Source organism: Paenarthrobacter sp. NyZ202 (genome assembly GCF_049860755.1).
Taxonomy (GTDB): domain Bacteria; phylum Actinomycetota; class Actinomycetes; order Actinomycetales; family Micrococcaceae; genus Arthrobacter.
This window is the reverse complement of the sequence record NZ_CP187556.1, coordinates 1,249,951-1,363,914: the sequence shown is the minus strand read 5'-3', so window position 1 is coordinate 1,363,914 and position 113,964 is coordinate 1,249,951. Positions and strand designations below refer to the sequence as shown.

The window sequence follows — 113,964 nt, the reverse complement described above, 5'->3', positions numbered from 1 at the left end:
GGACTGTGCCTCGTCCACGATCACGAAGGCGTCGTGGAGCGAGCGCCCGCGGATATGGGTGAGCGGCAGGACTTCCAGCATGCCGCGGTCCATGACTTCCTCAACAACCTCCTGGCTGACCAATGCACCCAGGGTGTCGAAGACCGCCTGGGCCCAGGGGTTCATCTTTTCGGCTTCGGATCCCGGCAGGTAGCCGAGTTCCTGGCCACCCACGGCGTAGAGGGGCCGGAAGACCACTACCTTGCGGTGTTCGCGGCGTTCCAGGACGGCCTCGAGGCCGGCGCAGAGCGCGAGCGCCGACTTGCCCGTTCCCGCGCGGCCGCCGATCGAGACGATACCTACGGAAGGGTCCATGAGGAGGTCAATGGCCAGGCGCTGTTCGGCTGAGCGACCGTGGAGACCGAAGACATCCCGGTCGCCTTTGACGAGCCGCACCTGCTTGTCGGAGCCAACCCGGCCAAGGGCCGATCCGCGGTTGGAGAGCAGCACGAGCCCTGTATTGACGGGCAGTTCTGCTGCAGCGGGGATGAAGACGGGTTCGTGGCCGTAGAGGGTGGTGATCTCGCCTTCTGTGGCCTCCACTTCGGCCATGCCGGTCCAGCCGGAGTCTTTGACGAGTTCGTTGCGGTATTCATCGGCATGCAGGCCCATGGCTGAGGCTTTGACGCGCATGGGAAGGTCTTTGGAAACAACAGTGACGTTGTGGCCTTCATTGGCCAGGTTCTTCGCGACGGCCAGGATACGGCTGTCGTTGTCACCGCCACGGAACCCTGCCGGCAGGACGTCCGGCGAGATATGGTTCAACTCCACCCTGAGCAGACCACCCTCGGTTCCTATGGGTATGGCGTGGTTCAGACCGCCGTGTTCCGTGCGGAGGTCGTCCAGGAGTCGCAGGGCCTTCCGGGCAAAGTAGCCAAGTTCGGGGTCGTGCCGTTTGCCTTCCAGCTCGCTGATGACCACGATCGGCACGATCACCTCGTGTTCGGCGAAACGCAGCAAGGCGTTTGGATCCGAGAGGAGGACGGACGTGTCGATCACGTAACTGCGGCCAGCAGCGGACGCGCCGGTCCGCTTCGCTTGTGTGGCCCGCTTGCGAGAGGTAGCTGCACTTTCCCCGTCGGAAACCATTGCGGGCAGTTGCTCAGAAATAGCCACATCGACTCCAGCCCCGGGCGGTTGCCCGGCTTTATGGTGAAGCGGCTCGGCCGGAAGGCCGGGCGTGGCCTCCCCTGTAACTGGTGCGATGATCCGCTCCATCTACTGGCCTCCCCGATCAGCGGGCGGTTTTGCCTGCTGATGGGATTAACGTAATCCTGACCACATGCATTTCCACAATCATCGGGCGGCAAGTCGCGTGACGGGTGTGTGAATTCCACGTAAACCACGCCGCCGGTGGGCGGTGGTTCAGGATCCGAAGCGCCGTTGCCGGCCCGCGTAGTCCCGCAAGGCGCGGAGGAAGTCCACCTTGCGGAATGCCGGCCACAGGGCTTCGCAGAAGTAGAACTCGCTGTACGCGCTTTGCCACATGAGGAAGCCGGAAAGCCGTTGCTCGCCCGATGTGCGGATCACGAGGTCGGGATCGGGCTGGCCGCGGGTGTAGAGGAAGCGGGAGATGTCGTCCACCGAGAGCTCGTCGGCGACCTCGGTGATGCTTCTGCCCTTTGCTGCCGCATCGTGGAGCAGCTCGCGCACGGCATCAACGATTTCACGACGGCCACCATAACCGACGGCCACGTTGACGTGGATTTTCTCGTGGACCGGAGTGCGCGCAGTGAGTTTGTTGAGCCGCTCGGCGAGGTAGTCGGGCAGGAGTTCGGGGACGCCCATGGCGTGGACGGAAATGTCTTCGTTCTCGTCCAGGCGGTCCATGGTGTTGGCGATGATCCCCATCAGCAGGTCCAGTTCTTCGCCGGACCTGTTCATGTTGTCGGTAGACAGCATGTAGAGGGTGACCACTTTGACGCCCAGTTCCTGGCACCAGCCAAGGAATTCGTGGATCTTGTCCGCCCCCGCCTGGTGGCCCTGGCTGGTGGGAGCGTTGAACTGGCGGGCCCAGCGGCGGTTGCCATCCACCATGACGCCTATGTGCCGGGGGATTCTGTCCTGCTTGAGGGACTGCAGGAGCTGGCGTTCGTAGAAGCCATAGAGGAAACCGGGCAGTTCCACCGGACTCTCACCTGACTTCCTTCTGTGTACGACGACGGCGCACATCCAAGGCTACCTTCCCCAACCGTCCGGCTGCTGCAGCCGAACCCTGATGAGCAGGGAAATTTGAGCTACCAGTCAGTAACTTACCGAACCGTAGGTTACTCTTTAACAATGGCCGAACTGCTCGTCACCAAGCCCCTTTGGCGTGGATGGATCCATGCCGTGGCCACACCCTTCGCGTTGGCTGCAGGCATTGTCCTGGTTGCCCTCGCCCCTACGGCGGACCGGAAAATCACCTCCGCCGTCTATGCCCTGACGGGGATCCTCCTCTTCGGCGTCAGCGCGGTCTACCACCGCGGCAACTGGAGCCCCAAGGTCCGTATGGTGCTCAAGAGGCTGGACCACACCAACATCATGCTGGTCATCGCAGGAAGCTACACTCCCCTGGCGTGGTCGCTCCTGGAACGCTCCCAGGCTGTGACGCTGCTGTGGCTCATCTGGTCCGGGGCGATCGTCGGCGTCCTCTTCCGCATCATCTGGACCCACGCGCCCCGGTGGTTGTACGTGCCTGTCTACGTTGCCCTTGGCTGCGGCGCCCTGTTTTACCTTCCGCAGTTTTTCGCCGCCAACGCTCCCGCAGCGGTCCTCATCTGCGTGGGCGGTGCCCTCTACATCGCCGGTGCGGTGTTCTATGGCATCAAGCGGCCGAACTTCAGCATGAAACACTTCGGCTTCCACGAACTCTTCCACGCCTTCACGGTGCTGGCCTTCACGGCACACTTCATAGCGATCATGATGGCCGTACTCAGTCCAGGCCCGATTTAGGACTCCAACGCCGGCATCCGCGCAAGCCCGGCCTCAAGCTCCGCAACGGTAGCGGGCTCGCTCCAGCCGGCCACCCGCCGTCGTTATCAGCCTGGACGGCAACCACTGGGCCGGCCCAGGACGTTTTCAGCCCCGGGCCAGCGGTTTCCGTTCCCCTCAGCGGGTCCCGGTTCCGGCATCGCCGTTCTCATCCGCAGCGCCCCCGGCATCAGCCTGGGCGGCAAGGCGGGCCTCTTCCACTTGGGCGCGGTACCGCACCCGGCGGATACGGCGCACCATGTCCACGATCAGGAACGTCGTGAGGATCACGATGAAGGCCGTCAGCACGAAGCCCCAGGTACCGGGCGTCACCTGGTCCTCGGACAGGCCGGGCCGCAGCGAAGGTGTCGGCGCTGGCGACGGGCTGACAGACAGGGCGAGGAGCAAGTGGTGCACGTTGAAACCTTCTATGGGAGCTGATGCAAGCCGGCTGGCCTCATCCGGAGCCCGCAGCAGCAGCCGGCAGGCAACTTCTACGAACGATAGAAACTAGCTGGTACCTATCTTATCCCCGCAAAGAGATCCTTTTCAGGCAACTCCGACTCCACTGTGGACTTGACCAGTGTGTAGTCCTCCCACGGCCATGCCGTTCGCTGCAGGTCCGGAGAAACAGCAAAGAAGAAACCGACAGGATCGATCTGGGTCCGGTGGGCGCGCAGGGCGTCGTCGCGCACTTCGAAGAAATCGCCGCAGTCCACCTGCGTGGTGGTCCGGTGTCCGGGGGGCGGCGCTGTGTGGCCTTCGGCATCGGCCTCGAGCCAGGCGGCCAGGCGCTCCGCGTAGGGCGACTGCAGGCCTGCTTCCTCCAAGGCGAAGTGGAGTGCACGGAACCGTTCCGGACTGAAGGCACGGTCGTAGTAGAGCTTGCTGGGCGCCCAGGGCTCTCCTGTACCGGGATACCGGTCCCGGTCACCAGCGGATTCGAAGGCCTCGACGGCTACTTTATGGGCCATGATGTGATCCGGGTGCGGATACCCGCCGTTTTCGTCGTAGCTGATGATCACGTGCGGTTTGAAGTCACGAACCAGGCGGACCAAGGGTGCCGCGGCGCGTTCCAACGGCTGCAGCGCGAAGCAGCCGGCAGGCAGCGGCGGAAGCGGATCGCCCTCCGGCAGCCCCGAATCCACAAAACCGAGCCAGCGCTGGCGGATACCCAGTACCGCGGCCGCATTGGCCATCTCCAGGCGGCGGGCGCCGGCCATGTCCCGTTTGGGATGCGGGGCATCCTCCATGGCAGGGTTCTGGATGTCACCGCGGGAGCCGTCCGTGCACGTTGCCACCATGACGTCCACACCGTTGGCGGCGTACATCGCCATGGTGGCTGCACCCTTGCTGGACTCGTCGTCCGGATGGGCGTGGACGGCGAGCAGGCGCAACTGCTGATCGGAACTGCTGGACGCTGTCACGTGACGGCTCCTCTTTCATGAACGGTGCTGAAAAGGCTGTGCGGGAGATACCGGGATCCGCACTAAACTGGATGGGTGACTTCAGAGGACCTATCGGCCACCGAACTTCCGGCAAGCAACAGCCTAGCCAATCGCTACGGCGGCCAAAAGCGCGGCATGGCACGGAAGACCCAGCGGAACATCGTCATTGCCGCCTTGGTCTTGGGCATCGGCTTCGCAGCCTATGTGGCCACGGGTTCGGCGCAGGCTCCGGTCACGTTCAAGGACATCGGCTACAGCACCATCGACGGCACCCAGGCCGAGGTGGACTACCAGGTCACCAAGTACCCGGGCGCCACTGCCAAGTGCGCCGTGAAAGCCATGGATTCCAAGTTCGCCGTGGTGGGATGGAAGGTCGTGGAGGTCGGCCCGAACCAGCCGGAGGAAAACGCCGACGGCGGCCGGACCACCGCCCAGCGCACGGTCCTGAGGACCGAATCACCTGCTGTTTCCGGTGTGGTGGACAGCTGCTGGATCGTGGACAGCGGCAAATAGCGCCCCATGTGATGTGCAACTCAACCGGTTTGGGTTCATCCAAAGGATTTACTACAATGGATGAAACCTTCACCCCGTTAAGTTGGTTACTGAGTTTCAGAGTGGCCACCTCGGCGGGGTCTTTTGCTTGTCAGATCAAGAGGAGAAATCCGTGTCTACCACCAACGGCGCCACTGCAGCTTGGCTTACCCAGGAAGCTTTCGACCGCTTGAAGGCTGAGCTGGACCACCTTTCCGGCGCTGGCCGGGCGGAAATTGTCCAGAAGATCGATGCCGCACGCCAGGAAGGCGACCTCAAGGAAAACGGCGGCTACCACGCAGCCAAGGAAGAGCAGGGCAAGATCGAAGCCCGCATCCGCCAGCTCACCGTGCTGCTCCGCGATGCCCAGGTGGGAGAATCCCCCGCAGACGACGGAATCGTTGAGCCCGGCATGCTGGTGGTTGCCCGCATCGCTGGAGACGAAGAGAAGTTCCTTCTGGGTTCCCGCGAAATTGCCGGCGATTCAGACATCGACGTCTTCAGCGAGAAGTCGCCGCTGGGCGCTGCCATCATGGGCCACAAGGAGGGCGACAAGCTGAGCTACACCGCCCCCAACGGCAAGGAAATCCCGGTGGAGATCGTCTCCGCCAAGCCGTACGTCGGCTAAGACGCCCCACAAAAACGCCGGCCATCCGTTCACGGATGGCCGGCGTTTTGCGTACCCGGCTCCCCCAACTGGGTCGCATTTGTGCGCGTTTTGGGCCCTCAAAACGCGCACAAATGCGACCTAGTTGGGTGAGCGTGGGATGGAGGAGTTGTTCGTTCGGTTCTTCGGGCGCAGGAGTATCGCTGCCACGATGCCGCCGATCGCCCCACCCAGATGGGCCTGCCAGGACACGAATCCCATGACGGTGGGAAGCACCCCGAAAAGGATGCTGCCGTAGGCCATGAAGAGCACCACGGAGAGCAGGATCTGCCACCAGTTGCGGTTGAAGAAGCCGCGGACCAGCAGGAAGGCGAACAGTCCGAACACCAGCCCGGACGCTCCCACGGTGACTCCTCCCCCGCCGATCAGCCAGACGGTCAGTCCGGAGCCAAGCCAGCTGAAGGCCAGCGCCGTCAGGAACACCCGCGCGCCTGCGAGGAATACCAGGAATCCGAAGATGATGAGCGGGAGCGTGTTGGAGAGCAGGTGGTTAAGGTTGGCATGCAGGAGGGGGAACGTCAGGATGTCCAGCACACCGTCCACGTTGCGCGGCCTCAAACCGAAGGTGCGGTTGAGGCCGTGCATCATGAGGGTGTTCAGGAACTCGATGACGTACAGGAGGATGACAAATCCACCCATGAACAGCAGCCCGCCCTTGGCCCGCGCAGCGAGCGTCTCCTTGGACGCGGCTTTCGAGCCGTCAGGTGTTTCGAGGACCATGCCTTCCCCCTTGCATCAGTGGCATCAACGGACCGGATGTTCTCGTGGCTTTCAGTGAACAACGATTGGCTGGAAGCCTTCTGCACGCAGGGCGCCGAGAACCTGCTCACCGTGTTCATGGCCCTTGGTTTCCAGGTTGATGGTGATCGAGACATCGCCCATGCTGATCGACCCGCCCAGGCGGGTGTGGTCCAACCCGGTGACGTTCGCGTCGTTTTCAGCGATGATGCGGGCGATCGTTGCCAGCGAGCCGGGGCGGTCGTCCAGCATCATGCGCACGGTCATGAACCGGCCTGCGGCCGACAGACCGCGCTGGATGACTTTCAGCATGAGCATGGGATCGATGTTGCCGCCGGAGAGCACGACGGCGGTGTTCCCCGGGTTTTCGATCTTGCCGTCCATGAGTGCGGCTACTCCAACGGCACCAGCGGGCTCGACCACCATCTTGGCGCGCTCGAGCAGGAAGATCAGCGCCCGCGCCAGTGAATCTTCGCTCACGGTCACGACATCGTCCACTAGTTCACGGATGATGCTGAACGGGAGCTGTCCCGGACGGCCGACCGCGATGCCGTCGGCCATGGTCGAGACTTTCTTCAGCGGCACCAAGGCGTCGGCGGCCAGCGACGGCGGGTACGCGGCAGCGTTCTCTGCCTGCACGCCGATCACCCGGATATCGCGGCCCAACTCCTTGGCCTTCTCTTTGATGGCCACCGCAACACCGGCCAGCAGCCCACCGCCGCCCACGCCCATCAGGATCGTGTCCACGTTGGGAACCTGCTCCAGGATTTCCAGGCCGATGGTGCCCTGCCCTGCCACGACGTCCACGTTGTCGAAGGGATGGACAAACACAGCACCGGTTTCATCCGCATACCGCTGGGCCTCGGCCAGGGCTTCGTCCACGTTGTGGCCGTGGAGGACAACCTCGGCGCCGTGGCTGCGGGTTGCTGCCAGCTTGGGGAGGGCAACACCAAGCGGCATGTAGATGCGTGCGTTGATGCCCAGGCTCTTGGCCGCCACCGCGACGCCCTGGGCGTGGTTGCCGGCGGAGGCGGCAACCACTCCACGCTTCTTTTCTGCGTCAGACAAGCGGGCCATCCGCACATAGGCGCCGCGGACCTTGAAGGAACCGGCCCGCTGCAGGTTCTCGCACTTGAAAAAGACATTGCCGCCCACGAGGCTGCCCAAGGCTCGGGACGACTCCACCGGAGTCTTGGTAATAATGCCCTCGAGCAGCTCCTGCGCCTTGAGGACATCGTCCAGCGTGACGGGCAGGGTTTCGAGGGTATTCACGGACTATTCTCCTTTGTTGGTGTCGGCCGCCGGCTGCCCCGTGGTGGAGCTGCCGGATGCCTTGGTGTTACGGGCGGCGCTCTTGGCGCCGGCGGATTCGGCCCCGGGGAGCCTGGCTTCCTTGAAGTTGGAATCTCCGTCGGGTCCGGGCGAACCGGCGGCAGTTGGGGATTCCGCCGCGCCCAATCCTTCATCATGTTCCCACGTCCGGCCCGCAATGTACCGAACGGCCGTGTTTGCTACGGCGAGCAGCGGCACCGCAAAGAGGGCGCCGGGGATCCCCGCGAGGTAGGATCCGGCCGCCACCGTCAGGATGACCGCCACGGGGTGCAGCGCCACAGCCTTGCCCATGACCAGGGGTTGGAGGATGTGGCTTTCGAGCTGCTGGACCAGCAGGACGATGGCGAGCATGATCAGCGCGTTGATGGGTCCGTTGGCCACGAGTGCGAGCAGAACGGCGATGGCTCCGGTGACCAGCGCACCCACCACCGGGATGAAGGAGCCGATGAAAACGAGCACTGCAAGGGGCAGCGCCAGGGGCACCTGGATGATGGCTGCTCCCACGCCGATGCCAACTGCGTCCACGAAAGCCACGAACATCTGGATGCGGACGTAATTGACCATGGACGTCCAGCCGCGCCGGCCTGCTCCGTCTGCCGCCCGGCGTGCTGCCTTGGGCAGAAGCCGCACAATGAACGCCCAGATGCGGCTGCCTTCGAGCAGGAAGAAGATCAGGATGAACAGCGCCAGGACCAGGCCGGCGGCGAAGTGGCCGGCAGTGCTCCCAAAGGACAACGCGCCGCTGAGGATGCTGCTGCTGTTGTCCTGGAGGGCTGCCGCGGCATCGGAGATGTATTGGTCGATCTGGTCCGCGGTCAGGTGCAGGGGGCCGTCCGCGAGCCAGGCCTGGATCTGTTGGATTCCGGCAAGGGCCTCATGCCACAGCTCTCCGAAGCCCGAGATCAGCTGCCTGCCCACCAGGGCCAGGGCACCGGAGATGACGCCGATGAAGGCCAACACCGTTATGGCCACAGCCAGTCCATTCGGGACCCCGCGGTTCCGCAGCCAGGCCACCACCGGATACAGGAGGCCGGCCAGCAGTGCGGCGACCATGACGGGGATGATGAGGAAGCTGACCTTGCCGAGGAGCCACACCAGGGCCCCGATCATGAGCAGGATCAGGCCTGCGCGCCAGGACCACGCCGCCGCGATCCGGACCCCGTAAGGGATGTCCTCTGCTATTTGGCGGTCAGAGCGCGGTTTGGCGTCAGGCATTGGCGTCATAAACCCATAATTCCGCAGGGCGCGCTGTATGGGAAACCGGAGCGCGCGCTACGGCCTCCGGGACCTAGACCGACGCCGTGATGCCCCACGCCATGGTGAAGGATTCTCCCGCCCCAAGCCACCGCAGCCCGTCCCCGCTGTTGAAGGCGTTGGCCGGTCCGGTCATGGGCTCGATGGCAACGGCCCGGGAGCGTCCAGGGAAGATATGGGAGACATACACGTGCACATAAGCGCAGTTCACATCCTGCTCCAGGCTGACGCTGCGGCCATCAGGTGCGGCCAGCGTATGGCGGGCGATACCGGCGTCGTACTCCAGGTCCGTCAGGGCGACGTCTACGTCAAGGTCGCCCACGCGGCTTCCCTTGGACAGGTCGAAGACCCCGTCGGCTGGGGCGGTGCTGCGCGGGATGAGGCGGTCGTCTGCCACCAACCGCGTGGCGGCCTTGACCGTCAGGACCAAATCCTCGGGCGGTACGTCGCCCAACCTCAGGTACGGGTGGGCGCCGAGGACGAAGGGAGCTTTGTCCTGGGAGTCGTTGATCAGGGTCTGCCGCACCCGCAGGTCCAGGTTGGCGTCCACTTCGTAGCGAACCCGGTGTCGCACCAGGAACGGATAACCGTGCTGCGGGAACACGGTTGCCTCGAGGGTGACCGAGTGCTCTGATTCGTCCACCAGCGTGTAGCCGGTATTCCGCAGGAGGCCGTGGCTGGCATTGTTGTACTTGACCTCGGTGATATCGAGTTGCTGCTTCTTGCCCTCCAGCAACCAGGCGCCGTCCTCCACCCGGTTGGCCCAAGGAGCCAGCGTGATGCCGGTGGCGCCGGGTGGAATGTCGGCGTCGCCGTAGCTCTCGGTCAGTTGGACGCCATTGCGGGAATACAGGCGGAGGCCCGCAGCGAGCTCCGTCACGACGGCGAGCGCGTCGCCGCGGCGGAGTTCGAACTGGCGTCCGGTGGCGAAGCGCCGTGGCTCTGCGTGGTGGCCGGTTTCAGCGGAAGGTGAGGAAGCAGGCATGGGAACCACCGTACTGCATCTGTTGGCTTCCCTCCCCGGATTCAATGTTAAGTTTTGTGAGAATCTATGCGCTTTTGGGTGATTGTGGAATAATGGTCTGCATGACCCGCATTACCAGTACCCGCCTTGCGGACAGCCGCGAGCTGATCTACTTCGATGATCCAGGAACTCCGGAGCGCATGCCCGCCTCCTTGGCGGACCACCGCGACCTTCCGGTCCGCGGTGAGCCCGGCGAAGTCCGGTTCGATGCCTTGTCGGGTGAATGGGTGGCCATCGCCGCACATCGGCAGACCCGGACACACCTGCCGCCGGCCCATCAGTGCCCCATCTGCCCCACCACTGAGGAGAATCCGTCGGAGATCCCCGCCGCGGACTATGACGTGGTGGTTTTCGAGAACCGCTTCCCGTCACTGGGTCCGGCGGTTGGTGACATCCCGGTACCACCTCCCGCGGGAGGGTCCGGCCACGGGATCAAGGGTCCGGCCTTTGGCCGGTGCGAGGTCGTGGCTTTCACTCCCCGGCACACCGGTTCGTTCGCCGAGCTGGGGGAAACCCGCGCGCGGACAGTCATCGAAGCCTGGGCCCACCGCACGGAAGCACTGAGCGCCTTGCCGGGCATCCGCCAGGTTTTCCCGTTCGAAAACCGCGGCGCCGATATCGGCGTGACGCTCCACCATCCGCACGGCCAAATCTACGCCTACCCGTACGTGACACCGCGCGCTGCCACCTTGGGTGCTGTGGCCCGGAAGTACTACGACGACTCCGGCGCCAAAGAGACCCTGGGGGCCTCCCTCTTGAAGGCTGAGCGCGAAGACGGCAGCCGGATGGTCCTGGAAGCAACCCACTTCAGCGCGTACGTGCCGTTCGCTGCCCGGTGGCCCCTTGAAGTGCACCTGGTTCCACACCGCAGCGTCCCGGACCTTGCAGCCCTGACGGGCGAAGAACGGGACGAACTCGCCCACGTCTACCTGGACCTGCTGAAGCGGCTGGACGCCCTTTACCCTACGCCGATGCCGTATATCTCCGCTTGGCACCAGGCGCCCTTGGACCCGGCCCTCCGCCCTGCAGGCCAACTCCACCTTCAACTCACGTCCCCCCGCCGCGCAGCCGATAAACTCAAGTACCTCGCAGGGTCCGAGGCCGCCATGGGGGCGTTCATCAATGACACCACCCCGGAGGCCGTCGCGGACCGCCTGCGAAGCGTCGCGGCTAAAGCCCCTGTTTCCCAGACCCTGGAAGGCAGCCCAGCATGAGCACCACCACGGACACCAGCGCCCTCACCGCCCGTTTCCGGGAAACCTTTGGGTCGGCTCCCGACGGCGTGTGGCAGGCGCCGGGGCGCGTCAACCTGATAGGTGAACACACCGACTACAACGAGGGCTTCGTCCTGCCGTTCGCCATCGACAAGACGGCCAAGGTGGCCCTTCGGGTCAGAGATGATTCCAACGTCCGGTTGCTGTCCACATTCGGCGGGCACGGTGTGGTCGAGGCCGACCTCGCGGGGCTGGAACCGGGATCCGGCGAAGGCTGGGCCCGGTACCCCTTGGGGGTCGCATGGGCGTTGCAGGAGCAAGGCATCGACATCCCCGGATTCGACCTCCTGCTGGATTCCGACGTGCCGTTGGGTGCCGGGCTGTCCTCTTCACACGCCATTGAATGCGCCGTCATCACCGCGCTGAACGAGATCACCGGAGCCGGTCTGGGTGCCGAGCAGCTGGTCATCGCCACCCAGCGGGCCGAGAACGTGTTCGTAGGAGCTCCCACCGGCATCATGGACCAATCGGCCTCACTGCGCGGAGCCAAAGGGCATGCGGTGTTCCTGGACTGCCAGGACCAGCATGTGGAACTGGTGCCGTTCGACGCCGAGGCGTCCGGTTTGGTCCTGCTGGTGATCGACACGAAAGTCTCGCACTCCCACGCTGACGGCGGTTACGCTTCCCGCCGCGCGTCCTGTGAGCTGGGGGCAGAGGTACTGGGCGTCAGGGCACTGCGCGACGTCGGACTGGAGGCTTTGGAAGATGCAGCAGGCCTGCTGGATGAGATCACGCTGAAGCGCGTCCGCCACGTTGTCACCGAGAACGATCGTGTCCTCCAAACCGTGGAAGCCCTGGCCGCCACCGGGCCGGCAAGCATCGGCGCGTTGCTGGATGCCAGCCATGTTTCCATGCGGGACGATTTCGAGATTTCCTGCCCTGAACTGGACATCGCCGTGGATACGGCCCGGGCCAATGGGGCCATCGGCGCACGGATGACTGGCGGCGGGTTCGGCGGCTCAGCCATCGCCCTGACCCCGGTGGGCAAGGAGCAACAGGTGCGTGACGCCGTCGTCGTGGCCTTCAGCGAGGCGGGGTTCATGGCACCGGACATCTTCACCGTGACTCCTGCGGCCGGCGCATTGCGTCTTGCCTGAACGCCGCCGAGGCGTGCGTTCGGCATCCGCCCGGCGTCCAGCCATGTGCCGGGCGTAAGCTGGGCCCATGACTGAGGCTGTGATCGTTTCCACTGCCAGAAGCCCGATCGGCAGGGCCTTCAAGGGCTCCCTCAAGGACGAACGCCCCGACGACCTCGCCACGGCCATGGTGCAGGCTGCCCTGGCCAAGCTCCCGGGGTTCGAGCCGGCCAGCGGCCCCGGGACCGGGCTGGACGACATCCTGCTCGGCTGTGCGGAGCCCAGCGGCGAGGCCGGTTCCAACATGGCGCGGGTTGCTGCCGTGCTCGCAGGCCTTGACCGCGTTCCCGCTGCGACCGTCAACCGGTTCTGCGCGTCGAGCCTGCAAACATTGCGCATGGCCTTCCACGCGATCAAAGCAGGCGAAGCCCACGCCGTGGTGTCCGCAGGGGTGGAAAGCGTCTCCCGTTATAAAGACTGGGCCGGTGCCGGGGAAACCGACGCGGCCAACCATAACCCATTGTTCGGCGCGGCAGCACAGCGGACGGCGGCGCGGGCAGCGTCCAATATCCCTTGGACCGACCCCCGGCTTGGCGGGCGGTTGCCGGATATCTATATCTCCATGGGCCAGACCGCCGAGAACGTGGCCACGACGTATGGCATTTCCCGGCGGGAGCAGGACGAATGGGGTGTCACCAGCCAGAACCGGGCCGAGGCTGCTATCGCGTCCGGCTTCTACGCGCGGGACATCACCCCGTACACGCGCAGGGATGGCACTGTGGTGGATCGGGACGACTCCCCCAGGCCGGGCGTTACGTTGGAGGCGGTCTCGGCATTGCAGCCGGTGTTCCGTGCGGAAGGTACCGTCACCGCCGGGAATGCCTGCCCGTTGAACGATGGCGCCGCGGCTGTGGTGGTCATGAATGAATCAAGGGCACGGGAACTGGAGCTCCAGCCCTTGGCGCGGATTGTGTCCACAGGCGTCAGTGCGCTCTCACCGGAGATCATGGGCCTGGGGCCGGTGGAGTCCACCCGCCGGGCCCTCGCCCTTGCCGGGCTGACCATGGAGGACATTGACCTGGTGGAACTCAACGAGGCTTTCGCCGTCCAGGTCATAGCGAGCGCACGCGAGCTGCAGATCGACCCGGAGAAGCTGAACGTCCACGGTGGTGCGATCGCTTTGGGGCATCCGTTCGGGATGACCGGTGCGCGAATGGCCACCACGCTGCTCAATGGTCTCCAGGACCGCGACCAGACCCTGGGGCTGGCCACCCTGTGCGTTGGCGGTGGCCAGGGAATGGCGGTCGTGTTCGAGCGCTTGAGCTGAAGGGTCTCTTAACGGGACGTGCCCCGAAGGTTTCCCTTCGGGGCACGTCCAGAGGAACGGATGCCGTTAGTCGTCGCCGCGCAGGATCGCCAGCAGGCGGATGATTTCGACGTAGAGCCACACGAGGGTGACAGTCAGGCCGAAGGCAGCGGTCCAGGAGTAGCGCTCGGGAGCACCGGCGCGAACGCCTTCCTCAATGCTGGTGAAGTCCATGATCAGCGAGAACGCCGCCAGGCCGATGGCCAGGATGCCGATGAAGACACCCAGCGGGATGCCGGCGATCTCGAAACTCGTGCGGAGGCCGAAAGGCTCCTGCACAGCACCGGTCCACATCATCACGAGGTTGATCAGCGCGAAGACTGCGTACCCGATGGTGGCGATCATGAAGAAGCGGATCATCTTGGGGGTGGCACGGACCTTGCCGCTCTTGAACAGCAGCAGCGTGACGCCAAAGACAGCCAAGGTGCCGATGACTGCCTGAAGGCCGACGCCCGGGAACATGCCGTCGAGAACGCGGGTGAGGCCACCCAGGAAGAGACCCTCAAGGCCTGCGTAAGCAAGGATCAGGGCCGGCGACGGCTGCTTCTTGAACGTGTTGACCAGCGCCAGGACGAAACCGCCCAGCGCGCCGACGATCATGAGCATGGTAGCCAGGGCAGGAGCCACGAACAGGGTGACCGCGGCGCCGATGACCAGCACCACCAGGCACATGACGGTCTTCATGATGACGTCGTCGTAGGTCATGCGTCCGGTGTCCGCAGGACCTGCAGCCGGCTGGTTGTACATCTGCTGCAGCTGTTCGTGCGTCAGGTTCTGCTGCTGCGCCGCCCAGGCGGACTGGGCGTCCATGACCTGGCCGGGTGCCCGGCCAGGGACCTGGTTAAACTGCTGGCCGTACGGGTTCTGCGGAACAGGCGGCGCCTGTGTGGCTCCACGGAAATTCTTTCCGTTGAAGATCGGGTTTCCGCCAAGTGCCATTGCGGGTGTCCTCCTGAAAAAGGGCTAAGTGATAATTCACGGTACCAATTACCACGCGTTCAGGGCAGGGAAAGTTCCCCTGTTCACCCAGACGACACTGAACCGTGACACGACAGGCCCCTGCCGCCGTCGTAAGTCGCCCGCCTTCCCCCCTCCGAAGGTTGCCTGTGACGCCACAGTTGTTATCTGATCGCTACCTTAGCGCCCCTGAAGTGGGGATTTTTTGTCCCCCCCGAGCGGTAACATAGGCCACACATGGGTGACCTAGGTCACAATCGCGGCATTTAGGCAAGAATTGTCCACGAAGCCCATGACCGTTCGCACCGGCTGCAATGGCGCTGCCGGGACCACCCCCACTGTGGAGGTTTCCATTTTGAGAAGCACACTGCGCGACCCGTCCATGAGACGGTCCAAGGGACTGCAGAGAGCTGTGGGCGCATTCTTCGCCGCCCTCATCGCCACTCTGCTGATCGCCGCACCGGCGGCGGAGGCAACCACCCCCTCGCCTTCGCCATCACCAACAACATTCCAGAACAACATCAGCGGGTTCCTCCGCGACGACGCCCGGGCACCGATCTCCGGCGTCAAGATCAAGGCCTCCGGAAACGGGTTCGAGGGTGAGGCAACCTCGGGCTCAAACGGCGCCTGGAACATCGGAGTACCGGTGCAGGGCACCTACACGATCGAGCTTGACACCTCTACCTTGCCGGAGGGAATCACGCTCGCCGAGGGCCAGGAGAACCCCCGGGACGTCACGTTCAGCCAGACATCCAACCTGTCCGTGATCTTCGCCTTCGGCAAAGGCATCGTGATCCAGCAACAGGACTTCGGACAAAACCTCCTCAACCGTCTGGTGGCCGGCCTCAGTTTCGGCTTGCTGCTGGCGCTGGCCTCAGTAGGCCTCTCCCTGATCTTTGGAACCACCGGCCTGACCAACTTCGCGCACGGTGAGATGGTCACGCTCGGCGCGGTGCTCGTGTTCCTGTTCAACGGCTTTGGCTTCCCCTTCTGGCTGGCCATCCTGTTGGCCCTGGTGGGCGGCGGGCTCTTCGGCTACGTCCAGGACGCCGGTCTCTGGCGCCCCCTGCGGCGCCGCGGTTCCGGCCTTGTCCCCATGATGATCGTCAGCATCGGCCTCGCACTGGCCATCCGCTACGTCATCCAGTTCTTCTTCGGTGGTGCCACCCAGCAACTGCCGGGCGCACAGAGCGCCGAGATCCAGATCGGACCGGTCTCCATCTCGCCCAACAACCTGTGGTCGCTCATCATCAGCGCCGTGGTCATTGGCCTGATCGGCTTCGTCCTCCTGAAGACCCGCCTGGGCAAGGCAACCCGCGCCGTCGCCGACAACCCGGCCCTGGCGGCAGCGTCCGGCATCGACGTTGACTCGGTGATCCGGATTGTATGGATCGTCGGCGGCGTCCTGGCTTCCCTCGGCGGCATCCTCTGGGCGTACTACCGGCCCGGCGTTACCTTCGACATGGGCTCCCAGATCCTGTTGCTCATCTTCGCGGGCGTCACCTTGGGCGGCCTCGGCACCGTGTTCGGTGCACTGATCGGTTCGATCGTCGTGGGCATCTTCGTGGAGTTGACCACCGTGTTCGGGCTGCCCGCCGACCTTAAATACGTTGGCGCCCTCTTCATCATGATCGTTGTCCTTCTGTTCCGGCCCCAGGGTATCCTCGGCCGGCGTGAGCGTGTGGGTTAGGAGCGGGCCATGGACTTCGGTTTTATTCTTTCCAGCGCCCTGGGCGAACTTTTCAGTCCAACGACGGCGGCCTACGCACTCGCCGCTTTGGGCCTCGCCGTCCACTTCGGCTACTCGGGCCTGCTGAACTTCGGCCAGGCAGGCTTCATGGCCGTGGGTGCCTACGGTTTCGCTATCTCGACATTGTCCTTCGAGGTGCCGTTCTTCATCGGCCTGCTCATCGCGGTGCTGTGTTCGGTGATTTTCGCCTTCATCCTCGGTATCCCCACTCTGCGGCTGCGGGCGGATTACCTGGCAATCGTCACCATCGCCGCCGCCGAAATCGTCCGGTACGTGGTCACCACCAACCAGCTGACCAGTGTTACGGGCTCGGCCAATGGACTGGCGGCCTTCGAGGGCGGCTTCTACTCCATGAACCCGTTCCCTGAAGGCTCCTACATGGGCATGAACAACAGGGACTTCTTCATCCGTGTTGTCGGGTGGGGCTTGGTCATCATCTGCTGTGTCCTGGTGTGGCTCCTGATGCGCAGCCCGTGGGGCCGTGTCCTGAAGGGCATCCGCGAAGACGAGAACGCCGTTCGGTCGCTCGGCAAGAACGTGTACTCCTACAAGATGCAGGCCCTGGTGATCGGCGGCGTACTCGGCGCCCTGGCAGGCATGATCTTCACGCTCCCCCGCGGCGCGGTTCAGCCATCCAACTACGGCACGGAACTCACCTTCTTCCTCTGGACATGCCTCCTGCTGGGCGGCATGGCCACGGTCCTGGGTCCGGTGATCGGCGCCATGATCTTCTGGGTTGTTCTTTCCCTGACGCAGAGCGTGCTCTATGGACTCATTGAATCCGGAGCCATCACCTGGCTGACCACGGTACAGGCAGGCCAGTTGCGCTACATTCTGGTGGGTGTGGCCCTGATGCTCCTAATGATCTTCCGGCCGCAAGGCGTCTTCGGCAACAAGAAGGAGCTTGCTTTCACATGAGCGAGACCAACAGCGGGACCAACGGTCAAAACGCTGACACCATCGATTACATGACGGATAACCGTCCCATCGCCGTCGGGGACAACACCCCCGGCTGCAAGAAGCGCGACCCGATCGTCGTCGCGGAGAACGTCACCCGGTCCTTCGGCGGCATCAATGCCGTGGACGTGGAATACCTGGAGATTCCCCGCCACAAGATCACCGCCCTGATCGGCCCCAACGGCGCGGGCAAAACCACGTTGTTCAACCTGTTGACGGGCTTTGACACCCCCAACTCCGGCAAGTGGGAGTTCGAGGGCAACAGCCTGGCCGGTGTCTCCTCCTACAAGGTGGCCCGCATGGGCATGGTCCGGACGTTCCAGCTGACTAAGGTCATGGGCAAGCTGACCGTGATGGAGAACATGCGGCTCGGCGCAGCCAACCAGCCCGGCGAGCGCCTCTCCAAGGCATTGTTCAAAGGGATCTGGGGAGGACGCGAAAAGGAGATCACCGCCCAGGCGGACCTCCTGCTGGAGAAGTTCAAGCTGGATGCCAAGAAGGATGACTACGCTGCCTCCCTCTCGGGCGGGCAGCGCAAGCTCCTCGAAATGGCCCGCTCCCTCATGGTCCGCCCCAAGCTGGTCATGCTGGATGAGCCCATGGCAGGCGTGAACCCGGCACTGACCCAGTCGCTCCTGGACCACATCAAGAACCTCAAGGCCGAGGGCATGACCGTGCTGTTCGTCGAGCACGACATGAACATGGTCCGCCACATCGCCGACTGGGTGGTGGTCATGGCCGAGGGCAAGGTGGTGGCCGAAGGCCCGCCCGGTGAGGTCATGAAGAACCCCGCCGTCATCGATGCCTATCTCGGCGCCCACCATGACGTGGACCTCGGCGACGCTGAGGGCATCAAGGAACTCGAAGCCGAACTCGAGGCGGACGATGAGTCCGTGGTGGGCACCGAAGACGCCGGGATCCTGTCTACCGACATCACCGAGACCAAGCACGAGAGGGAAAAATGAGTGGAGCAAGCCCCATGGCTGCTGCCCCTTCAGCGGCTCCCGTTGGCGACGCCGTCGTCAAGGTCACCAACCTGGTGGCCGGGTACCTGCCGGGCGTGAACATCCTTAATGGCTGCAGCATCGAAGCCCGGAAGGGCGAACTGATCGGCATCATCGGCCCCAACGGCGCGGGTAAGTCCACGCTGCTGAAGGCCATGTTCGGTTTGGTGAAGATCCACTCCGGCACCGTGGTTGTCCGGGGCCAGGACCTGACCGGGCTGAAGGCCAACAAGCTGGTCACACAAGGCGTCGGCTTTGTTCCCCAGACGAACAACGTTTTCGCCACCCTGACCATCGAGGAAAACCTTCAGATGGGCATGTTCCAGCGGCCCAAAGCCTTCACGGAGCGCTTTGACTTTGTTGCCAGCCTCTTCCCCGAACTCGCCAAGCGCCGCGCACAACGGGCTGGGTCGCTGTCCGGTGGCGAGCGGCAGATGGTGGCCATGGGCCGGGCACTCATGATGGACCCTGCGGTCCTGTTGCTGGACGAACCGTCCGCAGGCCTCTCCCCCGTCAAGCAGGACGAGACTTTCCTGCGTGTCCACGAGATCAACCGGGCCGGAGTCTCCGTGATCATGGTGGAGCAGAACGCCCGCCGCTGCCTGCAGATCTGCGACCGCGGCTACGTCCTGGACCAAGGGAAGGATGCTTACACCGGCACCGGGCGTGAACTCATGAAGGACCCCAAGGTGATCCAGCTGTATCTGGGTACCCTCGCGGACGAAGTCTGACAAGTACGGCACAGCACTCGTTGGCCCCGGTTCAGCTTGCTGAGCCGGGGCCAACGTTTTGCTTGGCCCTCCCGCCCCCGTGCCGCCACCACCCACTTCGAGCCCACACAGCCCCTCAAAGCCCCGAAAACCCGGCGTGTCCACCCTAACCAGCCCCAAAGCAGGTGGCAGCCGCACACCCACCTCCCACAAGCGCAAACCCACGACGACGGCACTCACCCACGCGCCGCCGTCGAACCTCCCGCTCCGGATGACAGACGCAAACCCAGACCCCCGTACCGCCGCCACCCACTTCGAGCCCACACAGCCCCTCAAAGCCCCGAAAACCCGGCGTGTCCACCCTAACCAGCCCCAAAGCAGGTGGCAGCCGCACACCCACCCGCCCGTCGTGCCCCGCCCACAGCACACAAAGCAGGCTGGCAACGCGGATCGCCCCGCAGGCATGGCATTCTGGGTTGGTGATTGAGTCGATCAGCGAGAGGCAACACAGCCTGCTCGTCGCGTGGTTGGGCAGCTTTACCGTGGTGGGCGATTACTCGTGGCCACTGCAAGACACCACGGTGCTGCACGTGGAAAGCATGGATGGGCGCAAGTTCATCGTCAAGGCAAGCCGAACCAGCCACCATATCCGCCGTGAGATCGCCGCCTATGCCAGGGGCATGGACGGGCTGGAGGGGAAAGTTCCCACACTTCTGTTCTCTGCGCCGGAAGAGGGCTTGCTCGTTACCCAATACCTTGAGGGAACGCTGGTTGCCGGCAGTCCTGCTGAAAGCTCCCCGGACGTATATCGCCAAGCCGGGGCAGTTCTGGCACGGCTTCATCGTCCGGCTGGTATGTCGCGGAGTTACATGCGGTCATTAAGCGCCCGGACCAATGCCCTGATCGATAAGGCGAGGGATGTGCTGCCGCAGTCCATGGTGAGCCACCTGATCAAGGAGGTCTCCGCCGTCGAGCTTTACCCGGTTGCGCTGGTGACGTCCCATGGTGACTACCAGCCAAGGAACTGGCTTTGCGACGCCGGCGAGGTGAAAGTCATCGATTTCGGCCGCGCAGACCTGCGCCCTTGGGTGCATGATCTGGTCCGGCTGAGTCACCAGCAGTTCCTTACGGCCCCTGACCTCGCGGACGCGTTCCACGAAGGCTTCGGACAGACCATGTCCAGCCCGGAGGAGCATGCCATGTGGCGGCTCGAAAACCTGGACCAAGCGGTGGGTACGGTGGTGTGGGCACATGGAATTGGAGACCACGGCTTCGCACAACAGGGTGTGGAAATGGTTGAGAGAGTGCTCGCAGAGTCCTAAAGAAACAGACCCCCTTCCACCGGAGTGGAAGGGGGCCTGTTGGTCAGCGGGCGGAGGGAGTTGCGGCTTAGAGCTTGCCGAACTCTTCCCGGACCGGCTTGTAGGTGTTGTCATCCTGGTACTCGTAGATACCGATGTACGCCTCGGTCGGGTCACCGGCGTCGGAGAACGTCACCGGGCCGGACTGGCCGTCGTAGTCGATGTCCTTGCCCTCGCGGAGCAGCTTGACGCAGGAGCCGAAGTCGGAGCACTTCTCGCCGCCCTCGGAGACTTCCTTGAGCTTGGCCGCAATGTCCGGACCCTTGGTGCTCTTGGCGGCCTCGGACGCCAGGGCAATGAGGTTCACGGCGTCATACGACTCGCCTGCGTAGGAGTAGTCCTTCAGGGCGGGATCGATGGCGAGCAGCTTCTGTTTGAAGGCATCCTTGGCGAAGGTGCCGGGGATGGTTCCCTGTGCGCCCTTCAAGGTGCCGGCCTGGAAGTCCTTGCTGTAGTCGGAGGTGTTGCCGTCAACCAGGAACAGCTGCGTGGGCTTGATGCCCTTGCCGGTGATCAGCGGAACAATGCTCTTGGCCTGGTCGAAGGTGATCAGGGCGATGGCATCCGGCTTGGCCGCGAGGACCTTGTCCACCTGGCTGCTGAACTGCGAGTCGCCTTCGTTGAAGAGTTCTTCTGCAACGACCTTGCCACCGGCTGCCTCGAAGGCTTCCTTGACGTTCTTCTGCAGGCCGGTGCCGTAAGCGTCGTTGAGGACGATCATGCCAACGGTCTGGGCGCCACAGGTGGCCATGTAGTTGCCGAGCACCTTGCCCTGGAGGACGTCGGAGGGAGCCGTACGCCAGTACAGGCCCTTGTCATCCCAGGTGGTGAAGTCGGGCGAGGTGTTCGCAGGCGAGAACTGGATGACGCCGGCACCGGTGATCTGGTTGATGACCGTCTTGGAGACACCCGAAGATGCTGCGCCGATCACAGCGCTCACGCCCTGGCCAAGGAGGGCCGTGGTGGACTGTGTGGCGATGTCCGTCTTGGTGTCACCGGAGTCGCGGTGGACTACCGAGACCGGAGCGCCCAGGACACCACCGGCGTCGTTGACTTCCTTGATGCCCAGGTTCACACCGGCAATTTCAGGTGGCCCGAGGAACGCCAGCGACCCCGTTGTCGGCAGGAGCGAACCAATCTTGAGCGGCGTGTCAGTGGTGGTAGTCGAGGGAGGCACAGGTCCCGTGTTGGAGGCAGCCTGGCTGTTGCCGGCTCCCGCCCCGCCGCTCGGTGCCGGGCAGGAGATCCCTGCCGCCGCGGCGGATGAAGACCCAGTCGTGGTCGGCGTCGAAGACCCACCACAAGCTGTGGCCAGAAGAGCGACCCCAATGCCAAGCGCGGTTAGCTTGGCGGCTCGGGGCGCCGCTGGGGAAAGATCAAACATTCGTTGTCTCCTCGATCGAAAGGTGCGAACTGCCTTTGATGCGATTTACTCAGGTGTTCCTGATTAAGACTCAAACTAATGCAATTGACTGGCGAACATAAGTGATTCAGGTCACATCCCTATAACACTCGTTGCCTGTGGGGAATCTACATGAAAGCTGGGAGTCTGCCCACAGTGCAAAAACGCAGAAGGAGGGAAAGTTCAGGACTTTCCCTCCCGGCAGTGCCCCAGGTGGGACTCGAACCCACAACACGCGGATTTTAAGTCCGCTGCCTCTGCCAATTGGGCTACTGGGGCGCCCGGACCATGGTATCCCAGCTAGAGGCGTTCAAACGGCGGCGCGTAGCGGAAGGTGCCCAGGACGCCGTCGGGCCATCCCGGCAGCGTTAGCAGTTGGAAGTGGTCGCCCCACACCTCCTCGGGAGGCGCTACCCCCGCACTGGTCGCCGGGATGTAGCCGAATTTCGGGTAATAGGCGGTACTGCCAAGAAGGGCTATGCCCGGTTCCCCGGCGGTGACGGCCCGCGCGTGCGTTTCGCGCATCAACGCCGAGCCGATCCCGCGGCGCTGCAACGTCGGCTCCACGCCGATAGGGCCCAGGGCCAAGAGTTCAAGGCCGTCCACCCACCCGCGCGTGCTGATCACGTGGCCCACAATGTCGCCGCCCATCTCGGCCACGATGCTGAACCCGGGCAAGTACTCCGCACAGTCGAACAGTTCCTGCAGCAGCCCCACTTCGACGGGTGTGCCGTCCACCGGGGCGCCGGTCACCGGGGATATCGAGAATGCCCGGGAGGTCAAGGCGAGGATCGCCGGCCGGTCCTCGGGCCGCTCGTTGCGCAGGACGATGCCACGCGAGAGCAGCCGCAGCACTTCAAGGGCCCGGTCCGCGTCAGCCGACGGCACCAGCAAGTGGTCGTGGTGGAAGCCGGCCAGGACGTTGCAGCTGATCCCGGCGTGCGTCAGCGCTGCGCTGACGGCCGCAGTGAGGCCCACGGCTTCCAAAGCCGAATGGATCTGCAGCGTGATCCAGGAAGCAACAAAGTCGTAGGCCAGGCCCAGCCGGTCCGCCTCCCAGCGATGCAGGACCACGGTCAGCCCTTCCGCCTCGCGGACAGCGGCTTCGATCTCCCCCTCCAAGGGCTTGCCGTGCGGCCACAACGCGTACACATAATCTCCTTCCCGGAGGGAAGGATGCATGGACTGGAGCAGCGTGGTGAGGTCGGTTTCGCCGGGCATGGGAACAGTCTAGGGGCCGTCCGGGCGGCCGGTCTGTGGTTAAACGTCGACGGCGGCCACCCACCTGAAGTGGGCGGCCGCCGTCGGGCGTTTGCTACTTGGCGTCAGCCGTCACCGGGGTCTTCTCCTCGGCGGGCTTCTCCGGAGCCGGGGCCGGCGCGGGAGCGGCGGCCGGCTTGGGGGCCGGGGTGGCTGCGGCAACGAATGCACCGCGCGGGTTGTCCAGGTCCATCAGCTGCGTGGTGTCGCGGCCTGCGAAGAAGGACAGGATCCAGCCGAAGATCACGCGGAACTTGCGCTCAACGGTAGGCATGGCCATGCCGTGGTAACCACGGTGTGCCAGCCATGCGAGGCCGCCCTTGAGGCCGATGCGGCCCAGGAGGTTGATGTTGGCAACGCCCTTCCACTCGCCGAAGCCGGCCACAGCGCCAAGGTTCTTGTGCTTGTAGTCGTGCAGCGGCTTGTCCCAGCGGGAAGCCCAAAGGTTCTTGGCGAGCTTCTTGGCCTGGCGCAGCGCGTGCTGTGCGTTGGGAACGCAGGTGCCGTCGGGCAGGCCCTTGCCCGTGAGGTCCGGGACGGCGGCGATGTCGCCGGCGGCCCAGGCGTTCTCGATGATGCCCTCGTCACCGGCGATGCGGAGGTCCGGCAGGACGCGGACGCGGCCACGGGGCTCCAACGGGAAGTCCGTGGAACGGATCATCGGGTTGGCCTGAACGCCTGCAGCCCACACGAGGGTGTCGGCTTCGACCTCGCCTGCGGAAGTCTTGTCCGGCAGGTTGATGAGCTTGAGCGTGCCATCGGCGCTGTCCAGCGAGGTGTTGAGCAGAACCTCGATACCGCGGCTGCGGAGGTGCTCGACGACCCATTCAGCCTGCGGTGCCGTGACCTCGGGCATGATGCGGCCCATGGCTTCGACCAGGACGAAGCGGACTTCTTCCTGGCGGATGCGCGGGTTGTTGCGCACTGCCGCGCGGGCGAGGTCTTCCATTTCGGTGAGGCACTCGATGCCGGCAAAACCGCCACCGACCACCACGAAGGTGAGGGCCTTGGCGCGTTCGGCGGGATCGGTCATGGTGGAAGCGGCTTCAATGCGCTCCAGGAGCTTGTTGCGCAATGCAACAGCTTCCTCAATGGTCTTCAGGCCAATGCCCTTGTCCGCCAGGCCCTTGATGGGGAACGTGCGGGTGATGGCACCTGCGGCAATAACGACGTCGAAGTACGGAACCTCGAACGGGGCGCCGCCATCGGAGGGGGCAACCACTGCCGTGCGGTTGGCGTGGTCGATGCTGGTGACGCGGCCCTGGATGAGCTCAGTCTGCTTGAGGTGCTTGCGGTGGGACACGACGGCGTGGCGTGCCTCGATGTTGCCACCGGCCACCTCGGGGAGGAACGGCTGGTAGGTCATGTAGGGCAGCGGATCGACGACGGTGACGATGCCACCTGCGTTCGCGATCTTCTTCTGCAGTTTGAGGGCTACGTACAGGCCGACGTAGCCGCCGCCTACGACGAGAACCCGCGGACGGTCAATGAGCTCTGGGGTGGTTGCCATGACACCAGAGTACAGTACTTTGTGAAAATCTTCACTAACTACGGTTTGGCGGGCGGATCCACTGCCTCCATCACGCCGGTGTCGGCCTCCTCGGCCTGCGCCGGGGCACTGCGGGCTACGCGCCGCAGCTGGATGGCGGCACCTGCGATGATCAGGACAAACAACGCCCCAAAGCCCAGCACCACCGCGGCAGGCAAGGCATCATCCACCTGCGCCGGTGTCTTGGCGACCGGCACCGTGGGATCGGCCAACGTGGGTGCTGCGCTGGTGGGGCTGGCAACGGGAGCCTGCGACGGAGTGCTGAAGTCGCCGCGGCGGTGCACTCGGATCCAGTCCGCAATGGACCCCAAGGGGTTGGCGGCAGCAGCCGGCACATCATCCTTCAGCGCGGCCTCGGCATTGAGGATCCCGTAGCCATAAATCGGATCCTTCCCCGGGGCCCCGGCATCCTTGGCCGTGCTGACGATCCTGTTGATGACCTGCCTGGCACTCATCTCCGGCCACTTGGACCGGATCAGGGCAGCTACGCCGGAAACGATCGGAGCAGCTCCCGAGGTGCCGGCCCATTCGGCGTAGCCGCCGCCGGGCATGCCGCCCACGAGATTCTCAGCAGGTGCAGCCACGCCGATGCTGATGCCCTGGGACGAGGAATCGATGCTGGCCTTGCCCTCGCCGTCCAGCCCTGCCACCGTCAGGACGCCGGGAATCGTGGCAGGAGCACCCACCTGGACGTTGCCTCCCACGCGGTTTCCGGCCGCCGCCACTATGACCACGTCCTTCTGTTCGGCGTAGAGGAACGCGGCGTCCCAGCTCTGCGGCCAGTCCGGGGAAGTGCTGCCCAGTGAGATGTTGATGACCTTGGCACCGTTGTCCACGGCCCAGCGGACAGCGTCCGGAATCTGCTCCTGGTCCGTCTTGCCGCCGGGATTGGGCGAGCCAAGCCACGTGGAGACCGCGAGGATCTGGGCCTCAGGGGCAACCCCCACCATGCCGTCCGGCCCGCCGGCAGGTGCCGGGGCAGGAGGAACAGCAGAGGGCGAGGCTGACGGTGAGGCGGTGGGCGTGGCATGACCCCTGCCCGCCAGCATGGTGGCCACCAGGGTGCCGTGCTCCGGTTTGGCGCCGATGCTCTTCTGGCCGTTGGAAGCTCCCGCGCCGGAGGCATCCGCTCCCCCGGTGACAACTCCGCGCAGGTCAGGGTGGTTGCCGTCCACGCCGCTGTCGATGACAGCCACTTTCACGCCCGCTCCCTTGGAGACTTCCCAGGCTGCGGTGATACCGGACTCCTTCAGCCAGTACTCTTTGTCCCGCCAGGCATCCGCGGCGGCAGGTGGCGCCGCATAGAGGGACCCTGCCAGTGCGCCACCGGCCAGCAGGACCGACATGGCAGCGGAAAAGGAGCGTCGACGCGTCAACGTCATGCAGAATCCCGGATGCTCAAGGCTATGCCGTCAAGGATGTCATGCTCACTGGAGACGGCTCCGTTGACGGAGCCTTTGCTGACATCCGACAGGCGCTGCAGGATACGGCGCCACACCAGGGCTCCGGCTCCAATGACGTCCACGCGTCCGGGGTGCATGTAGGGCAAAACGGCGCGCTCGGCCCGCGTCATCTCCAGGAGGCTGGTGGCGGCATCGCTGATGGATTCCAGGTCCAGGCGGGCACCGTGGATGCGGTGGGGCTGGTATTCCGTCAGGCCCAGTGCATGGGCCGTAATGGTGGTGACCGAACCCGCCACACCCACCACAACAGAGGCGCGGTCCAGCGGAACGGCAAGGGCCGCCTCGTCAAGGGCGGCATCGACGTCGGCCTCTGCTGCGGCGATCTGCGCAGCAGAGGGGGGATCGTTGCGCAAGTGGCGTTCGGTGAGCCGGACGCAGCCGATGTCCACGGACCGGGCAGCGATCACCCCGTTGGCATCACCCAGGACGAACTCGGTGCTGCCACCGCCAAGGTCAACCACCAGCACGGCGTCCTCACCCTGGACCGGCAGCACGCTGCTGGCGCCTGCGAAGGACAAGGCGGCTTCCTCGTCACCGGAAATGACTTCCGGCTCCACGCCCAGGAGGTCGCCGATACCGTCGACAAATACCTGGCGGTTTCGGGCGTCCCGGGTTGCCGAGGTCGCCACGAACCGGACCTTGCCGGCACCGTGGTGATTGATCAGCGCAGCGTAGTCCTTGGCAGCGGCAAAAGTACGGTCCAAGGCATCGGGAGCAAGCTCGCCGGTGGCGTCCACACCTTGGCCAAGCCGGACCACGCGCATTTCCCGGACCACGTCCGTGAGCGGCGGTGCGCCGGCGTCCCCGGCGACGTCGGCGATCAGCAATCGGATGGAGTTGGTTCCGCAGTCAATCGCTGCAACCCTGCTCATGCATCATCCCCCGGTTCAATGTCCTGAAGCTTGGTTTTCCGGACCGGCGCAGGGCGGCCCACGATGTCCGGCAGGCCCTGCGGACCGTGGCGGCTCAGGTCCCTGGACGGAGCTTCGCCAGCCGTTTCCCAGGCACCATCGCAGTAGCAGCGGTCCTTGGTCCACCACTCCGCGATGGCTTCCAATGCTTCATCGCCGAGCGGGTTGACCCCCGGCCCCGCAGCCAGGGAATGCCCCACCAAGACGTGGAGGCACTTCACGCGCGTGGGCATCCCACCTGCGGAAATACCGTCGATCTCCGGGACGGAACCGGTTCCCGAGCGCCCGGCAATGTCGTTGCGGGCCTGGAGGTAGGCCTCATGAGCCGCACGGTAGGCCCCGGCCAGTTCCGTATCCTCCATGAGCCGTTGGTTCATCTCGTTCATCAGCCCGCCGGCCTCCAGCCGGGACACCGCGGAGGTGATGACGGGGTGGGTCAGGTAGAACGTGGTGGGGAACGGCGTGCCGTTGCTGAGCCTCGGTGCCGTGGCGGCCACCAACGGGTTGCCGCAAACGCAGCGGGCCGGAATTTCGACGACGTCACGCACCGGCCTGCCCAACTGGCGGCTGAGAACGTCGAGGTCATGTGCTGACGGCTGCCGGGATTCCTGCGGCACTGCTGCCGTGTTCTCTTCCACGAGCGCTGCCAACCTTCCTGCCCTTGTTGCCGTGTCCCATGCGGACACGATGGCGGCGGGCACCGCGTCTAGTCTGTCGCCGATCGTCTGATGGACTCCCACAACGCATCAACCCATGGCAGGTTCGCCGGGTTGGCAGATGATCCGGAGCCGGTGCGGCCACCCGGGGTACCGGCGGCTTCTTCCCCGCCAAATACCCAGTAGCCCGTTTCACCCGGCATAACCATGTTAATGCGGTCGCGGGCCTGTTGTTTCACGTAGTTGGGGTCCTGCCACCGCGACAGCTGCTTGTTGAGCTCGGCCTGCTCGGCTTTGCGGCCCGCAATCTCGGCTTCCAGGGCCGAAATTTCTGCCCGTTTTTCCAAGAAGATACGCACCGTTGGCGCCAGCATGATGGTGATCGCAATCATCACCACTGCCAGCGCGAGCATCCTGCCGGAGAAGGCCTTGGCAGGTACGGGATCGTTGTCCTTGATCTCTGACGGTTCGGGTTTCCCGGGCTGTGCGGAGGATTTGGCGGCAGGCTTTGCCGGTTTACCGGACGCAGCTGCGGCCGGGGGTGCCGTGGGACTTCCTGTCCCGGTACGGGCGCCGCCGAACTCGGCCTTGATGACGTCTCCACCGCCGGCATCACTCTTGGCAGGGGTGGCCGCCGTGCCGGACGGCCGGTCCTTTCGGGAGGACCCTCCAAGGGCGTCGGCCCTGGGGACCTTTGGACGACGGGTAGCCATGACACTCCTGTAATGCCCGGTGCTTGCCTGGCGGTTGTGCGCTTGCCCTGCGCCTTGCGTGGACTTTTGGTCCGGCTCAGCCCGCGGTTCTGCAGGCAAGCGTTAAACGGAACCGGTGGCTATGGTCATTTCCACCATAGCCACCGGTCAGCTGTTTTCGCGGAAGGCTAGCCCTTGAAACGCGGGAACGCGCTGCGGCCGGCGTAGCGTGCGGCGTCGTCGAGTTCTTCTTCGATGCGCAGCAGCTGGTTGTACTTGGCAACGCGCTCGGAGCGGGCCGGGGCACCGGTCTTGATCTGGCCGGCGTTGGTGGCAACGGCGATGTCGGCGATCGTGGTGTCCTCGGTTTCGCCGGAGCGGTGCGAGGTGATGGTGGTGTAGCCGGAACGCTGGGCCAGGGAAACGGCGTCGAGCGTCTCGGTCAGGGAACCGATCTGGTTGACCTTGACCAGCAGGGAGTTGGCCGTCGCGGCGTCGATGCCCTGCTGCAGGCGGACCGGGTTGGTGACGAAGAGGTCGTCACCCACCAGCTGGACCTTGTCGCCGATCGTGTCGGTGAGGGTCTTCCAACCTTCCCAGTCGTTCTCGTCCAGCGGGTCCTCGATGGAAACCAGCGGGTAGTCCTCTACGAGTCCGGCGTAGTAGGCGCTCATTTCGGCCGAGTTCAAGGACTTGCCTTCGAACTGGTAGGTGCCGTCCTTGTAGAACTCGGAGGAAGCGACATCCAGGGCCAGGGCAATGTCAGTGCCCGGGGTGTAGCCGGCGTTCTTGATGGCTTCCTGGATCAGGTCCAGGGCAGCGCGGTTGGAGGGCAGGTTCGGCGCGAAGCCGCCTTCGTCGCCCAGGCCGGTGGAGAGGCCCTTTTCCTTCAGGACGGACTTGAGGTTGTGGTAGACCTCAACACCCCAGCGCAGGCCTTCGGAGAAGGTTTCGGCGCCGATGGGGGCGATCATGAATTCCTGGATGTCAACGTCGGAGTCGGCGTGGGAACCACCGTTGAGGATGTTCATCAGCGGGACCGGCAGGACGTGGGCGTTCGGACCGCCCAGGTACTTGTAGAGCGGCAGGTCCGAGGATGCTGCAGCAGCGTTGGCAACGGCCAGGGAGACACCCAGGATGGCGTTCGCGCCCAGCTTGCCCTTGTTCGGGGTGCCGTCGAGGTCGATCATGGCCTGGTCGATGCTGCGCTGGTCCGTGGCGTCGAAGCCGATGAGGGCCGGCGAGATTTCGTCGATGACGGCGTCAACAGCCTTCTGGACACCCTTGCCGAGGTAGCGGCCCTTGTCACCGTCGCGAAGCTCAACAGCCTCGTGCTCACCGGTGGAGGCACCGGAGGGAACTGCTGCGCGGCCGATCTGGCCGTCGGAGAGCAGAACCTCAACTTCTACGGTCGGGTTTCCGCGGGAATCAAGGATCTCGCGGGCGTGGATGGCATCGATAAGCGCCATGGATGTGCTCCTTATGGGCGAATTACAGGAATGTGGAGGGAAATTCTCAACGTCCTCGTCGCTACTAGCGTAGTCGAGAGGGGGCCAGGTTACGGCACGGATTCACAAGACTAACGTCACGAAGCCGGGCCGGGGTGGTCCTGGAAAGCGCGTACGGCCTTGCGGAGGGCCCGTTCGGCATCGAGCCCCCGTTCCCGCGCGCCCGCCACGACAGCCAGCAGCAGCTCCCCCAGCGCCTCTTCCGAGGCCGGGATGAGAGGAACCACGACGTCGGCCGGGCGGCTTTGGGCGGCGACGGACAGGCCCGCGCGGGCAGCCCGGTCCAGTGACTTCTGCGCTGCCGCCAACGCCGGAAGGTGCGGCGGAATGCCCTCGAACGGATCGGCACGTTCCGGTTTCTCCGCGCGTTTGGCGGCGTCCCACTTGAGGATGATTTCCTCTACACTCGCCGGGAAACTCTCCTGCAGGGAACCGTCCGCTTTGAAGACGTGCCGGTTCCGCCGGACCATCTTGGCGTTGATGTCCCGTGCTACGTCCTCGAAGTCAAAGCTGCCCCGCTCCTCGGCGAGCCGGGCGTGAAGCACTACTTGAAGCAGCACATCGCCCAGCTCACCGCGAAGCTCATCATCAACAGCACCAGCCTCGATCGAGTCCACCACCTCGTAGGCTTCCTCGATCAGGTACTCCACCAGGGACTCGTGGGTGAGCGCGCCCATCCACGGGCAGTGCTCCCGCAAGGCACTGATTGTTGTGATGAGCTGATCGATGCCCTCAGCCGAGGTTGGCGTAGGCATCGTTAATGTACTCGACCAGGGCCTCGCGCTGATCCAGCGGCAGGAACGCTGCTTCGGCCGCGTTCAGCGTCAGTTCCAGCAGGTCGTCAAGATCGTAGTCGAAGGTCTCCACCAGGAGTTCGAACTCATCCGTAAGGCTGACGCCGCTCATCAGGCGGTTGTCCGTGTTGATGGTGACCTTGAAACCCAGCTGGAAGAGCATGTCCAGGGGGTGGCTTTCGATGCCCTCGCCGAAAGTGGAGATTGCACCGGTCTGAAGGTTGGAGGACGGGCAGATCTCCAGGGCGATGCCGCGGTCGCGCACCCAGGCGGCCACGCCGCCGAGCGTTACCATGCCGACCGTGCCTTCGCCGTCGTCGGGCGCGTTGTCCTCAAACTCCACCGAGATGTCCTCGGCGATCCGAACCCCGTGGCCCAGGCGCAGGGCACGGCCGTCCACCAGCGCCGACTGGATGCTGTCCAGCCCGGCGGCCTCACCGGCATGGACCGTGGCAGGGAAGTTGTTCTCCGCCAGGTACGTGAACGCATCCTTGAAGCGCGAGGGCAGGAAGCCGTCTTCGGCACCGGCGATGTCGAAGCCCACAGCGCCCTTGGCCCGGTGGCGGACCGCGAGTTCGGCAATTTCCTGGCCGCGATCGGCATGGCGCATGGCGGTGATCAACTGACCCACCTGGATCTGCTGGCCGCGGGCTTCGGCAGCATCGACGCCGGCTTCCAGGCCGTCCTGCACCGCCTCCACGACCTCGTCCAGGGTCAGGCCCTTCTGCAGGTGCTGTTCAGGGGCCCACCGGACTTCGCCGTACACCACACCGTCCTCGGCGAGGTCCTCAACGAACTCCTTGGCAACCCGGAACAGACCTTCCTTGGTCTGCATCACGGCAATGGTGTGGTCGAACGTCTCGAGGTAGCGCACCAGGGAACCGGAGTCGGCGGACTCCCGGAACCATTCGCCCAGTGCCACGGGATCCGTGGAGGGCAGTGTGTGGCCTACAGCCTCGGCCAGCTCGATGATGGTGGCCGGGCGGAGCCCGCCGTCCAGGTGGTCGTGCAGGGAAACCTTGGGCAGGCTCTTCAGGTCGAAGTCGAGGGCAGGGGCAGCGTCAACAATGGGCTCAGTCACGTACCCCACTGTAGGGGGACGGCAGGGAGCTTAGCCAGCAGGATTGGAAACGTCGCCTGCAGCTGCCGGTTGATGCGTCATCTCGGCAGCTGCAACCAGGGGCACCTCCGCGCGGGCAGCCTCGTCACGGGCAATGTCCCGCTTCTCCAGGTACTTGTGCCACCAGCGCAGGGCGTGGTCCACCACGATCCCCAGGAGCACGGCGAACGCCACGGCGATTCCCACGCCAAGCAGCGGGTTGTTGTGCACCCATTGGCCGGCGAGCAATCCAATACCGATCGAGTAACCGACCCAGGTGATGCAGGCGAAGGCGTCCAGCCAGAAAAACGTCCGGTGCCGGAACCCGGTCTGGCCTGCCACGTAGTTCACCGCCACGCGTCCCCACGGAATGTAACGGGCCGTGAAGATCAGCACCGCGCCCCGCTTGTCCAGCTCGTATTGGGCCCAGGCGAACATTTTCTGCACCTTGGGCCGGCGCATCCACTTCCACCGGGTCAGGCCGATCTTGCGGCCCAGCAGGTACGCCATGTTGTCCCCGGCCATGGCCCCGATCAGGGCCGTGGTACCCAGGATCCAAAGATTGGGTTCCCCGCTGTGAAGGGACAGCGCCGAGAGCCCCACAATGGCTGTTTCACTGGGGAGGATAGTGGCAAAACCGTCGATGAAGAAGAACAGAAGGAGTACCGGATAAATCCACGGCTGCCCGGCTGCATGCTCGAGCATTTGGTTCAAAAACTCCACGCGGCGGTAGCTCCTCGGCGAATATGACTTGACACTGTGACGGAAGTCGCTCTAAGTGTCCCATGGCCGGGACGTCGTTCGCTACGCCCCAGCCTGCGGGATCACAAACTTAACGCTATCCGCGGCGGCCTGGTTCCGCCGTCAACCGCCGGACTGATCTTGGGCACCCCGCGGCGTCAGACCGTGGGTGGAGAAGGCGCCTCGCCCTCCGGGACGTTCCTGGCCGGACCGGTTCCCTTCAGGTCGTCGGCTCCACCTTGCCGTTCTCCAGGGGAGTCGATCCGCGGACCTTGCTGATGATGCGGTCGATGATGATCCCCAGGATCACGGCCACCACGATCGCGATCACTGCGCCCAGCAGATGGTTGTGCTCGAACCAGACCCCGAAAAAGTATCCGAGGACCACCGAGTACGCCGCCCACAGGATGGCTGAAAGGGAGGTCAGCGCCACGAAACGGCGATGGTTGAAATGTGTGGCCCCAGCGGTCAGGTTCACCGCCACGCGTCCGATCGGGATGAACCGCGCCACCATGATCAGCGAGGCCGCCCGCCGTCGTAATTCCTTGCCCGCCCAGCGGAAGGCTCCCTGCATGCGCTGGGTCCGCATCCACCGCCACCGTTGGATACCGATCCGGCGGCCGATGAGATAGGCGATGTTGTCGCCGGAGAAAGCCCCCACGGCTGCCACCACTGCCAGCAACCAGACGTTGGGAGACCCCCCGCTGCCCGACACGGCGCTCAAACCGACCACCACGGACTCGCTCGGAATCGGGGGAAAGAAACCGTCAATCAGACAACACGCCAGCACCAGGACCAGCACCCAGGGCTGCTCTGCCGCGGCGAGAATGAAATCGTTGATGCCCTGCACGGTTTCCTTCGGGTAGCCGGCGCCATGGGCGCCGGAAGGCTGGTGTTCCGGGTGCCCACGGGAGGACAACCCGGAACATTAAGCCTAGGCGATGCGGTCGATGATCAGCTGCCGGGCAGGACGGGATCCTTCTGGAGCAATCACCACGGCGTCCCGCAGCGCTTCCTTGGCACGGTCGAACTTTTCCGGGGTGTCGGTGAGGAGCGTCATGAGCGGCTCCCCCGCCCGCACCAACGCACCGGGCTTGGCGTGCAAGCGTACCCCGGCAGCTGCCTGCACCTGGTCCTCCTTCCGGGCCCGGCCCGCACCCAGGCGCCAGGCAGCGACGCCCACGGAGAGCGCGTCCAGTTCCACCAGCACGCCGTCCGCCGGAGCATAGACAACCTCTGACTCCCTGGCCACCGGCAGCGCAGCCCGCGGATCGCCGCCCTGTGCTTCGATCATGCGGTTCCAGACATCCATGGCGCGCCCGTCCTTCAAGGCCGCGGCAGGATCGGCGTCATGGACGCCGGCACCGGCCAGCATCTCTTCGGCCAGGCGGACGGTCAGTTCGACGACGTCTTCCGGGCCTCCGCCCGCCAGCACCTCTACCGATTCCTCCACCTCGATGGCGTTGCCGGCAGTGAGTCCCAACGGGGTGGACATGTCGGTCATCAGCGCAACCGTGTGCACCCCGGCATCCTTGCCCAACGCCACCATGGTTTCCGCGAGCTCCCGGGCGCGGGCTTCGTCCTTCATGAATGCCCCGGAGCCAACCTTGACGTCCAGCACCAGCGAGCCTGTGCCCTCGGCAATCTTCTTGCTCATGATCGAGGACGCGATCAGCGGAATGGCTTCAACAGTGCCGGTCACGTCCCGCAGGGCGTACAGCTTCTTGTCCGCAGGAGCCAGCCCCGATCCGGCAGCACAGATCACAGCCCCTACGTCCTGAAGCTGGGCCATGATTTCGGCGTTGCTGAGGTTGGCCCGCCATCCGGGGATGGCTTCGAGCTTGTCCAGCGTCCCCCCGGTGTGGCCTAGTCCCCTTCCGGACAACTGCGGCACCGCCACGCCGAACACCGCCACCAGCGGCGCCAGCGGCAGGGTGATCTTGTCACCGACCCCACCGGTGGAGTGCTTGTCGCTGGTAGGTTTCCTGCCGCCGTCGGGCTTTGTCAGCGACGAAAAGTCCATCCGCTCCCCCGAGGCGATCATCGCCGACGTCCAGCGCGAGATCTCGTCTCGGTCCATGCCGTTGAGCAGGATGGCCATGTTCAGCGCAGCCATCTGTTCGTCGGCGATGACGCCACGGGTGTAGGCATCGATCGTCCAGTCGATCTGTTCCGGGGTGAGCGTGCCCTTGTCCCGTTTAATGGTGATGATCTGGACGGCGTCGAACGCTTCGGTGCTTGTCACGTGCTTTCCTCCAGGTGCTCGGGACCAAAGGCGTCAGGCAGCACCTGGTCCATGGTTTTGATTCCCTGCGTGGTCATGAGCTGCATTCCGGGTGCCCGGAATTCGTAGAGCAGCTGGCGGCACCGGCCGCACGGCATGAGGACGTTGCCCTGGCCGTCAACGCAGTAGAACGCAGCCAGCCTGCCTCCCCCGCCCAGGTGCAACTGGCCCACCAGGGCACATTCCGCGCACAGCGTCAGGCCATAGCTGGCGTTCTCCACATTGCAGCCGCTGATGATGCGCCCGTCCTCGGTGAGGGCCGCAGCCCCCACCGGGAACCTGGAGTACGGCGCGTAAGCCTTCTCCATGGCCTGCTTCGCAGCAGCTTCCAGCGCTTGCCAGTCGATGTCAGCCTTGGGCATCGTCAACCTTTCACGTACGGTATGCCGCTGGCGGCCGGTGGCCGCGACTTACCCACCAAACCGGCGACGGCGAAGATGGTCACCAAGTACGGCAGCATGGCCATGAACTGGCTCGGAACGGGAGTACCGATGATGCCCAGGATCGACTGCAGGTTGTAGGCGAAGCCGAACAGCAGCGAAGCCAGGAACGCCCCGATCGGGTTCCAGCGCCCGAAGATCAGCGCCGCCAACGCGATAAAGCCGCGTCCGCCCGAGATGTCCTTGGTGAAGGAGTCGATGGTCACCAGCGTGAACACCGCTCCACCGATACCGGCGATCGCACCGCCCAGCGTGACGTTCCAGAACCGCGTGGCATTGACGTTGATACCCAGGGTGTCAGCGGCCTGCGGGTGCTCGCCCACGGCACGGACCCGCAGGCCCCAGCGGGTCTTGAACAGCCCGAACCACACCACGGCGACCGCGATGTACATCAGGTAACCGGCGATCGACTGTTCGAACAGGATGGGGCCGATGATCGGAATGTCGGACAACAGCGGGATGGGCAGGATGTCCAGGCGGCCAGGGGTGTTGAACTGTTCCTTGTTGGGCACCATTACGGTGCCGAACAGGAAGCCGGTGAGGCCCGATACCAGCACGTTCAGCACCACGCCCACAATGATCTGGTTGACGAGGTACTTGATGCTGAAGACCGCCAGGACCATGGAGACGGCAGCACCTGCAGCCGCTGCCGCGATCAACCCCACGTACGGGCTGCCCGTCACGGTAGCCACCAATGCCGCCGTGAAGGCACCACCGAGCAGCTGGCCCTCGATCGCGATGTTCACCACGCCCACGCGTTCACACAGGACACCGGAGAGGGAGCCGAACACCAACGGCACGGCCAGGGTCACGGAGCCCGCCACGAGGCCGGCCAGGGAAATGGATGGCTGGCGTGCGCCCGCAACAATCCACACCAGCAGGGCAAACACGAACAGCACGGCGAAAGCTATGGGCAACCATTTGGGAGACCGTTCGCCCCGGGTCCACAGGAAGATCGAGTACGCGGCAATGGCCAGCAGGAGGATGCCGAGCACCACCCCGCCTGCTTGGCCCGGAATGAGGAGGGCGGGGACGGCGACGGCGTCACCGGGATCGCTGATCTTCATCTCCGCGGTCTGGTCCGGACCCATCAGGCCGAAAAAGACCAACGCAATCAGGGCCAGGACACCCAGGGAGAGCGGAACCTTCAGGGAAGGCCTGAAGCCGGGCAGGGCGGTTGCTCCGGAACGCGGAGCGGTGGATGTTGCGCTCACTTGGCACCTCCGGTGGCGTTGGCCAGCTCAGCTTTGCCGGTGGCCTTGGGCTTCTTGGTCTTCTTCTTCGGTTCCAGCCGGAACAGCGACCGGATCAGCGGGGGCGCCGCGATGAACAGCACGATCAGGGACTGCACCACCAGCACGATGTCGATGGGGGTTCCCGTTTGGATCTGCATCTGGACGGCACCGGCACGGAAAGCGCCGAACAGGAGCCCGGCGAAGAACGTCCCCCACGGCGTGCTCCGGCCCAGCAGGGCCACGGTGATGGAGTCGAAGCCGATCTGGGCTGCCACGCCGCCTGTGAGGACCTTCTCCGTACCGGCCACTTGGGCAACGCCTCCGAACGCCGCGAGGGCACCGGCGAACGCCATGACCAGGATGGTGGCCCGCGGAACCTTCACGCCGGCGGTGCGGGCGGCCACAGGGTTGGCACCCACGGCCCGGAACTCGAAGCCGATCGTGGAACGGTTCAGCAGCCACCAGACGCCGTAGGTCAGCAGGACTGCCACCAGGAAGCCCAGGTGCAGGCGGGACCCGGGAATCAGGACAGGGTACGTTGCCGTTTCGTCCAGGCGCGGCGAGATGGGACTGTTGTCGCCCGGCCGCCGGAAAGCCGCGGTGTTCAGGAGGAAGTCCAGCAGGAACAGCGCCACGTAATTCAGCATGATGGTCACGATGACTTCGTGGGCACCGGTGCGGGCTTTGAGGATGCCAACGATCGCGCCCCACACCGCACCGCCCAGGACACCCATGATGATGACCACCAGCAGGTGCAGCCCAAACGGCAGGTGCCAGGCGAAGCCCACATACGCGGCCAGCGTGGCACTGATGATGATCTGGCCTTGGGCACCGATGTTGAACAGACCCGCGCGGAAGGCCAAGGCAACGCCGAGGCCCGCACAAATCAGCGGCGTGGCTACGGTCATGGTTTCCAGCAACGGCAGGAAACCTTGCCGCGGGTTGAAGACAGATCCTTGGAACAGGGCCACGTAGCTCTCCGTCATGGCGTTCCACAGGGCGCTGAGGAAATCGGTGGGCCGGGCGAAGAAGTACCCAGCGGTCCGGGCTACCTGGCTGTCCGTGCTGGCGATCAGCAGGCCGCCGAGAATCAATGCCACGATCACGGCCAGGACGGAGACGAACCCGTTGCCCATGACGATCCGGCGCATCGTGCTGCCCTGGCGGTGCCCGGGGTCCCCGCTTTGGGAGGAAACCGGCACGATGGAGGGTTCCATCATGCCGCCGGCAGTATCCAGGGCGACGTCGGCGGCACGGACTTCGGAGGTGTCTTCCGGACGGGTTTCCTTCGGATCCACGTGATCGGGTCCGGGTGCGTTTGCTGGGTCCCTATCCGTCATGGGAGCCTCCTTCCGGGCCGACGCCGGCCATCATCAAGCCGAGGGTGTCCCGCGGTGTCCCCGCCGGCACGATTCCTACGAGCTTGCCTTTGTAGAGCACGGCGATCCGGTCCGCGAGCTCGATCACTTCATCCAGCTCCGTGGACACGATCATGACCGGTGTGCCAACGTCCCGTTCGGCCACGATGCGTTTATGCAGGAATTCGATGGAACCGACGTCCACGCCGCGCGTTGGCTGGCTGGCAATGAACAGCCGCAGGGGGCGGGACAGTTCCCGCGCCATGACCACCTTCTGCTGGTTGCCGCCGGAGAGTGTGCCGGCCGCTGCACCCGCCGAGGGGGTGCGGATGTCGAATTCCTCAATCTTGGCCTTGGCGTTTTCGGCCACCTTGGCGGGCTTCATGCTGACGCCGCTGGCAAAGGGCGCTTGGTCGTAGAGGTCCAGGACAAGGTTCTCGGCAACCGAGAACGGCCCCACCAAACCGTCCACGGTGCGGTCCTCCGGGACAAAGCCGACGCCGGAACGCAGCACGTCCTTGACCGGCAGTCCCAGCAGTTGTTTTCCGTCCAGGGTCACGGAGCCGCTGACGTGCTCCTGCACGCCAAGGATCGCTTCGGTCAGTTCAGTCTGCCCGTTACCCTGCACACCGGCGATCGCCAGGATCTCGCCCTGTGCGATATCGAAGCTGATGCCATCCACTACGTTGGTTCCGTTGGACACACGGACTGTCAGGTTCTCCACCACGAAGGTGGTCTCCTTGGGCTGTGCCTGTGCCTTGTCCAGGCTCAGGCTCACGGGGCGGCCCACCATCATGGAAGCCAGCTCTGTGGCAGAGGCCGAGGGAGGAGCGTCACCCACCACTTGTCCGCGCCTGATGACCGTGATGACGTCCGAGACAGCCTTTACCTCCCGCAACTTGTGGGAGATGAAAACGATCGATGTGCCCGAAGCCTTGAGCTGGCGCATGATGTCAAGGAGTTCGTCCGTTTCCTGCGGCGTGAGGACGGCCGTGGGTTCGTCCAGGATGAGCACTTTGGCGTCGCGTACCAATGCCTTGATGATCTCCACGCGCTGCTGCACGCCAACCGGCAGGTCCTCCACCAGGGCGTCAGGGTCCACATCGAAGCCATACTTGGCGGAAATTTCACGGACCTTCCGGCGGGTTTCCTCAATGCTGAGGACTCCGCCGAAGGACGTAGGTTCGGCACCCAGGGCCACGTTTTCGGCCACCGTGAAAACCGGGACGAGCATGAAGTGCTGGTGCACCATGCCGATCCCCGCTGCCATGGCATCTCCGGGGCCGCGGAAGGTGACGGGCTGGTCATCCACGAGGATTTGTCCGGCTGTTGGCTCATAAAGTCCATACAGCACATTCATGAGGGTCGATTTTCCGGCGCCATTCTCACCCAGGAGGCAATGGATCTGGCCGGATTCAACCACGAGGTCAATGTCTTGATTGGCGTAGAAGGTCCCGAAGGCTTTCGAGATCCCCTTCAGTTCGAGTTTCACAACTCCCACCGTTCTGTGAGTCCGAGGGACGGCTGTACTGCCCACTACCTTTTGGTAGCAGCGTAGTCAGGGCAAAAACGCGCCGCCAGTACCGGGGCCCGGTACTGGCGGCGCGTCGTGGAATTGTTTACTTCTTGGGGCTCGCAGCCGACTCAACGACCAGCTTGCCGGAGGCGATGTCAGCCTTCAGGGCATCCAGTTCAGATTTGGTCTCGGAGGAGACGGCGGAATCGAGGTCGTGGAACGGTGCGATCGCAACGCCATCGTTGGCCAAGGTGCCAACGTAGGCTTCGTTGCTGAACTTGCCGTCCTTGTCGTCCTTCACCACGGACTCCACGGCCTCGCCCATCTGCTTGACCACGGAGGTCAGCATGAGGTCCTTGTACTCGGGAGCGGTGAGGTAGCCGTCCGAGTCGACCCAGATGAGCTTGACGTCCTTGCCGGCGGCCTTGGCTTCCTTCAGGGCAGCACCTGCACCCTTGCCCACAGGACCGGCGACGGGCATCACGATGTCCGCGCCCTGGTCCAGGAGGTTGAGCGTGACCTGCTTGCCGGTATCCTGCTTCTCAAAGTCACCCGTGAAGGAACCGTCCTGCGTGGCCTTGTCCCAGCCGACAACCTGGACAGACTTGCCCTTGGCCTTGTTGTAGGCCTGGACGCCGTCGTAGAAACCGTCCATGAAGATGGTGACCGTGGGGATCTTGATACCGCCGAAGGTACCCACCTTGCCGGTCTTGGACGTGGCGGCCGCTGCGTAACCGGCCAGGTATGCGGCCTGGGCGGTGTCGTAGACGATCGGCTTGACGTTGGCGATCGGCGTCTCGTACGAGTAGTCAACGATCGCGAAGTGCTTGTCCGTGTTCTTTTCCGCAGCGGCCTTGGTGGCATCGCCCAGGAGGAAGCCGACGGTGACGGTCAGGTTGCACCCGGCGGAGATCATGCCGTTGAGGTTGGTCTCGAAGTCGCTGTTGGCCTTGGACTCTGCGGACTTGACGGTTATGCCAAGATCCGTCTCAGCCTTCTTGAGGCCTTCGAACGAGGACTGGTTGAAGGATTGGTCGTCGAATCCGCCGGAGTCGGACACGATGCAGCCGGTGTAGTCACTCTTGGTGGCCGCACCGGAGCCGGCGTCGGGAGCCTGGCCGCAACCGGTCAGCAGGAGCGCTGCTGCGCCAACAGTTGCGACACCAGCCATTGAACCGCGCTTCAGGGCGGCGCGCAGTGGTTTCTTCAATTTTCCTCCAGGAAGAAAGTGGTGTGGGCTACGACGGATGGTCAATGAGTGTCCGTTTCCTATACCTGAGGCAGAAATTCTGTTTTCACTGATGCTTCGCAGCACTGCGCCGAGGCGCACTTGGTGACACCAACACTAGTGGGCTGGACCACACCCGAATAGCACAATCCCGGGCACCGCGGCAGATTGTTGACCTTTTGTTACCAAGCAGTAGCCGGGCTGTTGCGTCACAAGCGGACGAGCATCTTTCCCGTATTGGCCCCGTCCAGCAGATCGATAAACGCCTGCGGGGCGTTCTCCAGACCGTCCACGATTGTCTCGTCGTAGCGGACCGTCCCATCAGCCAGCCACGCAGCCATCCTTTCCCTGAATTCGGCGGCATGGGCGCGTTGGCCACCCACCAGGAAGCCACGCAGCGTCAACTGCTTGCCGATTGCCACAGCGAGGTTCCTGGGCGCAGCCGGGGGCTCGGTGGAGTTGTATTGTGCTATCGCTCCGCACATGGCCACGCGCCCGCCCACGGTCAGTGTGTCCAACGCAGCTTCCAGGTGGTCGCCCCCGACGTTGTCGAAGTACACGTCGATACCGCGGTCCCCCACTGCCTGACGCAACTGCTCCAGCACCGGAGCGTCGTTGTAGTTGAAGGCGGCGTCAAAGCCCAGGTCCAGCAACCTGGCAACCTTGTCCGCCGAGCCCGCACTGCCGATTACTTTCCCGGCGCCCATTGCCTTGGCAATCTGGCCCACCATTGACCCCACGGCCCCGGCTGCACCGGACACAAAGACGACGTCCCCTTCCTTGAATCCGGCCACCTTGAGCAATCCGGCGTAGGCGGTCAGCCCGGTCATGCCCAGCGCCCCAAGGAAGGCCGGCGTCGGAGCCAGCCCCTTAGGCACCACGGTTGCCGCGGTGGCGTCCACCACCGCGTGGTCCCGCCACCCCAGTTGATGCACGACGACGTCACCCACCTTGTGCGCGTCCGAACGGGACGCAATCACCTCACCTGCCGCACCGCCGTCGAGCGCTGCATCAAGGCGGAAGGGAGCCGAATAGGACTTCGTGTCATTCATGCGGCCACGCATGTAAGGATCGACGGACATGTACTGGTTCCGCACCAGGATCTGGCCGCTCTTCAGTTCCTGCACGGGAGCGGTGACGAGCCGGAAGTTGTCCGGGACCGGCCGGCCCGACGGGCGCGAGGCCAGGTGGATTTCGCGGGTAGTGGCGGGCATTGGCGTCTCTGGAATGCTCATGCGGCGAACTCCACCAGTTTCAGGTCGACGGCCATGTTGCCGCGTGTTGCGTTCGAGTAGGGGCAGATCCTGTGCGCTTTGGCCATCAGCTCCTCGGCCTTGCCGCGCTCCAGTGCCGGCAGGGCAATCTCGAGTTCGGCCGCCAGGCCGAACCCCACTCCGTCCGGAAGTGCGCCGATGTGCACCTTGGCTGCGACGGCGGAGTCGGTCAGGTCCACACGTTCCTTGCGGCCCACCAGGCGCAGGGCCGAGTGGAAGCAGGCTGCATATCCTGCCGCGAACAGTTGTTCAGGGTTGGTGCCTTGGCCGTTGCCGCCCAGTTCTACAGGGCTGGCGAGGGCGACATCCAGTTTGCCGTCGTTGGTGCGGGCATTGCCGTCACGGCCTTCGCCGGAAGCCAAGGCCTCTGCGGTGTACAGGGTCTTCACGGGTCTGTTCCCCTTCTCTGTGGTGGATTGTGGTGCAGCGGAAAAGTCAGGGTGCCGCATGGAGGGCGGCGGTGAGCTTCCCGAGCGTGGCGTGCAGCTGGGCCATTTCGTCAGCCGACAGGCCCGCTGCTTCGGCCAGGCGCAGGGGCACGGCCTGCGCTTTGGCGCTCAGGCGGGTTCCGGCGTCGGTGAGGACCACGTCCACACGCCGCTCGTCCTCCGCCGAGCGGTGCCGCTCCACGAGGCCCATGGCCTCAAGACGCTTCAGCAACGGCGACAGCGTGCCGGAGTCCAGGCCCAGCTCGGCGCCAAGCGCGCGGACGCTCCGCGGCTCCTCCTCCCAAAGCACCAGCATCACCAGATACTGCGGGTAGGTCAGGCCGAGGTCGTCGAGCACCGGGCGGTAGACCGCCGTCGCGGCTTTCGACGCCGAGTACAGCGCAAAGCAGACCTGGTGGCGGAGCCGGGGAGCATCACTCATGGGAGAAACGGTAGCTCACAATTACATTGTGCACAACTTAATTCAGCCCACCCGAACCCAACTGGGTCGCATTTGTGCGCGTTTTGAGCCGTCAAAACGCGCACAAATGCGACCCACTTGGGTTATTGGTTGAGGTCGCGGATGGTTCGCAGGGCGGCTGCGGTGAGGACCCGGACGGCGTAGCCAAGGGCGCGCTCGTCGACGATAAAGTCGCCGCGGTGGAGGTCATACTCCTCGCCACCGGGAGTGTGGGTACCCAGGCGCATCATCGCACCGGGAAGGTCCGCGAGGAACCAGGCAAAATCCTCGCCACCCATGGACTGCGGAGTCAAAACCACCGCGTTCTCGCCCAACTCGGCGCGGGCGGCAGCCTCAATCAACGCCGTTTCGTGTTCCGAGTTGACCACGGGCGGGACGCCGCGCGTGTGCTCAAGGTGCACATCGACGCCGTAAGGCGCAGCCACCTGCTTGACGACCTCGTCCAGCAATTCGCCGGCACTGTGCCAGGCATCGCGGTCCAGGCACCGCATGGTGCCCGCCATGTAGCCCGACGCGGGGATGGCATTGGGAGCTGCACCTGCGGAAATCTGCCCCCACACCACAGACACGCCACTGCGCACGTCGACGCGGCGCGACAGGACAGCCGGAACGTTGACGGCAATCTGCGCCAGGGCGAAGACCAGGTCTTCGGTCAAGTGGGGCCGCGACGTGTGCCCGCCCCGGCCCGTCAACTCGATCTTGATGGTGTCCGAGGCCGACGTGATGGCACCGATGCGCGTACCGATCTGCCCGGCGTTGATGCGCGGGTCACAGTGCAGCGCAAGAATGCGGGGAACACCCTCCAGCACACCCTGCTCAATGCAGGACAGCGCGCCACCGGGCATGGTCTCCTCCGCAGGCTGGAAGATGATGCGGACGGTTCCGCCGAGCGGAGTGTTCTTGTGCATCCGCTGCAGCACCAGGGCAATGCCCAGCATGGTGGTGGTGTGGACGTCGTGGCCGCAGGCATGGGTCACGCCATGGTTCTTGGATGCGAACGGCAGGCCCGTCTCTTCGATGATGGGCAGGGCGTCGATGTCACCGCGCAAGGCAGTGGCAATGGGCCCCTCCCCGACATCCACCGTCAGCCCTGTGCCCTCGAGCCGCCGCGGCTTCAAGCCGGCCGCTTCGAGCCTCTCCACGAGTTTGTCCGTGGTGCGGAACTCCTTAAAGGACAGCTCCGGATGCGCATGGAGGTCGCGCCTGAACTCGATGAGCCCGGGAAGCAGTTCATCGACCCAGGGACTGACAACGGGAGGCGGCTCGGTCTCGGTGGTGTAATTGCGCACGTCACAACTCTAGCCAAGCGCGGCGGACGACGAACGAAAGCCACCTCTTGGTTACGCCGCGTTCAGGCGCAGGACAACAAAAGAGGTGGCTTCCGGTGTAGGTTTCCGCTTTACAGGACGTCGGTATCGCCGCTGGCCTTCAACGCGTCAACGGTGCCCTTGACCAGCTGGGCATGTTCCTTGGTGGTGACCAGGAGGGCGTCCGGTGTGTCCACGATGACCACGTCCTTGATGCCGATCAGCGCAATGACCCGCTTGGTATCGGAGACCACCACACCGCTGGCGTTCTCAGCGAAAACGCGGGCTCCCTCACCCAGGACGGTCACTTCGTCGACGTCGCCGGCGCTGTTCAGGCGGCCGATCGCGGCAAAGTCACCAACGTCGTCCCAACGGAAGGAGCCAGGCACGACGGCGACATCGCCGGCTGCCGCTGCGGGCTCGGCCACGGCGTAGTCGATGGCGATCTTAGGCAGGGTTGGCCACACCCGGGCAGTCACTTCGGCACGCCGGGGAGTGTCCCAGGCTTCGGCGATTTCCTGGAGCCCGGCAAACAGCTCAGGCTGGTTCGCCTCAAGGTGCTTGAGCATGAGCGACACGGGCGCGACGAACATCCCGGCGTTCCACACGTAGTCTCCGGCCTCGACGTACTTCCGGGCCACCTCCTGGCTGGGCTTCTCGACGAACTCAGCGACTGTCAGGGCGTTCGGGGCACCGTCCACCTTCAGTGCCTGGCCGGAACGGATGTAACCGAATCCCGTGGAAGGGTGCGTTGGCTTGATGCCGATGGTGACGATCTTCCCCGTAGCGGCAGTAAAGATGGCCTCCCGGACGGTGTCCTGGAACAGGTCGTCGGGACTGATGACCTGGTCCGCGGCGAATGAGCCCATGATCGTTTCCGGGTCGCGGCGGTGCAGGATGGCGGCAGCCAGGCCGATGGCGGCACCTGAGTCCTTGGGTTCGCTTTCAAGAACGAGTTCGTCGTCGCCGACTTCGGGCAACTGCCGGCACACGGCGGCGCGGTGGGCCTCGCCGGTGACCACCAGCACCCGCTCCCCGGCCAGCGGCTCGAGGCGGTCGTAGGTGGACCTCAACAACGTGCTGCCGGAGCCCGTCAGGTCGTGGAGGAACTTGGGCGCAGCGGCACGCGAGAGTGGCCATAGCCGGGTCCCCACACCACCCGCCGGAATAACCGCATGGAAGCGGTTCAACGGCGATTCCGGAATTGTCACGTCTTCTGTACTCACTGCAACACTTTATCGGACGCAGCACCCGGGACCGGCAGTTCGCCACACATGTGGCTTTCGTCTCAAACGGAGGGATAAATCGCCGGAATACGGGCAGGACACATGGAATTTACAAGCAAAGAAGCCCGTCCTAAATTGAATAAGCTGTAAGCGAAGCCTAGATTTAGGCGTGAGCTACGAGTGCTCTCGCAGCAGGCGTTCCCCCCGCGTGGATCCCATGCCAGCGCCGCTGTGTTGCAGGAAGGTTTATTCAGTGCCGACAAAACCAGCTGGCACCTTGTACCGCGGCCGTGAAGGCATGTGGTCCTGGGTTGGACACCGTATCACCGGTGTAGTGATCTTTTTCTTCTTGTTGGTCCATGTGCTGGACACCTCACTGGTGCGCGTGTCCCCTGAGGCCTACACCGCCGTTATCGGCGCCTACAAGAACCCCCTCATGGCCCTGGGCGAAACGGGCCTGGTCGCTGCGATCATCTTCCACGCCTTCAACGGCCTGCGCGTGATCGCCATCGACTTCTGGAAGAAGGGCGCCAAGTACCAGCGCCAGCTGCTCTGGGTGGTGCTTGCGCTGTGGCTGGTCACGTTCGCAGGGTTCGCCATCCGCCACCTTTCCCTCGCGCTGGGAGGCCACTAAGCCATGACCACCATCCAGTCCCCCCGCAGCGGCAAGATCGCCCCGAAGTACAACCGCACCGGCAGCAGCCGCGGCAACTTCGAAATGCTCGCATGGCTGTTCATGCGTCTTTCCGGCGTCGTTCTGGTCATCCTCATTTTCGGCCACCTGTTTGTGAACCTGCTGGTGGGCGAAGGCATCCACGCCATCGACTTCGGCTTTGTTGCCGGCAAATGGGCCGATCCGTTCTGGCAGTTCTGGGACCTGGCCATGCTGTGGCTGGCCATGCTCCACGGCACCAACGGAGTCCGGACCATCATCAACGACTACGCAGAGAAGGACTCCACCCGCTTCTGGCTGAAGACGGTCCTCTACGCCGCAACCGTGGTGATCATCATCCTCGGCACCCTGGTGATCTTCACCTTCGATCCGTGCCCGGTCGTCGACGGCGTCCAGCTTCCCGGCGGTTTCTGCCCGGCGCCTTAGCCGCTTCCACGGCGTGGCCGACCCCGCCCGGGACCGGCCGCGCCTTCCTTTGCGGAGCAGGCTCCGCCGACCATCTGAATTTCTGAAAGAGAGAGCATCCAGTATGCAGGTCCATAAGTACGACGTCGTCATTGTCGGTGCCGGTGGCGCCGGCATGCGCGCCGCGATCGAGTCCGGTCAGCGCGCACGCACCGCGGTACTGACCAAGCTCTACCCCACCCGTTCCCACACCGGTGCAGCCCAGGGCGGCATGTGTGCAGCGCTTGCCAATGTCGAGGAAGACAACTGGGAATGGCACACGTTCGACACCATCAAGGGTGGCGACTACCTGGTTGACCAGGACGCAGCCGAAGTCATGGCCAAGGAAGCCATCGACGCCGTGCTGGACCTGGAAAAGATGGGTTTGCCCTTCAACCGCACGCCCGAAGGCCGCATCGACCAGCGCCGTTTCGGTGGCCACACCCGTGACCACGGCAAGGCTCCGGTTCGCCGTGCCTGCTACGCCGCCGACCGTACCGGCCACATGATCCTGCAGACGCTGTACCAAAACTGCGTCAAGCACAACGTCGAGTTCTACAACGAGTACTACGTCCTTGACCTCCTGCTGGTTGAAGAGGACGCCGTCCGCGAAGACGGAACCACGTACAAGCAGAAGCGTGTTGCCGGCGTGGTCTCCTACGACCTCGCTTCCGGCGAACTCCACGTGTTCCAGGCCAAGTCCGTGGTCTTCGCCTCCGGCGGTGCGGGCAAGGTCTTCAAGACCACCTCCAACGCCCACACCCTTACCGGTGACGGCATGGGCATCGCTTTCCGCCGCGGTATCCCGCTGGAGGACATGGAGTTCTTCCAGTTCCACCCGACCGGCCTGGCCGGCCTGGGCATCCTCCTCACCGAGGGTGCACGCGGTGAAGGCGCCATCCTCCGTAACTCCGACGGCGAACGCTTCATGGAGCGTTACGCCCCCACCATCAAGGACCTCGCACCCCGTGACATCGTGGCCCGCGCCATGGCCAACGAGGTCCGCGAAGGCCGCGGGTGCGGTCCGAACAAGGACTACGTCCTCCTGGACCTCACGCACCTGGAGCCGGAGCACATCGAAGCCAAGCTCCCGGACATCACCGAGTTTGCCCGTACGTACCTCGGCGTAGAGCCCTTCACCGACCCCGTGCCGGTGTTCCCCACGGCCCACTACGCCATGGGCGGCATCCCCACCAACATCGCCACCGAGGTCCTCCAGGACAACGACACCGTTGTCCCCGGCCTCTTCGCTGCCGGCGAGGTTGCCTGTGTTTCCGTGCATGGATCGAACCGACTTGGCACCAACTCGCTGCTGGACATCAACGTGTTCGGCAAGCGCGCAGGCATCGCTGCGGCCGAATACGCCAAGACTGCCGGCTACGTTGAGCTCCCGGAGAACCCTGAGGGCATGACCCGCGGCATCCTGGACAGCCTGCTCAACGGCACGGGCACCGAGCGCGTAGCCCAGATCCGCAAGGAACTGCAGGACACCATGGACGCCAACATGCAGGTGTTCCGTACCAAGGAGTCGCTGCAGCAGGTCCTGAGCGACATCGCTTCCTTCGAAGAGCGCTACAAGAACGTCACCGTCCAGGACAAGGGCAAGCGCTTCAACCTGGACCTCCTGGAAGCCGTGGAACTTGGCTTCCTGCTCGACATGGCAAAGGTCATGACCGTTGGTGCACTCCACCGTGAAGAGTCCCGTGGTGGCCACTACCGCGAAGACTTCCCGGACCGCGACGACGAGAAGTTCATGAAGCACTCCATGGCTTACCTGGACAACACCGTCACCGCCGACTCGTCTGCCGAGTCCGTTGCGGGCATCCGTCTCGAGACGAAGCCCGTTGTCTTCACCCGTTACGAGCCGATGGAGCGTAAGTACTAATGACCACCGAAATGGCAGAGCCCGCTTCCAAGATCGAGCTGCCCGCCAGCGTTGCCGGCGACGGTGAGATCCCCACGTTCCACATCACGCTGCGTGTCCGCCGGTATGATCCAGAGATCTCCGACGAAGCCCGCTGGGACGACTACAAGCTGACCATGTACGGCACGGACCGCGTGCTGGACGCCTTGCACAAGGTCAAGTGGGAAATCGACGGCACGGTTTCATTCCGCCGCTCCTGCGCCCACGGTGTATGTGGTTCGGATGCCATGCGCATCAACGGCCGCAACCGCCTTGCGTGCAAGACCCTCCTGAAGGACCTCGACACCACCAAGCCCATCACCGTTGAGCCCATCAAGGGCCTTCCGGTGGAGAAGGACTTGATTGTGGACATGGAGCCGTTCTTCCAGTCCTTCCGTGAAGTCATGCCGTTCCTGATCAACAAGGGCCACGAGCCCACCAAGGAACGCCTGCAGTCCGTTGAGGACCGTGAGCGCTTTGACGACACCACCAAGTGCATCCTCTGCGCTGCCTGCACCTCGTCCTGCCCGGTCTTCTGGACCGATGGCCAATACTTCGGCCCGGCAGCCATCGTCAACGCACACCGCTTCATCTTCGACTCCCGTGATGATGCGGGCGACATGCGCCTTGAAATCCTCAACGACAAAGAAGGCGTGTGGCGCTGCCGCACCACCTTCAACTGCTCCGAGGCTTGCCCGCGTGGCATCCAGGTGACCAAGGCCATCGCCGAGGTCAAGCAGGCCATCCTGTCCCGCAAGATCTAGTCGCCGTTCCCTGAGGAACAGCACGACGACGGCGCCGCTCACCACTGCTGGTGACCGGCGCCGTCGTCGTTAATCCACTGCCGCAACCACCGCCATCCCCAAGGAGACCAGCAGCGTGTCACGATCCGAAAAGATTACCTTCACAGGAAGCACGGGCGATGTCCTGGCAGGCATTGTGGATGTGCCCGAAGGAGACATCCGGGGCTGGGGCCTGTACTCCCACGGACTGACGCTGGGCAAGGACAGCCCGGCCGCGTCGCGGATCTGCAAGGGGCTCGCCGACCAGGGCGTGGGCATGCTGCGGTTCGACAACCTGGGCCTGGGCGGCTCGGAGGGCGAGTGGTCGGCAGGTTCCTTCAGCGTGAAGGTAGCCGACACCATCCGGGCGGCGGGCTTCATGCAGGAGCAGGGCCGGGCGGTCTCCCTGATCGTGGGACATTCGTTCGGCGGCGCGGCCGTGCTGGCCGCGGCCCGCGACCTTCCCGAGGTGAAGGCCGTGGTGACAGTGGGCGCGCCCTACGAACCCAAGCATGTGGAGCACATGTTCGACGCCGAGATCGATTCGATCCTGCGTGATGGCAGTGCGGTGGTGGACCTGGGCGGGCGGCCCATGGAGATCCGCCGGCATTTCGTGGAGGACGTGGAACGCGCGGATCTTCGGGACTGCATCCGGACCCTCCACCGCCCCCTGATGGTGATGCACTCCCCTACCGACAACACCGTGGGCATCGACAACGCCAGTGAGATCTTCCGCACCGCCCGGCATCCCCGCAGCTTCATTTCGCTGGAGGGCAGCGAACATCTGCTCACAGGGAAGGGCCAGGCGGCGCGCGTGGCACGCATCATCGGCGCGTGGGCGGATCCGTACTTGGCGACCAGCGACCCCGCCTAACAGGACCGGCCTCACCCAACTGGGTCGCATTTGTGCGCGTTTTGAGGGCTCAAAACGCGCACAAATGCGACCCAGTTGGGTGTGGTGGAGTGGGCTACTTGCCGATGGCGGCCTTGCTTTCGCTGAGCCACTGCTCGGCCGCTTTCTCCGGCGAGAGTCGCTTGAAGAGGACCTCGGTGTTGATGCGCGCCGTGATTTCCGAGACGGCCGTTGAGCCCGTGGGTCCGATGTAGGTCGGCGCGAAGTCCATCTTGCCAATCTGGTCAATGTATTCGGCTTCAACCTTGCCTGTGGGGGTCAGCAGGTCCTGGATGGCCGTCCGCATGCCGGCGTTGCTCGGGACGCCGCGGTCGCTCTGGATGATCTTGGCCGCGGACTCGTTGTTCACCAGGAAATTGACCAGTTTGGCAGCTGCCTCGGTGTGCTTGCTCCGCGCGGAAATCGTGTAGAACTGGGACGACTGCAGCCAGATACCGGGCGTCGGCTTCTCGCCAGGGAGCTTCAGGAGCTTGAGTTCGGCGCCGGAGGCCTTGCTGAGGGCGGAGAGGGAATTGCTCCAGGTGAGCATCATGCCCGCCTGGCCCATACCCATGAGTGTCTGCTCGGTGCTGACGTTGAGCTTCTCCACTGTCTCCGAGGCACTGGGGGCTGCGCCTGATTCACTCAGCTTGACGGAGAAGTCGAAGTACTCCTTGACCGTGTCCTTTCCCAGTCCCAGTTCACCGTCCTGGGTGTACAGCGACTCCCCCCGCTGGCGGGCGAAAGCGTCCAGGGAATCGTGGGTCAGTACAGTAGCCGTTCCATAGGTCCCCTTGGGGCTCTTGGACGTGATGTCGCCGGCAATGCGGGCGAAGTCGTCCCAGGTCCACGTGCTGTCATCCGGAAGCGAGACGCCGGCAGCCTGGAAAACTGCGGGGTTCACGACGATCGCCAGTGCGTTGGCCCCGGTGGAGACGCCGTACTGGGTGCCCTTGACCTGGCCGTTTTCCAACGCACCCTGGTCCAGCTTGGACAGGTCAAGTGCGCTGCCGGCCTTGGACAAGTCCAACAAAGCGCCGCGGTTGGCGTACTCAGCCGGGTAGGCGCCGCCCATGGTGATGACGTCTGGAGCGTCGTTGGCGGCTACCTGGGTGGCCAACTTGTCGAAATAGCCGCTGATGTCGCCGTATTCGGGTTTGACCTTGATGTCAGGGTTGGCTGCCTCGAATTCCTGGATTGCCTTGGTAGTCAGTTCGGCCCGGCCGGCGTTGCCCCACCAGCTGAAGCGGATTTCGACGGGGCCGTCCTGGGACTGGCCTGCGTCGCTGCCGCCACAGGCTGTGGCCATGCCAAGCATCCCTGCAACGGCCACGAGGGCCAGTGATCTGCGGAAGGTACGGAGAGATTTACGCGTCATTGGGTAAGCTTCTTTCAGACTCAGAAAACGGTTCCTGAAACGTATCAAGTGCTGTAGTATCCGTCAATAGTTCTGAATGTGAACTATTACCCGGTGCGGCCCCCAGCGAAGGATGACATGAACCACTCCCGGCTACCGATTGATCGCGAGGCACTGGCCAGGCGACACAACGTACGGCAACACAAGCTGGATCCGCGCAGTCCTGTATCGGTGGGCAACGGCGAATTTGCCTTCACCATGGATCTCACCGGCCTCCAGACGTTCCCCGCTTCCTACCCCGTGGGTGCACGTGATGACCGGGCACCCGGAACGCTCCTTGGCACGCAAGCGCAGTGGGGCTGGCACTCCGTTCCGGCGGGAACCCCCTACGGGCTCGCAGGCTCCACCGTCATGTACGACTCGCCCCGCGGACCCGTACCCTACGTGGACATGGTGGGCGAGATCGTCAACGACCGGGAGACCGACACGTCCGACGCCGAAACCTGGTTACGGGCAAACCCGCACCGCCTGGACCTGGCGCGGATCGGATTTCGTTGGGTGGAGGACGGTCAGGATCATGCCCTCACACCCTCGGAGATCAGCGGGACGGAGCAGATCCTGGACCTCTGGTCCGGCGTGGTGACCAGCAGCTTCGCAGTGGCCGGTCACCCCGTGAAAGTCACGACGGCGTGCCACCCCGACCGCGATGAGCTCGGCCTCCGCGTCGAGTCGCCGGCGCTCGGCAAGGGCCTGGTGATCGGCGTCGACTTCCCGTACGGCTCGGAAGCGTGGCATGACGCCGCCGACTGGACCAAGCCGGAGGCGCACAGCACCCGGCTCAATCTGCCGGCCGACGCCAGACTGCAGGACACCCCGAGCTGGGTTGTGGACCGGGAACTTGATGACTCCCGCTATGCCGTGATCGTCACGGGCCGGGGCCTGGACGTGGAGCAGACAGCCCGGCATTCACTCCGGATCGGACCGGGACAGCCATCCGGCACCCTCGACCTCTCCCTCGCCTTCCTGTCCTCCGGAGACGGTGACTGCATTCCGCGGGGCAACAACAGGCCTGGACGGGCCGCGCCCCTGGTGAGCCTGGGAACGGAACCGGATTCCGGCGTCGTGCCTTCAACGGAACAGGGCGCCGGAAGCAGTGTCGCGGCAGCGTCGGCAGCGTACTGGCCGGGGTTCTGGCGCTCGGGCGGAGCGATCGAGCTTGATGCCACCAATGATCCGCGGGCCAAGGAACTGGAGCGGCGTATTGTCCTGTCGCAGTACCTGACCGCCATCAACTGCTCGGGCTCGTTGCCGCCTCAGGAAACCGGGTTGGTGTGCAACTCCTGGCGCGGCCGGTTCCACCTGGAGATGCACTGGTGGCATGCCGCGCACTTCGCCCAGTGGAACAGGCCGGAGCTTCTGTTGCCCTCGCTCAGGTGGTACTCAACAGTCCTGGAAACGTCCCGCCAAACCGCCAAGGCGCAGGGCTTCGATGGAGTGCGCTGGCCCAAGCAGGTGGGACCCGACGGGAGGGAAAGCCCCAGCACGATCGGGACGTTCCTCATCTGGCAGCAGCCGCACCCGATCTATCTCGCTGAACTGCTGTACCGGGCCAGCCCCGGGCGTGAGGTCCTGGAAGAGTTCGCCGAGATCGTCTTCGAGTCTGCGGCATTCATGGCCGGCTTTGCCCACCGAACGCAGCGCGGTTTTGAGCTCGGCCCCCCGCTGGTTCCGGCGCAGGAGAGCTACGGCTCCATCCGCAGCAGGGTCAGCAACCCGACCTTCGAACTGGCCTACTGGCAGTGGGCCCTGACCATCGCGTCGGAATGGCGGAAGAGGCTGGACCTGGAGCCTGTGGCCGCCTGGCAGGACGTGGCCGCCGGAATGGTGGAACCCCGGGTGATGGACGGAGTCTATGCCGCCATCGACGTCGAGCCCTTCACCATCCGCACCGACCATCCATCCATGCTGTGCGCGCTGGGCCTGCTGCCGCGGACGGACGTGATTGATCCGGACATCATGCGGGCAACACTGTCAGGAGTGCTGGCGGATTGGGACTGGGACAGCACCTGGGGCTGGGACTACCCTGTCATGGCCATGACAGCCGCACGTCTGGAAGATCCCCAGGCCGCAGTCAATGCGCTCCTGCTCGACGCTGGAAAGAACACCGTCCTGCCGAACGGGCACAACCGGCAAACGGATTCGCTGCCCCTGTACCTTCCGGGCAATGGCGGACTGCTGGCCGCCGTAGCCCTCATGGCAGCCGGCTGGGACAACGGACCCTCGCGCCATGCTCCCGGATTTCCTGCGGACTGGACCGTGGCGTGGGAAGGGCTGGTGTCCGCCCCCTGATTCGGCTGCGAGGTCATTCACGCCGGGGTCCAGTTGCCGCGCCCACCAGCGCCCCGAGCCCGAGCCCCACCAGAATCCCCGCGAAGGGTGACTCGAAGATCAGCTGGCCCACGATCAACCCGGCCGCTGCCCCCAGGAGGCAGGCGATCCACAGTTGGTTGTTCATGGCGCCTCCGTGCGAGGGGATCTGTCAGGTTTGGGGCGTGGCACGGCGTGAGCCGAGGAACTTCTTCCGCGGACTCTCCCCGGCCTTCAGGTCAGCTTCCCGGATGGCGGCCCAGGAAGCCGATACCAGGTAGACCTGGCTCACCAGGTTGAACCAGATCAGCAGCCCGATGATGATCGCGAACGATGCCAGGACCGGGTTGTTGCCTGCCCGGGCCAACAATTCCGTGCTGAAGATCTGCAGGACCGTGGTGCCCACGCCGGCAAGCACCACACCCTCCAGGAAGGGTTGTCGCCCCAGCTTAAGGCCACCGGCGATGCGGAACAGGACTGCCGCCGTCGCGCAGTTGAGCAGGAGGGGGACGACGATCTTGACGACGGCCGCCACCGGGGCCGCCACGGCCTCGTCGAGCCGAAGGAAATCAAACAGCACGTCCGCAGCAGTGCCGAACACCAGGGAGGCGCCGGCGCTGACTACGAGGATGACGCCCAGGAGCAACAGCGTTCCGGCATCGACCAGCTTCTGCAGAATGGGGCTGCGCTGCAGGGGGTCGGCGTCCATGACGCCGCGGACCCCCTCGCGCACGCTCGCTATCCACCCCAGGGAGGTGTAGATGGTGACTACCGCTGCGATGACCGCCGTCCAGCCAAGTCCCGACGGGTTCAAAAGCGTCTGCGGATCCACCAGGCCATCCCGGCCATCCACCTGCAGCAGCCCAGGGGCTGCCGAGGCGACGCTCCGGATCACAGCGTCGGTCAGGACCGGATTGCCACCCAACACAATGCCCGCGACCGCAAACCCTGTGGTGAGGAGACCAGTAACGGAGAAAAACATGTTGAAGCCGATACCGGCGCTCAGCAGCGGACCGTGTTGCCTGCTGTAGTGCTGGAAGGAACGCATGGCCCGGTTGGTATTGAGCCTGGCCATGAACAGGGCAAAGAACGCGCCCGCCTTTTGCGGCAAGCCGGCACCGGCTCTTTTGGCCTGGCCCCATTCCTGGCGTTTGTGGAGCAGCTGGAGTTTGAGCTTTGCCAGCTCAATGGGCAGCGGAGGACTGTCCGCTTGAGGACGTTGGTTCCGCCTGCTTCGTTTCGTCAGTGTTCCCGCCAAAGTCGAGCTCTTCCCGTAGCTGCCAAATTCCATTGGTGTCGTGCTCGTAGAGTCCCATGCTAACCACAGGAAAGGTGGCCCGGTAATCTCTTAGGACCGTTTCGGCCTCGTCAAGGTTTTCCTGGGCGACGTCGTGCGCCACGGTCACATGCGGGTGGTACGGGAAAGGAAGTAACCGCTCCAAGGGGCCGGTCTGAAGTTTTTCGTGCAACTGCACGCACTCTTCAAAGCCCTCCTCCACGTTGACGAACACCACTGGTGACACAGGCCGGAAGGACCCGGTGCCGGAGATGGTGATGGTGAAGGGCTTCTGTGCACGGGCGACGGCCCTGACGTGGTCCCGGGTAGCGGCCCAGTCCTTGGTGGGGGTGGTGGTGATCAGGGTGATGTGCGCCGGAATGACCTCGGCCATGGGATCACCAAAGGAAGCGCGCCATTCCTGGAGCTCCTTGGCGATCTCCGGCGGGAAGCCCAGAATCACTCCAACGCACAGGGTGTCACCGGCGCCACAGTCGGTGCCGGTGACAGCAGGCCGGCGCGATTCGTCCGGACCGGAACCTGGCAGGGTTCCGGTCTTGACGTTGATCTGGCCAGCGGCGCACATGGACTTAGCGGACTCCCTGCTCGCTGGGGCTTGCGGTTCCGCGGTACGGCAGGAAACCGACCTTGGAGTACACGTCGGCCAAGGTGGCCGAGGCGATGTCACGGGCTTTGTCCGCCCCGTGGGCCAGGAGCCGGTCGAGCTCTGCCGGATCTGCCAGGAGCTCGTTGGCCCGCTCCCGGATGGGTGCCAGGTGTCCGGATACGAGCTCTGCCAGGTCAACCTTCAGGTGCCCGTACATCTTGCCCTGGTAGTCCGCCACGATCTTCTCCACCGGACTTCCGCTGATGGCCGAGTAGATGGTGAGCAGATTGGAGACGCCGGGCTTGTTCTCGCGGTCGTAGCGGATCTCGGTCTCAGTGTCCGTCACAGCGGACTTGATCCTCTTGGCCACGGTCTTGGGGTCATCGAGCAGGTTGATGAGACCGGCCGGCGACTCGGCGGACTTGGACATCTTGGCCGTGGGGTTCTGGAGATCGTAGATCTTGGCGGATTCCTTCTGGATGAAGGCCTCCGGCACCTGGAACGTCTGGCCGAACCGGCTGTTGAAACGGTTGGCAAGGTCCCTGCTCAGTTCCACATGCTGGCGCTGGTCTTCACCCACCGGGACGCCGTGCGGCTGGTACAGCAGGATATCTGCGGCCTGGAGGATCGGGTACGTGAACAGCCCAACGCTGGCGTGGTCCGAGCCCTGCTTCTGCGCCTTGTCCTTGAACTGGGTCATGCGGCCGGCCTCACCCATGCCCGTAATGCAGTTGAGCACCCAGGCCAGTTGGGCGTGCTCCGGAACCTGCGACTGGACAAACAGCGTGCACTTCTCCACGTCAACGCCACCGGCAATGTACTGGGCAGCGGTGACGCGGGTGCGGCGGGCCAGCTCAGCGGGGTCCTGCGGCACCGTGATGGCGTGCAGGTCCGGGATGAAGAAAACGGCGTCGTACTCGTCCTGCATACGGACCCAGTTGACCAGTGCCCCGAGGTAGTTGCCCAGGTGCAGGGAGTCGGCGGACGGCTGCATGCCGGAGAGCACGCGGTGCTTGGCACCGGCTGCGGGCAAGGTGGAGACGGCGGGCAGTACGGCAGCGTCTGTTTCAGCAGTAGTCATGGAGGTAGGTACTTTCGTCAAGCTTAGAGCCGGTAGTCAACGACCACCGGTGCGTGGTCAGAGAAGCGGGTGTCCCACGAAGGCGCCCGGTCAACCACGGCCGAGAAAGCGGCGGCGGCGAGTGCCGGGGTGGCCAGGTGGTAGTCGATGCGCCAGCCAGTGTCGGTGTCAAAGGCTTTTCCGCGCTGGGACCACCAGGTGTAGGGGCCGGCGACATTACCTGCCAGGCCCCTGTGGACATCCCTCCATCCAATCTCGTCGCCAAAGAAGCGGTCGAAGTACGCACGCTCCTCAGGCAGGAAGCCGGCACGCTTGACGTTGCCCTTCCAGTTCTTGATGTCCAGCTCCGTGTGCCCCACGTTGAGGTCGCCCACCACCAGGGCGTGGTCGCTGTGCTTGGCCAGCTCAGGCAGGCGTGTGGTCATGGCATCCAGGAAACGGTACTTGTCATCCTGCTTGGGCGTGCCTGCTTCACCTGAGTGGACATACGCGCTGACGGCAGTGAGCGTAGTAGCTTCTCCAGCGGAGTTGTGCACCAGGAAATCCGCCTCGACCCAGCGGCCGGACGTATCGAAGTAGGCGTCCCCGTTGCCCACCCGGGTTGCCGTGGGCTCCTGGCGGGATGCGATGGCCACCCCCGCACGGCCCTTGGCCTCCGCCTCGGCGTGGAGGATGTACCAGCCCTCGCCGATCAACGAGTTCACGATTGCGTCAGGAGCACGGACTTCCTGCAGGCAAAGGATGTCGACTTCGCGCGGCTCGAGCCACTCCGCCATGCCCTTTTTGTAGGCAGCCCTCAGGCCGTTGACGTTGACTGATGCGATGCGAAGGAAATCCTTCTTCAATGCCGTACTCACCCGCTCTACTCTAGTCGATGATGGTTCCGGCCACGGGCTCGTCGGAGCCTCCGGAAGACTTGATCATGTCGCGGGCATTGGTGGACGTGATGGCGATGGTTTCCAGCGCCCGGTTGATGGTGTCCTGGTTGGCTGCAGCGCCCTTGGCACGCTCTTCCTCCACCACGCGTACCTGCACCTGGACGATCTTGAAGGAGTGGTCCAGTTTGAGGTCCCGAACCTCGTCGGCCTGGCTGCGCTCGGCAACGACGCGGGTTCCGCCGTGGTCGGCAACGTTCGACGACGGCGCGCGGCCGGCTGCGGAGTTGAAGGCAGCTTGCGCTTCGCTCAGCTTCGCCCCGGCCCGCTGCGCGGCCTTGCGGATGCTCAGCACGACGAACGTGGCCAAGGCAAGCCAGCCGAAGGCCACGACTGCCACGACCCACCCCACGACATCGTTCTGGTTGGCCGCGAAAATAACAGCCACCAGGAAGGCAATGATGACAACGGTCATCCCCAGGCCGCCGATGCGGAAGCCCTTGAACGGACCCTTGGCGGAAGCGGACGTGGACGGGTGCGGGTCACCGAGAGATTGCATGGGTTTATTGTCTCAAACGCCCGGGCCTGCCCCTGACGCTTCCACGGACGGCGAACATCGGGTACCCGGCATCACTTCAGGAAGAGTTGCCGCAGCCTGCCGGTGGTCAGCATGATGCCCAGGGTGATCATCACCAGGTAGTAGCCCACGTGGATGGCCGTGGCCCCGCTGAACGAGCCCACACTGATCTGGCGCAGCAACTCCACCCCATGCCAGAGGGGCAGCGCCTGGATGAACCATTGGATGGGCTGCGGATAGACACTGAGCGGGTAGAACGTGGCGCTGAACAGGAACATGGGAAGCAGGAAGAAGTTGATCCAGTCCATTTGCTGGAACGTCTTCATGAAGCTGGTGATCCCCATGCCGAAACTCGCAAAGCCGAAAGCGATCAGCACCGACGCCGGAATCACGAGGATGGCCCACCATGAGGTCAGCAGTCCCATGACACCCATCACCGCCGTGAAGCCCGTGGCGTACAGGAGCCCGCGGAGCAGGGCCAGGAAAATCTCCCCCATGGCCACATCCAAAGGCCCCAGCGAGGTGTACAGCATGCCCTGGTACAGCTTGGCGAAGTTCATCTTGAAGAACACGTTCCACGTGGAATCGTAGATGGCGCCGTTCATGGCCGAGACAGCCAGCAATGCGGGCGCGATGTACGCGGCATAGCTGATTTCCCCGCCTCCCGGGCCCTGCACGGTTCCGACGATCGACCCCATGCCCACCCCCATGGCCAGCAGGAACAGGACGGGCTCAAAGAACCCGGAGACCATCACCAGCCACGTGCTGGACCTCGCAGCCATAAGCCCCCGGCCCACCACCGCGCGGGCATTGCGCGAGTACAGCGACCCGAACTTCCGCTCCCTTGCCGCATCAGTGGCGCTGTGCCCACCGGTCAGGGTGCTCATGAGCCCATCCTCCTGACGAATTGGCGCCGCACCAGGAGCCAGCCTCCAGCGGCGGTGGCCACGAGATACAGCACATGGACGATGGTCACCAGCGGGTTCTCCTCCATCCCGTACGTGAAGACGCGACCCAGTTCCGTGCCATGCCACACCGGCGACAACCAGCCGATCCATCGGACGGCAAACGGCAGGGTGTCCAGCGGAAAGAACGTCCCCGAGAAGAGGAACAGCGGCATCACGATGAACCGTTGCACCAGGGCGAACTGTCCCTTGTCCTGCGTGATGCTGGCGGCATATGCCATCAGTGGCAGGCCGAAGGACAATGCGGCCACGGTGGCAACAATCGCGGACACCCAGCCCCAGGGGCCGGGAGATGCCCCGAACATCGCCACCACGGCAAAGTACACCACCGATTGCAGAAGGAACCTGAGGGTGCTGGCCATGATGTGGCCGCTCGCGATCTGCTGCGGGACCAGCGGCGATGCATGGGGACCGTAGAACACCCGGCGCCACTTGAAGCCGTCCATGATCGGGTAGGAAAACTCACCCGAGGCCGTCATCACTGCCGCGGACACCAGCAACGCGGGGGCCACGAACTCCAGATAGCTCACTCCGCCAAAGAGGGACTCACTGTTGGCGTCGACCAGGCTGGCCAGCCCCACCCCCATGGCGAAAAGGTAGGCCACCGGCTGCCCCACGCTGTACAGCACCACGGACCAGCCGTAGTTCCGCATCACCCGCAGGACCTGCTCGGCGTAGAAGAAGGAGCCCCACCGCCGCGCCCTGGCTGCCGAGACGGCAGGTGGGTGCGCCCGCAGCGGAGGTCCCGCCGTCGTGGTTTTACTGCCCGGCAGTTGCTCAGTCAACGAGGCTCCTGCCCGTCAGCCGGAGGAACACGTCCTCCAGCGAGGACCGGCGCACCAGCGAGGTCAACGGGCGAAGCCCGCGGGCCGTCACCTGTTCCAGGGCCGACTCGCCGTCCTGCGTGTAGATGAGGACACGGTCCGGCAGCGTCTCCAGCCTCTCGCCGATGCCTTGAAGCTCGACGGCGATGGTCCCGTTCCTGTCCGAGCCGAACCTGAGCTCAAGTACTTCGCGCGACGAGTGCTCGCGGATCAAGCCGGCCGGCGAACCTTCTGCCATGATCCGGCCCTTGTCCACCACGATCAGCCGGTCGCAGAGTTGTTCGGCCTCATCCATGTAGTGGGTGGTGAGGATCAGCGTGACGCCGCTTTCCTTGAGCCGGAACAGCCGGTCCCAGAGGATGTGCCGGGCCTGCGGGTCCAGGCCGGTGGTGGGTTCATCCAGCAGGAGGATCCGGGGTTCGTTGATGAGGGATCGCGCAATGGTCAGGCGACGCTTCATCCCGCCGGACAGTGCGTCCACCTTGGATTTGGCTTTGTCCGTGAGCTGCGCGAATTCCAGGAGTTCGTCCGCTTTCGGGCGCAGGTAGCTCAGGGGAAGACCGAAATAGCGCCCGTAGACGATCAGGTTTTCCCGGACCTTCAGTTCTTCGTCGAGGTTGTCCTGTTGCGGCACCACGCCCAGGTGCGCACGGACTTCGGGGCCATGGGTTTCCGGGTCCAGGCCCATGATGTTCAACGTTCCGGACGTCCTTTGCGAGACGCCGCCGATCATCTTCATGGTGGTGGACTTGCCGGCACCGTTGGGCCCGAGCAACCCGAAGGACTCCCCTGCCGGAACATCGAAGGAGATGCTGTCCACGGCCGTGAGGTCGCCGTAGGCCTTGGTGAGGTTGCGCGCGCTGATGACGGCGGTGGATGGGTTCATGCCGTCGTTGGACTGGGACGTTCCGGAGGGTGTTGGCGACGTTGCCGGGCTGGTTGCTTCACTGTGCACCCTCAGCAGACTAATCGCGCCCACCGATATGTGAAAGGGCTCTTGCAGATAATTGCCCAACTGACCGGCAGCAGTGGTTGTTCTGAGGGCTCAAAACAACCTCTGCTGCCAGTCAGTTGAAACGGCGTTGTGTCTAGGCGATACCGGCCTGGCGCTCGGCGGACTCCACGACGTTGGCCAGCAGCATGGCGCGGGTCATCGGCCCAACGCCGCCCGGGTTCGGGGACAGCCAGGCGGCGACGTCCGCCGCAGCCGGGTCCACGTCTCCGGTGACCACTGCCTTGCCGTTGCCGTCGTCCACACGGCTGACGCCGACGTCGAGCACGATTGCACCCGGCTTGAGGTCTTCAGCCTTGATCATGTGCGGGACGCCTGCAGCAGCAATTACGACGTCGGCCTGCCGGAGTTCGGCGGGAAGATCCACCGTTCCGGTGTGTGCCAGGACCACGGTTGCGTTGACTTCCTTGCGGGTCAGCAGGAGGCCGATGGGCCGTCCGATGGTGACGCCGCGGCCGACCACCAGGACACGCTTGCCCTTGAGCTCGATGCCGTGGCGGCGCATCAACTCCACGCAGCCCTTGGGGGTGCAGGGCAGCGGGGACTTCATCTCACCGTTCACGTTGGCCACCAGGCGGCCAAGGTTCATGGGGTGCAGGCCGTCGGCGTCCTTGTCCGGATCCATGGCCTCCAGGATGGCGTCCTGGTCGATGTGCTTGGGCAGCGGAAGCTGAACGATGTATCCGGTGCACTCCGGGTTCCCGTTGAGCTCCTGGACCACCTTGAGCAGTTCGTCCTGGGTGATGTCCTCGGGAAGGTCGCGCCGGATGGACTGGATGCCCACCTCGGCGCAGTCCTTGTGTTTTCCGCCGACGTACCAGGTGCTTCCGGGATCCGAGCCCACCAGGATGGTGCCCAGGCCAGGAACAATTCCCTTGCCGGCGAGGACGGCAACGCGTTCGGTCAGTTCTGCCTTGATGGCCGCGGCGGTTGCCTTGCCATCAAGGATCTGTGCTGCGTTCACCACTGCTCGTGCTGCGGGTAGAGCGGGAAGTCGGCGGCGAGCTTGTCGACGCGGGCCTGGAGGGCTTCCACATCCGTAGCGGAACCGGACTTCAGTGCGGTGGCGATGATCTCGGCAACCTCGGTGAACTCGGCAGCACCGAATCCACGGGTAGCCAGGGCAGGCGTACCGATGCGGAGGCCCGAGGTGACCATCGGCGGGCGCGGGTCGAACGGAACAGCGTTGCGGTTCACGGTGATGCCCACGGAGTGCAGGAGGTCTTCGGCCTGCTGGCCGTCCAGCTGCGAGTTGCACAGGTCAACGAGGACCAGGTGGACATCCGTGCCGCCGGTGAGGACGGAAACGCCGGCCTCGGCCACGTCCGGCTGGTTGAGGCGGTCGGCGATGATCTTGGCGCCTTCGAGGACGCGCTCCTGGCGCTCCTTGAATTCCTCGCTGCCGGCGATCTTGAAGGCCACGGCCTTCGCTGCGATCACGTGCATGAGCGGACCGCCCTGCTGGCCCGGGAACACGTTGGAGTTGATCTTCTTGCCGTACTGTTCCTTGGCCAGGATCACGCCGGAACGCGGGCCGGCGAGGGTCTTGTGCACGGTGGAGGTCACGACGTCGGAGTGCGGGACCGGGCTCGGGTGCAGGCCGGCTGCGACGAGGCCTGCGAAGTGTGCCATGTCCGTCCAGAGGAGTGCGCCGACCTCGTCAGCGATCGAGCGGAAGGCAGCGAAGTCCAGGTGGCGCGGGTAGGCGGACCAGCCGGCGATGATGACCTGCGGCTTCTCCTTGATGGCCTGCTCGCGGAGCTTGTCCATGTCCACGCGGAAGGTGTCTTCTTCCACCTGGTAGGCAGCGACTTCGTACAACTTGCCGGAGAAGTTGAGCTTCATGCCGTGGGTCAGGTGACCGCCGTGTGCCAGGGAGAGACCGAGGATCTTGTCGCCAGGGGTGATCATGGCAGACAGTGCGGCGGCGTTGGCCTGTGCACCGGAGTGCGGCTGAACGTTGGCGTATTCGGCACCAAACAGGGCCTTGACGCGGTCGATGGCGAGCTGCTCGGCAACATCGACGTATTCGCAACCGCCGTAGTAGCGCTTGCCCGGGTAACCCTCGGCGTACTTGTTGGTCAGGACGGAGCCCTGGGCTTCCATGACAGCGCGGGGTGCGAAGTTCTCGGACGCGATCATTTCCAGGGTGCCGCGCTGGCGGCCAAGCTCCTGGTCGAGGACTGCTGCGATTTCAGGATCGAGCTCAGCGAGCGGCTGGTTGCTGACAGACGCTGAAGTGGTGGTGGTAGACACGGAAATCTCCTGGCTAGGGAATGGGAGGTGCTACAGGTCAGGCTACCGGCAGCAGCATTCCCGCGTCCTCTCGATGACAAGAGGCATCGGTCACTCTGCATGCATTCGGTAAAACATGACCCTCGGCCCAGGCGTACGATCCGTGGTCTTCGTGATTGCCGCTCCCTGGTGGTAGTCCACCCAACGCCAGTTGCGACCCGTTAACAGTACAACAACGCCGCGCGGGTAGGCTTGGGCGTGTGACTGACTCCGCATTTGTTGTGACCCTTTCCTGCCCTGACCGCCCCGGCATCGTGCATGCCGTCGCCGGAGCCCTCCTGGAGGCAGGATGCAACATCGCCGATTCCCAACAGTACGGAAGCCCCACCACAGGTAACTTTTTCATGCGCGTGGAGGCAACGACGTCGGGCCCCCAGCAGGCGCTGGAGGCCGCGCTGCTTCCGGTTGCCGGGTCGTTCGGCATGACGTGGCAGGTCAATCCGGTAGGCCGGAAGGTCCGCACCATCATCATGTGCTCCAAGGACGCACACTGCCTCAACGACCTCCTGTTCGCCCAGCGCGCAGGCACCCTGCCCATCGAGGTCCCCGCGATCGTGTCCAACCACCGCGACCTCGAGGAACTGGCCAGGTTCTACGGCATCCCCTTCCACCACATTCCGGTGACCGCCGACACCAAGCCCCAGGCCGAAGAGGAGCTGCTGAAGCTGATCACCGAACACGATGTGGAACTGACGGTCCTGGCCCGCTACATGCAGGTGCTGTCCAACGATCTTTGCCGGGAATTGAACGGCAAGGCCATCAACATCCACCACTCGTTCCTGCCCTCCTTCAAGGGCGCCAGGCCCTACCACCAGGCCCACGCACGCGGTGTGAAGCTCATCGGCGCCACCGCCCACTACGTCACTGCGGACCTGGATGAGGGGCCGATCATCGAGCAGGAAGTCATCCGCGTGGACCACGCCCGCACGGCCGCCCAGTTCGTCCAGATGGGCCGCGATGTGGAAGGCCGGACGCTGGCCCAGGCGGTCCAGTGGCACGCCGAGCACCGGGTGCTCCTGGATGGCACCCGGACCGTGGTGTTCAACTGACGCCGGTCCTACGCTGGGGGTATGCAGGGTATCCCTGATCCGGAAGCTGACCTGGCTCTCTACTACGACCGCCATGCCGCAGTGCGGAACACCCGGTCCTTGACTCCACACCGGGTGGAGGCCAGGCAGTGGTTCGTGCGGCTGCTGAAGGAGGAGCACCGTCACTCCCTGTTTGAGCTCGGCTGCGGAACCGGTGTTGAAGGCCTGGCCTTTGTCCAGGCGGGGCTGCACTACACCGGAGTGGACCTGTCCGGTGAAAGCGTCCAGGTGGCCCGGGCCCACGGGCTTGAGTGTTCTGTGGCCAGCGGACGGAAGCTGCCTTTTGCCGACGGGGTTTTCGACGCCGTGTGGAGCATGAGCACCCTCCTGCACGTGCCCAACAGCAGGATTCACGACGTCGTCAGCCAACTTGTGCGGGTCGCCGCACCTGGTGCGCCGATCGCCGTCGGGCTGTGGTCCGGCGACGACGACGAAGTCCTGAACCCGGAAGACCTCGACGAGCCCCGCCGGTTCTTCAGCCGCCGGAGCGATGACACCCTGCACCGGATCTTCGGTGCCCATGGTGTGGTGGAGCACTTCCGGACCTGGCCCGAAGGAACGGGGGTGGAGTCCGGGCCCGGAGCAGGCCATTGGACCCAGCACTACCAGTTCCTGGTCCTCCGCACCCCCTCACCCAACTAGGTCGCATTAGTGCGCGTTTTGAGGGCTCATAACGCGCACTAATGCGACCTAGCTGGGTGCACGGGGTGACTTATGCTGGGGCACATGGCTCCCTCATACACTTTTGCCGGGGACACCCCGGACATCCATGGCACCGCCTTCGTGGCACCCACGGCGTCGATCATCGGCAAGGCCACGTTGGCCCAGGACTCCAGCGCGTTCTATGGCGTCTCGGTCCGTGCAGACACGGCGGCGATCACGGTAGGCGCAGGTTCCAACCTCCAGGACAACGTGGTCCTGCACGCGGACCCCGGATTCCCCTGCACCGTCGGCGAGCGCGTCTCAGTCGGTCACAGCGCCGTGGTGCACGGCTGCACCGTGGAGGACGACTGCCTCATTGGCATGAGCGCCACGATCCTCAACGGCGCCGTGATCGGAAGCGGTTCCCTCATCGCGGCGGGCGCCGTGGTCCTTGAGGGCACAGTCATTCCCCCGCGCTCCCTGGTGGCCGGCGTCCCGGCGAAGGTGCGCCGCGAGCTCACCGACGAGGAATTCGACGGCGTGAAGCGCAACGCCGCCCACTACAAGGAACTGGCTGCGGCCCACCGGGAAATGCACGCCTGACGAACGAATGCGGGGCCCGCTCACGCAGAGCGGGCCCCGCTTTCGTTGCATCAGTCCAGGGGGATCGGACCCAACTCGTCCAGCAGCTCACCCGGTCCGGGGTTGCCGGTGGCCGAGGATCCACCCAGGTGGTTCACTACGCCCCACACAGCGTTGAGGCCCGTGGTCACAGCGCCCTCGGCCCAACCGGCGGTAAAGGACACGTCGTCCCCGGCCAGGAAGATGCCACGCTGGTTCTCCGGCAGCTTGTCCTGCTTGAAGTGGGTGAACAACCGCTGCTGGTACCGGTAGTGTCCGGGCAGGTTGGCTTTGAACGCACCCATGAAGTTGGGGTCGGCTTCCCAGGACACCGTGACCGGCTGCCCCACGATGTGGCTGGCAATGTCCACGCCCGGGTAGATCTGCTCCAGCGAGTGCAGCATGAGCTTCACGCGTTCCTCGGCGCTGAGCGCAAGCCACTTCAGGGCATCGTCGTTCCAGGTGTAGGACAGCAGGATGACGGCGGGCTTGTCCGGGCCGTCGTCCAGCAGGTAGGTGGCCCGGTTGAGGCGGTCGGTGAGGGTCATGGAAAGGACCTCGCGGCCGGTTTCCGGGTCGATGTCCTTCCAGAACGGCCGGTCCACCATCACGAAGGTCTTGGACGACTGCATGTAGTGCGAGCGCTCGATCGCGGTCCACATCTCCGCTGGGAACAGTGCTTCTTCGGTGTGGATGCGCGTGGACAGCAACCAAGACTGGCAGGTGGTCACCACCGCAGAATAGGTCGCCTCGCGGCCCCAGCTTTCCCGGACCACCAGGTCGCCGTTGTCTGCGCGGCGGATGTTGTCCACGGCTCCGCGCGGCGAACCTGAGTGCAGCGACGCCAGCGAGGTGCCCTGCGGCCAGTGCGTGATGTCCGACGGCGCGTGGTTCCAGAGTGCCTCGGGCAGCCTTTGCGCTCCTCCCCGGATCAGCCGGTGCTGGTCATCGGCGTCGGTGTAGACGACGCGCAGGATCTCCAGGATGGAGTTGGGGAAGTCCGTGTCCCAGCCACCGGTGCCGAAGCCGACCTGGCCAAAAGCCTCGCGGTGCGCGAAGCCTGCATCCTTGAAGGACTTGCTGGCGGCGATGAATCCATAGAACGTCTGCTCGTCGAGTTCGGGCAGGAGCTCATTCCAGAGTTCCTTGATGCGCTTGGTGTCACGGGCCTTGATGGCTTCCTGCATTTCCGTGAACGCCGCTCCGTCCTTGATCGCGTCTTTCCAAGCGTCGGCTACTTCGCGGAAGAACGGCGGCAGGTCCTCGGGCGTGGCAGCGTAATGCTTCCGGCCCGCCAGTTCGATCACCGTGCTGGAGGTGACAGGCGCCAACGGGTTCGGGAAGTCCTGTGTTTCCAGTCCCAGGAGGTCGATGTAGTGGTACAAGGCCTTGCCGGAGACGGGGAACCGCATGCCACCGAGGTCGGCAACCACGCCGGGGGCCGAGGGGAAGCTGGCTGTCCTGAGCCGGCCGCCGATTTGGTCGGCCTCGTAAATGACGGGCTTGAGGCCGAGCTTCATAAGTTCGTAGGCCGTCACAAGCCCGGACAGCCCTGCGCCGATGATGGCGACTTCGGTCCCGTATCGCCCCGCGGGGACGGACCCCAGCCCGTCCGGGTGGGCCAGGTAGTGGTCGTAGCTGAACGGAAAGTCCGGGTTCAGCATGGTGATGGGAGCCTCCGCCGAGCTGTCGGCTGAGGGGTCAGTGGGGAGTTCGGTGGCGACGGTCATGCGTTGTCTGCTTTCACAGGTTCCGGGCTCGTGGCCCTGGTGGTCATTTCACGGTAGTCCTGCTCGCTCAGTGCGGCTACCTTGGAATTCCGGCGTCCATAGCCGAAGTAGATGGCGGCTCCCACGAGCATCCAGACCCCAAAGGTGATCCAGGTGTCCGCACCGAGATTGACCATCAGGTAGGCGCACATGGCGGCGCCCAGGATAGGGGTGATGGGGTACAGCGGCACCTTGAAGTTCCGTTCCAGGTCCGGACGGCTGCGCCGCAGGTAGATGACGGCCGCGTTGACGAGCGCGAATGCGAACAGCGTGCCAATGCTGGTGGCGTCGGCCAGCGCGCCCAGGGGCACCAGCCCGGCGGCAAGTGCGACGGCGGTTCCCACCAGCAGCGTTCCGGCCACCGGGGTGCCGGTGCGGCGGGAGACGCGGCCAAAGACCTTGGGCACCATGCCATCGCGGGACATGGACAGCAGGATGCGGGTCTGGCCGTAGAGCACGGTGAGCACGATGCTGGCGATGGCAAGTACGGCACCGGCTGAGAAGACCAGGGCAATCCACGGCTGTCCCGTGATCTCATGCAGGATCTGGACGAGGGCGGCTTCGGTGCCGTCGAACCAGCCCCATGGCCGGGCACCGATGGCTGCGACGGCAACCAGCACGTAGATGGTGGTCACGATCAGCATGGAAAGCATGATGGCCCTGGGCAGGTCGCGCTTGGGGTTCCGGGCTTCTTCACCGGCGGTGGATGCTGCGTCGAAGCCGATGTAGGAGAAGAAGACGCTGGACGCTGCTGCGGATACGCCCGCTGCGCCCATGGGCAGGAGCGGCTCGAAGTTGCCTGCGTTGAAGGCGGTGAAGGCTACTGCACAGAAGAACAGCAGGATGCCGACCTTGATGACCACGATTGCCGTGTTGATCCACGCGCTTTCGCGGGCGCCCCGGACCAGCAGGACCATGGCCAGCAGCACGATGACCATGGCCGGAATGTTGACCACTCCCCCGTCGCCCGGCGGCTGGCTCAGGGCATCGGGCAGGACCTGCCCAAAGGCGGCAAGGGTTTCATTGACGTACTGCCCGGCCCCGACGGCTACCGCCGCCACGGACACTGCGTATTCCAGCACGAGGCACCAGCCACAGATCCAGGCCATGCCCTCTCCCATGGTGGCGTAGGAGTAGGAGTAGCTGGATCCGGCCACGGGGACCAGCCCGGCCATCTCCGCGTAGGACACAGCGGAGAGAAGGGCTGCAATGCCGGCCACCACAAACGAGATCCAGATTGCGGGGCCTGCCAGCGGCACGGACTCTCCCAAGATGACCAGGATGCCGGTGCCGAGGGTGGCGCCGACGCTGATCATGGTCAGCTGGAGGACTCCGAAGCTGCGGACCAGCGGCGTGCCGCCTTCGCTGCTACCGGCCTCGCCGACCATTTGGCCGAGGGGTTTGCGGCGCAGGAGCTGGGCGCCCGGGCCCAGTCCCGCGCTTCGGGTGGCGGGTGGTTTTTGGGTGTTGACAGGCACGGTCACCGTTGACGTCCCTTCATGAGTAGTTTCGGTTTCCCCTCCACAAGACTGCCATGTGAGCCAGCTCTCAAGCTGGTGCAAAATGACCTATAGTGTTCAACCATGAGACGTAATGCACCCCATTCATCCCCCGCCCCGGCGGCGGTTTCCGGGCAGGTCAAGGTGGATCTGTCCGCGATTTCAGACAACATCCGCATCCTCAGGAAGCGCACGGAGGCACCTCATTTCATGGCCGTGGTCAAGGGCAACGCCTACGGCCATGGCTTGGTGGAGGTCGCCCGTACGGCCGTCAGCTCCGGGGCCGACTGGTTGGGAACCGCCCAACTCAACGAGGCTGTGGCTCTCCGCAAAGCCGGCATCACACAGCCCATCCTTTCCTGGCTCTATCTGGCATCCCAGACAAGCGCCACCATCATCGAAGCCTTGGAAAACGACATCGACGTGTCCCTCGGAAGCGTCCGCCAACTGGAGGTGCTCGCCGGTGCCGCCGGACGCCTGGGACGTCCCGCCGTCGTGCATCTGGAACTGGACAGCGGCCTGAGCCGTGGCGGGGCGCGCAAGGAGGACTGGCCGGAACTCGTAGCGCAAGCCCGGCAAGCGGAGGTGGACGGCACCGTCCGGGTGCGCGGAATCTGGACGCACCTCGCGTGGGCCGACGTCCCCGCCCACCCCGGCAATGCGGCAGCCGTGGCTGAGTTCGAGGACGCCGTGAGCCAGGCCCGCGCAGCAGGATTGAGCCCGGAACTTCGGCACGTGTCGAGTTCGGCCAATATCCTGGACCGGCCCGAGTTCCACTTCGACATGGTCCGCGCGGGATTGGCCATCTACGGGTTGGCGCCGGCCGACCACCTGGATCCCGCCGACTTCGGCCTGCGGCCCGCACTGAGCGTCACCGCGCCGCTGGTCATGGTCAAGAAGGTCCCGGCCGGTACGGGCGTCAGCTACGAACACCAGGCCATCACTTACGAGCCGCGCTATCTGGGCCTCATTCCCCTGGGCTACGCGGACGGCATCCCCAAGGGAATCAGCGGAAGGTCGGTGGTTCACGTGGGCGGGCGCCAGGTACCCGTGATCGGCAAGGTGTGCATGGACCAGTTCATGGTGGACCTGGGTCCCGATGCCACGGGGATCGACGTCGGTGACACCGCCGTCCTGTTCGGCGACCCCGCGTGCGGCGCTGCGAGTGCCGACGATTGGGGCTCGGCCATCGGCAGCCACGGCGACGAAATCATCAACAGGATTGCCCCGCGCCTGCCGCGCGTCTATGAATCCAGCGCGTACGAATGCCCCGACTACCAGGAGCCGGCCGCCGCCGGGCAGGGCAATGTCGCCTGAGCCCGCCACCGCCCGCATCAGCTCCGTCACCCTCGACCAGTTCCTGGAGCAGCTGCCGCCTGAGTTGACAATGCTTCACGACGGCGGCAGCGGCACCGAACTGCTGCGCTGGGTGGAACCAAGCGAGCTGGAAGACCCAACGCCCTACCTGCCCGAGGGCGAATTCCTGCTCACCGCCGGGCTGCCTTTCCTGGGGAAAGGTGGCTCGGCGGCCAAGGTGGACGCCTACGTCAAGCGGTTGGTGGGTGCCAAGGTTGCCGCACTGGGCTTTGGCATCCAGCCCTATTTCGACGCCGTTCCCGACGTGCTGCTTGAGGCTTGCCGAAGGCACAACCTCACCTTGTTCGAGGTTCCCGAGTCTTTGCCGTTCGCCGCGATCGGCTTGGAGTTCTCCCAGCTCCTGGAGACGGATGCGGCCCGGGTTTTCCGGCAGCTTGCCGACACCAACCGGCAGCTGATGCGGGCGGTCCTCTCCCCCAGGCCGGAACACGAACTCCTGGCTGCGCTGGTCCAGCGCGTACCCGTGTGGGCTTTGCTGGTGGGAGCGGACGGACGGGTGCGGGCCCGCGGGCACAGTGCCGGCGGCAGCACCGCCGTCGAGCAGTCACAGCTGGCACCCATGCTGGACCGGCTCCTGTCCGGCAGCGGGCCCCGCGTGGAGATGGACAGCTTTGAACAGCCCGGCTCGGCGCTGGTGTTCGGGCATCCGCTGCGCAGCACCAAGGACGCCAACCTGGGCGCCCTGGTCCTGGGTGCCGACGCACCGCTGACGCCTGCCCAGAACAGCGTGGTGCAGTCCGCCGTGGGTCTGTTGGAGCTGCTGGTGCGGCAACGGACCAGTGGATCCCTGGCCCCCAGCCAACTTGCAACAGCCGTGCTGCTGCACCCTGACTCGCTGGTGAACGGCGGCACCAGGCATGTCAATGGTCTCCGGGACCTGCTGGCGCAAAGCGTCTCCTCCACCAGGTCCGCTCCGGTCCGCGTGGTGCAGGGCATCAAAGTCGATTCTCCTGAGTGGCCCGCCGGCGACAGCCCCGTTCGTGAGGTGCTCCAATGGCGGCGGCTGTTCGACACCAAGCTCGTGGAGATTACCGAGTACGGATTCGCGGCCATCACGCGGTTGCGCGTTGACGATGCACTGCTGGCCGATGTCGAGAAGCTCGGCTGGCGCCTGGTGATCGGCGAGCCGACGGAACTGGCAGGCCTGACCGAGGCCTACCACCGTGCCAGTTCCCTGCGTGCCCGGGTACAGCTAAGCGGCAAGAGCGCCCGCGCGGACGAGATGACCTGGTCCGTCACCGGCCTCCTGGGCCAGGAAGCGGGAACCATGCTGGCGTCGCGGCTGCTGGCACCGGTCCTGGCACTCGAACCTGAACGCCGTGGTCCCTTGCTGGCTGTCCTGCGTGGCTGGCTCAGCGAAAACGGCAGCTGGGACGCCTCAGCCAAACTGCTCGGGTTGCACCGCAACAGCGTGCGCCGGCAGATCGGGGTCCTGGCTGAGCTGCTGGACATGGACCTCAACCAGGCGCAGGTCCGGGCCGAGCTGTGGATCGCGCTGCAGTATGTGGACGGGTCCGACTAGCGGTCCCACTCCGCATACAGTTCCGGCCTCCGCTCCCGGAGGTACGGGACCTCGTTCCGGGCTGCCTTGACGCTGTCCGTCCCCACCTCGGCGAACAGCAAGGCGGGCCCCTCCCCGGCGGCGGCCAGCAACGACCCGTCCGGGCCGGCCACCACACTGCCGCCCAGGAAGCTGTACACATCCTCATGCCCCGAGTGGTTGGCGTAGGCGACGTTCAGCTGGCTTTCCAGCGCCCTGGCGCGGATCAGGACCTGCGGGACGTTCTCGAATCCGGCCGACAACGCCGTTGGCACGAGCAACAATTCGGCGCCGCGGCTTGCAGCCGCCCGGACGGCCTCGGGGAACTCCACGTCGTAACAGATCAGCATGGACGTACGGATTCCGTTGAAATCCACGACGGCGGGAGGTGCTTGCGCGCCAACGAACGCCTTGTGTTCCTCCGGACCGAACAGGTGAACCTTGTTGTAGGTGAGCAAGCCGGTGCCGCTGGCGTCCAGCAAAGTAGCCGAGATGTGCCAGCGGTCCTCGCCGGAAGACGGCTCCGCTCCGGCGTCGTGCGCGTGGGCGTCGTGCGCGTGGGCGTCGAGCGCTTGGGCGTCGAGCGCTTGGGCGTCGAGAGCTTGGGCGGGGAGGTCCGGCAGGGCCGCCGGCGCCGGGAGGCTGTAGACAAGGCCGATACCGTGCTTCCTGGCAATGCCGGCCAACCGTTGGTGAAGCTCCGGCAGGATGGCTGGGTCCAGTTCTGCGTGAAGCCGCAATGGCGCATAGCCCACAGGGAACAACTCCGGAGTGAGCAGGATGGCGGCGCCGGCTTGGGCGGACCGGTGTGCAGCCTCGTCAATGGTCCGCAGGTTGGCGTCGATGTCCAGCACGGACGCGTTGGCCTGAAGGACGGATAGCAGCATCTTTACCACCTTGGTTAATCGACTTCGGGCCACTGCGGGCCACTTCTCCTTCCAGCGTAGGCCTGCGTGGGGCCCCCGGAGCAGGGCGTTTGGACCCACGTGCCCCTTGGCCGGGACGCATTGCCCGTTGCGCTCGGGGAGGAACCACTTGCGTTGGAGTATGTCTCGAAAGATTGACTCCTTGTGTTCACTTCTTGACTACAAGTCTTCTCTTGGGGCACGCTTCTTGTCATGCCCGCTACACAGCGCTCAACGAAGAGCCACCCACGAAAACCCGGTTCGCAATCAGCGCTCCGGCACCTCAACCAGCAACGGATCATCGAGTGCTTGCTGAGTGGGCCGTCGACGCAGGCCGAGCTGTCCCGGCAAACCGGGCTGTCCACCGCCACCGTGTCCAACATCGTCAAGATCATGCAGGACGCCGGACTGGTATCCACTGAACCGACCACCAGTTCCGGCCGCCGGGCAACCAACGTCAGGTTGAACAGCAACGGAGCCGTCGCCGTCGGAATCGACTTCGGGCGCCGCCACCTGCGGGTGGTCCTTGCCTCGCTGGGCTACCACGTCATCGCCGAGGAATTCATCGAGCTTCCCCTCGGCCACCAGGCCGAGGAAGGCATCGACGCGGCCGTCCGCCTGCTGGACCGGTTGCTGGAAGAAAACGACATCGACCCCACCGCCGTCGTAGGCGCCGGAGCCGGCATTCCGGGGCCGATCGACCGCCGATCGGGTACTGTCGCCCAGGGCGCGATCCTGCCCGAGTGGGTGGGAATCGACATCCTCCACAGGTTGGAGGAAGCGCTCAAAGTTCCCGTGTTCGTTGACAACGATGCCAACCTTGGTGCGCTCTCCGAGGTCACGTGGGGACCGCACAGCGGCGTCTCTAACCTGATGTTCCTCAAGGTGGGGTCGGGCATCGGCGCCGGGCTGATCCTCAACGGGGCGCCCTACTACGGAAACGTGGGCATTACGGGCGAAATCGGCCATGCGACCATCCACGAACACGGACTGGTATGCCGGTGCGGAAACCGCGGATGCCTGGAAACGATCGCATCAACCACCACCATGATCGAGCTGCTGGGGCGCGGCCAGGACACCCTGCTCACCCCGCAGGACATTGTCCGCAACTGCCTTGCCGGCGACTCCGCCACCCAGCGCGTGGTGGACGACGCCGGCCTTGCCGTGGGCCGGGCACTCGGCAACGTCGCCAACCTCATCAACCCGGAAGTGATCGTGGTGGGCGGCCCGCTGGCGGGCCTGGGCAACCTGTTGCTGGACCCGATCCGCCGGGGCCTGGTACGCCACGCAGTACCCGTGGTTGGAGAGACAACACACCTGGCCATGTCCTCCCTTGGAGCCCGGGCAGAGGCCCTGGGAGCGGCAGCTCTGGTCTTCCAACACGCAGGTATTACCGCCAGGTAACGAAATCGTTAGCTAGCTCATGCGTTCAAGTCTTGACGACAAGACGGGTGATCCAGTTTACTTTTTCATCAGACAGCCCCGCCATTGTGGGGCCGACAACGACGTCATGCATTGGAGGCGTAAGGGCTAATGACACCCCTTGACACGCAAGATGAACCGATCCTTCTGGAAATGCGGTCCATCACCAAGGAATTCCCGGGCGTGAAGGCCTTGTCCAACGTGAGCCTGCGCGTGAAAGCCGGAGAGATCCACGCCATCTGCGGCGAGAACGGTGCCGGGAAATCCACGCTGATGAAGGTCCTCTCGGGCGTTTACCCGCACGGCAGCTACACAGGCGACATCGTGTACATGGCCGAAACGCAGCAGTTCAAGGACATCCGCGCCAGCGAGGCCGCAGGCATCGTGATCATCCACCAGGAACTCGCGCTGATTCCGGAACTGTCCATCATGGAGAACATCTTCCTGGGCAACGAGCCCACCAAGTGGGGAGTGATCGACTGGGCAGAGGCCCGCCGCCGGTCGGTTGAGTTGCTGGCCCGCGTTGGCCTGCGCGAGGACCCGGATACCCCCATCAAGGAAATCGGCGTCGGCAAGCAGCAGTTGGTGGAAATCGCCAAGGCCCTGAACAAGTCGGTCCGCCTGCTCATCCTGGACGAGCCCACCGCGGCTCTGAACGAATCCGACTCCCAGCACCTGCTGGACCTGATCCTCGGCCTCAAGGGCAAGGGCATCACCTCGATCATCATTTCCCACAAGCTCAACGAGATCGAACAGATCGCGGACGAGATCACCATCATCCGTGACGGCAAGTCGATCGAAACCCTCAACGTCAAGCGTGACGGCGTGGACGAAGACCGCATCATCAAGGGCATGGTCGGCCGAACCCTGGAATCCCGTTTCCCGGACCACGAGCCGAAGATCGGCGAAGTCTTCTTCGAAGTGAAGGACTGGACCGTGGGCCACCCGCAGATCCAGGACAGGCTGGTCTGCAAGGGATCGAACTTCTTTGTCCGCCGTGGCGAAATCGTCGGCTTCGCAGGACTCATGGGCGCAGGCCGCACGGAACTGGCCCGCTCCATTTTCGGCCACTCCTACGGCCGCTTCATCAAGGGCCAGGTCTACAAGGACGGCAAGCCGGTGCACCTGAAGACCGTCCGCGCAGCAATCGACGCCGGCCTTGGCTATGTCACCGAGGACCGCAAGTCCCTTGGCCTCAACCTGCTCGATGACATCAAGACCACCACTGTCGCGGCAGCCCTGAACAAGATCAGCAACTACTCGGTGGTGGACAGCCGCAAGGAATTCCAGGTGGCCGAGGAGTACCGCAAATCGTTGCGGACCAAGACCCCGTCGGTGGAGGAAGGCGTGGCCAAACTCTCCGGCGGCAACCAGCAGAAAGTGGTGCTGGCCAAATGGATGTTCACCGACCCGGATCTGCTCATTCTGGATGAACCCACCCGCGGCATCGACGTCGGCGCCAAGTACGAGATCTACGGCATCATCCAGCGGCTGGCCAACCAGGGCAAGGGAGTGATCGTCATCTCCTCGGAGCTTCCTGAGCTCCTGGGCCTGTCCGACCGCATCTACACGATTTTCGAAGGCGCCATCACCGGTGTCCTGAACAAAGACGAGGCGAGCCAGGAAAGCCTGATGAAGCTTATGACCTCTTCCCGGAAAGCAGCCTGACCCTTGGCCCAGAACCACCCCTTCCTGACACAAGGACCAAAACAATGAACGCGCTCAAGAAGCTCTTTGGTGGCAATACCCGCCAATTCGGCATGATCTTCGCCCTGGTGGCGCTGATCGTCTTCTTCCAGATCTTCACGCAGGGCCGCACGTTGACCCCCGGCAACGTGATCAACCTGTTCAACGGCAACTCCTACATCCTGATCCTGGCCATCGGCATGGTGCTGGTGATCATTGCCGGCCACATCGACCTCTCCGTAGGCTCCGTGGCGGCCTTTGTGGGTGTCTCCGTGGCCCTCGCCATCCGGGACTGGGGCATCCCCTGGTACATGGGTGTGCTCTTCGGACTGTTCCTGGGCGCGATCATCGGCGCCTGGCAAGGTTTCTGGACAGCGTATGTAGGCATACCAGCCTTCATCGTGACGCTGGCGGGCATGCTCCTGTTCCGTGGTTTCAACCAGTTCGTGGGCAAGTCCAACACCATCCCCGTTCCCAACGACTTCCAGTACCTTGGTTCCGGGTATCTTCCCGAAGTCGGGCCCAACACCGGCTTCAACAACCTGACCCTCCTGATCGGCATCCTGGCCGCAGCGTTCGTGGTGGTCATGTCCCTCCGTGCCCGTGCAGCCAACAAGGCCCTGGGTGCTGACGTTCCCGAACTCTGGGTCGAAGTCACCAAGCTGGTCCTGATTTGCGGTGCCATCCTTTACGCCACCTACCTGTTCGCCACGGGCCGCCCCGGCACGTCCTTCCCGATCCCCGGGCTGATTCTGGCCGTCCTGGTCCTCTTCTACGGCTTCGTGGCTGACAAGACCGTCCTGGGCCGCCACGTCTACGCCGTGGGTGGCAACCGCCACGCAGCCGAGCTGTCCGGTGTCCAGTCCAAGAAGGTCAACTTCATGGTCATGCTCAACATGTCGGTCCTGGCAGGTCTGGCAGGCATGATCTTCGTTGGCCGCTCCACCGCGTCCGGTCCGTTCGACGGCGTCGGCTGGGAGCTGGACGCCATCGCCGCCGTGTTCATCGGTGGCGCCGCAGTGACCGGTGGCGTCGGTACCGTGATCGGCTCAATCGTGGGCGGCCTGGTGATGGCTGTCCTCAACAACGGCCTCCAGCTGCTGGGCGTCGGAGCCGACCTTACCCAGATCATCAAGGGTCTGGTGCTCCTGGCCGCCGTTGCCTTCGATGTCTACAACAAGTCCCAGGGCAAGCGGTCCATCACGGGCCTGCTGATGAAGAACTTCCAGCGCAACAACGAGATCAAACCGGACGAGACAACCTCCACCAAAGAGGTCATCTCCAAGGAAGCCTGAGCGGTTTCCACCAGAACTTCTCCACCAGAAGACTCGCTCCACCCCACCCACAGAGAAAGTGAACCAAGATATGCGAATGTTTGGTAAAGCAGGAAAGGCAGCAGCAGTAGCTGCCATCGCGGCACTGGCGCTGACAGCCTGCGGCCGCTCGGACAGCGGCTCCAGCACCAGCACGGCAGGCGGGGAAGCGTTCCCCAAGGACTCGCTGATCGGCGTCGCACTTCCGCAGAAGACCAGTGAGAACTGGGTCCTGGCGGAGAAGCTGTTCAACGACGGCCTCACCAGCGCCGGCTTCAAGCCGGACGTACAGTTCGCCAACGGCGGCGTCTCGGAGCAGCAGAACCAGATCAGCGCCATGGTCACCAAGGGTGCCAAGGTCATCATCGTGGGAGCCATCGACGGCGCCCAGCTCGGCACCCAGCTCAAGCAGGCCAAGGATGCCGGTGCCACCGTCATCGCCTACGACCGCTTGCTCCTGAACACCGAGAACGTGGACTACTACGTGGCCTACGACAACTTCAAGGTCGGTGAGCTGCAGGGCCAGGCACTGCTGGACGGACTGAAGGCCAAGAAGCCAACCGGTCCGTACAACGTCGAGCTCTTTGCCGGTTCCCCGGATGATGCCAACGCCAAGGTCTTCTTTGACGGCGCCATGAGCGTCCTGAAGCCGAAGATCGACGACGGTACCCTCAAGGTCCTGTCCGGCCAGACCGCTTTCGAGCAGGCTGTGACCCAGGGCTGGAAGGCAGAGAACGCCCAGCGCCGCGCTGACACGCTGCTGACCGGCAGCTACGGCACCGCATCGCTGGACGGCGTCCTCTCGCCGAACGACACGCTGGCCCGTGCAGTGCTGACGTCCGTCAAGGCCGCTGGCAAGCCGCTTCCCGTCGTGACCGGCCAGGACTCCGAGGTTGAGTCCGTCAAGTCGATCATGGCCGGCGAGCAGTACTCCACCATCAACAAGGACACCCGCAAGCTGGTTGAGCACGCCATCACCATGGTGAAGGACCTGCAGGCCGGCAAGGAACTGGAGATCAACGACAAGGACTCCTACAAGAACGGTGTGAAGACCGTTCCGGCGTACCTCCTGCCGCCGCAGATCGTAACGGCAGAGAACGTCAAGACGGCTTACGTTGACGATCCGGTCCTCGGCCCGATCACCAAGTAACACCTCTTTACAGCACCACAGTAAGCCCCGGTCGCCAGCAGGCGGACCGGGGCTTGCAGCTTTAAGGCCTTGCGGCTTCCACGTTTCACAGCCCACGCATAGCTTCGGCTGGCTTCCCGCACAGACCGGCTGGCCAGTGTTGGTCCTGCGGCCCGCGTCCGACGGGCCGCTCACCAGGTCCGAAGGAGAAACGTGAGCGTCCTTGCCCGAAGCGTAGGCAACGCCTTCCGCAACAAAATCAGAACGGCAGCCGTGGTGGCGGTGCTGGCCGTCGCCATCGGTCTGGCCTTGGCCATGCTGGTCGCCAACCAGGCCGTGGGTGCCAAGGTCCAGGAACTCAACGCATCCGTGGGCACCACCCTGACGGTGAATCCGGCCGGCGGACAGGGCTTTGAAGGCGGCGGGGAACCACTCACGACGGCGGAAGCTGAGACCGCTGCGGGCGTCGCCAACGTCACCTCGGTCGTGGGAACCAAAGCGCTCCGTCTCCAGACGGAATCCGCGACGTCGGGCACCACCACGCAGGCCGGCCCGGGCGGCGGCTTCGGGCCTGGCGGCCAACAGGCAGCAACAGTCACCACCAACCTGACAGCCGCCGTCGACGCCGGGACGCTCGGCAACCGGAACGGCTCCACCGGAACAACAACGGACGCCGCTGCCCAGCCGGTCCGCACCCTACCGATCACAGCCACTGGCATCGGCGCCGAAGTGGATACCACCGGCAAGGCCCTGGACATCACCAGCGGCACGGGGTTGGGCGACTACACCCTCGCGGACGGCAAAGCACTCCTGGGAACTACCCTGGCCGAAAAGAACAGCTTAACGGTCGGGTCCACGTTCACGATCGCGGATAAGACCTTTACCGTCGCGGGAATCTTCGACGCCGGAACCACCTTCGGCAACAACGCCGTCTATGTGACGCTTCCCGAGGCCCAAACCCTTGCCGACACCCCTGATGAGCTTTCCACCATGATTGTCACCGTCAACAGCATGGACAACGTGGACAGCACCAAGACTGCCCTGCAAAGCGCACTCGGCACCGACAAGGCGGACGTCACCCAAGGCCAGCGCAACCTCGAAACCGCCGTCAGTTCCCTGGACAGCGTCAAGAACATCTCGTTGGTCGCCTTCATCGCAGCACTCGCCACCGCCGGCCTGATCATCCTGCTCATCATGGTGATGCTGGTCCGCGAGCGTCGCCGCGAAATCGGTGTACTGAAGGCCATCGGCGCCCGCAACCGCACCATCGGCCTGCAGTTTGTACTGGAGTCGCTGGTCCTGGTCGCCTTGGGCAGCGTGGTAGGTGCGGTGATCGCTTCCCTTGCCAGCGGCGGCATCGCCTCTGCGCTCATCAGCTCAAATACAAGCACGACGGCGGCACCCGCCACCCAGCGCGGCGGCGGCCTGGCCGGGGCGATGCCAAACGGCGGTGTTCCCGGCGGTGGAGGGTTCGGTGGGCAAGGCGGTCCGTTGGGTGGGGCCGGCCAGTTGCTGACCTCCGTCACCGCGAGCGCCTCCCCCGGCGTGATCGCCGCGGGCATAGCCGCGGTGTTCGCCGTCGCCGTCATCGGCGCCCTTGTACCTGCCCTGCTGACCGCCCGTATCCGTCCCATCGAAGTACTCCGAGGAGAATAGCCGTGATCGTAGTCAAGGACCTCGTCCGCCAGTTCAAGTCCGGAGACAGGACCATCAAGCCGGTCAACGGCGTCAGCTTCGAGCTGGAGAAGGGGTCGCTGGCGTCCATCGTCGGTAAGAGCGGCAGCGGCAAAAGCGCCCTGTTGTCCCTCCTTGGTGCGCTGGACAAGCCGACCGCGGGAGACGTCGTCGTTGATGGCGTGAGCCTCGCGGGCCTTCCGGACGGCAAGCTGACCGAGTACCGCCGCCGGGACATCGGCTTCGTGTTCCAGCAGTTCAACCTGATTCCCAACCTCAGCGCCGTGGACAACGTGATGCTGCCCATGGAGTTCGCCGGCGTGCGCAAGGCTTCCCGCCTGCAGCGTGCCAGGGAACTTTTGGAGCAGGTCCAGTTGGATCCGGAGAAGCATTCCCGGCGGACCAACCGGCTCTCCGGCGGCGAGCAGCAGCGTGTGGCCATCGCCCGGGCTTTGGCCAATGAGCCCAAGCTGATCCTGGCCGATGAGCCCACCGGAAACCTTGACGAGCAAACCGGCGAGCACATCATCCAGTTGCTGAGTTCCTTGAGTCGTGACCACAACACCACCATTTTGGTGGTGACCCACGACCGCTCGCTGGCACAGAAGACGGACCGGCGCTTCCGGCTTCAGCAGGGACGCTTGAGCGAGGAGGTCAGAACCGGATTGCGTCAATAACCTTCACGCGCACCGCAACGACTGCCGGGATGGCCCCCGCCAGGGCGCCCACAAGGACCGCCGCTCCGAACCCCATGAGCGCGGCCTCGATAGGGAACGCCGGGAACTCGTTGAGCCCCGGCGCGACCTTGGACTCGATCCAAGGGTTTTTCACCACCGCGATCGCCAGCATGACGCCGGCCACGCCGGCGACCGCGGTGGCGACCACGGATTCCATCATGACGCCGAAGAAGATCCGTCCGGAGGTGGCACCAAAGCTCCTCCGGATGCCGATTTCGCGGACCCTGTACCGCACGGTGACCATCGAGATGTTCACCATCCCGACTGCGCCCAGGAGCAGGACCAGAACGGCTATGCCACCCACAATCCATTGGGTCGGCCCCAGCGGATCGCCCCAGGCAGCGTAGTCCACCCGCTGCGCTTGGGCATAGGTCCCCGGGAACTGCGATTGAAGGTCCGCGCTGATCGCAGCGGTCAGGGGTCCTGCCTGTTCTTCCCCCACCCACATCTTGAACTCGGACATCTGCGGCCGCACGCCGATCAGCTGTGCCCCGTCAGTAAGGATGAAAGCAGAGGGCGGGGCCATCTCGTGGACGTTCGGAACCACTCCGATGATCACCGCGGTTGCCGGATGCTCCCCTGGAAGAGTGACGGTGGGCTGGGTTGTGAGGTTGGGCCTTCCGGCCTGGTCATAGAAGGCTTCGGAAACCACGACGGCGGGTGCGAGCCTTTGCCCGTCATCGGCGGCGAACCAGCTTCCCTGCAGAATGGGGACGCGGTGGATAATGCCGTAGCCGATATCCACGATAGTCATTTCCACTCTGGTGACGCCCCGGGGAAACTGGAAGCCCGCCTGCGTCCTGCCCACGTGCGAGGACGTCGTGATCCCGAAACGCTGCTGGATGCCTTCATAGGCTTTGTCGAGCTGCTCGGGGCTTGGTACCGACGGGCCGTTCACGCTCAGGGAGACCGTAGCTACCCTGCCTTGGTCCCGCTCGGACTGGGCTTTGATGCCTTCCCGGGCCAGATTTCCCAGGCCCACCACTGACGTGAGCGCTGATACCGAAAGTGCAACACCCACAAGGGCCAGGAGGATCCGCACTTTATTGATGCGCAGCTCCTGCCACGCTTCCACCAGCGTGGACACAAAGCCGGTCATGCGGGTACTCCTGCCTCTGTGAGTGCCATGGTGCCGAGGACTCCGGAGTCGAGGCGGTAGCAGGCACGGGCCAGCGCGGCCACGTTGACGTCATGGGTGATGGTGACAAGGGCGGCCGCCGATTCCGTGGCTACGGTGTCCAGCAACGCCATGACGGATTGGCCGGTCTCCACGTCCAGGGCACCGGTGGGCTCGTCGGCAAGGATCAGCCGGGGCTTCCGGACCAGTGCCCGGGCGATGGCCACACGCTGCTGTTCACCTCCGGAGAGCATGTTGGGCATGGTGTCGGCCCGGGCCGCGAGGCCAACCCTGTCCAGCATGTCCATGGCGAGTTCCCGTCGACGCCAAAAGTCCTTGCCCTGTGCATAGAGCAGCGGCGTGATCACGTTATCCAGTGCGCTGCGACCGGGCAGGAGGTTGAACTGCTGGAACACGAACCCCACCGTGGAACCACGCAGGCGGGCACGGGCGTTGCTCCCCAAACGGTCCGCCGGTTGGCCCAGGAAGTGCAATTCACCGGAGGTGGGCACGTCGAGGAGACCAAGGAGATTAAGCAGGGTCGATTTGCCGCAACCGGACCTTCCCACGATCGCCGTGTGGTCGCCGCCGCGCACCTCCAGGTCGATACCCCGGAGAATGTGCAATTGCTGCCCGTCAGGCAGCGTGACCGAGCGGGTGACGGAGCGGAGGCTGACGAGGGATTCGCTTGTTGTTTCGTCGTCCACGCTGACCTACCCGCCCTGGACGTAGGTGACCGGCCCGGGACCCATCATCGGGTCAGTGACTGCGGGGGCGCCGGGAACGAATTCAAGAACCTGCTCACCTTCGGCCAGTCCCGACACCACCTCGACGACGGAGCCGTCATTGAGGCCGAGCTGGATTTTCCGTTCCTCCGGCGCTCCGCCGGCTGCACTGGAAACCCAGACGATGCCGTCTTTCACGCTGCCCTTCACGGCGGTCAGCGGAACGGTCAGGACGTCAGCGGCCACACCTGCACTGACGGTCATCGTGGCAGCGAGGCCCGCGAAGACCTGCTGGTCCGCGGGCACGGCACAGCTCAGCGTCCCCGTCGGCGTGCTGCCCTCCTCCTGTTGCCCTCCGCCTGGTCCCGCCAAGGCAGCCCCGACACCCATGCCGGCACCCCCTCCTGAGCCGGCCAACCCGCCCGAGCCGGTGCCGCCGTCGTCGGAAGCGTTGTTCCTGAGTGCAACCTCGGCGCACTGGAACGGCGCCGGACCACCTACCAGGGCGATCTCTGCCGGTCCGGGTTTGCCGAGCAGCCTGTACTGCTGGGCGGCAGTGACGGAGCCTGCCACGGTATAGGTGCCGGGGTCGATCCTGCCGACGCTCTCACCGACGGTGACTTGCTGGTCGATCAGTGTGCTCAGCGACTGCAGTGTTCCCGTGCCCGGGGCAAGGACGTTGAGGTAGTCATAGACCGGCTTTGGAGGTGTTCCGTCCTTGGAAACCTGAGGGTTGGTCACGGCCCGTTCAGCTTTGACCTGGAACAGCGGGTCGCCTTTGGACACGGCGGCCCCGGGCTCAACGAAGATCTTGACCACGCTGCCGGCGGAGGTACTGCGCACAGGTTCGGCCGCGTCGGACTGCACTGTGCCTTTGATCTGTACGGTGTTGGTGACCGTGGCCCGTGTGGCCGGGACCATCGGAATATCCACTTCGGCCAGCGGAGCCGGCTGCGAAGCGGCGGACTTGAGTCCATCAATGAAGGCGATCTTGACCAAGGCCACGGCAATTATTGCGAAGACCAACAACCAGGCAACCGGCAAAATGACGCGCCGAAAAACACCCATCCCTGCTCCATTTCGGTAACTCCCCACAGAACCTCTGCGAGGGATGATTGCTTCAGCCTAGGCGACGTCCCGGGGACTTCGGGTCATTCGCAAGGATGAACAGAATGCTTACCGTGTCGCCGCGCGGCGCCCGTTCCCAGCCGATGTGGCCGCACCCCTTATTCGCGCTGACCGCGCCCGTTCGCGCCGTTCGCACACGGGATTTCCGGTGCGATCGGCGGGAACGGGCGCGACGCTCCGGAGCTCCGCGTTAACGGGCGGGGCGAGTGAGAGGATTGCTGCCATGACACTCCCTATCGCCAAGCCGTGGCTTTTCTCCCAGACCAACCAGGATCCGCGGGCCGCCACGGGCAAACGGCTGAAGTGGGGTGTGGTTTCCACAGGGAACATCGCCAACAGCGTGTCGCAGGATCTGTCCCTGCTGGAGGATGCCGAGCTGTATGCAGTGAGCTCCCGGACACAGGCGGCAGCTGACGCCTTCGCCCACGCGGTTGGATTCGCCAAGGCCTACGGCGACGACGGCGGTGTACCCGGCTACCAGCGTCTGTTCGAGGACCCGGAAGTCGATGTGGTCTACGTCGCTACTCCCCATGCCCAGCATTTCCAGATCGCGTCGGCTGCCTTCCGGGCCGGGAAGCATGTGCTGTGCGAGAAGGCCCTGACCATCAACGCCAGGGAAGCCACGGAGCTGGTGAAGCTGGCGCGGGAGCAGAACGTCTTCTTCATGGAAGCCGTGTGGAGCCGCTTCCTGCCCAGCATGCAACGCGCCTTCTCGATTGCGGCATCCGGGGAAATCGGCCAGGTCCAGTGGGTCACGGCGGATCTGGGTTTCCCGGCGCCATACGATCCCTCGGCCCGGATCTGGGCCCTCAACGACGGCGGCGGAGCACTCCTGGACATCACGGTGTACCCGCTCCTCTGGGCCCTCGGGACCCTCGGCTTTCCGCAGTCAGTCACTGCGATCGGCACCCTGAACGAGGACGGCGTGGACTCGCAGAACGCCCTGACCCTTGGCTATGACACCGGTGCGCAGGCCCAGCTCACGTCATCCTTGATGGCCCATGGTCCACGGACCGCCACGGTGGCCGGCGGGCTCGGCTACGTCCAGACCGTAGGCTCGGTCAACAACCCCCGCGAACTGGTGATCCGCGTCGGCTGGGACGAGCCGCGTCACGAGCGCTTCGACGTCGTGGGTATCGGCTATACGTACGAACTCCGGGAAGTGACCCGCTGCATCCAGCAGGGACTGACCGAAAGCCCGGTCATGCCTCTTGAAGACTCCGTGAACGTGATGCGCTTGTTCGACGGCGTTCGGGCCCAACTGGGAATCCGGTACCCCAATGACGCCCGCTGAGCGGTGACTGAGGCACCCAGGTGCGGACCGCCGTCGTAATTTAACCCGGGCGCGTTAACGCGAGCCGCGGGCCGGCTGGCGCGCCAGCTTCCGATCCACGGACAGTGCGCCCGGTCCCAGGAAGACAAACGCCACCGAGATCGCGAAGTACACAATCAGGAGCTCCGCTGTGACCCCGGCAGCATCGGTCAGCAAGGGCTTGCCCGCTTCCGTGACGAACCAGATGCAGGCGAACATGATGGCTGCCAGGAACCCGGCGACCCTGGTCAGTGCGCCCAGCAGCAACAACGCTCCGAGCCCTACTTCGCCCGCGATGACCAGCCAGGCCACGGTCTCCGGCTTCTGGACAGCCATGGCCGCCACCGAGTTGGCAAACGCGGCGTGACCGGCCATGAGCTTCTGCAGCCCGTGCACCAGGAGCAATGCCCCGAAGACAACGCGCAGGATGGTGACGCCGCGGGCAGAGGACGTGGGAGAGGGGTGAAGGAATTTCACGCGTTCCAATCTTCCATGCCCGCGGCTTGTCGCCAAACACCCCACCCAAGTAGGTCGCATTTAAGCACGTTTTGAGCGCTGAAAACGTGCTTAACTGCGACCTACTTGGGAACGGGGGACAGCAGCGCCGGGATGTCCTTGACGCCGTCCAGGATGTGGTGGTGCGGGTGGGCAGAGAGTTCGGCGCGGCCCAGCTTCCCCGTCAGCACGCCCACGGCCGTGACTCCGGCATTGTTGGCTGCCGCGAGGTCGTTGACGGTGTCGCCGGCTGCGATCACCGCGCGGACGTCCTGGACGCCGGTGAGCTCCATGGCGCGGTGGATCATGTGGGGCGCCGGCCGCCCGGCGGGAACCTCGTCGGAACATACGACGGCGTCCAGCAGGTTTCCGTCCGACACCCGCCAGCCCAGCCGCTCAAGGAGGGGTTCTGCCACGTCCCGCGAGAAACCGGTGGTCAGCGCCACCTTGACGCCCTGGCCCCGGAGTTCCCGGAACGCATCCTCCACGCCGTCCAAGGCGACGGGCGGGTTGGCGTCATAGAACTCAACCAGCAGTTCCTTGAACCGTTCGAAGGCGCGGTCCACGGTGGCCCGATCGGCCGTCCCGCCACCAGCCGTGATGAGTGCCGTGATGGCCTCCACCTTGTCCGCCCCCATCCATTCCTGGACGGCTTCCGGCGTGGTGGTGGCTCCGGTTTCCTCGACGCAGCGCGCCAGGGCAACGTAAACGTCACCGTGTTCATCGATCGTGGTACCGGCCATATCGCAGGCAACAAGCTGGATCATGCAGGGGCTCCTTTGGCGGACGCGGGTCCGTGCGAACCCGGATCGGTGTGGATGCGGACCAGTGCGGCCCGGCGTTCCACGGTGTTGTCGATGGTGAAGTTGGTCAGTGCCGGCAGGTAACGGTCCTCGGAGTACTCCAGGGGTTGCCCGTCGGCAGACCGGGTGACGCGGCGTTCGCGCAGCAACGGTGTTCCCTCGGGTTGCTCCAGGAGTTCGGCGTCCTCGTCGCTGGCGGCCACGGCATCAATGGTGTGCCGTGCGCTGTGCAGATCCACGCCCTGCTCCTTGAGGTAGGCGAAGATCGATCCGGAGTCCGTATCGAAGTCGAACAGCTTCCTTCCTACCTCCAGCACGAACGTTGTGCGTTCGATCATGGCCGGCACCTGGTCCAGGTACCGGACGCGGAGGATTTCCACCACGGTGGTGCCCGGCGCCAGGTCCAGGGCATCGGCTGCTTCCGGGCTCGCCTCGCGGCGCGCCACTTCCAGGGTCCGCTGGCCCGGCTTCTTGCCGATGCCCGTGGCCCATTCGGTGAAGGAATTGAACGTGGAAAAGCTCTGCGTCGGCACGGACGAGCGGACCATGGGAGGCCGTCCGCGGCCACCGGTCACCGCACCTTCCGAACGGAGGAAGGCGAGCGCCTGGCGGATGGGCCCACGTGATGTTCCGAACTCGCGGCACAGCTCGGCCTCGCTTGGCAACTGGAAGCCCGGGGGCCAATCGCCCGACGCGATCCGGCGCATGAATTCCTCGCTAAGCCGGACATGGAGGGGTGTGTTCTGCTGGATGCTCACCAGTTGATCATACAAGTTGAATCAGCTCAGATGCCGCATAATAGGCGGATTCACGTGAATTTGAGATGAACCTCAGTGAACAGACATTAAATTCTGATTAACTTGTATATACAAGTGGCAATCTGGCTTGATTCGTTTCTTATCTGCCGTCAAGGTCGATTCTGTGAACAAGCCAAGCACCTCCCCCGCAACTGCCGGCAGCTTATCCAGCCAGCCCACCGACGTCGTGATTGTTGGCGCCGGAATCGTTGGCCTCGCCCACGCTGCCCATGCTGTTGCCAACGGCCTGACCGTCACCATCATCGAGCGCGACCACCATGCGGCCGGGGCCTCGGTCCGTAACTTCGGCCACTGCTGCATCACCGCACAATCCGGCGAACTCTACGAACTCGCCCAGACCTCGCGGAAGTACTGGCTCGACTTTGCCGCGCGTGCCGGTTTCTGGGCCGCCGAATCCGGCGCCGTGGTCCTCGCCCGAACCGAAACCGAAATGGCGGTGCTGCGGGAGCTTTCCCGGGAACGGGAACCGGGGCAGGTGGAACTGCTGTCCCCCACCCAGACCCGCCGGCGCCTGGGCGCGGCTGCAGGGCACGACGGCGGCACTCCGGTGGAGGGGGCATGGCCGGGCCTGGTGGGGGGTGCTTTCCTTCGGGACGACCTCCGCGTCGACCCCCGGACCACGGTGGCCAAGCTGGCAGACTGGCTGGTCCGGCAGCCCGGCGTCGAACTCCACTGGAACACCTCGGCCCTGGGCTTCGGGCAAAGCGACGGCCTGGCCACAGTGGCAACGTCACGCGGAGTACTCAGCGCCCGGCAAGTGTTCGTGTGCGTCGGCCATGACGTGGACTACCTTTTCCCCGACCTGGCGCAAGAGCATGGGATCAACCGCTGCGCCCTGCAGATGTCTTTGGCAGCCAAACCCGAAGGCGTGGAGTTCGCTCCCGCCGTGCTGACAGCTACCTCAATGCTCCGCTACCCGGCCTTCACGGACATGCCTGCGGCGGCAGCCCTCCGGGACGAAGTGCAGGCACAACAACCCGGGCTGCTGGACATCGGCGCCAACGTCATGTTCACCCAGCGCCCGGACGGAAGCATCATCCTGGGCGACTCGCACCACTACCACCGGACGGCCGATCCCTTCCTGGACGAGGCTGTCACGTCCGCCCTCAACTCGGACATCGAAGCCAGGGTGGGCCGGCCGTTGGACATCATCCAGCGGTGGCAGGGCGTCTATGCATCATCGGACGTGGCTCCCATCCTGGTCCGCGATGTCCACCCCGGCGTCACTGTGGTTTCCGTGACATCCGGCGTGGGCATGACGCTTTCCTTCGGCCTGGCCCACCGCAACACCTCCCGACTCTTCTAACCCCTTCCTTTCCCTTCGCATCTGAGGAACTTCCCATGAAAACCAAGCTCTTCACAGGATCCACCCTTGCCCTGGCTGCGGTCCTTGCCTTGACTGCCTGCGGCGGATCCGCGCAGTCCAGCAGCTCCCCCGAAGCCTCCGCCACCTGCCCCAACGGCGAAATCAAGTTCGGCATTGAACCCTACGAGGACCCCGCCAAGCTCAAGCCCGCCTACGACGTCCTGGCTGCAGCCCTCGCTGAGAAGCTGGACTGCCCTGTGGACGTGCAGGTGGTGGAAGACTATGCCGCGGAGGTCCTGGCCATGCGCAACGGCAAGCTGGACCTGGGCCAGTTCGGTCCCCTGGGCTACGTGTTCGCTGATGCCAAGGCCGGAGCCGAACCCCTGGTGTCCTTCGGTACCGCGGAGAAGGAACTGAGTACCTACACCGCAGGAATCTGGGTCCCCAAGGACAGCCCCATCCAGGCCATTGGCGACCTCAAGGGCAAGTCGCTGGCGTTGGGCAGCGTGGGCTCCACGTCCGGAGACGTGTTGCCCCGGTTCGGTCTCCGCGAAGCAGGAATCGCCGACGCCGACCTCAAGATGGACTACACCGGAGGACACCCGGAAGCCCTGCTCGCCCTGACCAACGGCAGGGTGGATGCGGCCCAGATCAATTCGCAGACCCTGGCAACGGCGATCGCCGAGGGCACGTTCACCAAGGACGACTTCCGCCAGGTGTGGACTTCGGATCCGATCCCCAACGACCCCATCACCGTCCGCGGAGACGCCGACCCGGCCTTCAAGAGCGCCGTCAAGGAAGCGTTCCTGTCCTTGTCGCCGGAAGACGTCGCCAAGGTAGGCGAGTTCCTGGACGTCACCCCTCCCGGCCCCATGCTGGAGGTCACCAAAGACAACTACACCCCCTTGTTCGACCTCGCGGACACCATGGGCCTGACCGAAAAGGACCTCTAGTGGCACCGCTGCTGTCTGTCCAGGGTTTGCGGAAATCCTTCGACGGGCGCACTGTGCTCGATGGCGTGGACTTCTCCGTCGCAGCGGGAGAGCTGGTGGCTTTCCTGGGGGCCAACGGCTCCGGGAAATCCACCACGCTGCGCTGCGTCATGGGAATCACTGCACCGGACGCCGGGACCATCAGCGTTGGCGGGACGCCTTTGGACCCGGCACCGGGCAGGGAACAGCAGTTGGCCCGCCAACGCCTGGCCATGATCTTCCAGAAGATCCACCTTGTCCCCCGGCGGACCGCCTTGGACAACGTGTGCGCGGGCGCTCTGGCCCGGATCCCCACCATCCGGTCCCTCACCCCGGCTCTGTTCCCGGCCGATGTCCAGCAGGAGGCCCTCGACTGCCTTGACCGTGTTGGCCTGGCTGATCGCGCGTTCGACCGCGTGGGCCGGCTTTCCGGCGGACAGCAGCAGCGCGTGGCCGTAGCCCGGGCACTATGCCAGCGGGCCGACGTCGTACTTGCCGACGAGCCAGTGTCCGCGCTGGACCCGCACGCCGCCGAACAGGTCATGGCACTCCTGCGGGAGCTCGCCCACACGGAGGGGCTGGCGGTGGCAGCTGTGCTTCACCAACCGGACCTGGCCCTCCGCTACGCCGACCGGTCCATCGGGCTGCTTCAGGGTTCCATGACCTTCAACCTGCCCTCGGCGGAGGTCACCGCCGATCATCTCGACACCCTTTACGCCTCGGACAGGACACTTGCCGCATGACACCCCAGACTCTGAACGCCGCCGTCGTGCGGCGGGACGCTCCGAGCCAAGCCCTCGTGGCGCTGGTCCGCCCGAAGAAGCCCCTGCGCTGGATCACGACGGCGGCAGCGGTTGCCGCCGTCGTCGGACTCCACGCTGTGGCCATCCAGGGGACGGACTTCAGGCCCGAACTCCTGGTGGACGGTTGGGAAGGCATGGCCGCGTTCGTGGCCGATGCGTTCCCGCCGGACCTCAGCTGGGAGCGCACGCTGAAGCCGGGGCTCCAGGCCACCCTCGTGACCTTGTGGATTGGATTGCTGGGCACCACGTTGTCTGTGCCGTTCGCTTTGCTCCTGGCCGCGCTGGCCGCCGCGAACACAAGCCCCCACCGGCTGGTGTATCAGGCGGCGCGTTCCATCCTGTCCTTCTTCCGTGCCGTGCCGGACATCGTGTTCGCACTGATCTTCGTGACTGCCGTTGGGCTGGGCCCGTTCGCCGGTGTGCTCGCGTTGATCTGCCACAACACGGGCGTTATGGGCAAGCTATGGGCCGAATCCATGGAGGAGATCGACGCCGGGCCGCAGGAGGCACTGCGTACAGCCGGCGCCAACCGGATCCAGCAGGTAGCCAATGCCACGCTGCCCATGGTGGTCCCCCAGTTTGTGGGCCTGCTGTTGTACCGGTTCGACGTCAACGTGCGCTCGTCGCTGGTCCTTGGCCTGGTGGGTGCCGGTGGCATCGGCCTGCTGATCAACCAGTCCATCAAGTCGTTCCAGTTCGATTCCATGCTCACGCACATCCTGATCGTGCTGGTGCTGATCATCGTGGTGGACCAGTTCTCCGCGTGGATCCGCCGACGCCTGGCCGCATAAACCTCCCCCATACCCAACTAGGTCGCAGTTAAGCACGTTTAGCGGCGTCTAAACGCGCACAAGTGCGACCTAGTTGGGCGGGGCGGGGGACAATGGAGGCTGACGGTTTTGCAATGAGCCGAATGAAGGGACGGAGCGGGTATGCAGGTTGACGTTGTAGTCGTCGGCGGAGGAGCCATGGGATCGGCCGCCGCCTGGCAGTTGGCACGCAGCGGCAAATCGGTGGTGCTCCTGGAAAGGTTCGAGGAAGGCCACCACATGGGCGCCTCCCACGGTGCCACCCGGAACTTCAACACAGCGTACGCCGAGGCCGACTACCTGGACCTGCTGGCCGAGTCCAAGCTGTTGTGGGACGAACTCGCCGCAGAGTACGGCGCTCCCCTGCTGGACCTTGTGGGCCTGGCAAATCACGGCCACGTGGCACGGCTCAAGGAAGTGCACGCGGCCCACCAAGCCCGCGGCATCGAGAGCTACTTCATCTCCGCCGGCGAGGCTGCCGACCGGTGGCAGGGCATGAACTTCAGCACCGAGGTGCTCTTCGTACCCGGCTCCGGCCGCATCCGGGCAGCCGAAGCCCTGGCAGCGTTGCGGAAGTCCGCAGAGTCGCGGGGCGCCCTTTTCAAGTACTCCACTCCTGTCCAGGACATCCAGGTCACCGGCGGCGAGTCGGTAGTGGTGGTCACGGAAGATACCGAGTACACCGCCCGCCACGTGGTGGTGACGGCCGGCGCCTGGACATCCAAGCTCATCGGCGCGCAGGTGGACCTGCCGGCGCTGGTGGTCACCCAGGAACAGCCCGCGCACTTCACGCCGCGGGACAACACCCTGGTCTGGCCCAGCTTCAACCACACCCCGGATCTGGATGATGATCTGTACGAGTACTGGTACAGCCCGGTCTACGGGATGCTCACTCCCGGCGAAGGCGTCAAGGCCGGGTGGCACGGTGTCGGCCCCGTCATGGACCCGGACGAGCGCACGTTCCAACCCATCCCCCACCAAATGGACGCCTTGGTGCGGTACGCAGAAGAGTGGCTTCCCGGCGTCGACCCTTCCACCGCGGTTCCCATCAGCTGCACCTACACCACCACGCCCACCGAGGACTTCGTCCTGGACCACTTCGGGCCTTTGGTGGTGGGAGCCGGATTCTCCGGACACGGTTTCAAGTTCACGCCAGCCATTGGCCGGGTGCTGAAGGACATCGTCGACGGCGGCACGGCACCTGCGCGGTTCGCCGCCGAGCGTTAAAACGCAAGTGACCCGCAGTTGTGGTTGTCATGAGCTCTCATAACAACCACAACTGCGAGTCAGTTGGGCGGACTAATTCAGGGTGGCGAGGACCTCGTTGAAGGTTGCCGACGGGCGCATGATCTCTGCGGCCTTGGCAGCGTCCGGGCGGTAGTAGCCGCCAAGTTCGACGCCGGAGCCCTGGACTGCGTTCAGCTCACCAACGATTGTCTCTTCGTTGGAGGTCAGCGATTCTGCGATCGGCGCGAAGGCTGCTGCCAGGTCCGCGTCCGAGGTCTGCTTGGCCAATTCCTGGGCCCAGTAGAGAGCCAGGTAGAAGTGGCTGCCGCGGTTGTCCAGCTCGCCAACGCTGCGGCGCGGGGACTTGTTTTCCAGCAGGAACGTGCCCGTTGCGCGGTCCAGCGTGTCGGCCAGGACCTGGGCGCGGGCGTTGCCCGTGGTGGTGGCCAAGTGCTCGAAGCTGACGGCCAGGGCAAGGAACTCACCCAGGCTGTCCCAGCGGAGGTGGTTTTCCTTGACCAGCTGCTGGACGTGCTTGGGAGCGGATCCACCGGCGCCGGTCTCGAACAGGCCACCGCCGTTGATCAACGGAACGATGGACAGCATCTTGGCGCTGGTGCCCAGTTCCAGGATCGGGAACAGGTCCGTGAGGTAGTCGCGGAGCACGTTGCCGGTCACCGAGATGGTGTCCTGGCCCTTGCGGATGCGCTCCAGCGTGAAGGCCGTTGCCTCGACCGGGGACAGGATCTCGATCTGGAGGCCCTCGGTGTCGTGCTCCTTGAGGTACTCGTTGACCTTGGCGATCAGGTTGGCGTCGTGGGCGCGCGTCTTGTCCAGCCAGAACACGGCCGGAGTCTGGGAAGCGCGGGCACGGGTGACGGCCAGCTTGACCCAGTCACGGATCGGCACGTCCTTGGTCTGGCATGCACGCCAGATGTCACCGGGGAAGACCTGGTGTTCAATCAGCACGGTACCTGCACGGTTGACGAGCTGGACGGTGCCGGGAACCTCGATCTCGAACGTCTTGTCGTGGCTGCCGTACTCTTCGGCTGCCTGCGCCATGAGGCCGACGTTGGGGACGGTGCCCATGGTGGTGGGATCGAAAGCACCGTTGGCACGGCAGTCGTCGATCACTACCTGGTAGATGCCGGCGTAAGAGCTGTCCGGCAGGACCGCCAGGGTGTCGGCTTCCTTACCGTCCGGGCCCCACATGTGGCCCGAGGAACGGATCATGGCGGGCATGGAAGCGTCAACGATGATGTCCGACGGCACATGGAGGCTCGTGATGCCCTTGTCCGAGTCCACCATGGCCAGGGCCGGGCCATCTTCCAGGCCCTTGGTGATGGCTGCCTTGACGCCTTCGCGGACGTCCTCCGGCAGGTCCTCGAGACCGCTCAGGATGGCTGCGAGCCCGTTGTTGGGGCTGATGCCGGCGGCTGCGAGCTGCTTGCCGTAGGTGTCGAACAGCTCGGAGAAGTAGGCCCTGACCACGTGGCCAAAGATGATGGGGTCGGAGACCTTCATCATGGTGGCCTTCAGGTGTGCCGAGAAGAGGATGCCTTCTTCCTTGGCACGGGCCACCTGGGCCTTGAGGAACTCGTCCAGGGCCTCGGCGCGCAGGACGGTGCCGTCCACAACTTCACCGGCCAGGACCGGGAAGTCCTTCTTGAGGACCTTGACGGTGCCGTCTTCGCGGACCAGCTGGATGCTCAGAGCGTCATCGGCTTCGATGACCACGGACTTCTCGTTGGAGCGGAAGTCGTTCTGGCCCATGGTGGCGACGTTGGTCTTGGAGTCTGCGGTCCAGGCGCCCATGGAATGCGGGTTCTGCCGGGCGTAGTTCTTCACCGACAGGGGCGCGCGGCGGTCGGAGTTACCTTCGCGCAGCACCGGGTTCACAGCGGAACCCTTGATCTTGTCGTAGCGGGAGCGGATGTCCGTCTCGGTGTCCGAGGAGGGGTTGTCCGGGTAGTCCGGGAGGGCGTAGCCCTGGGCCTGGAGCTCGGCGATGGCAGCCTTGAGCTGCGGGACGGAGGCGCTGATGTTGGGCAGCTTGATGATGTTGGCTTCCGGCTGCTTTGCCAGTTCGCCAAGTTCAGCCAGGGCGTTGCCCGTACGCTGCTCTTCAGTCAGGAAATCGCCGAACACGGCGATGATGCGGCCGGCCAGCGAAATGTCGCGGGTCTCGACCTCCACACCTGCGGTCGAGGCGTAAGCTTCCACAATCGGCAGGAACGAGTAGGTAGCCAGCATCGGCGCTTCGTCTGTGTGGGTATAGATAATCTTGGCCATTGGCGGGGTTCTCCCTGAAAGTCTGCAGATTTCAACATCTCTAACTTACCCGAGCAGGCCGTTTTGGCAGCCCTTCGTGTCCGGGATCACGCCGTGCGTTACCGCTTTCACGGCCGTCCCGCAGGCGGTTGGAAGACCGACGGCGGCCTGACCGCCGCAGTGGAGCGCCGCCGTCGTCCTCCTCTCCAAAGCCGCAACAGGAACTGGAAGCAAAATATCACAAAATCTGAAACATCTATTTACAAACTTGTCACACGTTGGGTACCTTCGATTCCGTCAGTCGGCGGTCGCCATCACTGACCGCCTCACTCCCTCGATTAGGTAGGAACAACGTGACAAAAACCAAGACCCTGGCCACAAGCCTGCTGAGTCTGTCTGCTGCCGCACTCCTCGCCCTCACCGGCACAGCCGGCGCCAACGCTGCCCCGGCAACCAACGCAGACTCACAAGGCTCGGTGGCCAGCAGCCACGCGGTATCTGACAGCGGTACTGCGGATTACTGGACTCCGGAACGCATGAAGTCCGCCAAGTCCGGTGACATCCTTGCCGCCAAGGCGCTGGAACGCGGCAAGCTCCTCAACCTCGGCAAGTCCCTGGCAACCGAGGCCCCCGGCGCCCTGACCAGCATCCCCGGCCAACAGGCAGCCACCGATTCCAAGGCCATCAACCTCAAGGCCAACCAGAGCGAAACCCCCGTCAAGCACATCGGCAAAGTCTTCTTCACACTGGGCGGGGCCAACTACGTCTGCTCCGCCAACTCCGTGACCTCCACCAACAGGAGCACAGTGTCCACCGCCGGCCACTGCCTCAACGAAGGCCCCGGAGCGTTCGCCACCAACTTCGTCTTCGTCCCGGCTTACCTCAACGGCGCGGCGCCTTACGGCAAGTGGACGGCAAGGGCACTGTACGCCCCCACGCAGTGGTCCGGCAGCGGCAGCATGCAGTACGACACCGGCTTCGCCGTCCTCAACACCCTCAACGGCCAGCGCCTCGCCGACGTCGTCGGAGCCTCCGGTGTCCAGTTCAACGCCGCCCGCGGCCTCAGCTACAAGGCTTTCGGCTACCCGGCAGCAGCTCCGTTCAACGGTGAATCGCTCAAGAGCTGCTCCGGCACCGCCACCAACGATCCCTACAACCCGCAGTTCAACACCCAGGGCATCCCGTGCAACATGACCGGTGGCTCCTCGGGCGGACCGTGGTTCATCGGTACCAGCTCCAGCGGCTACCAGAACTCGGTCAACTCCTACGGTTACGGCAGCAACTCCACCAAGATGTACGGCCCGTACTGGGGCTCGGTCATCCAGTCCACCTACAACACGGCCTCGGCTTCGTAAGGTTTTTGGCAAGTCCCTGTTAAATACGACGGCGGCCGTCCCCTTTCGGGGGCGGCCGCCAGCGTGTGAGCCCACGCCGCCCGGGTTCCCTGGCCGAAGCGCAGCGACGTCAGGGCGGCGGTGGAAACTAGTGGAAGAAGTGGCGTGCGCCCGTGAAGTACATGGTGATGCCGGCAGCGTTGGCTGCTGCGATGACTTCCTCGTCGCGGACCGAGCCACCCGGCTGGACCACGGCGCGGACACCGGCGTCGATCAGGATCTGCAGGCCATCAGCGAACGGGAAGAACGCATCGGAGGCTGCCACGGCGCCGCGTGCGCGCTCGGGTGCGTTGTCGCCGCTGGCGTTGGAGGCACCGCCGGCGCCATCGACGTCGGACTCCACCTGGACGCCCAACGTGTTGGCGCGCTCGACCGCCAGCTTGCAGGAGTCGAGGCGGTTGACCTGGCCCATGCCGATGCCCACTGCTGCGCCGTTGTCGGCCAGGAGAATGGCGTTGGACTTGGCTGCACGGCAGGCCGTCCATGCGAAGGCGAGGTCGGCGAGGGTCTTCTCGTCAGCAGCTTCGCCGGCGGCCAGGGTCCAGTTAGCGGGGTTGTCGCCGTCGGCATCAACCTTGTCCGTCATCTGAACCAGCACACCACCGGAAACCTGGCGCATTTCGGAGGGGTAGCGGCCGTAGCCCTCGGGCAGGGCGAGGAGGCGGATGTTCTTCTTCTTGGAGAGGATCTCCACGGCTTCGGGCTCGAAGTCCGGGGCGATGACAACCTCCGTGAAGATGTCCGCGACAGTGCGGGCCATCCCGGCCGTGACCGTACGGTTGGCTGCGATGACGCCACCGAAAGCGGAGACGGGGTCGCACGCGTGGGCCTTGGCATGGGCATCTGCGATCGGGTCGGCGGCGTCGGCGGAACCGACGGCAACACCGCACGGGTTGGCGTGCTTGATGATCGCGACGGCGGGCCCGGCGAAGTCGAAAGCGGCACGGAGGGCGGCGTCGGCGTCGACGAAGTTGTTGTAGCTCATGGCCTTGCCGTGCAGCTGATCGGCCTGGGCGATACCTGCCGGGGCAGCCTTGTCCACGTAGAGCGCGGCCTGCTGGTGCGGGTTCTCGCCGTAGCGGAGGACCTCGGAGCGTTCCAAGGCCAGGCCTGCGTAGGCGGGCCAGTCGATGACGCCGTCGCCGTCTTCGTCCAGGAACTGGCTGGCGGTCCAGGTGGCCACGGCGTTGTCGTAGCTGGCCGTGTGCGCGAAAGCCTTGGCGGCCAGGCGGCGGCGGGTGTTGAGGTCGAAGCCGCCGTGTGCTGCGGCGTCAACCACGGCGCCGTAGAAGGTGGGGTCCGTGACAATCGCGACGGCGGCGTGGTTCTTCGCGGCCGAACGCACCATGGCGGGGCCTCCGATGTCGATCTGCTCAACAACGTCGTCCTGGGCAGCGCCGGACTTCACGGTCTCCACGAACGGGTACAGGTTGACCACCACGAGGTCGAAGGTTTCGATCTCCATGCCGGCCAGGGTGTCCATGTGGGCCGGGACGCGGCGGTCGGCCAGGATGCCGCCGTGCACGCGCGGGTGCAGGGTCTTGACGCGGCCATCGAGCATCTCCGGGGAGCCGGTGACTTCTTCGACTTCCTTGACCGGGATGCCTGCGGCGGCGATCTTCTTGGCGGTGGAGCCGGTGGACACGATCGCGACGCCGGCTGCGTGCAGGCCCTTCGCGAGCTCCTCCAGTCCCGTCTTGTCGTAAACCGAGATCAGTGCACGGCGGATGGGAACACGGTCAAGCTGCGTCAAGCTCACAAAAGTCTCCGTCTTGGTTCGCGTAGATGGCGCGGATGGTGGGATGAAGGCAGTTTATCGTGTTTCGTTGCATGGCTGGTTTTGCGTCCTGCAACATAGGGTTGATCCATGGAAGCCACCGAGGTCGTTCTTGTTGCCGATGTTGGGAAAAGCCGTTGCCGCGTGGAGCTGCGGTCCGGCGATGAGCTCCTTGGTGCGGCGGACCAGCACGGCTTTCCCGGGGTGCACGTGGACAACGGGCCAACCCTGGCGTTCGAGCTCCTCCTTGAGACAACGGCCCTGCTTCCTCCGTCGTTGCCCATCAGCACCCTCACGGCGGTAGGGGCAGCGGTGGCCGGTGTGGAGGCGTCCGCGGAGAAGTCCCGGGAGCTCGCCACCATGTTGTCCAACCGGTTCAGCGTCCCCGCAGCTGTACTCTCGGACGCCACGGCAGCGCAGTTGGGGGCACTGCAGGGCGGACCGGGCACCACCTTGATCGTGGGGACCGGTGCAGTGGCCTTTCGTTTCGACGGGTCCGGTGTCCTCCACCGTGCGGACGGCTGGGGACCCTATCTTGGCGATCAAGGCAGCGGCCGGTGGATCGGCCAGCAGGGCCTCCAGGCAGTTCTGCACGCGTACGACGGCGGCCCCACCACATCGCTGCTGGCTGCGGCGGGCGCCCTGGTTGAGTCGCCCGAACTGCTCCCGGGCTGGCTGGCCAAGCAGGAGAACCCCTACCGCGCCATGGCCCGGTTCACGCCGCTGGTTCTGCACGCAGCGGAGGCGGGTGACGTCGTCGCACTTAAGATCATCGGCGAGGCCTGCCGCATCCTGACCACCACTGTTAAGTTGGCCTCCGAGGGCGACGACAGCAGCTCTCCCCGTGTGGCGATGCTTGGCGGGGTGGTGGAGTCGGAGTTCTTCGCGGAACTCTTGCGGAAGTCCCTGGCTTCGGCTGGGATTGAAGTGGTGGAGCCGCTGGGTGATGGCCTGGATGGCGCTGCCCTCGCTGCGACGCGCCGCGGGCTCATCCAGGAAAGGTACATCCACCGTGACGGAACAAACTGGCCGGACTGACGCTGACAAGCTCGCGGACCTCCGCACCGAACTGGCCGGACTGCAGACCGAGGCCGCGGCGGAGAACCTGAAGGACCTGGACATCCTGGGCACGGATGAACTCGTGCAGGCCATGCTGGACCACGGTGCAGGAGTACATGCAGCCGTCGCGGAGGCTAGGGATGCGGTTGTACAAACGGTCGACGCCGTGGCGGAGCGGCTCCAGCGCGGAGGCCGCCTCTTGTACGTGGGAGCCGGGACGGCCGGGCGGCTGGGGGTGCTCGACGCGAGCGAATGCCCGCCGACGTTCGGCACACCGCCGGGACTCGTCGTCGGGCTCATCGCAGGCGGTACCCAGGCGATCCAGAAGCCGGTCGAGTACGCGGAGGACAACGCCACGGCGGGCGCGCGGGACCTGCACGATATCAACGTGACGGAAGCGGACGCCGTCGTGGGAATTACCGCGTCCGGAAGGACCCCCTACGTGATCGGCGCTCTGGAGGAGGCGCGGAAGCGGGGGGCGTTTACGGCGTCGCTGGCCTGCAACAGGGGGTCGGCCGTGAGCCACCTTGCTGATGTAGCGATCGAGGTGGTGGTGGGCCCGGAGTTCATCGCGGGCTCGACGAGGCTGAACTCGGGCACGGCGCAGAAGCTGGTGCTGAACATGATCAGCACACTGGTGATGGTGAAACTCGGCAAGACCTACGGCAACCTGATGGTCGACCTGCGGGCAACCAACAAGAAGCTCCTGGCACGGTCGCAACGGACGGTGCAGCACGCCACGGGTGTCTCCGCGGCTGAGGCGGCGCAAGCGTTGGACTCGGTGGGTGGCTCCGTGAAGGCTGCGATCCTGGTGCTGCTGACCGGACTGGATCCGGCCGGGGCGAAGGCTGCGTTGGAAGAAGCCGGTGGTTTCCTGCGGCGGGCCATCGAAAGGCACCGGTAGCCCCGCTGTCTGCCCCAGCGCATAAGGTGTGATGCAGGAGGGCAAATGAATACATACACAGCCGTGCCCAGCGGCGAACAAGTTGTGCAGGAACTGCCGTGGCGGTGGAAGGTCCAGGGAAAGATCTTCCTGATCGGCGGCCTCGGTTTCATGTTCGATGCCTGGGATGTCACGCTCAACGGCATCCTGATCCCGCTGCTGTCCAAGCACTGGTCTTTGCAGCCTGCCGATGCCGCGTGGATCGGTACTGCCAACCTGATCGGCATGGCGGTGGGGGCGTTCGCCTGGGGGACCATCGCGGACACCATTGGGCGTAAGAAGGCGTTCACGGCCACCCTCCTGATCTTCAGTATCTTCACCGTCCTGGGCGCGTTCGCTCCGGACATTGTGTGGTTCTGCATCTTCCGCTTCATGGCCGGCTTTGGCCTGGGCGGCTGCATTCCCGTGGACTACGCGCTGGTCGGCGAGTTCACGCCCCGCAAGCAACGCGGCAAGGTGCTCACCGCCATGGACGGCTGGTGGCCCGTGGGTGCTGCGCTGTGCGGGTTTGTTTCCGCCGGGCTCGTGGCCGCCTTTGCGGATTGGCGCCTGACGATGCTGATCATGGTGCTGCCGGCGTTGCTCGTGTTCTGGGTCCGGCGCAGCGTGCCCGAGTCGCCGCTGTTCCTGATCCGGAAGGGGCGGAGGCAGGAGGCCGCCGCAGTGATCGATGGTTTGGTCCGGGCCACCGGAGCCGAGCCCCGCGCCTACAGCCTGCCCGAACCCCAGGCTGCCCCGCGTCTCTCCCCCGGCAGCGCGTGGACCCAGCTGCGGAATGTCTGGACCTTCAACTGGAAGATCACCACCGCTGCCTGGGCGCTGTTCTTCTCTGTCCTGCTGGTCTATTACCTGTCCCTGACGTGGATGCCCCGCATCCTGATCGGCGCGGGATTCGAGGAGTACAAGGCGTTTGTCACCACCGCCGGCATGGCCGCTGTGGGACTTCTGGGCGTGATCGTGGCTGCCCTGCTGGTGGAGCGGGTGGGCCGCAAGTGGATCCTGGCCATCACGGGTCCGTTGTCTGCCGTGACGCTGGTGATCGTGGCGTTCGTGGTGGACGTGCCTTCGGCGGCGGTGTTCTGGCTGCTCGTCTTCGGGTTCGTGGTGCAGGTGGCGATTCCCGTGCTCTACGCCTACGTTTCCGAGCTGTATCCCACCGAGCTGCGCGGTTCAGGCTTCGGGTGGGCTTCCACGTTCTCCCGTATCGGTGCAGGTTTTGGGCCGTTGGTGTTTGCCTCGTTCTTCTGGCCCGAGTTCGGACTGGCAACCTCGTTCGCCCTCGCCGGCGGGCTGGTGCTGGTCTCCGTGCTCTGGATGGCGTTCTTCTCCCCCGAGACAAAGCAGCGCATCCTCTCCTAAACCCCCACCCCCTTACCCAAGTAGGTCGCATTTGTGCGCGTTTTGGGCCCTCAAAACGCGCACAGCTGCGACCTACTTGGGGGTCCAGCCGTGTTGCTCGAGCGCCCGCCTCACCTTTCGCACAGCGGTTGTTGCGTCAGTGGACATGTGTATCCTTGAAATGCGTACGAGGATCCACCCTGCCCTGGCGAAGTCCTCTTCCTTCTGGATGTCCTTAACGATCTGCCCGGGCTCGGAGTGACTCTCACCCTCGTAGTCGACTGCGACCCGCCACTCGCGGTAACTCAGGTCAGGTTGCCGTACGACGCCGGGACTCAGCTCCGTGCGCACGTTGACTTCCGGTGTGGGCAGCCCAGCCTCGGCAAGCGCCAGCCTCAGCCGCGTTTCCGGTGCGGAGTCGGCACCTACGCGCGCCTGTTCCAGAGCGAGGCGTGCTTTGCGGATGCCGGGTGTCCCCCAGTGACGATCCAGCATCTCCTCGAGCTCGGCGGGGGTGCAGTACGGCGCTGTGCGGTTCTCAAACTCCGGCCTTGGGATTCGAATGAGGTGATCCGCCACCACGGTGATCTCATCGATGTCCATCTTCCGCGCGCAGTCCAACCACGTCCTGGCTCGAGTCGTGATGAACAGTCCGTTGAGGGTGGTGATTTCATCTTCGAAGAACTGCCCCCTATGCCCGATCACGCCCTTCCGCCGAGGGATAGCCATGGGCTCCGGCCTGGAAATGTGGATGGCTGGTTCGTGGCTTCCCGGCAGGAAACCTGGGAACTCCCATAGCAGGAAGGCCGTGGCGTGCGAAGCTGCCGAGAACGGCGTGATGCGGGTTAGAGGCCGAACCACATCCACCAGCGAGTGGTCGGTTCCGGATCGGGGCACTCGGATCGCCCTGCTGGGTGAGTCCAAGCTGTGGTGACTGAGTCGCCGTCGTGATACTCCGGCCCTCACGGCTTCATGCCACGTGAACGGCAATGACGACAGTGGATCAGGCAGGGGTCTTGGTGTCTTCATGCCCCATGCTGACAAACATCAGTGGGCGGATGCGCGGTTATCCACAGGCATGGGCCCCCAGACGAAATGTAGGTAGCAGCACAGCGCGTTTTGGGCCCTCAAAACGCGCACAAATGCGACCTAGTTGGGGGTGGGGGAAGGTGTGGAGGCGAGGTCGGCCAGGGTTTGGACCAGGAGGCGGCGCTCCACGACCTTGATGCGCTCGTGGAGGGTTTCCTCGGTGTCCCCCGGCTCAATCACGACGGCTTCCTGCGCAATGATCGGCCCGGTATCCACGCCCGCGTCGGCCCAGTGCACCGTGCAGCCCGTGACCTTCACGCCGTATGCCATGGCATCGCGGACCCCGTGGGCGCCGGGGAAGGAAGGCAGCAGGGCCGGGTGGGTGTTGACGTACTTGCCGTTGAAGGCATCGATGAAGTCCGCACTGACGATCCTCATGAACCCCGAGGAAACCACGACGTCCGGAGCGTAGGACAAAACCTTGTCGCGCAGTGCCGCGTCCCACTCGTCGCGCGTTTCAAAGGAGTTGAAGTTGACCACGAAGGTCTCGATGCCGGCCTCGTCTGACCGCTCCACACCATAAGTATCGGGCCGGTCTGCTCCCACCGCGGCGATCTCGACGTCCAGCTCACCCGACTTCACGGCGTCGATGACAGCCTGAAGGTTGGAACCAGTACCGGACACGAGGACAACAATGCGCATTGCACTAGCTTATGGGCGGCTCGCGTAGGCTGGAAAACATGAATCCCGACGTCGGCCCGCGGCCGAGCCAGCAGCCCCGCACCGAGGCGGAAAAGTCTGCGCTCAGCGTGACACAGATCCTTTTCCGTGCCTTCCTGTTGACGGCGTTGGGATCGTTTTTCGTCTTCTCCCTGAACGTTAACTACGTCTGGTTGAGCGCTGTTTTGACGCTGGCGGGCCTGGTGTTGGGAATCGTGGTTCTGGTCCGGACGGTGAAGTACAAACACCCCCGCCTCATGATGTTCGGGACGATCTCCGGGCTGGTTGTTTCCGCGATCATGTGCCTGCTGATTCTCACCTCCGCGCTGTTCTTCAAACAGGTCAGCACGTACCAGGACTGTGCCCGATCGGCTTTGACGGAGTCGGCCAAGACGCAGTGCCTCGCGGAGCTTGAGAACTCGATGCCCGGGCCGCTGCGCTAGCAACCACTGGCGCAGGTCCTAGGCGTGCTCGTCGTCGTACGCGTTTTCGTCCAGGTTCGCCTCGCGCAGCTTCTGGCTGCGTTCCAGCCACGGCCCCACTGCGTAGCCGATCACGACGCCGATACCCACTTCCGCTGCCACCCAGACTGCCGTCCACAGCGGGTGGGGTCCGATTTCGGTGAGCCGGCCAATGCCAGCCGATCCCCGCGCGATCCATGCCAGCGCCCCGCTCAGGAGCCCTGCTACCGCACCGATGAAGGCGCCCAGGACGAGCGTCGATGCCACGGCGGTGAACCAGCGGGCCTTGATCTTGATGGAGAGCCACTCGTCAAAGTGGTTTTCCCCTTGGCGCAGGAACCACCATCCGGCCAGGACCCCGGCCGTGACAGGGAGTGCGAGTGCCATGGGGCCGGCGTCGAGCTGTCCGCTCGGCAGCCCACCGAAGATCGGGACAGCCGGGAGGGGCCCCACGGCTGTTCCCAAAGGCCCGGCAGTAGAGCCGACGCCCAGTGAGAAGCCCGCACCGGACATCCAGGCCAGCGTGAAGATCACCAGGTTGGGAAGGAATCCGAGCTGGGCGATGGTGAGCACGGCACCGCCGAACGCTCCGGCTTTGAGGCCCTCATAGACGGCGATGATGTCAGCCCAATGCCAGACGATGTCCACGGCCAGCAGCAGCGCCGCCAGGGAAACCGCTGCCATGGTGGCCACGAAGCCCGCTTGCAATGCTGACCCCACGTAGGATCCGGCCCATCGCGAATGCTGGCTGGTCTTGGCGAGCCAGGCGACCGCGTCGACGCCGATGAGCCGACTCCACGAGCCCGCCTCACGTCGTGCACCCACCACCATGCCCAGGCCGAAGGAAATCAGCGGGATGCTCATGGCGAGCCACAGGTTGATGACCACGTCCGACGTGCGGCACACAAATCCCGTGGCGGCGCCGAATGCCGCGTACACAATCCATGCGCCAAGGAAGGCCTGCCACAACTGGTCCGTGTAGGAGGCACGGGCCAGACGACGGCCGGCCCGCCAGGCGAGCAGGAACGGAATGAGTGTCAGGCCCAACGGAATGAGGGAAAGCAACCCGGAGCCCGGGTGTCCTGCCGTGCCGACATTCACGGCGGACAAGTTCAGGGGAACCCCGTGGATCAGCAGCCAGGCCTGACCCCCCAGCCTGGCAAGGGCGTCCACGTTCCGGTTCTGGAAGCCGTCCGTGGCCCAAACACCAACCAACGGCAGGAGCACCACGACCGCGGAGATGAGGGCTGCCTGCACTGCTTCCAGACCGCCCTGCAGCCACAGGGGCATGGGGAGGCCACGGGTTCCAGTCTGATCAGCACGCAGTTTCATCGTGATCTATCGTGCCACGGCAGGCTTCGCGGCCGGGTAAGGCTGCCCCGGAAGCACCCGGATTTCCGGAGCTTTTTGTGGTGACCGGCCGTAAGATGGGAGGTATTCGCAAGGGGTGGTATTACGCGACGCCCGTGGAGTTCCATGGACTCAAAAGACCCGGAAACTAATCGAAGCCGGGAACTAGGAGCGGCCAATGGATAGGTGTCACAACTAACAACAGAAAGTCGTACTAGCAGCTGGTGCAACCGATACGGATTTTCTCCATGGTTGCACCAGCCTTCTTATGAGCGGGGCTGTCTCAGCGCCCATGGCCAGTGAGTCGGCTAAAGCTGCGGCCCGTAGATGAACTCCTTTGCGTGGTTGACGGCCTTCTTGAAAGCATCGTTCCTCAAGGTGACCTGCTCCTGGCTGGCTCCCTTGCTCGGCTCGACGAATGTTGTGGGCCCCGGCCTGAGCATCCAGATATCCCCCGCTGGCGGCAGATAGAACACACCGAAGGACCGGTGCTCGGGATCATCCGTCCAGATGGGCACCACTGCCACCGCGGCCCCCGTGTCCGGGTTGATCCATTGCGCCCGGGGCATGGGTTGCTCGTGGACTTCGGGATCCAGGAACGGGGCTGTTCCCCTCCCCCAGCGCTTCTCGAACCGTTCGTAGAAGGCGGGGATGATGTGGCCGTCGTAGGGACGCCATGCACTCATCGGTAACTCCTTGGAGTTCTCTGCTGGGATCTGCTGGGCGGCGCCCACCGGGTGGGGCCGGCGATGAACGGGGGTTGCCCACGGCCCGGCTCGCCGCCTGGCCCACCGCGGGCGGGCTCGGCATGGCCCGCCTCGCCGCGGCGGGTCTCGCCGCGGGGCGCCTCCGGGCGCGGTACGTCCGGCTGGGTTCCGGCGTCGCGCCGATGCACCCGGACCTTGACCGGTGTCCCCTTGCCCGGCACAGGCTGCCCCCGGCGTGCTCGATCGTAGGCCGCCCGTTTCTCCGGGTTCGAGAGCACCACATACGCCTGCATGATGGCATGGAGTTCCTGGCCGTCGGCACCTCCGGTGACGTATCCGGCGTCGTGATTGAGGCGGGTGTCCGGGTGGAGACGGCGAAGCAATGAGCGGTAGGCGCGCGAGATGTCCCGGGCCGAGGCGTCGGGGGCAACGTTGAGGAGGGCGTAGTAGTCAGGCTGCTTGCTCACAGTAGTGTCCGGTAAACGTGCCGTGGATGGGGTGTGGCCCTCGGCGTGAGCCGAGGGCCACTATCCCGGGAGACAGTTTCGGGGGCCGCGCTTCCTCTGCGCAACAAGCGCCGTGGCGTGGTGCGAAAACCTGCGCCCTCATTTCCGATGCGGCCGGTCCACTGTTCCCGGTCCTTTGCTCCGTCCAGGCCACCCCCGGGGAGACCCGGACGGAGCCGATTGGCTAGGCGTTGATCTCCTGCCGTTGCTCGTTGGACGTGATCTCGATGCGCCGTGGCTTTGCCTTTTCGGCGACAGGAATGCGGAGCGTCAGCACGCCTGCGTCGTAGCTGGCCTGGACGCGTTCGGTGTCCAGCGTGTCGCCGAGGATCAGCTGGCGGCTGAAGACGCCCTGGGGACGCTCAGCGGCGAGCATCTCGGTGTTCTCCCCTGCGGGTGACTTACGTTCTGCCTTGACGGTCAGGACGTTGCGCTCGATGTCCAAGTCCACCGAGTCGGGGCTGACACCCGGCAGGTCAAAGGCAACAACGAATTGTCCGTCCTCCTGCCATGCGTCCATCGGCATGCCGGCAGGGCGTGCTGTTGTGCCAAAAACCTGTTGGGCGAGTCGATCAAATTCGCGGAACGGGTCAGTGCGCATCAGCATTGTGGTCTCACTCCTTTTGGGTCAAGTGATGCGGTTTTGTTGTTGTGCCAGCCTTCCTGATCTATGGTGGCTGGTATAGATTTTTTATAGCACCAGCCAAAAAGTGGTGCAAGAGGTTTTTCGGAAGTTTTTGGAGGTGCCGGTGGCGGTTTCGGGTGGCGGTGAAACGCACGACGGCGGACCGGCCGGCGCCCTGCCTTTCGGCGCCCCTGGCGGGGCGTCCCCGCGTGACGCGTTGGGTGTCTACGCGATTTCAGTGGCAGCCGAACTTGTGGGCATGGGCCAGCAGAACATCCGGCTCTACGAACGCAAGGGACTGCTCACTCCGGACAGGACCGACGGCGGCACGCGCCGTTACAGCGAAGCCGACCTCGCGACGCTGCGCAGGATCGGGATGCTCCTGAACGAAGGGCTGAACCTGGCCGGGGTGAAACTGGTGCTTGAACTGGAAGCGGCCAATCGCGGGCTCGAAGCTGACAACCGCGGGCTCGTTGAGGACAATCGTGGGCTCCGCGCGGACAATCGCGGGCTGCGGAAGGACTTGAAGCGGGCACGGGGTGGGGAGTAGGCAGCTGTGGAATGAGTTGCGCGCAAGTCAGGTAGCCCGGAGTTGTGCGCTACTCACGTGTAGATCCCCTCAGAGGACTCAACGCCCTTCTGACAGTCTCGTGGTCGCGGGCTTCCACAGGTCCGTGAGCCAACTCACAGAATCGCCGTCATTCCGTTCCACCCCGTACCTACCCGAGAAGCCGAAGGCCACGCCGAACCCCCGGCACCGGAGTACAACCACAGCTCGCCTGCTGAGTTGCGGGCAAGGATGTCGGCACGGCCGTCGCCGTCGAAATCGCCAGGGCCGACCAGTGAATTCATGGAATTCCAGCCCTGGCCGATAGCAGTCCTCCCCAACCAGCTGCCGTAGCCGTTTGGCTGGTAGAGCCAGAGCGCGCCAGCGCCGTCGCGGGCAACGATGTCATGTACGCCATCTCCGTTGAAGTCCGTCACTCCGGTGATTTCGGACATCCCGTTCCAGCCGGTACCTGCCCAGGTCCGGGATAGCCAACCACCTGCACCGTCGCCGCGGTAGATCCAGAGAGTGCCGCTGCTGTCCCGTGCTGCGATGTCCAAAAACGTATCGCCGTGGAAGTCGCCAATATCCACGATTGCGCTCATTCCGTTCCAGCCTTGCCCCACCTGGACCCTGGGCAGCCAACCGCCCGAGCCGTCACCGGGGTAAAGCCAAAGCACCCCGGAACCGTCACGGGCCATCACGTCGGAATCGCCGTCGCCGTTGAAATCACCGGGAGTCAACAACGCGGTCATGACGTTCCACCCCTGGCCTACAGCGCGGCGGGGCAGCCACCCACCGGCGCCATCGCCCGGGTACAGCCACAGTACGCCGGACGCATCCCTTGCTAGCACGTCCGCCGTCCCGTCACCGTTGAAATCGTTCTTCATGGGCGTTGGAACGGACCCATCAATAACAGCAACGGAGCTGAAGCCATTGTTCAGCACGTACGTCTTGTCAGCTGAGGTATCGACGGCAGCCGCGAACGGTTCCCAGCCGGAATAAACGGCATGGGCGGTATTGTCCTGACCGTCGATGATGGTCACGCCGCGGCCTGAGAGAAGGGCATAGGCCTTATTGCTGGCCTCATTCAGTACGATCTCGCGGATCTGCGTTGGGGTTTTGATCTGGGCGATCTGATTCTGCGAGACGCCGTCAATGACTTTGACCGCGCCTTCCGGCGAACCCATATCCGCTGCCACGAAAATCCTGTTTGTCTGGGAGTTTACGGCCACCGTGCCCACATTGTTGGACATGGGAATTGTGCTCGTGACTTTGTCCGTTGCCCCGTCAACCACCCTGATACTGGCACCGAAGCGAGCCAGAGTGGTGAAGTAGATCTTGTTGGTTGCCTCGTTGACGGCCACTGACAGGATGCCGCCCGTTCCAATGTTGATGGACGTCTTAAGCTTGCCGCTTGCGTCGATCACATACAGGACTCCACCAGCCAGAACGTACGCCTTGTTCGTAGCAGGGTTCACTTGGATGTCGCGGGTATCCCCACTGACAGGAACCTTGGTGACGGCATTGGTATCGCCATTGATGATGGACACACCGTCTTTGACCCCAACGTAAATTTTGTTGTTTGACTCATCGACGCCCAAGACTCCGGGATTGGCACCGACGGGGACGTTCACCGGTGCACCATAGGTGGCACCATCCACGACCGAAACAAAGCCGCTTATGGTGCTCACGTAGATCTTGTTGGTCACGCTGTTGACGGCCACATACGCCGGTAGGTCGTTGGCCGCCACGTGCCCCGCGCCGGGTCCAAAGCTGGAGACGCCCTGAGAGGTAGCCACGTGAACCGTGTGGGTCACAGGGTTCACGGCAATTGCGGATGGCCGGTCACCTACCGTGAACACGTCCGTAACATCATCAGCCATGGCTGGAGTCGCAGCCATGAAACCACCAGCAAACAACGCCAGCCCCAATCCGGCTGCCACCGTCCGCACCGCCCCCAGGCGCCGCCGTCGTACGTTAACCCCGGCGCCCCGCGGCGAAGAAAGCGCGCGCGAATCAGCCCCAACAGCACCCATGAAAAGACCCCCAGCATCAAGAACGCCCCAGCCGCGTCGTAGAAGGCGAGTCTACCGCCGGGGTGCGACAAAACAGACAACCACCTGTTAACCAACTCTTCCTCCACAGGCCACCCGATCGAACCCGCAACGCCAACCGCCCCGACCACCGTTGAAGGCGTGAGGATCGCAATCGTTGCCGAATCATTCCTGCCGCTGATGAACGGGGTAACCCACTCCATACTTCGGGTGCTGGAGCATCTGCAGGAGCGCGGCGATGAGGTGATGGTGATTGCACCGTCGACGTCGGACACTGAGGTTTCGAGCGTCGTGAAGGGTGCGTACGTCCATCGGCTGCCGTCCGTGCCACTGGCCGGTTACACGAATGTGCGGGTTGCGTTGGGCGGCGTGAATCGGGTCAAGAGAATCCTTGCCGATTTCGCCCCCGACGTCGTTCACCTCGCCTCACCGTTCGTGCTCGGCTGGCGCGCCGTGCAGGCCGCGGACCAGCTCGGCATCCCCACGGTGGCGATCTACCAAACCGAGGTTCCGAGCTACGCCGCCCGTTATGGCGTGCCGTTCCTTGAGAACTGGGCCTGGAACCGCGTGGACAACATCCACCTCCTGGCCACCCGAACCCTGGTGCCGTCCACATTCGCTCTGAACCAGTTGCGCGGTCGCGGCATCATGCGCGTGGACATGTGGCGGCGCGGTGTGGATACCGGGCGCTTCAACCCCGCTAAACGTTCGACGGCGTGGCGCCGCTCGGTGGCGCCCAGCGGTCACCGGATTGTGGGCTACGTGGGGCGCCTGGCCATTGAGAAGCAGGTGGAAGACCTGGCCGTGCTGGCCGACCTGCCGAACACCAAGCTGGTGATCGTTGGTGACGGGCCTCAGCGGCCGGCCTTGGAGGCCGCGCTTCCGGATGCGCACTTTGCCGGTTTCCTCGGCGGGGAATCACTGGCCGAGGCGGTCGCTTCCTTTGACCTGTTCGTCCACCCCGGCGAGTTCGAAACCTTCTGCCAGACCATCCAGGAAGCCATGGCATCGGGAGTCCCCGTAGTGGCAACCGGCCGCGGCGGGCCCCTGGACCTGGTGGAGAACTCCCGCACCGGCTGGCTGTACGAACCCGGCAACCTCGATCAGTTACGAGGCTACGTTCAGGACCTGGTGGGCGACGACGCCAAGCGCCGGGCGTTCGCAACGGCAGCAACCGCGTCGGTCCAAGGCCGGACGTGGCCGGTGCTGTCAGCCGATCTGGTGCGCCACTACACCGAAGTCATTGCGGGTGTGCCATCCGGCCCCGACTCAGAACTCACCCAGAGCAAAGGACCTTTGTCATGAAGATTTCCGTGATCGGCTGCGGCTACCTCGGCGCAGTACACGCCGCCACCCTCGCTTCAATGGGCCACAGCGTGGTGGGCATCGACGTCGATTCCCACAAGGTTGAGCAGCTCAACAAGGCCCTGGCTCCCTTCCACGAACCCGGCCTGGACGAACTCCTCCGCGATGGCCGCACGAATGGCCGGCTGATGTTCACCACCGATTTCGCTGCGGCGGCCGACGCGCAGGTGCACTTCCTTTGCGTGGGTACCCCGCAATCCAAAACCTCCGACACTGCGGACCTCACCTACCTGATGGCCGCTACCCGGAGCCTGCTCCCCCACCTGGGTAAGGGTGCCGCCGTCGTGGGTAAATCAACGGTGCCGGTAGGCACGGTGGAGACCATCCGCGGGCTGCTGGCCCGACGCTCCGATGTGCTGCTTGGATGGAACCCTGAATTCCTGCGGCAGGGTACTGCCGTGAAGGACTCACTCGTGCCGGACCGCCTCGTGTACGGCGTGCCGGGCGGCAAGGGTGCCGCGGCCGGTGAGCCGATCACTGCCGTCCTGGACGCCGTGTACCAGCCGCTGATCAGCGCCGGCATCCCGCGTTTGGTCTGCAACTTCGCGACGGCGGAGCTCATCAAGTCCGCGGCCAATGCCTTCCTGGCCACGAAAGTCAGCTTCATCAATGCCATGGCCGAACTGTGCGACGCGTCCGGAGCTGATGTGAGTGAACTCAGCGAAGCCATGGGCCTTGATCCCCGTATCGGCAACCGTTACATGCACGCCGGACTCGGCTTCGGCGGCGGCTGCCTCCCCAAGGACATCCGGTCGTTCCGGGCGCAAGCCCGCGACCTCGAGGTGCCCTCGGTGGACGAGTGGATGGCCCTGGTTGACTCCGTAAACGTCAACCAGCGCTCCCGCGCCGTGGCAGTAGCCCGCGAAATGTGCCGCGGATTCCTGTCCGGGCGCACGGTGACCGTCCTCGGCGCCGCCTTCAAACCCGACACCGATGACATCCGCGACTCCCCTGCCCTGGACGTCGCCGCTCAGCTCGCCGCAGCCGGCGCGCACGTCACCGTCACCGACCCCAAAGCCATCAACAACGCATGGATCCGCTACCCGCAGATCCGTTTCGAATCTTCCACCAAGCGCGCACTGGAAGGCGCAGAGTTGGTGCTGCTGCTGACTGAGTGGAACGAGTACGTCGCCTTGCGGCCGGCTGAGGTCGGCGCACTCGTACGACGGCGAATGGTGCTGGATGCGCGGAACGTCCTGGACGCTGAGGCCTGGCGGAGCGCCGGGTGGACGGTCCGCGGGTTGGGCACCGGCGCGTCGGTTGCGTCTGAGGAACGTGGAGACGCTGCGGAGGCGCCGGCAGGGGCGGCGCCAGCGGTGCCGGCGGTGCCGGTGGCGCGGAAGAAGCACGCGCGGGCGTAGGACTCACCACCGCTATTCCTCAATCTGCAGCTCGGCGTACCGCCCTCGAATCGGACTGACATACAGCGCAAAAACGGTGGGCAAGGTTTTGCAAGATCGCAAAAGTTTGTGATTTCTGTTTGCTGCCCCAGTGCCAATCCTGCTGATCTGGAAGCTCCATACGAGAAGGGTGATTCACATGGAGCTTTTGATCGTCGCTGGCATACTTCTCTTCGTTGCTCTGGGTTCTGCAGGCATGCTCTACCAACGGCTGAGCGTTCGTTTATGCCTCCCGCGGCCGCGCGAGCTCCTGACTATATGGGCAAAACGTGGCCAAAGCATGGGGGCGAGCGATTATGAGGTGATTGTTCCCCGAATCCAGCAAGGGCTTCGGAAAGCGACAATCCCCAGCACTCAAGGCCGCCGCTTGGCTGTCGGGGCCCTGACATTGAATTTCAGTGATGCTGACCTCAGTGAAATCACAAACTATTGGAAACTGGACGCATTCGCCCACGACATCGGGGAGTCCTACAGGTACTCATGCACGGAAGCCCGCGTAGGCAACATTCCTTCCCAGCGAATGGAGATCTTTTTCGTAGCCGAGGCAGGCCGCCGTGACAACAGCCCGCTCGTGCGGCCAGGCCGCCCCAAGGAGGGCGGCCTTCGCATCGAAGTCGTTCTCGATCAGCCAGCCTTTTCTGCCGAGAAAGTCCTCACGCCCGAACCTGTTGGAGCCCAACAAAACACAGGTGACGCAGATCCGACAGCCACGTCGCTGTTGGACCCGGAGACTGCGCCCTTCACGGACGCCGAACTCCACGATCTGGTCCAGGACTGGGGTGGCTCGGGCAGGGGCGGAACGGGTGAGGACACCCAACCCGCCCCGGTACAAGGACGGCTCCGGTATGGCGCCACTTCGGTCTGTGTCATCACGGGTGCAGGCATCACGATCGGCCGGGCTCCAACCTGCGATCTTGTCCTCACACACAAGAGCGTGTCCCGCCAGCATGCCCGCATCTACAAAGCAGCCCAAGGTTGGTATCTTTCCCCCATAGACTCGCACCGCTGCATCATCAACGGCCAAACGATTTACGAGGAGGCACCGATACAGGAAGGTGATTCGTTGCGGTTTGGAGCCATCAGCGATTCGTACACCTTCGAAGAGGTCCAGCAGTGAGGTCCGGGCAGCGTCCCTTGAAGATCGGAGACCATGTGGAAGTGAAGGTTCGGCGTCAGGACACTCGCGGCGAGGTGTCTCTGCTTCCTCATCATTACCTCGTCATCGGCCACGGCCTCGGTGAGGACGTGCCGTTTGACCGCATCGACTTCGATATCGAAGGCCTATCCCGCAGAGCCGTTGAAATGTATAACTCCGGGCACAGCCTCTCCGTGGCGTCTTACCAAGAGCCGTGGGGAACCGTCAGCGTCACCCAGGAGGGTGTGGGACTTGCCAAGCTGCAGAAAAACAGGTCCCAGACCTTCATCCCGCCCTTTTCCATACAACTTCGCATCAACGTTGGTGATGACGTGGAGTTAGCTTTCCGCGTCTCGTGCGGCCCTGCACGCGACGATGAACAAGACACGGCAATGCCACCGGAGCCGAAGCGCCGAAACTCGAGCGACTGGCTGTTGGCAGTAAACGCTTTGGCTTGCGCCCTTGAAGACGGGCTGCCGCTGACGAACGGGGCCGCTAAGTCGTACTTCAACGCCGCAATCGACGTTTCCTCCGGTGACACCTACAGATGGCCAAGGGCAAGGGCTGATTTAGCCGCCAGATATGGGATCAACCCAGCAGACCTGGAGGGACTTCTCTTGGCCGGCAGGAACCGTCGTGACGTGACCCCAGATGTCCAGGACATGCTGAGGGCCCACCGGAACAATCGGGTTAGCAATGCCTCACGCGAAGAGCACGCGAAGGAGGGAACAGGATGACTGTCGAACTCAAGGTCGAGGACTCGGGCCCACGACCTGACCTGGAAGGCCGGACGGTCACCATGGACGCTGTTCTTGCCGACGGTGAGCCTCGCAAGATCAGGTTCAAATTGGGTGAACGGGTGGGCAGTGGCGGGAGCGCCAACGTCTACCGGGTAGAACCGCCAACCTGGTCGAACAAAACGTGGAATGCTCTCAATCTACGGCGCGGAACACCACTGGTATGCAAGTGCGAATTCGAACAAAGCGACCTGCTTCGTCGACGGCAGCTGACCCTAAAGGCTCTGGAAGAGGCACGGGCCAAGTCGCCGGAGGATCTGCTCGGACTTGTCCCGTTGCTCGCAGCAGGCAGGAGAGAACAGCGCGATACCAGTTCCAGGATCTATCTGGAGTTGATGCCGCATG

At 64.4% G+C, this 113,964-nt stretch carries 107 protein-coding genes, 1 tRNA gene and 1 riboswitch (2 of these 109 cut by a window edge); of the genes, 45 read left to right on the top strand and 63 right to left on the bottom strand.

Annotation, left to right across the window (positions count from 1 at the left end):
• Nucleotides 1-1,155: the 5' portion of a PhoH family protein gene (locus ACPFL9_RS06475; RefSeq protein WP_426006493.1), read on the bottom strand. 237 nt of this gene lie to the left of the window's left edge; 1,155 of the gene's 1,392 nt are visible here — the first part of the coding sequence; it begins with the start codon at nt 1,153-1,155; its stop codon lies off the left edge, out of view.
• Nucleotides 1,156-1,404: 249 nt separating this feature from the next.
• The gene (locus ACPFL9_RS06470) at nt 1,405-2,211 is read right to left on the bottom strand and encodes an isoprenyl transferase (protein ID WP_426006491.1); all 807 of its coding nucleotides are present in this window, start codon (nt 2,209-2,211) and stop codon (nt 1,405-1,407) included.
• A gap of 108 nt (nt 2,212-2,319) precedes the next feature.
• Between ACPFL9_RS06470 and trhA the strand changes: the two genes are divergently transcribed.
• On the top strand, nt 2,320-2,973 hold the full coding sequence (gene trhA, locus ACPFL9_RS06465; protein ID WP_426006489.1) for a PAQR family membrane homeostasis protein TrhA: 654 nt from the start codon (nt 2,320-2,322) through the stop codon (nt 2,971-2,973).
• 156 nt (nt 2,974-3,129) lie between these two features.
• Here trhA and ACPFL9_RS06460 read toward each other — a convergent pair whose 3' ends face one another.
• Together ACPFL9_RS06460 and mca are read right to left on the bottom strand one after the other, a co-directional pair.
• Nucleotides 3,130-3,408, bottom strand: a complete 279-nt coding sequence (locus ACPFL9_RS06460) for a hypothetical protein (protein WP_426006487.1) — start codon at nt 3,406-3,408, stop codon at nt 3,130-3,132.
• A 104-nt stretch (nt 3,409-3,512) separates the two neighbouring features.
• Nucleotides 3,513-4,418, bottom strand: a complete 906-nt coding sequence (gene mca, locus ACPFL9_RS06455; RefSeq protein ID WP_426006486.1) for a mycothiol conjugate amidase Mca — start codon at nt 4,416-4,418, stop codon at nt 3,513-3,515.
• Between the two features lie 75 nt (nt 4,419-4,493).
• On the opposite strand from mca, the gene ACPFL9_RS06450 reads away from it, so the two are divergent.
• Both ACPFL9_RS06450 and greA read left to right on the top strand, forming a co-directional pair.
• Nucleotides 4,494-4,952, top strand: a complete 459-nt coding sequence (locus ACPFL9_RS06450) for a DUF4307 domain-containing protein (RefSeq protein WP_426006484.1) — start codon at nt 4,494-4,496, stop codon at nt 4,950-4,952.
• 151 nt (nt 4,953-5,103) lie between these two features.
• On the top strand, nt 5,104-5,598 hold the full coding sequence (greA, locus tag ACPFL9_RS06445) for a transcription elongation factor GreA (protein ID WP_426006482.1): 495 nt from the start codon (nt 5,104-5,106) through the stop codon (nt 5,596-5,598).
• A 120-nt stretch (nt 5,599-5,718) separates the two neighbouring features.
• Here the strand turns inward: greA and ACPFL9_RS06440 are convergent, their stop codons facing one another.
• The 4 genes from ACPFL9_RS06440 to ACPFL9_RS06425 form a co-directional block, all read right to left on the bottom strand.
• On the bottom strand, nt 5,719-6,357 hold the full coding sequence (locus tag ACPFL9_RS06440; protein WP_426006481.1) for a rhomboid family intramembrane serine protease: 639 nt from the start codon (nt 6,355-6,357) through the stop codon (nt 5,719-5,721).
• 51 nt (nt 6,358-6,408) lie between these two features.
• Entirely contained in the window at nt 6,409-7,647 is a 1,239-nt protein-coding gene (gene ilvA / locus ACPFL9_RS06435; protein WP_426006479.1) for a threonine ammonia-lyase, read from the bottom strand.
• 3 nt (nt 7,648-7,650) lie between these two features.
• Nucleotides 7,651-8,931: an AI-2E family transporter gene (locus ACPFL9_RS06430; protein ID WP_426006478.1), complete on the bottom strand. Its 1,281-nt coding sequence runs from the start codon at nt 8,929-8,931 to the stop codon at nt 7,651-7,653.
• A gap of 64 nt (nt 8,932-8,995) precedes the next feature.
• Complete coding sequence (locus ACPFL9_RS06425) at nt 8,996-9,946, bottom strand: aldose 1-epimerase family protein (protein WP_426006477.1); 951 nt, start codon at nt 9,944-9,946, stop codon at nt 8,996-8,998.
• Between the two features lie 101 nt (nt 9,947-10,047).
• Here ACPFL9_RS06425 and galT point away from each other — a divergent pair, with 101 nt between their 5' ends.
• The 3 genes from galT (at nt 10,048) to ACPFL9_RS06410 (ending at nt 13,662) form a co-directional block, all read left to right on the top strand.
• Nucleotides 10,048-11,199, top strand: coding sequence for a galactose-1-phosphate uridylyltransferase (gene galT, locus ACPFL9_RS06420; protein WP_426006476.1), 1,152 nt, complete (start codon nt 10,048-10,050; stop codon nt 11,197-11,199).
• Nucleotides 11,196-12,356 carry a galactokinase gene (gene galK / locus ACPFL9_RS06415; protein WP_426006475.1) on the top strand — a complete coding sequence of 387 codons (1,161 nt, stop codon included), beginning with the start codon at nt 11,196-11,198 and terminating at the stop codon, nt 12,354-12,356. Before galT ends, galK begins: the two co-directional genes overlap by 4 nt.
• 67 nt (nt 12,357-12,423) lie before the next feature.
• Nucleotides 12,424-13,662, top strand: coding sequence for an acetyl-CoA C-acetyltransferase (locus ACPFL9_RS06410; RefSeq protein ID WP_426006474.1), 1,239 nt, complete (start codon nt 12,424-12,426; stop codon nt 13,660-13,662).
• Nucleotides 13,663-13,728: 66 nt separating this feature from the next.
• Here the strand turns inward: ACPFL9_RS06410 and ACPFL9_RS06405 are convergent, their stop codons facing one another.
• Nucleotides 13,729-14,640 (bottom strand): Bax inhibitor-1/YccA family protein, encoded by a 912-nt coding sequence (locus tag ACPFL9_RS06405; RefSeq protein ID WP_426006473.1) that lies wholly within the window; start codon nt 14,638-14,640, stop codon nt 13,729-13,731.
• 310 nt (nt 14,641-14,950) lie between these two features.
• Between ACPFL9_RS06405 and ACPFL9_RS06400 the strand changes: the two genes are divergently transcribed.
• From ACPFL9_RS06400 to ACPFL9_RS06380, 5 genes are all read left to right on the top strand, one after another.
• Complete coding sequence (locus tag ACPFL9_RS06400; RefSeq protein WP_426006472.1) at nt 14,951-16,348, top strand: branched-chain amino acid ABC transporter permease; 1,398 nt, start codon at nt 14,951-14,953, stop codon at nt 16,346-16,348.
• 9 nt (nt 16,349-16,357) lie between these two features.
• Nucleotides 16,358-17,326, top strand: coding sequence for a branched-chain amino acid ABC transporter permease (locus ACPFL9_RS06395; protein WP_426006471.1), 969 nt, complete (start codon nt 16,358-16,360; stop codon nt 17,324-17,326).
• On the top strand, nt 17,323-18,330 hold the full coding sequence (locus ACPFL9_RS06390) for an ABC transporter ATP-binding protein (RefSeq protein ID WP_426006470.1): 1,008 nt from the start codon (nt 17,323-17,325) through the stop codon (nt 18,328-18,330). Before ACPFL9_RS06395 ends, ACPFL9_RS06390 begins: the two co-directional genes overlap by 4 nt.
• Nucleotides 18,327-19,100 (top strand): ABC transporter ATP-binding protein, encoded by a 774-nt coding sequence (locus ACPFL9_RS06385; protein ID WP_426006469.1) that lies wholly within the window; start codon nt 18,327-18,329, stop codon nt 19,098-19,100. The genes ACPFL9_RS06390 and ACPFL9_RS06385 overlap by 4 nt, the downstream gene beginning before the upstream one ends.
• Nucleotides 19,101-19,558: 458 nt before the next feature.
• On the top strand, nt 19,559-20,401 hold the full coding sequence (locus ACPFL9_RS06380; protein WP_426006467.1) for a phosphotransferase: 843 nt from the start codon (nt 19,559-19,561) through the stop codon (nt 20,399-20,401).
• A 67-nt stretch (nt 20,402-20,468) separates the two neighbouring features.
• Here the strand turns inward: ACPFL9_RS06380 and ACPFL9_RS06375 are convergent, their stop codons facing one another.
• The 24 genes from ACPFL9_RS06375 to ACPFL9_RS06260 form a co-directional block, all read right to left on the bottom strand.
• Nucleotides 20,469-21,824, bottom strand: a complete 1,356-nt coding sequence (locus tag ACPFL9_RS06375; protein ID WP_426006466.1) for an ABC transporter substrate-binding protein — start codon at nt 21,822-21,824, stop codon at nt 20,469-20,471.
• A 223-nt stretch (nt 21,825-22,047) separates the two neighbouring features.
• Nucleotides 22,048-22,121: transfer RNA gene (locus ACPFL9_RS06370), tRNA-Leu, on the bottom strand.
• 21 nt (nt 22,122-22,142) lie between these two features.
• The gene (locus ACPFL9_RS06365; protein WP_426006465.1) at nt 22,143-23,063 is read right to left on the bottom strand and encodes an N-acetyltransferase; all 921 of its coding nucleotides are present in this window, start codon (nt 23,061-23,063) and stop codon (nt 22,143-22,145) included.
• A 94-nt stretch (nt 23,064-23,157) separates the two neighbouring features.
• Nucleotides 23,158-24,612: an NAD(P)/FAD-dependent oxidoreductase gene (locus tag ACPFL9_RS06360; protein WP_426006464.1), complete on the bottom strand. Its 1,455-nt coding sequence runs from the start codon at nt 24,610-24,612 to the stop codon at nt 23,158-23,160.
• A 38-nt stretch (nt 24,613-24,650) separates the two neighbouring features.
• Nucleotides 24,651-26,033, bottom strand: a complete 1,383-nt coding sequence (locus ACPFL9_RS06355; RefSeq protein WP_426006463.1) for a S8 family serine peptidase — start codon at nt 26,031-26,033, stop codon at nt 24,651-24,653.
• Nucleotides 26,030-26,986 (bottom strand): exopolyphosphatase, encoded by a 957-nt coding sequence (locus tag ACPFL9_RS06350; protein ID WP_426006461.1) that lies wholly within the window; start codon nt 26,984-26,986, stop codon nt 26,030-26,032. The genes ACPFL9_RS06355 and ACPFL9_RS06350 overlap by 4 nt, the downstream gene beginning before the upstream one ends.
• Complete coding sequence (locus ACPFL9_RS06345; protein ID WP_426007502.1) at nt 26,983-27,663, bottom strand: DUF501 domain-containing protein; 681 nt, start codon at nt 27,661-27,663, stop codon at nt 26,983-26,985. Before ACPFL9_RS06345 ends, ACPFL9_RS06350 begins: the two co-directional genes overlap by 4 nt.
• 68 nt (nt 27,664-27,731) lie before the next feature.
• Nucleotides 27,732-28,394 carry an FtsB family cell division protein gene (locus ACPFL9_RS06340; protein WP_426006460.1) on the bottom strand — a complete coding sequence of 221 codons (663 nt, stop codon included), beginning with the start codon at nt 28,392-28,394 and terminating at the stop codon, nt 27,732-27,734.
• Between the two features lie 167 nt (nt 28,395-28,561).
• Nucleotides 28,562-29,842, bottom strand: a complete 1,281-nt coding sequence (eno, locus tag ACPFL9_RS06335; protein ID WP_426006459.1) for a phosphopyruvate hydratase — start codon at nt 29,840-29,842, stop codon at nt 28,562-28,564.
• A 116-nt stretch (nt 29,843-29,958) separates the two neighbouring features.
• Entirely contained in the window at nt 29,959-30,636 is a 678-nt protein-coding gene (locus ACPFL9_RS06330; RefSeq protein ID WP_426006458.1) for a MazG nucleotide pyrophosphohydrolase domain-containing protein, read from the bottom strand.
• The gene (locus ACPFL9_RS06325) at nt 30,614-31,756 is read right to left on the bottom strand and encodes an adenosine deaminase (protein ID WP_426006457.1); all 1,143 of its coding nucleotides are present in this window, start codon (nt 31,754-31,756) and stop codon (nt 30,614-30,616) included. The genes ACPFL9_RS06330 and ACPFL9_RS06325 overlap by 23 nt, the downstream gene beginning before the upstream one ends.
• Nucleotides 31,757-31,786: 30 nt before the next feature.
• A complete protein-coding gene (locus ACPFL9_RS06320) occupies nt 31,787-32,479 on the bottom strand; it encodes a DedA family protein (RefSeq protein ID WP_426007501.1) in 693 nt (230 codons plus the stop codon).
• A 256-nt stretch (nt 32,480-32,735) separates the two neighbouring features.
• Entirely contained in the window at nt 32,736-33,365 is a 630-nt protein-coding gene (locus ACPFL9_RS06315; RefSeq protein WP_426007500.1) for a DedA family protein, read from the bottom strand.
• Nucleotides 33,366-33,449: 84 nt separating this feature from the next.
• Entirely contained in the window at nt 33,450-34,760 is a 1,311-nt protein-coding gene (locus ACPFL9_RS06310; protein ID WP_426006456.1) for a thymidine phosphorylase, read from the bottom strand.
• The gene (locus ACPFL9_RS06305) at nt 34,757-35,161 is read right to left on the bottom strand and encodes a cytidine deaminase (protein WP_426006455.1); all 405 of its coding nucleotides are present in this window, start codon (nt 35,159-35,161) and stop codon (nt 34,757-34,759) included. The genes ACPFL9_RS06310 and ACPFL9_RS06305 overlap by 4 nt, the downstream gene beginning before the upstream one ends.
• 2 nt (nt 35,162-35,163) lie before the next feature.
• On the bottom strand, nt 35,164-36,453 hold the full coding sequence (locus ACPFL9_RS06300) for an ABC transporter permease (RefSeq protein WP_426006454.1): 1,290 nt from the start codon (nt 36,451-36,453) through the stop codon (nt 35,164-35,166).
• Nucleotides 36,450-37,814, bottom strand: a complete 1,365-nt coding sequence (locus ACPFL9_RS06295) for an ABC transporter permease (RefSeq protein ID WP_426006453.1) — start codon at nt 37,812-37,814, stop codon at nt 36,450-36,452. Before ACPFL9_RS06295 ends, ACPFL9_RS06300 begins: the two co-directional genes overlap by 4 nt.
• Nucleotides 37,804-39,324: an ABC transporter ATP-binding protein gene (locus tag ACPFL9_RS06290; RefSeq protein WP_426006452.1), complete on the bottom strand. Its 1,521-nt coding sequence runs from the start codon at nt 39,322-39,324 to the stop codon at nt 37,804-37,806. Before ACPFL9_RS06290 ends, ACPFL9_RS06295 begins: the two co-directional genes overlap by 11 nt.
• Before the next feature lie 127 nt (nt 39,325-39,451).
• Complete coding sequence (locus ACPFL9_RS06285) at nt 39,452-40,558, bottom strand: BMP family lipoprotein (protein WP_426006451.1); 1,107 nt, start codon at nt 40,556-40,558, stop codon at nt 39,452-39,454.
• A gap of 227 nt (nt 40,559-40,785) precedes the next feature.
• Nucleotides 40,786-41,811, bottom strand: a complete 1,026-nt coding sequence (locus ACPFL9_RS06280) for an NADP-dependent oxidoreductase (protein ID WP_426006450.1) — start codon at nt 41,809-41,811, stop codon at nt 40,786-40,788.
• Nucleotides 41,808-42,239 carry an organic hydroperoxide resistance protein gene (locus ACPFL9_RS06275; RefSeq protein ID WP_426006449.1) on the bottom strand — a complete coding sequence of 144 codons (432 nt, stop codon included), beginning with the start codon at nt 42,237-42,239 and terminating at the stop codon, nt 41,808-41,810. The genes ACPFL9_RS06280 and ACPFL9_RS06275 overlap by 4 nt, the downstream gene beginning before the upstream one ends.
• Nucleotides 42,240-42,285: 46 nt before the next feature.
• The gene (locus tag ACPFL9_RS06270) at nt 42,286-42,720 is read right to left on the bottom strand and encodes a MarR family winged helix-turn-helix transcriptional regulator (RefSeq protein ID WP_426006447.1); all 435 of its coding nucleotides are present in this window, start codon (nt 42,718-42,720) and stop codon (nt 42,286-42,288) included.
• A 122-nt stretch (nt 42,721-42,842) separates the two neighbouring features.
• Nucleotides 42,843-44,048 (bottom strand): amidohydrolase, encoded by a 1,206-nt coding sequence (locus tag ACPFL9_RS06265; protein WP_426006446.1) that lies wholly within the window; start codon nt 44,046-44,048, stop codon nt 42,843-42,845.
• Nucleotides 44,049-44,158: 110 nt separating this feature from the next.
• On the bottom strand, nt 44,159-45,292 hold the full coding sequence (locus ACPFL9_RS06260) for a mannose-1-phosphate guanylyltransferase (protein WP_426006445.1): 1,134 nt from the start codon (nt 45,290-45,292) through the stop codon (nt 44,159-44,161).
• A 298-nt stretch (nt 45,293-45,590) separates the two neighbouring features.
• Between ACPFL9_RS06260 and sdhC the strand changes: the two genes are divergently transcribed.
• The 5 genes from sdhC to ACPFL9_RS06235 all read left to right on the top strand — a co-directional run bounded on the left by sdhC (nt 45,591) and on the right by ACPFL9_RS06235 (nt 49,968).
• Nucleotides 45,591-45,926: a succinate dehydrogenase, cytochrome b556 subunit gene (gene sdhC, locus ACPFL9_RS06255; RefSeq protein WP_014921082.1), complete on the top strand. Its 336-nt coding sequence runs from the start codon at nt 45,591-45,593 to the stop codon at nt 45,924-45,926.
• A gap of 3 nt (nt 45,927-45,929) precedes the next feature.
• The gene (locus ACPFL9_RS06250) at nt 45,930-46,391 is read left to right on the top strand and encodes a succinate dehydrogenase hydrophobic membrane anchor subunit (protein ID WP_426006444.1); all 462 of its coding nucleotides are present in this window, start codon (nt 45,930-45,932) and stop codon (nt 46,389-46,391) included.
• Between the two features lie 103 nt (nt 46,392-46,494).
• On the top strand, nt 46,495-48,294 hold the full coding sequence (sdhA, locus tag ACPFL9_RS06245) for a succinate dehydrogenase flavoprotein subunit (RefSeq protein WP_426006443.1): 1,800 nt from the start codon (nt 46,495-46,497) through the stop codon (nt 48,292-48,294).
• A complete protein-coding gene (locus tag ACPFL9_RS06240; protein ID WP_347110268.1) occupies nt 48,294-49,076 on the top strand; it encodes a succinate dehydrogenase iron-sulfur subunit in 783 nt (260 codons plus the stop codon). The genes sdhA and ACPFL9_RS06240 overlap by 1 nt, the downstream gene beginning before the upstream one ends.
• Nucleotides 49,077-49,191: 115 nt before the next feature.
• Entirely contained in the window at nt 49,192-49,968 is a 777-nt protein-coding gene (locus ACPFL9_RS06235; protein ID WP_426006441.1) for an alpha/beta hydrolase, read from the top strand.
• A 94-nt stretch (nt 49,969-50,062) separates the two neighbouring features.
• On the opposite strand, the gene ACPFL9_RS06230 is transcribed toward ACPFL9_RS06235, so the two are convergent.
• Complete coding sequence (locus ACPFL9_RS06230) at nt 50,063-51,364, bottom strand: ABC transporter substrate-binding protein (protein WP_426006440.1); 1,302 nt, start codon at nt 51,362-51,364, stop codon at nt 50,063-50,065.
• Between the two features lie 117 nt (nt 51,365-51,481).
• On the opposite strand from ACPFL9_RS06230, the gene ACPFL9_RS06225 reads away from it, so the two are divergent.
• On the top strand, nt 51,482-53,692 hold the full coding sequence (locus tag ACPFL9_RS06225; protein WP_426006439.1) for a hypothetical protein: 2,211 nt from the start codon (nt 51,482-51,484) through the stop codon (nt 53,690-53,692).
• 13 nt (nt 53,693-53,705) lie between these two features.
• Here ACPFL9_RS06225 and ACPFL9_RS06220 read toward each other — a convergent pair whose 3' ends face one another.
• From ACPFL9_RS06220 to glyA, 11 genes are all read right to left on the bottom strand, one after another.
• Nucleotides 53,706-53,858, bottom strand: a complete 153-nt coding sequence (locus ACPFL9_RS06220) for a hypothetical protein (RefSeq protein WP_426006438.1) — start codon at nt 53,856-53,858, stop codon at nt 53,706-53,708.
• A 24-nt stretch (nt 53,859-53,882) separates the two neighbouring features.
• Nucleotides 53,883-54,968, bottom strand: coding sequence for a YihY/virulence factor BrkB family protein (locus ACPFL9_RS06215; RefSeq protein WP_426006437.1), 1,086 nt, complete (start codon nt 54,966-54,968; stop codon nt 53,883-53,885).
• Nucleotides 54,895-55,572, bottom strand: a complete 678-nt coding sequence (locus ACPFL9_RS06210; protein ID WP_426006436.1) for a 2'-5' RNA ligase family protein — start codon at nt 55,570-55,572, stop codon at nt 54,895-54,897. Before ACPFL9_RS06210 ends, ACPFL9_RS06215 begins: the two co-directional genes overlap by 74 nt.
• Nucleotides 55,573-55,576: 4 nt before the next feature.
• The gene (gene trpS, locus ACPFL9_RS06205) at nt 55,577-56,674 is read right to left on the bottom strand and encodes a tryptophan--tRNA ligase (RefSeq protein ID WP_426006435.1); all 1,098 of its coding nucleotides are present in this window, start codon (nt 56,672-56,674) and stop codon (nt 55,577-55,579) included.
• Between the two features lie 23 nt (nt 56,675-56,697).
• A complete protein-coding gene (locus ACPFL9_RS06200; protein WP_426006434.1) occupies nt 56,698-57,531 on the bottom strand; it encodes an exodeoxyribonuclease III in 834 nt (277 codons plus the stop codon).
• Nucleotides 57,532-57,541: 10 nt separating this feature from the next.
• Nucleotides 57,542-58,108: a hypothetical protein gene (locus tag ACPFL9_RS06195; protein ID WP_426006433.1), complete on the bottom strand. Its 567-nt coding sequence runs from the start codon at nt 58,106-58,108 to the stop codon at nt 57,542-57,544.
• Between the two features lie 71 nt (nt 58,109-58,179).
• A complete protein-coding gene (locus ACPFL9_RS06190; protein ID WP_426006432.1) occupies nt 58,180-59,013 on the bottom strand; it encodes an ABC transporter permease in 834 nt (277 codons plus the stop codon).
• Nucleotides 59,010-59,876, bottom strand: a complete 867-nt coding sequence (locus ACPFL9_RS06185; protein WP_426006431.1) for an ABC transporter permease — start codon at nt 59,874-59,876, stop codon at nt 59,010-59,012. The genes ACPFL9_RS06190 and ACPFL9_RS06185 overlap by 4 nt, the downstream gene beginning before the upstream one ends.
• The gene (locus tag ACPFL9_RS06180; protein ID WP_426007498.1) at nt 59,869-60,801 is read right to left on the bottom strand and encodes an ABC transporter ATP-binding protein; all 933 of its coding nucleotides are present in this window, start codon (nt 60,799-60,801) and stop codon (nt 59,869-59,871) included. The genes ACPFL9_RS06185 and ACPFL9_RS06180 overlap by 8 nt, the downstream gene beginning before the upstream one ends.
• Nucleotides 60,802-61,003: 202 nt before the next feature.
• Nucleotides 61,004-61,894, bottom strand: coding sequence for a bifunctional methylenetetrahydrofolate dehydrogenase/methenyltetrahydrofolate cyclohydrolase (locus ACPFL9_RS06175; protein ID WP_426006430.1), 891 nt, complete (start codon nt 61,892-61,894; stop codon nt 61,004-61,006).
• Nucleotides 61,888-63,183 (bottom strand): serine hydroxymethyltransferase, encoded by a 1,296-nt coding sequence (glyA, locus tag ACPFL9_RS06170; protein WP_426006428.1) that lies wholly within the window; start codon nt 63,181-63,183, stop codon nt 61,888-61,890. Before glyA ends, ACPFL9_RS06175 begins: the two co-directional genes overlap by 7 nt.
• Before the next feature lie 118 nt (nt 63,184-63,301).
• A riboswitch (ZMP/ZTP riboswitch) is annotated at nt 63,302-63,387 on the bottom strand.
• A gap of 35 nt (nt 63,388-63,422) precedes the next feature.
• Here glyA and purU point away from each other — a divergent pair.
• The 3 genes from purU to ACPFL9_RS06155 all read left to right on the top strand — a co-directional run bounded on the left by purU (nt 63,423) and on the right by ACPFL9_RS06155 (nt 65,555).
• A complete protein-coding gene (purU, locus tag ACPFL9_RS06165) occupies nt 63,423-64,271 on the top strand; it encodes a formyltetrahydrofolate deformylase (protein ID WP_426006427.1) in 849 nt (282 codons plus the stop codon).
• 21 nt (nt 64,272-64,292) lie between these two features.
• Entirely contained in the window at nt 64,293-64,952 is a 660-nt protein-coding gene (locus ACPFL9_RS06160; protein WP_426006425.1) for a class I SAM-dependent methyltransferase, read from the top strand.
• A gap of 84 nt (nt 64,953-65,036) precedes the next feature.
• Complete coding sequence (locus ACPFL9_RS06155; RefSeq protein WP_426006424.1) at nt 65,037-65,555, top strand: gamma carbonic anhydrase family protein; 519 nt, start codon at nt 65,037-65,039, stop codon at nt 65,553-65,555.
• A gap of 50 nt (nt 65,556-65,605) precedes the next feature.
• Here ACPFL9_RS06155 and ACPFL9_RS06150 read toward each other — a convergent pair whose 3' ends face one another.
• Together ACPFL9_RS06150 and ACPFL9_RS06145 are read right to left on the bottom strand one after the other, a co-directional pair.
• Nucleotides 65,606-67,303: a flavin monoamine oxidase family protein gene (locus ACPFL9_RS06150; RefSeq protein WP_426006423.1), complete on the bottom strand. Its 1,698-nt coding sequence runs from the start codon at nt 67,301-67,303 to the stop codon at nt 65,606-65,608.
• Nucleotides 67,300-68,826: an amino acid permease gene (locus ACPFL9_RS06145; protein WP_426006421.1), complete on the bottom strand. Its 1,527-nt coding sequence runs from the start codon at nt 68,824-68,826 to the stop codon at nt 67,300-67,302. The genes ACPFL9_RS06150 and ACPFL9_RS06145 overlap by 4 nt, the downstream gene beginning before the upstream one ends.
• Before the next feature lie 99 nt (nt 68,827-68,925).
• On the opposite strand from ACPFL9_RS06145, the gene alr reads away from it, so the two are divergent.
• Entirely contained in the window at nt 68,926-70,158 is a 1,233-nt protein-coding gene (alr, locus tag ACPFL9_RS06140) for an alanine racemase (protein WP_426006420.1), read from the top strand.
• A complete protein-coding gene (locus tag ACPFL9_RS06135) occupies nt 70,148-71,740 on the top strand; it encodes a PucR family transcriptional regulator (protein ID WP_426006419.1) in 1,593 nt (530 codons plus the stop codon). Before alr ends, ACPFL9_RS06135 begins: the two co-directional genes overlap by 11 nt.
• Here ACPFL9_RS06135 and ACPFL9_RS06130 read toward each other — a convergent pair.
• Nucleotides 71,737-72,645, bottom strand: a complete 909-nt coding sequence (locus ACPFL9_RS06130; protein WP_426006418.1) for a carbon-nitrogen hydrolase family protein — start codon at nt 72,643-72,645, stop codon at nt 71,737-71,739. The genes ACPFL9_RS06135 and ACPFL9_RS06130 overlap by 4 nt on opposite strands.
• Nucleotides 72,646-72,876: 231 nt before the next feature.
• Here ACPFL9_RS06130 and ACPFL9_RS06125 point away from each other — a divergent pair, with 231 nt between their 5' ends.
• The 6 genes from ACPFL9_RS06125 to ACPFL9_RS06100 all read left to right on the top strand — a co-directional run bounded on the left by ACPFL9_RS06125 (nt 72,877) and on the right by ACPFL9_RS06100 (nt 80,564).
• Entirely contained in the window at nt 72,877-74,067 is a 1,191-nt protein-coding gene (locus ACPFL9_RS06125; RefSeq protein ID WP_426006417.1) for an ROK family transcriptional regulator, read from the top strand.
• Nucleotides 74,068-74,196: 129 nt separating this feature from the next.
• Nucleotides 74,197-75,753: a multiple monosaccharide ABC transporter ATP-binding protein gene (gene mmsA / locus ACPFL9_RS06120; RefSeq protein ID WP_426006416.1), complete on the top strand. Its 1,557-nt coding sequence runs from the start codon at nt 74,197-74,199 to the stop codon at nt 75,751-75,753.
• Nucleotides 75,754-75,797: 44 nt separating this feature from the next.
• Entirely contained in the window at nt 75,798-77,066 is a 1,269-nt protein-coding gene (mmsB, locus tag ACPFL9_RS06115; protein ID WP_426006415.1) for a multiple monosaccharide ABC transporter permease, read from the top strand.
• Between the two features lie 70 nt (nt 77,067-77,136).
• Entirely contained in the window at nt 77,137-78,234 is a 1,098-nt protein-coding gene (locus ACPFL9_RS06110) for a substrate-binding domain-containing protein (RefSeq protein ID WP_426006414.1), read from the top strand.
• Nucleotides 78,235-78,426: 192 nt separating this feature from the next.
• Complete coding sequence (locus tag ACPFL9_RS06105) at nt 78,427-79,869, top strand: ABC transporter permease (protein WP_426006413.1); 1,443 nt, start codon at nt 78,427-78,429, stop codon at nt 79,867-79,869.
• A 2-nt stretch (nt 79,870-79,871) separates the two neighbouring features.
• The gene (locus ACPFL9_RS06100) at nt 79,872-80,564 is read left to right on the top strand and encodes an ABC transporter ATP-binding protein (protein ID WP_426006412.1); all 693 of its coding nucleotides are present in this window, start codon (nt 79,872-79,874) and stop codon (nt 80,562-80,564) included.
• Here ACPFL9_RS06100 and ACPFL9_RS06095 read toward each other — a convergent pair.
• Genes ACPFL9_RS06095 through ACPFL9_RS06085 form a run of 3 tightly spaced genes read right to left on the bottom strand, consistent with a single transcriptional unit; the run spans nt 80,542 to nt 83,534 of the window.
• A complete protein-coding gene (locus tag ACPFL9_RS06095; protein WP_426006411.1) occupies nt 80,542-81,723 on the bottom strand; it encodes an ABC transporter permease in 1,182 nt (393 codons plus the stop codon). The genes ACPFL9_RS06100 and ACPFL9_RS06095 overlap by 23 nt on opposite strands.
• Nucleotides 81,720-82,448, bottom strand: a complete 729-nt coding sequence (locus ACPFL9_RS06090) for an ABC transporter ATP-binding protein (RefSeq protein ID WP_426006410.1) — start codon at nt 82,446-82,448, stop codon at nt 81,720-81,722. The genes ACPFL9_RS06095 and ACPFL9_RS06090 overlap by 4 nt, the downstream gene beginning before the upstream one ends.
• Before the next feature lie 6 nt (nt 82,449-82,454).
• On the bottom strand, nt 82,455-83,534 hold the full coding sequence (locus tag ACPFL9_RS06085) for a hypothetical protein (RefSeq protein ID WP_426006409.1): 1,080 nt from the start codon (nt 83,532-83,534) through the stop codon (nt 82,455-82,457).
• 283 nt (nt 83,535-83,817) lie between these two features.
• Here ACPFL9_RS06085 and ACPFL9_RS06080 point away from each other — a divergent pair, with 283 nt between their 5' ends.
• Nucleotides 83,818-84,888, top strand: coding sequence for a Gfo/Idh/MocA family protein (locus ACPFL9_RS06080; protein ID WP_426006408.1), 1,071 nt, complete (start codon nt 83,818-83,820; stop codon nt 84,886-84,888).
• A 54-nt stretch (nt 84,889-84,942) separates the two neighbouring features.
• Here ACPFL9_RS06080 and ACPFL9_RS06075 read toward each other — a convergent pair whose 3' ends face one another.
• The 3 genes from ACPFL9_RS06075 to ACPFL9_RS06065 all read right to left on the bottom strand — a co-directional run bounded on the left by ACPFL9_RS06075 (nt 84,943) and on the right by ACPFL9_RS06065 (nt 86,962).
• Entirely contained in the window at nt 84,943-85,383 is a 441-nt protein-coding gene (locus ACPFL9_RS06075; RefSeq protein WP_426006407.1) for a DoxX family protein, read from the bottom strand.
• 101 nt (nt 85,384-85,484) lie between these two features.
• Complete coding sequence (locus tag ACPFL9_RS06070) at nt 85,485-86,168, bottom strand: phosphonatase-like hydrolase (RefSeq protein WP_426006406.1); 684 nt, start codon at nt 86,166-86,168, stop codon at nt 85,485-85,487.
• A complete protein-coding gene (locus tag ACPFL9_RS06065) occupies nt 86,165-86,962 on the bottom strand; it encodes a GntR family transcriptional regulator (protein WP_426006405.1) in 798 nt (265 codons plus the stop codon). Before ACPFL9_RS06065 ends, ACPFL9_RS06070 begins: the two co-directional genes overlap by 4 nt.
• 163 nt (nt 86,963-87,125) lie before the next feature.
• Between ACPFL9_RS06065 and ACPFL9_RS06060 the strand changes: the two genes are divergently transcribed.
• The 5 genes from ACPFL9_RS06060 to ACPFL9_RS06040 all read left to right on the top strand — a co-directional run bounded on the left by ACPFL9_RS06060 (nt 87,126) and on the right by ACPFL9_RS06040 (nt 92,138).
• Nucleotides 87,126-88,328 carry a TIGR03364 family FAD-dependent oxidoreductase gene (locus ACPFL9_RS06060; protein WP_426006403.1) on the top strand — a complete coding sequence of 401 codons (1,203 nt, stop codon included), beginning with the start codon at nt 87,126-87,128 and terminating at the stop codon, nt 88,326-88,328.
• 35 nt (nt 88,329-88,363) lie between these two features.
• The gene (locus ACPFL9_RS06055; RefSeq protein ID WP_426006402.1) at nt 88,364-89,281 is read left to right on the top strand and encodes a phosphate/phosphite/phosphonate ABC transporter substrate-binding protein; all 918 of its coding nucleotides are present in this window, start codon (nt 88,364-88,366) and stop codon (nt 89,279-89,281) included.
• Nucleotides 89,281-90,042, top strand: coding sequence for a phosphonate ABC transporter ATP-binding protein (locus ACPFL9_RS06050; protein ID WP_426006401.1), 762 nt, complete (start codon nt 89,281-89,283; stop codon nt 90,040-90,042). The genes ACPFL9_RS06055 and ACPFL9_RS06050 overlap by 1 nt, the downstream gene beginning before the upstream one ends.
• A complete protein-coding gene (gene phnE, locus ACPFL9_RS06045) occupies nt 90,039-90,893 on the top strand; it encodes a phosphonate ABC transporter, permease protein PhnE (protein WP_426006400.1) in 855 nt (284 codons plus the stop codon). Before ACPFL9_RS06050 ends, phnE begins: the two co-directional genes overlap by 4 nt.
• 141 nt (nt 90,894-91,034) lie before the next feature.
• Nucleotides 91,035-92,138 carry an FAD-dependent oxidoreductase gene (locus ACPFL9_RS06040; RefSeq protein WP_426006399.1) on the top strand — a complete coding sequence of 368 codons (1,104 nt, stop codon included), beginning with the start codon at nt 91,035-91,037 and terminating at the stop codon, nt 92,136-92,138.
• Between the two features lie 72 nt (nt 92,139-92,210).
• Here the strand turns inward: ACPFL9_RS06040 and ACPFL9_RS06035 are convergent, their stop codons facing one another.
• The gene (locus tag ACPFL9_RS06035; protein WP_426006398.1) at nt 92,211-94,430 is read right to left on the bottom strand and encodes an NADP-dependent isocitrate dehydrogenase; all 2,220 of its coding nucleotides are present in this window, start codon (nt 94,428-94,430) and stop codon (nt 92,211-92,213) included.
• A 332-nt stretch (nt 94,431-94,762) separates the two neighbouring features.
• On the opposite strand from ACPFL9_RS06035, the gene ACPFL9_RS06030 reads away from it, so the two are divergent.
• Nucleotides 94,763-95,764, top strand: coding sequence for a trypsin-like serine peptidase (locus ACPFL9_RS06030; RefSeq protein ID WP_426006397.1), 1,002 nt, complete (start codon nt 94,763-94,765; stop codon nt 95,762-95,764).
• 127 nt (nt 95,765-95,891) lie between these two features.
• Here the strand turns inward: ACPFL9_RS06030 and purH are convergent, their stop codons facing one another.
• Nucleotides 95,892-97,562 carry a bifunctional phosphoribosylaminoimidazolecarboxamide formyltransferase/IMP cyclohydrolase gene (gene purH / locus ACPFL9_RS06025; protein WP_426006396.1) on the bottom strand — a complete coding sequence of 557 codons (1,671 nt, stop codon included), beginning with the start codon at nt 97,560-97,562 and terminating at the stop codon, nt 95,892-95,894.
• A gap of 108 nt (nt 97,563-97,670) precedes the next feature.
• Here purH and ACPFL9_RS06020 point away from each other — a divergent pair, with 108 nt between their 5' ends.
• Genes ACPFL9_RS06020 through ACPFL9_RS06010 form a run of 3 tightly spaced genes read left to right on the top strand, consistent with a single transcriptional unit; the run spans nt 97,671 to nt 100,941 of the window.
• Nucleotides 97,671-98,618, top strand: a complete 948-nt coding sequence (locus ACPFL9_RS06020; RefSeq protein WP_426006395.1) for an N-acetylglucosamine kinase — start codon at nt 97,671-97,673, stop codon at nt 98,616-98,618.
• Nucleotides 98,593-99,543, top strand: coding sequence for an N-acetylmuramic acid 6-phosphate etherase (gene murQ, locus ACPFL9_RS06015; RefSeq protein ID WP_426006394.1), 951 nt, complete (start codon nt 98,593-98,595; stop codon nt 99,541-99,543). Before ACPFL9_RS06020 ends, murQ begins: the two co-directional genes overlap by 26 nt.
• Before the next feature lie 45 nt (nt 99,544-99,588).
• Nucleotides 99,589-100,941, top strand: a complete 1,353-nt coding sequence (locus ACPFL9_RS06010) for an MFS transporter (RefSeq protein WP_426006393.1) — start codon at nt 99,589-99,591, stop codon at nt 100,939-100,941.
• A gap of 72 nt (nt 100,942-101,013) precedes the next feature.
• Here the strand turns inward: ACPFL9_RS06010 and ACPFL9_RS06005 are convergent, their stop codons facing one another.
• Together ACPFL9_RS06005 and purN are read right to left on the bottom strand one after the other, a co-directional pair.
• The gene (locus tag ACPFL9_RS06005) at nt 101,014-101,817 is read right to left on the bottom strand and encodes a hypothetical protein (RefSeq protein WP_426006392.1); all 804 of its coding nucleotides are present in this window, start codon (nt 101,815-101,817) and stop codon (nt 101,014-101,016) included.
• A gap of 252 nt (nt 101,818-102,069) precedes the next feature.
• The gene (gene purN, locus ACPFL9_RS06000; protein ID WP_426006391.1) at nt 102,070-102,651 is read right to left on the bottom strand and encodes a phosphoribosylglycinamide formyltransferase; all 582 of its coding nucleotides are present in this window, start codon (nt 102,649-102,651) and stop codon (nt 102,070-102,072) included.
• A gap of 11 nt (nt 102,652-102,662) precedes the next feature.
• Here purN and ACPFL9_RS05995 point away from each other — a divergent pair, with 11 nt between their 5' ends.
• Nucleotides 102,663-103,112, top strand: coding sequence for a hypothetical protein (locus ACPFL9_RS05995; protein WP_426006390.1), 450 nt, complete (start codon nt 102,663-102,665; stop codon nt 103,110-103,112).
• Nucleotides 103,113-103,130: 18 nt separating this feature from the next.
• On the opposite strand, the gene ACPFL9_RS05990 is transcribed toward ACPFL9_RS05995, so the two are convergent.
• The 4 genes from ACPFL9_RS05990 to ACPFL9_RS05975 all read right to left on the bottom strand — a co-directional run bounded on the left by ACPFL9_RS05990 (nt 103,131) and on the right by ACPFL9_RS05975 (nt 106,300).
• The gene (locus tag ACPFL9_RS05990; protein ID WP_426006389.1) at nt 103,131-104,462 is read right to left on the bottom strand and encodes a DUF6350 family protein; all 1,332 of its coding nucleotides are present in this window, start codon (nt 104,460-104,462) and stop codon (nt 103,131-103,133) included.
• Nucleotides 104,463-104,788: 326 nt separating this feature from the next.
• Complete coding sequence (locus tag ACPFL9_RS05985) at nt 104,789-105,166, bottom strand: hypothetical protein (RefSeq protein WP_426006388.1); 378 nt, start codon at nt 105,164-105,166, stop codon at nt 104,789-104,791.
• Nucleotides 105,163-105,654 (bottom strand): J domain-containing protein, encoded by a 492-nt coding sequence (locus ACPFL9_RS05980; protein ID WP_426006387.1) that lies wholly within the window; start codon nt 105,652-105,654, stop codon nt 105,163-105,165. The genes ACPFL9_RS05985 and ACPFL9_RS05980 overlap by 4 nt, the downstream gene beginning before the upstream one ends.
• Before the next feature lie 223 nt (nt 105,655-105,877).
• Nucleotides 105,878-106,300, bottom strand: a complete 423-nt coding sequence (locus ACPFL9_RS05975) for an Hsp20/alpha crystallin family protein (protein WP_426006385.1) — start codon at nt 106,298-106,300, stop codon at nt 105,878-105,880.
• Between the two features lie 142 nt (nt 106,301-106,442).
• On the opposite strand from ACPFL9_RS05975, the gene ACPFL9_RS05970 reads away from it, so the two are divergent.
• Nucleotides 106,443-106,868 (top strand): MerR family transcriptional regulator, encoded by a 426-nt coding sequence (locus tag ACPFL9_RS05970; RefSeq protein ID WP_426006383.1) that lies wholly within the window; start codon nt 106,443-106,445, stop codon nt 106,866-106,868.
• Between the two features lie 134 nt (nt 106,869-107,002).
• Here the strand turns inward: ACPFL9_RS05970 and ACPFL9_RS05965 are convergent, their stop codons facing one another.
• Nucleotides 107,003-108,751 carry an FG-GAP-like repeat-containing protein gene (locus ACPFL9_RS05965; protein ID WP_426006381.1) on the bottom strand — a complete coding sequence of 583 codons (1,749 nt, stop codon included), beginning with the start codon at nt 108,749-108,751 and terminating at the stop codon, nt 107,003-107,005.
• 312 nt (nt 108,752-109,063) lie between these two features.
• Between ACPFL9_RS05965 and ACPFL9_RS05960 the strand changes: the two genes are divergently transcribed.
• The 5 genes from ACPFL9_RS05960 to ACPFL9_RS05940 all read left to right on the top strand — a co-directional run.
• Nucleotides 109,064-110,227 carry a glycosyltransferase family 4 protein gene (locus ACPFL9_RS05960; protein WP_426006379.1) on the top strand — a complete coding sequence of 388 codons (1,164 nt, stop codon included), beginning with the start codon at nt 109,064-109,066 and terminating at the stop codon, nt 110,225-110,227.
• Complete coding sequence (locus tag ACPFL9_RS05955; RefSeq protein WP_426006378.1) at nt 110,224-111,648, top strand: UDP-glucose dehydrogenase family protein; 1,425 nt, start codon at nt 110,224-110,226, stop codon at nt 111,646-111,648. Before ACPFL9_RS05960 ends, ACPFL9_RS05955 begins: the two co-directional genes overlap by 4 nt.
• Before the next feature lie 406 nt (nt 111,649-112,054).
• Nucleotides 112,055-112,804, top strand: coding sequence for an FHA domain-containing protein (locus ACPFL9_RS05950; RefSeq protein ID WP_426006377.1), 750 nt, complete (start codon nt 112,055-112,057; stop codon nt 112,802-112,804).
• A 17-nt stretch (nt 112,805-112,821) separates the two neighbouring features.
• Nucleotides 112,822-113,559 (top strand): hypothetical protein, encoded by a 738-nt coding sequence (locus tag ACPFL9_RS05945; RefSeq protein ID WP_426006376.1) that lies wholly within the window; start codon nt 112,822-112,824, stop codon nt 113,557-113,559.
• A protein-coding gene (locus ACPFL9_RS05940; protein WP_426006375.1) for a protein kinase domain-containing protein crosses the window boundary here: on the top strand, nt 113,556-113,964 show its start. It continues 1,568 nt past the right edge of the window; only the first 409 of its 1,977 coding nucleotides appear in the window; it begins with the start codon at nt 113,556-113,558; the stop codon falls past the right edge of the window. The genes ACPFL9_RS05945 and ACPFL9_RS05940 overlap by 4 nt, the downstream gene beginning before the upstream one ends.

What these genes read in the sequence shown, in the direction of transcription:
- ACPFL9_RS06400 (WP_426006472.1), top strand. Translation starts at nt 14,951, where the DNA reads ATGACCGTTCGCACCGGCTGCAATGGCGCTGCCGGGACCACCCCCACT.
- ACPFL9_RS06405 (WP_426006473.1), bottom strand. Translation starts at nt 14,640, where the DNA reads ATGGCACTTGGCGGAAACCCGATCTTCAACGGAAAGAATTTCCGTGGA.
- ACPFL9_RS05965 (WP_426006381.1), bottom strand. Translation starts at nt 108,751, where the DNA reads ATGGCTGATGATGTTACGGACGTGTTCACGGTAGGTGACCGGCCATCC.
- ACPFL9_RS06020 (WP_426006395.1), top strand. Translation starts at nt 97,671, where the DNA reads ATGGAAGCCACCGAGGTCGTTCTTGTTGCCGATGTTGGGAAAAGCCGT.
- ACPFL9_RS06355 (WP_426006463.1), bottom strand. Translation starts at nt 26,033, where the DNA reads ATGACGTTGACGCGTCGACGCTCCTTTTCCGCTGCCATGTCGGTCCTG.
- ACPFL9_RS06470 (WP_426006491.1), bottom strand. Translation starts at nt 2,211, where the DNA reads ATGTGCGCCGTCGTCGTACACAGAAGGAAGTCAGGTGAGAGTCCGGTG.
- galT (WP_426006476.1), top strand. Translation starts at nt 10,048, where the DNA reads ATGACCCGCATTACCAGTACCCGCCTTGCGGACAGCCGCGAGCTGATC.
- ACPFL9_RS06190 (WP_426006432.1), bottom strand. Translation starts at nt 59,013, where the DNA reads ATGAGCACCCTGACCGGTGGGCACAGCGCCACTGATGCGGCAAGGGAG.
- alr (WP_426006420.1), top strand. Translation starts at nt 68,926, where the DNA reads ATGAGACGTAATGCACCCCATTCATCCCCCGCCCCGGCGGCGGTTTCC.
- ACPFL9_RS06375 (WP_426006466.1), bottom strand. Translation starts at nt 21,824, where the DNA reads ATGTTTGATCTTTCCCCAGCGGCGCCCCGAGCCGCCAAGCTAACCGCG.
- ACPFL9_RS06410 (WP_426006474.1), top strand. Translation starts at nt 12,424, where the DNA reads ATGACTGAGGCTGTGATCGTTTCCACTGCCAGAAGCCCGATCGGCAGG.
- ACPFL9_RS06250 (WP_426006444.1), top strand. Translation starts at nt 45,930, where the DNA reads ATGACCACCATCCAGTCCCCCCGCAGCGGCAAGATCGCCCCGAAGTAC.
- ACPFL9_RS06360 (WP_426006464.1), bottom strand. Translation starts at nt 24,612, where the DNA reads ATGGCAACCACCCCAGAGCTCATTGACCGTCCGCGGGTTCTCGTCGTA.
- trpS (WP_426006435.1), bottom strand. Translation starts at nt 56,674, where the DNA reads ATGACTACTGCTGAAACAGACGCTGCCGTACTGCCCGCCGTCTCCACC.
- ACPFL9_RS05985 (WP_426006388.1), bottom strand. Translation starts at nt 105,166, where the DNA reads ATGAGTGCATGGCGTCCCTACGACGGCCACATCATCCCCGCCTTCTAC.
- mmsA (WP_426006416.1), top strand. Translation starts at nt 74,197, where the DNA reads ATGACACCCCTTGACACGCAAGATGAACCGATCCTTCTGGAAATGCGG.
- ACPFL9_RS06425 (WP_426006477.1), bottom strand. Translation starts at nt 9,946, where the DNA reads ATGCCTGCTTCCTCACCTTCCGCTGAAACCGGCCACCACGCAGAGCCA.
- ACPFL9_RS06240 (WP_347110268.1), top strand. Translation starts at nt 48,294, where the DNA reads ATGACCACCGAAATGGCAGAGCCCGCTTCCAAGATCGAGCTGCCCGCC.
- ACPFL9_RS06350 (WP_426006461.1), bottom strand. Translation starts at nt 26,986, where the DNA reads ATGAGCAGGGTTGCAGCGATTGACTGCGGAACCAACTCCATCCGATTG.
- ACPFL9_RS06395 (WP_426006471.1), top strand. Translation starts at nt 16,358, where the DNA reads ATGGACTTCGGTTTTATTCTTTCCAGCGCCCTGGGCGAACTTTTCAGT.
- mmsB (WP_426006415.1), top strand. Translation starts at nt 75,798, where the DNA reads ATGAACGCGCTCAAGAAGCTCTTTGGTGGCAATACCCGCCAATTCGGC.
- ACPFL9_RS06390 (WP_426006470.1), top strand. Translation starts at nt 17,323, where the DNA reads ATGAGCGAGACCAACAGCGGGACCAACGGTCAAAACGCTGACACCATC.
- ACPFL9_RS06340 (WP_426006460.1), bottom strand. Translation starts at nt 28,394, where the DNA reads ATGGCTACCCGTCGTCCAAAGGTCCCCAGGGCCGACGCCCTTGGAGGG.
- ACPFL9_RS06385 (WP_426006469.1), top strand. Translation starts at nt 18,327, where the DNA reads ATGAGTGGAGCAAGCCCCATGGCTGCTGCCCCTTCAGCGGCTCCCGTT.
- sdhA (WP_426006443.1), top strand. Translation starts at nt 46,495, where the DNA reads ATGCAGGTCCATAAGTACGACGTCGTCATTGTCGGTGCCGGTGGCGCC.
- ACPFL9_RS06155 (WP_426006424.1), top strand. Translation starts at nt 65,037, where the DNA reads ATGGCTCCCTCATACACTTTTGCCGGGGACACCCCGGACATCCATGGC.
- ACPFL9_RS06095 (WP_426006411.1), bottom strand. Translation starts at nt 81,723, where the DNA reads ATGACCGGCTTTGTGTCCACGCTGGTGGAAGCGTGGCAGGAGCTGCGC.
- ACPFL9_RS06270 (WP_426006447.1), bottom strand. Translation starts at nt 42,720, where the DNA reads ATGAGTGATGCTCCCCGGCTCCGCCACCAGGTCTGCTTTGCGCTGTAC.
- ACPFL9_RS06195 (WP_426006433.1), bottom strand. Translation starts at nt 58,108, where the DNA reads ATGCAATCTCTCGGTGACCCGCACCCGTCCACGTCCGCTTCCGCCAAG.
- ACPFL9_RS06430 (WP_426006478.1), bottom strand. Translation starts at nt 8,931, where the DNA reads ATGACGCCAATGCCTGACGCCAAACCGCGCTCTGACCGCCAAATAGCA.
- ACPFL9_RS06180 (WP_426007498.1), bottom strand. Translation starts at nt 60,801, where the DNA reads ATGAACCCATCCACCGCCGTCATCAGCGCGCGCAACCTCACCAAGGCC.
- ACPFL9_RS06070 (WP_426006406.1), bottom strand. Translation starts at nt 86,168, where the DNA reads ATGATCCAGCTTGTTGCCTGCGATATGGCCGGTACCACGATCGATGAA.
- ACPFL9_RS06080 (WP_426006408.1), top strand. Translation starts at nt 83,818, where the DNA reads ATGACACTCCCTATCGCCAAGCCGTGGCTTTTCTCCCAGACCAACCAG.
- ACPFL9_RS06040 (WP_426006399.1), top strand. Translation starts at nt 91,035, where the DNA reads ATGCAGGTTGACGTTGTAGTCGTCGGCGGAGGAGCCATGGGATCGGCC.
- ACPFL9_RS06135 (WP_426006419.1), top strand. Translation starts at nt 70,148, where the DNA reads ATGTCGCCTGAGCCCGCCACCGCCCGCATCAGCTCCGTCACCCTCGAC.
- ACPFL9_RS06365 (WP_426006465.1), bottom strand. Translation starts at nt 23,063, where the DNA reads ATGCCCGGCGAAACCGACCTCACCACGCTGCTCCAGTCCATGCATCCT.
- ACPFL9_RS06085 (WP_426006409.1), bottom strand. Translation starts at nt 83,534, where the DNA reads ATGGGTGTTTTTCGGCGCGTCATTTTGCCGGTTGCCTGGTTGTTGGTC.
- ACPFL9_RS05955 (WP_426006378.1), top strand. Translation starts at nt 110,224, where the DNA reads ATGAAGATTTCCGTGATCGGCTGCGGCTACCTCGGCGCAGTACACGCC.
- ACPFL9_RS06210 (WP_426006436.1), bottom strand. Translation starts at nt 55,572, where the DNA reads ATGTGCGCCGCTGGCCAGATCAACGTCAAGACCGGAACCCTGCCAGGT.
- ACPFL9_RS06010 (WP_426006393.1), top strand. Translation starts at nt 99,589, where the DNA reads ATGAATACATACACAGCCGTGCCCAGCGGCGAACAAGTTGTGCAGGAA.
- ACPFL9_RS06130 (WP_426006418.1), bottom strand. Translation starts at nt 72,645, where the DNA reads ATGCTGCTATCCGTCCTTCAGGCCAACGCGTCCGTGCTGGACATCGAC.
- ACPFL9_RS06280 (WP_426006450.1), bottom strand. Translation starts at nt 41,811, where the DNA reads ATGAGCATTCCAGAGACGCCAATGCCCGCCACTACCCGCGAAATCCAC.
- ACPFL9_RS06035 (WP_426006398.1), bottom strand. Translation starts at nt 94,430, where the DNA reads ATGGCCAAGATTATCTATACCCACACAGACGAAGCGCCGATGCTGGCT.
- ACPFL9_RS06110 (WP_426006414.1), top strand. Translation starts at nt 77,137, where the DNA reads ATGCGAATGTTTGGTAAAGCAGGAAAGGCAGCAGCAGTAGCTGCCATC.
- ACPFL9_RS06150 (WP_426006423.1), bottom strand. Translation starts at nt 67,303, where the DNA reads ATGACCGTCGCCACCGAACTCCCCACTGACCCCTCAGCCGACAGCTCG.
- ACPFL9_RS06055 (WP_426006402.1), top strand. Translation starts at nt 88,364, where the DNA reads ATGAAAACCAAGCTCTTCACAGGATCCACCCTTGCCCTGGCTGCGGTC.
- ACPFL9_RS06220 (WP_426006438.1), bottom strand. Translation starts at nt 53,858, where the DNA reads ATGAACAACCAACTGTGGATCGCCTGCCTCCTGGGGGCAGCGGCCGGG.
- ACPFL9_RS06125 (WP_426006417.1), top strand. Translation starts at nt 72,877, where the DNA reads ATGCCCGCTACACAGCGCTCAACGAAGAGCCACCCACGAAAACCCGGT.
- ACPFL9_RS06440 (WP_426006481.1), bottom strand. Translation starts at nt 6,357, where the DNA reads ATGGTCCTCGAAACACCTGACGGCTCGAAAGCCGCGTCCAAGGAGACG.
- purN (WP_426006391.1), bottom strand. Translation starts at nt 102,651, where the DNA reads ATGCGCATTGTTGTCCTCGTGTCCGGTACTGGTTCCAACCTTCAGGCT.
- sdhC (WP_014921082.1), top strand. Translation starts at nt 45,591, where the DNA reads ATGTGGTCCTGGGTTGGACACCGTATCACCGGTGTAGTGATCTTTTTC.
- ACPFL9_RS06225 (WP_426006439.1), top strand. Translation starts at nt 51,482, where the DNA reads ATGAACCACTCCCGGCTACCGATTGATCGCGAGGCACTGGCCAGGCGA.
- phnE (WP_426006400.1), top strand. Translation starts at nt 90,039, where the DNA reads ATGACACCCCAGACTCTGAACGCCGCCGTCGTGCGGCGGGACGCTCCG.
- ACPFL9_RS06160 (WP_426006425.1), top strand. Translation starts at nt 64,293, where the DNA reads ATGCAGGGTATCCCTGATCCGGAAGCTGACCTGGCTCTCTACTACGAC.
- galK (WP_426006475.1), top strand. Translation starts at nt 11,196, where the DNA reads ATGAGCACCACCACGGACACCAGCGCCCTCACCGCCCGTTTCCGGGAA.
- trhA (WP_426006489.1), top strand. Translation starts at nt 2,320, where the DNA reads ATGGCCGAACTGCTCGTCACCAAGCCCCTTTGGCGTGGATGGATCCAT.
- ACPFL9_RS06330 (WP_426006458.1), bottom strand. Translation starts at nt 30,636, where the DNA reads ATGCCTACGCCAACCTCGGCTGAGGGCATCGATCAGCTCATCACAACA.
- ACPFL9_RS06305 (WP_426006455.1), bottom strand. Translation starts at nt 35,161, where the DNA reads ATGCCCAAGGCTGACATCGACTGGCAAGCGCTGGAAGCTGCTGCGAAG.
- ACPFL9_RS06230 (WP_426006440.1), bottom strand. Translation starts at nt 51,364, where the DNA reads ATGACGCGTAAATCTCTCCGTACCTTCCGCAGATCACTGGCCCTCGTG.
- ACPFL9_RS05990 (WP_426006389.1), bottom strand. Translation starts at nt 104,462, where the DNA reads ATGAAACTGCGTGCTGATCAGACTGGAACCCGTGGCCTCCCCATGCCC.
- ACPFL9_RS05995 (WP_426006390.1), top strand. Translation starts at nt 102,663, where the DNA reads ATGGGCGGCTCGCGTAGGCTGGAAAACATGAATCCCGACGTCGGCCCG.
- ACPFL9_RS06320 (WP_426007501.1), bottom strand. Translation starts at nt 32,479, where the DNA reads ATGCTCGAGCATGCAGCCGGGCAGCCGTGGATTTATCCGGTACTCCTT.
- ACPFL9_RS05975 (WP_426006385.1), bottom strand. Translation starts at nt 106,300, where the DNA reads ATGCTGATGCGCACTGACCCGTTCCGCGAATTTGATCGACTCGCCCAA.
- ACPFL9_RS06295 (WP_426006453.1), bottom strand. Translation starts at nt 37,814, where the DNA reads ATGACGGATAGGGACCCAGCAAACGCACCCGGACCCGATCACGTGGAT.
- eno (WP_426006459.1), bottom strand. Translation starts at nt 29,842, where the DNA reads ATGGCGCTTATCGATGCCATCCACGCCCGCGAGATCCTTGATTCCCGC.